This is a genomic window from Micromonospora sp. TSRI0369 (genome assembly GCF_001905625.1).
Taxonomy (GTDB): Bacteria; Actinomycetota; Actinomycetes; order Mycobacteriales; family Micromonosporaceae; genus Micromonospora; species Micromonospora echinospora_A.
On sequence record NZ_LIVU01000008.1, the window covers coordinates 57,672 to 169,391 of the forward strand.

General features: G+C 73.4%; 111 protein-coding genes and 3 tRNA genes (2 of these 114 running past the window's edge). 58 read left to right on the forward strand and 56 right to left on the reverse strand.

From position 1 onward, the window contains the following. From AMK25_RS24550 to AMK25_RS24570, 5 genes are all read left to right on the forward strand, one after another. On the forward strand, positions 1-407 hold the 3' portion of the coding sequence (locus AMK25_RS24550) for an AAA family ATPase (protein ID WP_073830752.1). It extends 886 nt beyond the left edge of the window; only the last 407 of its 1,293 coding nucleotides appear in the window; its start codon lies off the left edge, out of view; its stop codon occupies positions 405-407. A gap of 75 nt (positions 408-482) precedes the next feature. After that, positions 483-716 (forward strand): hypothetical protein, encoded by a 234-nt coding sequence (locus tag AMK25_RS24555; protein WP_073830753.1) that lies wholly within the window; start codon positions 483-485, stop codon positions 714-716. Positions 717-763: 47 nt separating this feature from the next. Continuing rightward, positions 764-1,069 carry a DUF6403 family protein gene (locus tag AMK25_RS24560; RefSeq protein ID WP_073830754.1) on the forward strand — a complete coding sequence of 102 codons (306 nt, stop codon included), beginning with the start codon at positions 764-766 and terminating at the stop codon, positions 1,067-1,069. A gap of 17 nt (positions 1,070-1,086) precedes the next feature. Continuing rightward, positions 1,087-2,430 carry a hypothetical protein gene (locus AMK25_RS24565; protein WP_241826470.1) on the forward strand — a complete coding sequence of 448 codons (1,344 nt, stop codon included), beginning with the start codon at positions 1,087-1,089 and terminating at the stop codon, positions 2,428-2,430. Then, positions 2,427-3,530, forward strand: a complete 1,104-nt coding sequence (locus AMK25_RS24570; protein WP_073830755.1) for a hypothetical protein — start codon at positions 2,427-2,429, stop codon at positions 3,528-3,530. Before AMK25_RS24565 ends, AMK25_RS24570 begins: the two co-directional genes overlap by 4 nt. Before the next feature lie 27 nt (positions 3,531-3,557). On the opposite strand, the gene AMK25_RS24575 is transcribed toward AMK25_RS24570, so the two are convergent. Then, positions 3,558-4,124 (reverse strand): snapalysin family zinc-dependent metalloprotease, encoded by a 567-nt coding sequence (locus AMK25_RS24575; RefSeq protein WP_073830756.1) that lies wholly within the window; start codon positions 4,122-4,124, stop codon positions 3,558-3,560. Between the two features lie 116 nt (positions 4,125-4,240). Here AMK25_RS24575 and AMK25_RS32795 point away from each other — a divergent pair, with 116 nt between their 5' ends. The 6 genes from AMK25_RS32795 (at position 4,241) to AMK25_RS24600 (ending at position 9,300) form a co-directional block, all read left to right on the forward strand. Then, entirely contained in the window at positions 4,241-4,390 is a 150-nt protein-coding gene (locus AMK25_RS32795) for a hypothetical protein (protein ID WP_241826471.1), read from the forward strand. Continuing rightward, complete coding sequence (locus AMK25_RS32800) at positions 4,363-4,509, forward strand: hypothetical protein (protein WP_241826472.1); 147 nt, start codon at positions 4,363-4,365, stop codon at positions 4,507-4,509. Before AMK25_RS32795 ends, AMK25_RS32800 begins: the two co-directional genes overlap by 28 nt. Before the next feature lie 146 nt (positions 4,510-4,655). Then, a complete protein-coding gene (locus AMK25_RS24585; RefSeq protein WP_073830757.1) occupies positions 4,656-5,369 on the forward strand; it encodes a hypothetical protein in 714 nt (237 codons plus the stop codon). Between the two features lie 13 nt (positions 5,370-5,382). Then, positions 5,383-5,643: a hypothetical protein gene (locus AMK25_RS24590; protein ID WP_073830758.1), complete on the forward strand. Its 261-nt coding sequence runs from the start codon at positions 5,383-5,385 to the stop codon at positions 5,641-5,643. Beyond that, the gene (locus tag AMK25_RS24595) at positions 5,640-6,047 is read left to right on the forward strand and encodes a hypothetical protein (RefSeq protein ID WP_030501892.1); all 408 of its coding nucleotides are present in this window, start codon (positions 5,640-5,642) and stop codon (positions 6,045-6,047) included. The genes AMK25_RS24590 and AMK25_RS24595 overlap by 4 nt, the downstream gene beginning before the upstream one ends. A gap of 43 nt (positions 6,048-6,090) precedes the next feature. Then, positions 6,091-9,300: an ATP-binding protein gene (locus AMK25_RS24600; protein WP_073830759.1), complete on the forward strand. Its 3,210-nt coding sequence runs from the start codon at positions 6,091-6,093 to the stop codon at positions 9,298-9,300. 55 nt (positions 9,301-9,355) lie between these two features. Here the strand turns inward: AMK25_RS24600 and AMK25_RS24605 are convergent, their stop codons facing one another. From AMK25_RS24605 to AMK25_RS32805, 3 genes are read right to left on the reverse strand one after another with little or no spacing between them, the layout of a single operon-like run. Further along, a complete protein-coding gene (locus AMK25_RS24605; protein ID WP_073830760.1) occupies positions 9,356-10,210 on the reverse strand; it encodes an ABC transporter permease in 855 nt (284 codons plus the stop codon). Then, positions 10,207-11,220: an ATP-binding cassette domain-containing protein gene (locus AMK25_RS24610; RefSeq protein WP_073830761.1), complete on the reverse strand. Its 1,014-nt coding sequence runs from the start codon at positions 11,218-11,220 to the stop codon at positions 10,207-10,209. Before AMK25_RS24610 ends, AMK25_RS24605 begins: the two co-directional genes overlap by 4 nt. Positions 11,221-11,249: 29 nt before the next feature. Continuing rightward, positions 11,250-11,384 carry an NAD(P)H-dependent oxidoreductase gene (locus AMK25_RS32805; protein ID WP_241826473.1) on the reverse strand — a complete coding sequence of 45 codons (135 nt, stop codon included), beginning with the start codon at positions 11,382-11,384 and terminating at the stop codon, positions 11,250-11,252. Between the two features lie 262 nt (positions 11,385-11,646). Here AMK25_RS32805 and AMK25_RS24620 point away from each other — a divergent pair, with 262 nt between their 5' ends. After that, a complete protein-coding gene (locus AMK25_RS24620) occupies positions 11,647-13,191 on the forward strand; it encodes an MSCRAMM family protein (protein ID WP_073830762.1) in 1,545 nt (514 codons plus the stop codon). 47 nt (positions 13,192-13,238) lie between these two features. Here AMK25_RS24620 and AMK25_RS24625 read toward each other — a convergent pair whose 3' ends face one another. From AMK25_RS24625 to AMK25_RS24640, 4 genes are all read right to left on the reverse strand, one after another. Further along, a complete protein-coding gene (locus AMK25_RS24625; RefSeq protein ID WP_073830763.1) occupies positions 13,239-14,222 on the reverse strand; it encodes an aldo/keto reductase in 984 nt (327 codons plus the stop codon). Positions 14,223-14,330: 108 nt separating this feature from the next. Continuing rightward, the gene (locus AMK25_RS24630; RefSeq protein ID WP_073830764.1) at positions 14,331-15,185 is read right to left on the reverse strand and encodes an aldo/keto reductase; all 855 of its coding nucleotides are present in this window, start codon (positions 15,183-15,185) and stop codon (positions 14,331-14,333) included. A gap of 114 nt (positions 15,186-15,299) precedes the next feature. After that, positions 15,300-16,475 carry an endonuclease gene (locus AMK25_RS24635; protein WP_073830765.1) on the reverse strand — a complete coding sequence of 392 codons (1,176 nt, stop codon included), beginning with the start codon at positions 16,473-16,475 and terminating at the stop codon, positions 15,300-15,302. A 40-nt stretch (positions 16,476-16,515) separates the two neighbouring features. Next, complete coding sequence (locus AMK25_RS24640) at positions 16,516-17,493, reverse strand: LysR substrate-binding domain-containing protein (protein WP_073830766.1); 978 nt, start codon at positions 17,491-17,493, stop codon at positions 16,516-16,518. 38 nt (positions 17,494-17,531) lie between these two features. On the opposite strand from AMK25_RS24640, the gene AMK25_RS24645 reads away from it, so the two are divergent. Both AMK25_RS24645 and AMK25_RS24650 read left to right on the forward strand, forming a co-directional pair. Continuing rightward, the gene (locus tag AMK25_RS24645) at positions 17,532-18,413 is read left to right on the forward strand and encodes a serine hydrolase (protein WP_073830767.1); all 882 of its coding nucleotides are present in this window, start codon (positions 17,532-17,534) and stop codon (positions 18,411-18,413) included. A gap of 140 nt (positions 18,414-18,553) precedes the next feature. Next, complete coding sequence (locus AMK25_RS24650) at positions 18,554-19,555, forward strand: MBL fold metallo-hydrolase (RefSeq protein WP_073830768.1); 1,002 nt, start codon at positions 18,554-18,556, stop codon at positions 19,553-19,555. A 9-nt stretch (positions 19,556-19,564) separates the two neighbouring features. Here AMK25_RS24650 and AMK25_RS24655 read toward each other — a convergent pair whose 3' ends face one another. The 4 genes from AMK25_RS24655 to AMK25_RS24670 are packed head-to-tail and all read right to left on the reverse strand — an operon-like array spanning position 19,565 to position 23,492. After that, complete coding sequence (locus tag AMK25_RS24655; RefSeq protein WP_073830769.1) at positions 19,565-20,104, reverse strand: DUF1697 domain-containing protein; 540 nt, start codon at positions 20,102-20,104, stop codon at positions 19,565-19,567. A gap of 37 nt (positions 20,105-20,141) precedes the next feature. Continuing rightward, on the reverse strand, positions 20,142-20,885 hold the full coding sequence (locus AMK25_RS24660) for an FkbM family methyltransferase (RefSeq protein ID WP_073830770.1): 744 nt from the start codon (positions 20,883-20,885) through the stop codon (positions 20,142-20,144). Between the two features lie 13 nt (positions 20,886-20,898). Beyond that, a complete protein-coding gene (locus tag AMK25_RS24665; protein ID WP_073830771.1) occupies positions 20,899-22,680 on the reverse strand; it encodes a sulfatase in 1,782 nt (593 codons plus the stop codon). Further along, positions 22,677-23,492, reverse strand: coding sequence for a CDP-alcohol phosphatidyltransferase family protein (locus AMK25_RS24670; protein ID WP_241826474.1), 816 nt, complete (start codon positions 23,490-23,492; stop codon positions 22,677-22,679). Before AMK25_RS24670 ends, AMK25_RS24665 begins: the two co-directional genes overlap by 4 nt. A 147-nt stretch (positions 23,493-23,639) precedes the next feature. Here AMK25_RS24670 and AMK25_RS24675 point away from each other — a divergent pair, with 147 nt between their 5' ends. Both AMK25_RS24675 and AMK25_RS24680 read left to right on the forward strand, forming a co-directional pair. Continuing rightward, on the forward strand, positions 23,640-24,146 hold the full coding sequence (locus AMK25_RS24675) for an ArsR/SmtB family transcription factor (protein ID WP_073830772.1): 507 nt from the start codon (positions 23,640-23,642) through the stop codon (positions 24,144-24,146). A gap of 23 nt (positions 24,147-24,169) precedes the next feature. After that, a complete protein-coding gene (locus AMK25_RS24680; RefSeq protein WP_073830773.1) occupies positions 24,170-25,636 on the forward strand; it encodes a serine hydrolase domain-containing protein in 1,467 nt (488 codons plus the stop codon). 38 nt (positions 25,637-25,674) lie between these two features. Here AMK25_RS24680 and AMK25_RS24685 read toward each other — a convergent pair whose 3' ends face one another. Genes AMK25_RS24685 through AMK25_RS24695 form a run of 3 tightly spaced genes read right to left on the reverse strand, consistent with a single transcriptional unit; the run spans position 25,675 to position 28,063 of the window. Next, complete coding sequence (locus tag AMK25_RS24685) at positions 25,675-26,379, reverse strand: YqeB family protein (RefSeq protein ID WP_073830896.1); 705 nt, start codon at positions 26,377-26,379, stop codon at positions 25,675-25,677. A gap of 2 nt (positions 26,380-26,381) precedes the next feature. Further along, positions 26,382-27,167: an ABC transporter permease gene (locus AMK25_RS24690; protein WP_073830774.1), complete on the reverse strand. Its 786-nt coding sequence runs from the start codon at positions 27,165-27,167 to the stop codon at positions 26,382-26,384. Further along, positions 27,164-28,063 carry an ABC transporter ATP-binding protein gene (locus AMK25_RS24695; protein WP_073830775.1) on the reverse strand — a complete coding sequence of 300 codons (900 nt, stop codon included), beginning with the start codon at positions 28,061-28,063 and terminating at the stop codon, positions 27,164-27,166. The genes AMK25_RS24690 and AMK25_RS24695 overlap by 4 nt, the downstream gene beginning before the upstream one ends. A 132-nt stretch (positions 28,064-28,195) precedes the next feature. On the opposite strand from AMK25_RS24695, the gene AMK25_RS24700 reads away from it, so the two are divergent. From AMK25_RS24700 to AMK25_RS24710, 3 genes are all read left to right on the forward strand, one after another. Next, positions 28,196-29,431, forward strand: a complete 1,236-nt coding sequence (locus AMK25_RS24700) for a sensor histidine kinase (protein ID WP_073830776.1) — start codon at positions 28,196-28,198, stop codon at positions 29,429-29,431. Then, on the forward strand, positions 29,407-30,099 hold the full coding sequence (locus AMK25_RS24705) for a response regulator (RefSeq protein WP_443189926.1): 693 nt from the start codon (positions 29,407-29,409) through the stop codon (positions 30,097-30,099). The genes AMK25_RS24700 and AMK25_RS24705 overlap by 25 nt, the downstream gene beginning before the upstream one ends. Before the next feature lie 226 nt (positions 30,100-30,325). After that, the gene (locus AMK25_RS24710; protein ID WP_073830778.1) at positions 30,326-30,919 is read left to right on the forward strand and encodes a hypothetical protein; all 594 of its coding nucleotides are present in this window, start codon (positions 30,326-30,328) and stop codon (positions 30,917-30,919) included. 124 nt (positions 30,920-31,043) lie between these two features. On the opposite strand, the gene AMK25_RS24715 is transcribed toward AMK25_RS24710, so the two are convergent. Continuing rightward, positions 31,044-31,823: a D-Ala-D-Ala carboxypeptidase family metallohydrolase gene (locus AMK25_RS24715; RefSeq protein WP_073830779.1), complete on the reverse strand. Its 780-nt coding sequence runs from the start codon at positions 31,821-31,823 to the stop codon at positions 31,044-31,046. Positions 31,824-32,079: 256 nt separating this feature from the next. Here AMK25_RS24715 and AMK25_RS24720 point away from each other — a divergent pair, with 256 nt between their 5' ends. Both AMK25_RS24720 and AMK25_RS24725 read left to right on the forward strand, forming a co-directional pair. Beyond that, entirely contained in the window at positions 32,080-32,721 is a 642-nt protein-coding gene (locus AMK25_RS24720; RefSeq protein ID WP_073830780.1) for a DUF6642 family protein, read from the forward strand. A gap of 31 nt (positions 32,722-32,752) precedes the next feature. Beyond that, positions 32,753-33,217 (forward strand): PPOX class F420-dependent oxidoreductase, encoded by a 465-nt coding sequence (locus AMK25_RS24725; protein WP_030272926.1) that lies wholly within the window; start codon positions 32,753-32,755, stop codon positions 33,215-33,217. Between the two features lie 16 nt (positions 33,218-33,233). Here AMK25_RS24725 and AMK25_RS24730 read toward each other — a convergent pair whose 3' ends face one another. Both AMK25_RS24730 and AMK25_RS24735 read right to left on the reverse strand, forming a co-directional pair. Then, positions 33,234-33,875 carry an NAD(P)-dependent oxidoreductase gene (locus AMK25_RS24730; RefSeq protein WP_073830781.1) on the reverse strand — a complete coding sequence of 214 codons (642 nt, stop codon included), beginning with the start codon at positions 33,873-33,875 and terminating at the stop codon, positions 33,234-33,236. A 54-nt stretch (positions 33,876-33,929) separates the two neighbouring features. Continuing rightward, a complete protein-coding gene (locus AMK25_RS24735; RefSeq protein WP_073830782.1) occupies positions 33,930-35,162 on the reverse strand; it encodes a serine hydrolase domain-containing protein in 1,233 nt (410 codons plus the stop codon). A 56-nt stretch (positions 35,163-35,218) separates the two neighbouring features. Here AMK25_RS24735 and AMK25_RS24740 point away from each other — a divergent pair, with 56 nt between their 5' ends. From AMK25_RS24740 to AMK25_RS24760, 5 genes are all read left to right on the forward strand, one after another. Next, positions 35,219-35,812 carry a pentapeptide repeat-containing protein gene (locus AMK25_RS24740; protein WP_073830783.1) on the forward strand — a complete coding sequence of 198 codons (594 nt, stop codon included), beginning with the start codon at positions 35,219-35,221 and terminating at the stop codon, positions 35,810-35,812. Between the two features lie 54 nt (positions 35,813-35,866). Further along, positions 35,867-36,319, forward strand: a complete 453-nt coding sequence (locus AMK25_RS24745; protein ID WP_073830784.1) for a pyridoxamine 5'-phosphate oxidase family protein — start codon at positions 35,867-35,869, stop codon at positions 36,317-36,319. An 836-nt stretch (positions 36,320-37,155) separates the two neighbouring features. Beyond that, positions 37,156-38,106, forward strand: a complete 951-nt coding sequence (locus AMK25_RS24750; protein WP_241826475.1) for a hypothetical protein — start codon at positions 37,156-37,158, stop codon at positions 38,104-38,106. A 117-nt stretch (positions 38,107-38,223) separates the two neighbouring features. Next, on the forward strand, positions 38,224-39,132 hold the full coding sequence (locus AMK25_RS24755; RefSeq protein ID WP_241826476.1) for a hypothetical protein: 909 nt from the start codon (positions 38,224-38,226) through the stop codon (positions 39,130-39,132). 88 nt (positions 39,133-39,220) lie between these two features. After that, entirely contained in the window at positions 39,221-39,532 is a 312-nt protein-coding gene (locus AMK25_RS24760) for a hypothetical protein (RefSeq protein ID WP_073830786.1), read from the forward strand. 22 nt (positions 39,533-39,554) lie between these two features. Here the strand turns inward: AMK25_RS24760 and dacB are convergent, their stop codons facing one another. Beyond that, complete coding sequence (dacB, locus tag AMK25_RS24765; protein ID WP_073830787.1) at positions 39,555-41,138, reverse strand: D-alanyl-D-alanine carboxypeptidase/D-alanyl-D-alanine endopeptidase; 1,584 nt, start codon at positions 41,136-41,138, stop codon at positions 39,555-39,557. A gap of 193 nt (positions 41,139-41,331) precedes the next feature. Here dacB and AMK25_RS24770 point away from each other — a divergent pair, with 193 nt between their 5' ends. Then, the gene (locus tag AMK25_RS24770; RefSeq protein ID WP_073830788.1) at positions 41,332-41,613 is read left to right on the forward strand and encodes an iron-sulfur cluster biosynthesis family protein; all 282 of its coding nucleotides are present in this window, start codon (positions 41,332-41,334) and stop codon (positions 41,611-41,613) included. Between the two features lies 1 nt (position 41,614). Here the strand turns inward: AMK25_RS24770 and AMK25_RS24775 are convergent, their stop codons facing one another. Further along, positions 41,615-42,718: a beta family protein gene (locus tag AMK25_RS24775; RefSeq protein ID WP_073830789.1), complete on the reverse strand. Its 1,104-nt coding sequence runs from the start codon at positions 42,716-42,718 to the stop codon at positions 41,615-41,617. Positions 42,719-43,050: 332 nt separating this feature from the next. Between AMK25_RS24775 and AMK25_RS24780 the strand changes: the two genes are divergently transcribed. Both AMK25_RS24780 and AMK25_RS24785 read left to right on the forward strand, forming a co-directional pair. Continuing rightward, the gene (locus tag AMK25_RS24780; RefSeq protein WP_241826477.1) at positions 43,051-43,404 is read left to right on the forward strand and encodes a hypothetical protein; all 354 of its coding nucleotides are present in this window, start codon (positions 43,051-43,053) and stop codon (positions 43,402-43,404) included. Positions 43,405-43,659: 255 nt separating this feature from the next. After that, positions 43,660-44,052: a cupin domain-containing protein gene (locus AMK25_RS24785; protein WP_013284343.1), complete on the forward strand. Its 393-nt coding sequence runs from the start codon at positions 43,660-43,662 to the stop codon at positions 44,050-44,052. Positions 44,053-44,100: 48 nt separating this feature from the next. On the opposite strand, the gene AMK25_RS24790 is transcribed toward AMK25_RS24785, so the two are convergent. Both AMK25_RS24790 and AMK25_RS24795 read right to left on the reverse strand, forming a co-directional pair. Beyond that, positions 44,101-45,282 carry a threonine synthase gene (locus AMK25_RS24790; protein ID WP_073830791.1) on the reverse strand — a complete coding sequence of 394 codons (1,182 nt, stop codon included), beginning with the start codon at positions 45,280-45,282 and terminating at the stop codon, positions 44,101-44,103. A gap of 8 nt (positions 45,283-45,290) precedes the next feature. Beyond that, positions 45,291-46,325, reverse strand: a complete 1,035-nt coding sequence (locus tag AMK25_RS24795) for a DNA polymerase ligase N-terminal domain-containing protein (protein WP_073830792.1) — start codon at positions 46,323-46,325, stop codon at positions 45,291-45,293. A 78-nt stretch (positions 46,326-46,403) separates the two neighbouring features. Here AMK25_RS24795 and AMK25_RS24800 point away from each other — a divergent pair, with 78 nt between their 5' ends. Continuing rightward, the gene (locus tag AMK25_RS24800; protein WP_073830793.1) at positions 46,404-47,186 is read left to right on the forward strand and encodes an aldo/keto reductase; all 783 of its coding nucleotides are present in this window, start codon (positions 46,404-46,406) and stop codon (positions 47,184-47,186) included. Positions 47,187-47,244: 58 nt separating this feature from the next. Here the strand turns inward: AMK25_RS24800 and AMK25_RS24805 are convergent, their stop codons facing one another. Further along, on the reverse strand, positions 47,245-48,381 hold the full coding sequence (locus AMK25_RS24805; protein ID WP_073830794.1) for a GH12 family glycosyl hydrolase domain-containing protein: 1,137 nt from the start codon (positions 48,379-48,381) through the stop codon (positions 47,245-47,247). A 329-nt stretch (positions 48,382-48,710) separates the two neighbouring features. Between AMK25_RS24805 and AMK25_RS24810 the strand changes: the two genes are divergently transcribed. Both AMK25_RS24810 and ctaD read left to right on the forward strand, forming a co-directional pair. Further along, positions 48,711-49,817: an FAD-dependent monooxygenase gene (locus tag AMK25_RS24810; protein ID WP_073830795.1), complete on the forward strand. Its 1,107-nt coding sequence runs from the start codon at positions 48,711-48,713 to the stop codon at positions 49,815-49,817. Between the two features lie 127 nt (positions 49,818-49,944). Next, on the forward strand, positions 49,945-51,702 hold the full coding sequence (gene ctaD, locus AMK25_RS24815; RefSeq protein WP_030501855.1) for an aa3-type cytochrome oxidase subunit I: 1,758 nt from the start codon (positions 49,945-49,947) through the stop codon (positions 51,700-51,702). 1,129 nt (positions 51,703-52,831) lie between these two features. Here ctaD and AMK25_RS24820 read toward each other — a convergent pair. From AMK25_RS24820 to AMK25_RS24835, 4 genes are read right to left on the reverse strand one after another with little or no spacing between them, the layout of a single operon-like run. After that, a complete protein-coding gene (locus AMK25_RS24820; RefSeq protein ID WP_073830796.1) occupies positions 52,832-54,073 on the reverse strand; it encodes an MFS transporter in 1,242 nt (413 codons plus the stop codon). Between the two features lie 39 nt (positions 54,074-54,112). Further along, positions 54,113-54,694 carry an isochorismatase family protein gene (locus AMK25_RS24825; protein ID WP_073830797.1) on the reverse strand — a complete coding sequence of 194 codons (582 nt, stop codon included), beginning with the start codon at positions 54,692-54,694 and terminating at the stop codon, positions 54,113-54,115. Positions 54,695-54,705: 11 nt separating this feature from the next. Beyond that, entirely contained in the window at positions 54,706-55,992 is a 1,287-nt protein-coding gene (locus AMK25_RS24830; protein ID WP_073830798.1) for a nicotinate phosphoribosyltransferase, read from the reverse strand. Between the two features lie 16 nt (positions 55,993-56,008). Next, on the reverse strand, positions 56,009-58,681 hold the full coding sequence (locus AMK25_RS24835; RefSeq protein WP_073830799.1) for a LuxR C-terminal-related transcriptional regulator: 2,673 nt from the start codon (positions 58,679-58,681) through the stop codon (positions 56,009-56,011). A 192-nt stretch (positions 58,682-58,873) separates the two neighbouring features. Here AMK25_RS24835 and AMK25_RS24840 point away from each other — a divergent pair, with 192 nt between their 5' ends. The 9 genes from AMK25_RS24840 (at position 58,874) to rdgB (ending at position 65,645) form a co-directional block, all read left to right on the forward strand. Continuing rightward, the gene (locus AMK25_RS24840; protein WP_073830800.1) at positions 58,874-60,436 is read left to right on the forward strand and encodes a hypothetical protein; all 1,563 of its coding nucleotides are present in this window, start codon (positions 58,874-58,876) and stop codon (positions 60,434-60,436) included. A 115-nt stretch (positions 60,437-60,551) separates the two neighbouring features. Next, positions 60,552-60,842, forward strand: coding sequence for an ATP-dependent Clp protease adapter ClpS (gene clpS, locus AMK25_RS24845; protein ID WP_030501849.1), 291 nt, complete (start codon positions 60,552-60,554; stop codon positions 60,840-60,842). Next, positions 60,839-61,342: a DUF2017 domain-containing protein gene (locus tag AMK25_RS24850; RefSeq protein ID WP_030501848.1), complete on the forward strand. Its 504-nt coding sequence runs from the start codon at positions 60,839-60,841 to the stop codon at positions 61,340-61,342. The genes clpS and AMK25_RS24850 overlap by 4 nt, the downstream gene beginning before the upstream one ends. 54 nt (positions 61,343-61,396) lie before the next feature. Beyond that, positions 61,397-61,885, forward strand: a complete 489-nt coding sequence (locus AMK25_RS24855; RefSeq protein WP_030501847.1) for a Mov34/MPN/PAD-1 family protein — start codon at positions 61,397-61,399, stop codon at positions 61,883-61,885. A 67-nt stretch (positions 61,886-61,952) separates the two neighbouring features. Then, entirely contained in the window at positions 61,953-62,291 is a 339-nt protein-coding gene (locus AMK25_RS24860) for a MoaD family protein (protein ID WP_073830801.1), read from the forward strand. Between the two features lie 10 nt (positions 62,292-62,301). Continuing rightward, positions 62,302-63,267, forward strand: coding sequence for a PLP-dependent cysteine synthase family protein (locus tag AMK25_RS24865; RefSeq protein ID WP_043326204.1), 966 nt, complete (start codon positions 62,302-62,304; stop codon positions 63,265-63,267). A gap of 224 nt (positions 63,268-63,491) precedes the next feature. After that, positions 63,492-64,238 (forward strand): MBL fold metallo-hydrolase, encoded by a 747-nt coding sequence (locus AMK25_RS24870; RefSeq protein WP_073830802.1) that lies wholly within the window; start codon positions 63,492-63,494, stop codon positions 64,236-64,238. A gap of 64 nt (positions 64,239-64,302) precedes the next feature. Continuing rightward, positions 64,303-65,031 (forward strand): ribonuclease PH, encoded by a 729-nt coding sequence (rph, locus tag AMK25_RS24875; RefSeq protein WP_073830803.1) that lies wholly within the window; start codon positions 64,303-64,305, stop codon positions 65,029-65,031. Further along, positions 65,028-65,645, forward strand: a complete 618-nt coding sequence (rdgB, locus tag AMK25_RS24880; RefSeq protein ID WP_073830804.1) for an RdgB/HAM1 family non-canonical purine NTP pyrophosphatase — start codon at positions 65,028-65,030, stop codon at positions 65,643-65,645. Before rph ends, rdgB begins: the two co-directional genes overlap by 4 nt. Before the next feature lie 2 nt (positions 65,646-65,647). On the opposite strand, the gene hutH is transcribed toward rdgB, so the two are convergent. From hutH to AMK25_RS24910, 6 genes are read right to left on the reverse strand one after another with little or no spacing between them, the layout of a single operon-like run. Then, a complete protein-coding gene (gene hutH, locus AMK25_RS24885; protein WP_073830805.1) occupies positions 65,648-67,186 on the reverse strand; it encodes a histidine ammonia-lyase in 1,539 nt (512 codons plus the stop codon). Continuing rightward, on the reverse strand, positions 67,183-68,352 hold the full coding sequence (gene hutI / locus AMK25_RS24890; protein ID WP_073830806.1) for an imidazolonepropionase: 1,170 nt from the start codon (positions 68,350-68,352) through the stop codon (positions 67,183-67,185). The genes hutH and hutI overlap by 4 nt, the downstream gene beginning before the upstream one ends. Further along, positions 68,349-69,713, reverse strand: a complete 1,365-nt coding sequence (locus AMK25_RS24895) for a formimidoylglutamate deiminase (RefSeq protein WP_073830898.1) — start codon at positions 69,711-69,713, stop codon at positions 68,349-68,351. The genes hutI and AMK25_RS24895 overlap by 4 nt, the downstream gene beginning before the upstream one ends. Further along, complete coding sequence (locus AMK25_RS24900; RefSeq protein WP_073830807.1) at positions 69,710-70,930, reverse strand: allantoate amidohydrolase; 1,221 nt, start codon at positions 70,928-70,930, stop codon at positions 69,710-69,712. The genes AMK25_RS24895 and AMK25_RS24900 overlap by 4 nt, the downstream gene beginning before the upstream one ends. 11 nt (positions 70,931-70,941) lie before the next feature. Further along, positions 70,942-72,588, reverse strand: coding sequence for a urocanate hydratase (hutU, locus tag AMK25_RS24905; protein ID WP_073830808.1), 1,647 nt, complete (start codon positions 72,586-72,588; stop codon positions 70,942-70,944). A 12-nt stretch (positions 72,589-72,600) separates the two neighbouring features. Further along, the gene (locus AMK25_RS24910; protein ID WP_073830809.1) at positions 72,601-73,449 is read right to left on the reverse strand and encodes a MurR/RpiR family transcriptional regulator; all 849 of its coding nucleotides are present in this window, start codon (positions 73,447-73,449) and stop codon (positions 72,601-72,603) included. A 114-nt stretch (positions 73,450-73,563) separates the two neighbouring features. Between AMK25_RS24910 and AMK25_RS24915 the strand changes: the two genes are divergently transcribed. Then, the gene (locus tag AMK25_RS24915) at positions 73,564-74,757 is read left to right on the forward strand and encodes a hypothetical protein (RefSeq protein ID WP_073830810.1); all 1,194 of its coding nucleotides are present in this window, start codon (positions 73,564-73,566) and stop codon (positions 74,755-74,757) included. A gap of 13 nt (positions 74,758-74,770) precedes the next feature. Here the strand turns inward: AMK25_RS24915 and AMK25_RS24920 are convergent, their stop codons facing one another. Further along, complete coding sequence (locus AMK25_RS24920; RefSeq protein ID WP_143194788.1) at positions 74,771-76,375, reverse strand: hypothetical protein; 1,605 nt, start codon at positions 76,373-76,375, stop codon at positions 74,771-74,773. 153 nt (positions 76,376-76,528) lie between these two features. Here AMK25_RS24920 and AMK25_RS32060 point away from each other — a divergent pair, with 153 nt between their 5' ends. Beyond that, a complete protein-coding gene (locus tag AMK25_RS32060; RefSeq protein ID WP_143194789.1) occupies positions 76,529-78,151 on the forward strand; it encodes an O-antigen ligase family protein in 1,623 nt (540 codons plus the stop codon). Here the strand turns inward: AMK25_RS32060 and AMK25_RS24930 are convergent. The 8 genes from AMK25_RS24930 to rfbA form a co-directional block, all read right to left on the reverse strand. Beyond that, positions 78,148-79,440, reverse strand: coding sequence for an acyltransferase family protein (locus AMK25_RS24930; protein ID WP_073830813.1), 1,293 nt, complete (start codon positions 79,438-79,440; stop codon positions 78,148-78,150). The genes AMK25_RS32060 and AMK25_RS24930 overlap by 4 nt on opposite strands. 15 nt (positions 79,441-79,455) lie before the next feature. Then, a complete protein-coding gene (locus AMK25_RS24935; RefSeq protein WP_073830814.1) occupies positions 79,456-80,286 on the reverse strand; it encodes a glycosyltransferase family 2 protein in 831 nt (276 codons plus the stop codon). After that, positions 80,286-81,194 (reverse strand): glycosyltransferase family 2 protein, encoded by a 909-nt coding sequence (locus AMK25_RS24940; RefSeq protein WP_241826478.1) that lies wholly within the window; start codon positions 81,192-81,194, stop codon positions 80,286-80,288. Before AMK25_RS24940 ends, AMK25_RS24935 begins: the two co-directional genes overlap by 1 nt. A gap of 5 nt (positions 81,195-81,199) precedes the next feature. Beyond that, the gene (locus AMK25_RS24945) at positions 81,200-82,276 is read right to left on the reverse strand and encodes a glycosyltransferase family 4 protein (RefSeq protein ID WP_073830816.1); all 1,077 of its coding nucleotides are present in this window, start codon (positions 82,274-82,276) and stop codon (positions 81,200-81,202) included. Beyond that, positions 82,273-83,124, reverse strand: a complete 852-nt coding sequence (locus tag AMK25_RS24950; protein ID WP_073830817.1) for a glycosyltransferase — start codon at positions 83,122-83,124, stop codon at positions 82,273-82,275. Before AMK25_RS24950 ends, AMK25_RS24945 begins: the two co-directional genes overlap by 4 nt. A 1-nt stretch (position 83,125) precedes the next feature. Continuing rightward, entirely contained in the window at positions 83,126-84,394 is a 1,269-nt protein-coding gene (locus AMK25_RS24955; protein ID WP_241826479.1) for a hypothetical protein, read from the reverse strand. Positions 84,395-84,473: 79 nt separating this feature from the next. Beyond that, complete coding sequence (gene rfbC / locus AMK25_RS24960) at positions 84,474-85,100, reverse strand: dTDP-4-dehydrorhamnose 3,5-epimerase (RefSeq protein ID WP_073830818.1); 627 nt, start codon at positions 85,098-85,100, stop codon at positions 84,474-84,476. After that, a complete protein-coding gene (rfbA, locus tag AMK25_RS24965) occupies positions 85,097-85,978 on the reverse strand; it encodes a glucose-1-phosphate thymidylyltransferase RfbA (protein ID WP_073830819.1) in 882 nt (293 codons plus the stop codon). Before rfbA ends, rfbC begins: the two co-directional genes overlap by 4 nt. Before the next feature lie 86 nt (positions 85,979-86,064). Between rfbA and rfbB the strand changes: the two genes are divergently transcribed. Both rfbB and rfbD read left to right on the forward strand, forming a co-directional pair. Further along, positions 86,065-87,066 carry a dTDP-glucose 4,6-dehydratase gene (gene rfbB, locus AMK25_RS24970; RefSeq protein WP_073830820.1) on the forward strand — a complete coding sequence of 334 codons (1,002 nt, stop codon included), beginning with the start codon at positions 86,065-86,067 and terminating at the stop codon, positions 87,064-87,066. Then, the gene (gene rfbD, locus AMK25_RS24975) at positions 87,063-87,941 is read left to right on the forward strand and encodes a dTDP-4-dehydrorhamnose reductase (RefSeq protein WP_073830821.1); all 879 of its coding nucleotides are present in this window, start codon (positions 87,063-87,065) and stop codon (positions 87,939-87,941) included. The genes rfbB and rfbD overlap by 4 nt, the downstream gene beginning before the upstream one ends. Here rfbD and AMK25_RS24980 read toward each other — a convergent pair. Together AMK25_RS24980 and AMK25_RS24985 are read right to left on the reverse strand one after the other, a co-directional pair. Continuing rightward, entirely contained in the window at positions 87,910-89,382 is a 1,473-nt protein-coding gene (locus AMK25_RS24980) for a sugar transferase (RefSeq protein ID WP_073830822.1), read from the reverse strand. The genes rfbD and AMK25_RS24980 overlap by 32 nt on opposite strands. A gap of 109 nt (positions 89,383-89,491) precedes the next feature. After that, the gene (locus AMK25_RS24985) at positions 89,492-90,559 is read right to left on the reverse strand and encodes an LCP family protein (protein ID WP_073830823.1); all 1,068 of its coding nucleotides are present in this window, start codon (positions 90,557-90,559) and stop codon (positions 89,492-89,494) included. 163 nt (positions 90,560-90,722) lie between these two features. On the opposite strand from AMK25_RS24985, the gene AMK25_RS24990 reads away from it, so the two are divergent. From AMK25_RS24990 to AMK25_RS25000, 3 genes are all read left to right on the forward strand, one after another. Continuing rightward, on the forward strand, positions 90,723-91,022 hold the full coding sequence (locus AMK25_RS24990) for a hypothetical protein (RefSeq protein ID WP_073830824.1): 300 nt from the start codon (positions 90,723-90,725) through the stop codon (positions 91,020-91,022). A gap of 71 nt (positions 91,023-91,093) precedes the next feature. Continuing rightward, positions 91,094-92,110 (forward strand): expansin EXLX1 family cellulose-binding protein, encoded by a 1,017-nt coding sequence (locus AMK25_RS24995; RefSeq protein ID WP_073830825.1) that lies wholly within the window; start codon positions 91,094-91,096, stop codon positions 92,108-92,110. 213 nt (positions 92,111-92,323) lie between these two features. Beyond that, the gene (locus AMK25_RS25000; protein WP_073830826.1) at positions 92,324-93,610 is read left to right on the forward strand and encodes an IS256 family transposase; all 1,287 of its coding nucleotides are present in this window, start codon (positions 92,324-92,326) and stop codon (positions 93,608-93,610) included. Between the two features lie 228 nt (positions 93,611-93,838). On the opposite strand, the gene AMK25_RS25005 is transcribed toward AMK25_RS25000, so the two are convergent. From AMK25_RS25005 to bcp, 3 genes are all read right to left on the reverse strand, one after another. Continuing rightward, positions 93,839-94,366, reverse strand: a complete 528-nt coding sequence (locus AMK25_RS25005; RefSeq protein ID WP_073830827.1) for a GNAT family N-acetyltransferase — start codon at positions 94,364-94,366, stop codon at positions 93,839-93,841. Between the two features lie 84 nt (positions 94,367-94,450). Beyond that, positions 94,451-94,526, reverse strand: a tRNA-Leu gene (locus tag AMK25_RS25010). A gap of 108 nt (positions 94,527-94,634) precedes the next feature. Beyond that, positions 94,635-95,105 (reverse strand): thioredoxin-dependent thiol peroxidase, encoded by a 471-nt coding sequence (gene bcp, locus AMK25_RS25015; RefSeq protein ID WP_073830828.1) that lies wholly within the window; start codon positions 95,103-95,105, stop codon positions 94,635-94,637. A 135-nt stretch (positions 95,106-95,240) separates the two neighbouring features. Between bcp and AMK25_RS25020 the strand changes: the two genes are divergently transcribed. The 4 genes from AMK25_RS25020 to AMK25_RS25035 are packed head-to-tail and all read left to right on the forward strand — an operon-like array spanning position 95,241 to position 97,907. Beyond that, positions 95,241-95,960 (forward strand): energy-coupling factor ABC transporter permease, encoded by a 720-nt coding sequence (locus AMK25_RS25020; protein ID WP_073830829.1) that lies wholly within the window; start codon positions 95,241-95,243, stop codon positions 95,958-95,960. Continuing rightward, positions 95,957-96,376, forward strand: a complete 420-nt coding sequence (locus tag AMK25_RS25025) for a PDGLE domain-containing protein (RefSeq protein WP_073830830.1) — start codon at positions 95,957-95,959, stop codon at positions 96,374-96,376. The genes AMK25_RS25020 and AMK25_RS25025 overlap by 4 nt, the downstream gene beginning before the upstream one ends. Positions 96,377-96,378: 2 nt before the next feature. Continuing rightward, on the forward strand, positions 96,379-97,149 hold the full coding sequence (cbiQ, locus tag AMK25_RS25030) for a cobalt ECF transporter T component CbiQ (protein WP_073830831.1): 771 nt from the start codon (positions 96,379-96,381) through the stop codon (positions 97,147-97,149). Next, the gene (locus AMK25_RS25035) at positions 97,146-97,907 is read left to right on the forward strand and encodes an energy-coupling factor ABC transporter ATP-binding protein (RefSeq protein ID WP_073830832.1); all 762 of its coding nucleotides are present in this window, start codon (positions 97,146-97,148) and stop codon (positions 97,905-97,907) included. Before cbiQ ends, AMK25_RS25035 begins: the two co-directional genes overlap by 4 nt. Before the next feature lie 463 nt (positions 97,908-98,370). On the opposite strand, the gene AMK25_RS25040 is transcribed toward AMK25_RS25035, so the two are convergent. From AMK25_RS25040 to AMK25_RS25055, 4 genes are read right to left on the reverse strand one after another with little or no spacing between them, the layout of a single operon-like run. After that, a complete protein-coding gene (locus tag AMK25_RS25040) occupies positions 98,371-99,462 on the reverse strand; it encodes a hypothetical protein (protein ID WP_241826480.1) in 1,092 nt (363 codons plus the stop codon). After that, positions 99,459-100,175: a thioredoxin domain-containing protein gene (locus tag AMK25_RS25045; protein WP_073830833.1), complete on the reverse strand. Its 717-nt coding sequence runs from the start codon at positions 100,173-100,175 to the stop codon at positions 99,459-99,461. Before AMK25_RS25045 ends, AMK25_RS25040 begins: the two co-directional genes overlap by 4 nt. Then, positions 100,168-100,692 (reverse strand): MauE/DoxX family redox-associated membrane protein, encoded by a 525-nt coding sequence (locus AMK25_RS25050; protein WP_073830834.1) that lies wholly within the window; start codon positions 100,690-100,692, stop codon positions 100,168-100,170. The genes AMK25_RS25045 and AMK25_RS25050 overlap by 8 nt, the downstream gene beginning before the upstream one ends. Positions 100,693-100,722: 30 nt before the next feature. Continuing rightward, complete coding sequence (locus tag AMK25_RS25055; RefSeq protein ID WP_073830835.1) at positions 100,723-101,310, reverse strand: sigma-70 family RNA polymerase sigma factor; 588 nt, start codon at positions 101,308-101,310, stop codon at positions 100,723-100,725. 222 nt (positions 101,311-101,532) lie between these two features. On the opposite strand from AMK25_RS25055, the gene AMK25_RS25060 reads away from it, so the two are divergent. The 3 genes from AMK25_RS25060 (at position 101,533) to AMK25_RS33270 (ending at position 104,940) form a co-directional block, all read left to right on the forward strand. Beyond that, a complete protein-coding gene (locus AMK25_RS25060) occupies positions 101,533-103,200 on the forward strand; it encodes a copper resistance CopC/CopD family protein (protein ID WP_073830901.1) in 1,668 nt (555 codons plus the stop codon). Positions 103,201-103,216: 16 nt separating this feature from the next. Beyond that, entirely contained in the window at positions 103,217-103,948 is a 732-nt protein-coding gene (locus tag AMK25_RS25065) for a YcnI family copper-binding membrane protein (protein WP_073830836.1), read from the forward strand. Positions 103,949-104,088: 140 nt separating this feature from the next. After that, positions 104,089-104,940, forward strand: coding sequence for a hypothetical protein (locus AMK25_RS33270; protein ID WP_073830837.1), 852 nt, complete (start codon positions 104,089-104,091; stop codon positions 104,938-104,940). A gap of 102 nt (positions 104,941-105,042) precedes the next feature. On the opposite strand, the gene AMK25_RS25075 is transcribed toward AMK25_RS33270, so the two are convergent. Beyond that, the gene (locus AMK25_RS25075; protein WP_073830838.1) at positions 105,043-106,338 is read right to left on the reverse strand and encodes a glycosyltransferase 87 family protein; all 1,296 of its coding nucleotides are present in this window, start codon (positions 106,336-106,338) and stop codon (positions 105,043-105,045) included. A gap of 74 nt (positions 106,339-106,412) precedes the next feature. On the opposite strand from AMK25_RS25075, the gene orn reads away from it, so the two are divergent. Continuing rightward, a complete protein-coding gene (orn, locus tag AMK25_RS25080; RefSeq protein ID WP_073830839.1) occupies positions 106,413-107,003 on the forward strand; it encodes an oligoribonuclease in 591 nt (196 codons plus the stop codon). An 88-nt stretch (positions 107,004-107,091) separates the two neighbouring features. Beyond that, positions 107,092-107,164, forward strand: a tRNA-His gene (locus AMK25_RS25085). 281 nt (positions 107,165-107,445) lie between these two features. On the opposite strand, the gene AMK25_RS25090 is transcribed toward AMK25_RS25085, so the two are convergent. The 3 genes from AMK25_RS25090 to AMK25_RS25100 form a co-directional block, all read right to left on the reverse strand. Next, positions 107,446-108,036, reverse strand: a complete 591-nt coding sequence (locus tag AMK25_RS25090) for a hypothetical protein (RefSeq protein WP_073830840.1) — start codon at positions 108,034-108,036, stop codon at positions 107,446-107,448. Between the two features lie 146 nt (positions 108,037-108,182). Then, positions 108,183-109,496 (reverse strand): L,D-transpeptidase, encoded by a 1,314-nt coding sequence (locus tag AMK25_RS25095; RefSeq protein WP_073830841.1) that lies wholly within the window; start codon positions 109,494-109,496, stop codon positions 108,183-108,185. Positions 109,497-109,657: 161 nt separating this feature from the next. Next, on the reverse strand, positions 109,658-110,935 hold the full coding sequence (locus AMK25_RS25100) for a L,D-transpeptidase (protein ID WP_073830842.1): 1,278 nt from the start codon (positions 110,933-110,935) through the stop codon (positions 109,658-109,660). 187 nt (positions 110,936-111,122) lie between these two features. Between AMK25_RS25100 and AMK25_RS25105 the strand changes: the two genes are divergently transcribed. Further along, positions 111,123-111,198: transfer RNA gene (locus AMK25_RS25105), tRNA-Lys, on the forward strand. A gap of 197 nt (positions 111,199-111,395) precedes the next feature. On the opposite strand, the gene AMK25_RS25110 is transcribed toward AMK25_RS25105, so the two are convergent. Next, positions 111,396-111,720, reverse strand: partial view of a hypothetical protein gene (locus AMK25_RS25110; protein WP_073830843.1) — the 3' portion only. Its footprint extends 983 nt past the window's final position; 325 of the gene's 1,308 nt are visible here — the last part of the coding sequence; its start codon lies off the right edge, out of view; it ends in the stop codon at positions 111,396-111,398.

The window sequence follows — 111,720 nt, forward strand, 5'->3', positions numbered from 1 at the left end:
AGGCCGCGCCGAGCGGCGCGCCGGTCACCGCGGACCGGATCGCCGTCGGGGCCGCGCACCGCGACCAGGTCGCGGCCATCCGGTCCCGGCTGGGCACGGCCGGGGCGGGCATCACCGTGGACACCGCCAACCGGCTCCAGGGCCGGGAGTACGACGTGACGATTGTGCTGCACCCGCTCTCCGGCCGACGCGACGCGACCGCGTTCCACCTGGAGTCGGGGCGGCTGTGCGTACTGGCGTCGCGGCACCGGCACGCCTGCGTGGTGGTGGCCCGGGCCGGGATCGGTGAGCTGCTCGACGCGTACCCGTCGACCGAGCGGGTGCACCTGGACGTGCCGGTGAAGTTCCCGGACGGCTGGGAGGCCAACCAGACGGTGCTGACCCACCTGGACGCGCACCGGGCGTGACGGGGGGCCGTCGCGGCATGTCGGGCAAACCGTTCGGATCTTCCGGCGGTCGAGGGCGGTGGGCACGATGGCCGGATGTACCCTCACGACCCGTATCAGCAGGATCCGTACCAGCAGCAGTATCCGCCGCCGCAGTACCCGCCGCAGGCGTACGCGCCGCAGCCGGAACAGCGGACGAACAGGTGGGCGATCGCACTGTGGGTGGCCGTGCCGGCGCTGCTGGTGATCCTGTGCTGTGCCGGCTGTGTCGCGTCCGGGTTCGCGGGCGGGTTCATCGACGGGTTCAACGAGGGCTATTCGTCGTCGTAGGCGTACCTCGGCGCGCGCCGCTGGCGGCGGTGCGTTAGACATGGATCATGACCGCGAGCGTGCTGCCCTGGCTGGGTGGGGGTGTGGTGGCCCTGGCGGCCGGGTTCCTCGCCGCGTTGCTGCCCCGGCGACGCGCCCGCGCGCAGGGCCGGCGCGTCGCCTGGTCCTCGGCGCGGGCGGCGATCCACGACGCCACTGTGAGCCGGGACGCGTCCCTGACGGCGGTGCCGGAGGCGGAGCGGCTGCTGGCCCGGGCCGAGCTGCTCGCCGCCGGGCGGGGCGGCGCCGACGCGGCCCGGGCCGCGGCCGAGCACGCGCGCCGGGCCGACGAGCTGTGGCGGGCCGGCCGGTGACCGCGCCGAGGTTGCCGGTGCGCCGGGAGCTGGTGCGCTGGTCGCTGCTCGCCGCCGCGGCAGCAGTGCTCGTGGTGTTCCTGGGGGCGCAACGGCAGAGCGTGGAGGTCAGCTACGGGCGGTCCCCGTCGGCGGGCGCGCTGCCGCAGGAGGGGTCGGCCGGGGAGCTGAGCGACGCGAGCGTGCCGTCGGTCGAGGAGATGACGGCGCTGGTCGCGGCCGAACCGGTGGTACGGCTGCCCGGGGCGGTCGCGCGTTGGGACGAGCAGCGGGTACGGGCGGCCATCGGTGACCGGGGCACCCGGATCCTGGTCGCCCCTCCGGGTCTGGACGAGGCGGAACGCCGCCGGGTCAAGGACGTGGAGAGCGCCGAGATCCGGATCGTCGGCACCGAGGTCAGCGGCGGGCTCTACGTGGCCTCGCCGGACGACCTGCCGGGCTGGCGGGCCCGGTTCGCCACCCGCGACGTGACCGGCCCGCTGCTCACGCTGCTGGCCACGCTGCACGACCAGCCGACCCCGCCGGACCGCGACGACCTGCGCTGGCGGGAACCGACCGGCGCGGAGCTGGCCCCGATGGTGAGCGCGTTGCGCGCCACCGGCCGGTACGTGGGCTCCGGCGCCACGCTGACCAAGCTGCCGGAGAAGGCGGCGAGCAGCGCGTTCCCGGACGGGGCCTGGTTCGTGGTGCTGCCCGCGCAGCCGTACGGGGAGCCGCTGCCCGCGTACGGGCCGGCACTGCACCGGCTCGCCCCGGACCAGCCGCTCGTGGTGATGTACGGCGACTGGATCGAGTACCACGGTCCCGGTGCGGCGGAGTTCGCCGAGGTGGCCGGCGCGAGCTTCTACGCCCAGTTCGGCAGCCGGCTCGGCCGGTACGCCTATCCGCAGCAGAACGTGCTCGGCACGTACCTGGGCCAGGTGACCGACGTGCGGTACGCGGGGCTGTTCGACCGTCCGCTGCCGTACCGGCCGTTCGACCCGCTGCGGGTGGCGCTGCCGGCATTGCCCTGGATCTTCGCCGCCTGCGTGGCCGGTTTCGTGGTGCTGTCGATCCGTACCGTGCGGGGGAGCGGTCGCCGTCCGGCCGACGTCGGTCCGGGCGGTACGCCGGCCCGGCTGGCCGGGCTCTCCGCGCTCGCAGTGGAGCTGTCGCTGCTCACCGACGCCCGCACCGACCCGGCGCTGGTGCGGGGCGTGGGCCGGTTGCGGGCGGCCCGGGACGCGCTGGACGAAGGGCTGCCCGACCGGCACGTACGCGAATTGCTGGCCGACGCGGCGGCCGAGCTGGACGGCGTGGCCCGGGACGTGCGGATGCCCGGCTACCGGCCGGACGTCTACCTGCGGGCGAGGCTGTCGTGAGCGGCGTCGCGGCCCGGCCCGCGCGGGTGTCCGCCCGGCGTGGCGCGGCGGCGACCGGTCCGCGCCGGCTGCTCGGCCGCCTGGTCGGCACCGCGTTCGGGCGGGCGACGCTCGCCTGCCTGGCGCTGGCCGGCTGGGCGCTGTGGACCGGCGGCATCCTGGACGGGCCGGTCGCGCGACAGGTGCGTGTCTCGTCGGTCTACGCCGCTCCCGGGGTGGACCTGGACCGGGCCGCCGCCGAGCGGGTCATCGGCAACCGGCGGCTGGTGGTGCTGATCATGGAGCCGGGCGCCGACCTGCGCGAGGCGTGCGCCGACACCAAGCGCGCCGCCCAGGGCACGTTGGTGCTGGCGATGAGCCGCGACGGCGAGGACTGGGACACCTACGGCTGCTCCCGGCTCGGCGGCGACGGCGCCAAGGACCTCGGCCGGGCGATGGTTGCCGAGACCACCATCGGCCGGGGCGCCGACGCGTTCGTGGACCGGCCGGTCGAGGCGCTGAAGGTGATCGTGCTCAACTACGACCGGCTGGTCCGGGCCGGTCTGGTGCCGGACGGGGCTCGTACCATCAGCCCGTCGCTGCCCCGGTACCTGCTGGCCGGTGGCGCGGTGACCGGCGTGGTGGCCGGCGCCGCGGTGCTCTGGTTCGGCGGTCGCCGGGCCGGTCGCCTGGCGGACGCGCGCCGGGCCGGGCGGGACGCGCGCGCCGACGAACGGGGCGCGCTCGGCGCCGCCACCGCGGTGCTGGCGCAGCAGATCATCGACCTGGACGGGTACGCCGGTCCGGCCGCCCCGGCGCACCGGCGGCTGGCCGCCGACTACGTCGGCCTGCTCGACGAGGTGTCCGAGGTGGACGACGACGCCGAGGCGCTGCGCCGGCTCCGGGAGCGGGTCGAGGAGCTGAACCGCCGCGCGGCGGATCTCGCCGACGACGCCGCTTCCGGCCGGGGCGCGGATCGCGCAGGTGGCCGCAAGCAGGACAAGCCGCCGGGCGGCAGGTCGGCGGGCGGGCGGCCGGACAGGACCGTGACCGGGCGGCCCGGCCGGACGGCGGCCGGCACGCCGGGGAAGGGCCGGACGCGCGGACGGGGCCGGCGGTGACCCGCCGACCCCGTCGTCACTGCGTCGTCAGCGCTGGGCGCCCACCGTCGCGGCGGCCGGCCAGCTGCCGGTGAAGACCTGGGCGGGCGTCGCGCTGCGGGCGGCGAAGCCGAACAGCGAGTCGACCCGGGAGGCCTCGGCGGAGCTGGGGTACGGGTTGGTGCAGCTCGTGCCGGCGCTGCCACCGGACATCAGGAGGGCGCAGTTGCCGTTGTAGTTGTCCGGCAGGCCGAGGATGTGGCCGATCTCGTGCGTCATGATGCGCAGTGCCGAGTACTGCTGGGCCTGGTTGTAGTCGATCACCACGCGGCCGTTGCCGAGGCTGGTGCGCTGGGCGTACGAGCCGCCGCCGTAGGTGTAGGTGATCCGCAGGTTGGACCCGCACTGGGCCATGTTGATGTTGTTCGTGTAGTTGTTCCAGATCGCCGCCGCCTGCACCGCCGTGTTGGCGAACGGGCCGGCCTGGCTGATGTTGTAGCAGACGTTGCGGACGGCGGCGGAGGCCGGAGCCGGGTTGACGGCTACCGCACCGAGCGCTGCCAGCGTCGCGGCCGCGAGGGTGGCGAGGATCCGGGACAGCTTGGGCTTACGCATGGTTCACACTCCTTGGGATGGGGGGTGAGCGGAACGCCGCCAGCCTATAGATAGGCATTCATCGATATCAAGTGTTGCGGTGAACTGACCGGGCTCGACCATCCGTACCCCTGGTCGTGCGGACCACGGAGCTGGTGACCTGTCCCGGCGAGTCGCGCGACCGGCTCGGCCCGGTCGCCGTGCGCGAGGCGGTGCACCGCTGGTTGCGGCTCATCGCGGCGGACGCGGAACTGGCCCCGTGCCTGGTCGGGGTCGACCGCCGCTGAGCGAGGAGCAGCGCTGGCGCGTCCTGGACTATCTGGCCGCCGCGCTCTGGACGCTCGACCTGCCGCCGGCGGCGCTCGTGAACGCCCAGCGGGCCGTCGCCGGACTGCTGCGCGCCTGACCGCGCGCCCGCGCGGCAGCACAGGAATGGTCATTCACGCCGCCGGGTATCCCCGGCATTCCTGTCAATCTCCCGTCACGCAGGGTGTTTTCCTGATCGCTTCCGGTCGATAACGTCGGGCCACTGCCGTCGACGAAGGGCCGACGATGAACGACAACGGACACCTGCTCGACCGTCGGCGACTGCTCGCCGGCGCGGCGGCAGCCTCGGCGGTCACAGTGACCGGCCTGGCCGTCGCCTCCACCCAAGCCGCCGCCGCGGCGGCGCCCGCCCGTCCCGCGACGCCGCTGATCGCCCGGGACCGTATCGCCACCGCCGCGCTGCGCGCGCCCGACGGCTCCGCGCTCGCGGTCGGCGTCCAGACCGACTTCCACGCACGGCTCGCCGCCTGGCTGGCCTTCTGGTCGGCGAACTCGCCGCCGGCCTGGAGTACGCCGGTGCAGGTGGTCGCCCGGATCGAGCCGGCCGGCGACGCGCTGGTGCTGCACGCGATCCGGCACCGCCGCGACGACGAGCTGCACGCCGGGTTCACCGCCGGCCGGCGCGACGCCACCCACCTGGCCACGCTGGCCAGCCTGCATCACCACTTCCCGAGCGTGCGGGTCCGGCCGGACGGCACGATCCGGGTCGCCGACGGACCCGCCGGGTTCACCGGCGCCCCGGAACAGGTCGCCTTCGCGGTCGCGGCCTGCCGCGAACTGTGGGGCGACGCGGCGGCCACCGCCGACCGCTGGGCGGCACACGCCGCCCGGGTGCTCGCCCGCGCCGGGCAACGCACCGACGCCGCCTCGCACGCCGGCTGGGCGGCCTTCACCCGCACCAGCCTGCGTCGCGGGCTGGGCACCGAATCGTACGAGTGACCGGAGGAAGCACATGGCCCGCAACGAGTTCCGCTTCGTGGTCGACGGTGTCGACCTGAGCGCCGAGCAGCAGACGCTGATCGCCGCGGAGATCCAGAAGGCCGGCCTGGCCGCGCTGCGTACCGCCGACGCGAGGCTGACCAACCCGCTGACCGTCGGCCACGGCAACATCAAGCTGCGTCCCGAGTGGTACGGCCTCTGGGTCATCGACGGCCCGTTCGCCCAGGACCTCGGGCAGAAGATCAACGACATCGGGTTCTGGATCCAGCGGTGACCGACGCCGCCCGGCCGGCCGGCGCGCCGGAGCGGATGTGCCCGAGCACCCCGGCGTCGAACGCCACGGTGTTCCTCGGCATGATCACTCCGGCGGGCCGGGTGGCCTACGTGACCCCGGCCGTACCGGCCGAGGTGGCGCTCGCCGGGCTCGGCGACTCCGACGAGCCGGTCGAGGCGCGGGTCCGGCTCGCCGGTCCGTGCGTCACCTCGTCCTGCGGCTTCTGGACCGGCTCGCACTGCGGGCTGGGCGCGCGGATGGCCGCCTCGTACGCCGAGACCGCCCCGCCCGCCGAGGAGGCGCTGCCGAAGTGCGCCATCCGGCGCACCTGCCGGTGGTTCGCCGAACAGGGACCGTCGGCGTGCCCGGCGTGCGCGCACGTGGTGACCGACGCGCGGACCTGATCGCCGTCATCTTGTCGGACCCCTCGACTAGCGTCGGGAGGTCATGGAGCCGCGGTTCGGCGAGGGAATCATCGGGCGGGAACACCCCGCGGCACTGTTGCGCGCCGAGGTGGCCCGGCTGACCGCGGGCCACGGCGGCCTCGCCCTGGTCACCGGCGAGCCGGGCATCGGCAAGACCACACTGGTCTCGGCCACCGCCGACGAGGCCCGGCGACGCGGGGCGCTCGTGCTCGGCGCCGCGTGCTGGGACTCCGACACCGCACCCGACTACTGGCCCTGGCTCCAGGTGCTGCGCCGGCTGGCCCGGTCCGCCGGCGACCCGTCCGGCGCCCGGGAAGCAGTCGACGCCGGGCTGGCCGCCCTGCTCGGCGAGCGCCCCGCCGGGGAGGGCGACGAGCCGGGGGACGACGGTGACCCGGCGGGGGACGACGGCCGGGCCGAGTTCGACAGGCACGACGCGGTGACCGCGGCGCTTGTCGCCGTCGCGCACTACCGGCCGGTCGTGGTGGTCCTCGACGACCTGCACTGGGCCGACCCGGCGTCGGTCCGGCTGCTCCAGTTCGTCACCCGGCACACCTGGTTCGAACGGCTGCTGTTCGTCGGCACCTACCGGGACGCCGAGGTCGAGTCCGGCGAGCATCCGCTGCGACCGTTGCTGGTGCCGCTGAGCGCGAAGGCCACCACAGTCACGCTCACCGGTCTCGGCCGGGACGAGGTGGCCGCCCTGATGACCCGCACCGCCGGTCGCGAGCCGGGCGCCGACCTGGTCGCCGAGGTGCACAGGCGCACCGGCGGAAACCCGTTCTTCGTCGAGCAGACCGCCCGGCTCTGGCACACCGACGGCCTCACGGACACCATCGCGCCCGGCGTACGGGAGGTGGTGCGCCGCCGGCTCGACCAGCTGCCCGCCCCGGTGGTCGAGGCGCTCACCGTCGCCGCGGTGCTCGGCCACGAGTTCGACAGGGGGACGGTGGCGGCCTGCGTACCCGCGCCGGTCGCCCAGGTCGACCGCATGCTCGGCCGAGCCGCCGCGGCCCGGCTGGTGCTGCCCCGCGGCGGCGGGCGGTTCGTCTTCGTGCACGACCTGGTCCGCGAGACGCTCTACGACGGGCTCGCCGCGGACGCGCGGCGGGCCCGGCACGCGGGCGTCGTCCGGGCCGTCGACAGGTCCGACGCGCTCGCCGACGCGCTCAGCCCCGCCCACCTGGCCCGGCACGCGTGGCTGGCCGGCGCCGAGCTGGACCCGGTACGCGCCGGTGACCTGCTGGTCACAGCCGCGCGGGACGCCGCCGGCCGGATCGCCGTGGACGAGTCGGTCCGGCACTACCGGCGGGCACTCGAGCTTCCCGGCGAGCCCGCCCCGCGGGTCCGGCTGCTGCTGGAACTGGCCGGGCTGCTGCACCACATCGGGCCGGCGGAGGAGGTCGAGCGGCTGCTGACCGAGGCCGCCGTGCTGGCCCGCCAGGCCGACGACCCCGGCGTGCTGACCCGGGTGGCGCTCACCGCGCACCGGCGGCACTCGGCCATCCGGCGCCGGCTCGACGTCGACGACCTGGTCCGCGAGGCGTACCGGCGGTTGATCGGCGAGCCGGATCCGGAGCGGTCGGTGCGCAGCCTGGTCACCGACCTGATCACCGCCACCGAGACGCTCGCCCGGCACGGCCGGGACGACGAGGCGCTCACGTTCAGCCTGTGGGCCCGCCACGACACCACCTGGGGGCTCGGCACCGCCGAGGAGCGGGCCCTGGTGACCGCCGAGATCCGGGAGGTGGCCCGCCGCGGCGGCGACCGGGAGACCGAGCTGTGGGCCACCGCGCTGCGCTGGGTCGCGCTGCTGGAGCTGGGCGACCCGGGATACCGCCAGGAGCTGGCTGCGTTCGTGGCCGGCGCCCGGCAGGGCGAGGTCCCCCGGCAGCGGATGGCGGCCACCATGGACAGCGGCATCATCGCCGCGTTCCGGGGCGACCTCGCCACCGCCGAGGAGTGCTTCGCCGAGGTGGAGAGCCACCCCGAGCCGGAGCACTCCGACCACGCCTTCATGACGTACCACATCCGCTGGTCGGTGCTGCTTCTCTACGGCCGGGTCGCCGAGGCCGAGGCCCTGCTCGACAAGGTGGGCGCCGGCCATCCGCAGGCCGAGCTGCTCCGGGCGATCACCGCCGCCGAACGCGGCGACACGGACGCCGTACTGGGACTCACCGCCGGGATCGAGGCCGCCGGCGCCACGTACCCCCGGTCGGTGTCGCCGCTGTGGCTGCGGCTGCGGGCCCAGGCGGCGGCAGTGGACGGCGACCCGGACCGGTGCGCCGAGGCGCGGGCGGCGCTGACCCCGCACCGGGGGCGGTGGATGGCCGCGCTGTTCGGCTGCGACATCGCCGGCCCGGTCGACCTGTGGCTGGCCGCCGTGGACGCCGCCCAAGGCAGGTGGGACGACGCGGTCGCCGGTTACACGGCGGCCCGGGACGCCGCCGACCGGCTGGGCGCCCGCCCCTGGTCGGTGCTGGCCCGGGCCGGGCTGGTGGCCGCGCTGACCGGGCGCGGCGGGCCGGGCGACGCGGCCGAGGCGCGGCGGCTGCGCGCCGCGACGGTGGCTGAGGCGGGGGCGCTGGGCATGAGACAGGTGCCCGGCCGGCTGGTCCCCGTCCGGGCGGACTCCCCGGCGGTGGTGGTCTCTCCGCTGGCCGCTGTTCGCCCGGCGGTGTCCGCCCCGCCGGAGTTCTGCCCGGACGGGCCGGTGTGGCGCCTCGGGTACGGCGGTGTCGTGGTGCACCTGCCCGACGCCAAAGGGCTGCACGACCTGCGGTTGCTGTTGAGCCGGCCCGGAACCGACGTGCCCGCGGTCGAGCTGCTCGACCCGGCCGCCGGCCCGGAACTTGTCGCTGCCCGCAGGCTCGGCGCCGACCCGGTGCTGGACGACGAGGCGAAGGCCCGCTACCGCCGGCATCTGCGGCGGCTCGACGACGAGATCGATCGGGCCGCCGTACGCCACGACGAGCGGCGGCTGTCCGCGCTGGACGCCGAGCGGGCCGCTCTGCTCGACCAGTTGCGTACCGCCGCCGGGCTGGCCGGGCGCAGTCGCCGCCTCGGTGACCAGGCCGAACGGGCACGCAAGGCGGTGACCGGGCGGATCCGGGACACGCTGCGCCGCATCGACGAGCGGCATCCGGCGCTCGCCGCCCATCTGCGCGAGTCCGTCACCACCGGCGGCACCTGCCGCTACCTGCCGCCCGAACCGGTGTCCTGGCGGCTCTGACCGGCCGGCACGCCGGGGTGGCGGGGTGCGGACCCCACCACCCCGGCGGACCGGGTCAGTGGCGGTTGTAGCGGTACATGGTCAGCGTGCCGAAGACGGCCACGAAACCGGCGCTCCAGAGCAGCAACCACATCGTGTTCGTGGCGTCCATCGAGCCGGCCATCGCCGCGCGGACCGAGGCGACCAGGTGGGTGATCGGGTTGACCTTGACGAACGCCTGCAACCAACCGGGCATGGTGGACGGTTCCACGAACACGTTGCTGAGGAACGTCAGCGGGAACAGCACCATCATGCTGACCCCCATCACCGACTTCTCGCTGCGCAGCACCAGGCCGAAGAACGTCCACACCCAGGAGAACGCGAACGAGAAGACCACGAGCAGCCCGATCCCGGCCAGCACCCCGAGCAGCCCGCCGTCGGGACGGAAGCCGAGCACCAGCCCGACCGAGAGGATGACCACCGCGGCGAGCACGTAGCGCAGCACGTCCCCGAAGATCATCCCGACCAGTGCCGCCGGCCGCCAGACCGGCAGCGTACGGATCCGGTCGAAGACGCCCTTCTCGATGTCGTTGTTCAGCCCGACCCCGGTGTACATGGTGATCATCACGACGCTCGTGACCATGATGCCGGGCAGGAAGAACTGCAGGTACGCACGCGGGCTGTCGGCCAGGGCGCCACCGAACAGGTACGTGAACATCAGCACCATGATGATCGGGAACGCGGTCACGTCGAACAGCTGCTCCGGCACGTGCTTGATCTTCAGCAGGGCCCGCCAGCCGAACGTCAGCGACGCGGCGAGCGGACCCGGCCGGGCCGGCCGTTCGGCCGGGGCGAGCACAGTGGCGAGCGCCTCGGCGGACGGGACGTAGACGGACGGCGGGCGCCCGGTGGTGATAGCGGTGTCGCTCATCGCGCCGCCTCCAGCTCGTCGTCCCGCTCGTCCGCCGGGACGGCCGGGTGGTCGGTCAGGGCCAGGAAGACCTCGTCCAGGCTGGGCTGGCCGAGGGAGAAGTCGTCCACCACGATGCCGGCGCCGGCCAGCTCACCGAGCGCACGGGCGGCCTGCGCGCTCGCCTCCAGGTCGGTGCCGTCCTCGCCCACCCGGGCGGTCAGCGCCACCGGATCCGTGTCGAGCTGCACCGGTACGCCCAGTGCCGCCCGCAGCACCTGTTCGGCCTGGGGCCGCTGCCCCGGATCGCGCAGCCGGATGTGGACGCTGCCGGAACCGACCGACGACTTCAACTCGCCCGGGGTGCCCTCCGCGATCACCCGGCCGTGGTCGACCACCGCGATCCGGCCGGCGAGCTGGTCCGCCTCGTCCAGGTACTGCGTGGTCAGCAGCACTGTGGTGCCGTACGCCACCACCGCCCGCACGATCGCCCACACCTGGTTGCGGCTGCGCGGGTCCAGCCCGGTGGTCGGCTCGTCCAGGAACAGCAGATCCGGGGTGTTGAGGATGCTCGCGGCGATGTCGATGCGCCGCCGCATCCCGCCGGAGTACTTCTTCACCTGCCGCCCGGCGGCCTCGGTCAGCCCGAAGGCGGCGAGTAGTTGGTCGGCGCGGTTCCGGGCGCCCGCCCGGCTCAACCCGAGCAGCCGGGCCAGCAGAATCAGGTTCTCCGCGCCGGTCAGGTCCTCGTCCAGCGAGGCGTACTGGCCGGTCAGGCTCACCCGGGAACGGACCGCGTCGGCGTCGCGCACGACGTCGTGGCCGAAGACCCGGGCCGTGCCGCCGTCGGGGCGCAGCAGCGTCGCCAGCACCCGTACGGCTGTGGTCTTGCCGGCGCCGTTGGGGCCCAGCACCCCGTACACGGTGCCGGCGGGCACCCGCAGGTCCAGCCCGTCGAGCGCCCGCGTCGTACCGAAGGACCGGACCAGGCCGTCGGCCTCGACGGCCAGGCCGGTGTTCCGGTTACTCATGAATCACTACCTCTCCTCGTGGATGGTGCTCAGCAGGCGTACGGCCGCGCCGACCGCCCCTCCCGCGACGCCCGGCCCCACCGGCGCAACTCGTCGTACGCGACGTCGATCGCCTGTTTCAACGAGGCCGGGGAGCTGTGGTTGTACTCCGGGGTGACCACCACGAACGCCCGCCGGCCTCACCCCGGAGACGCCAGAAGGCCCGCCAGATCGGATCTGGCGGCGGCTCCCGGCCGCAAGCGGTGGGCAATCGACCGGAAACCGGGGTTATGCGCCTTTCCGCGGAACTCCGCCGAAAGACCTGTCGCGGACAGTGCGAGGCGTGCCGGTCGCCATATGCTGCGCCGGCATCCGACGCACGGGGGGCGTGTCCCGGTTGTGGCTACGCGGGCGCCTCTCCGTGCATTCAACCGAGAGGGGTTCTGCGTGTCCATCGCCCGAAGAGTCTTCGCCGCGCTCGCCGTGGCGGCTCTGGCCGTCACCGCCTCACCCACCGCCGCCGGCGCGGCCGAGGACCCCGCCGGTGTCCTCCACCTGACCGTGACCGCGCCCGACGGCGCTCCGGCTCAGGGCACCGTCACCGTGGTGGCCGCGGACAGCAGCTACGACGTCAGCCTGCTTCAACTGGACGAGTCCGGACAGCTCAGCGTCGCGCTGCCCGGCAACGACTACAAGATCGCCGTCAGTCCGGCGTACGGCGATCCCGACCAGCCCGACGACGCGCTGCGCCAGTGGGTGCCGGGCCGCACGAGCTGGGCGCGCGCCGGGACGGTCCGGGTGTCCGCGGGGGACACGACGGACGTCGCCGAACGGCTGCTCGCCCCCAGCTCGTCCACGGTGCGGGCGCGCGACGCGGTCACCGGCGCCCCGGTCGGCGGCGTCTGCGTGTTCGTCGACGCCCGCCGCAACCCGTGCGGCGACGCCGAGGTGACAGTGCCGCCGCTGGTCCCCGGCCCGCAGGAGGTTCGGGTCTACACCGAGGGCGATTCCCACCTGCCCCGCTACGCGACCGTGACGGTGGCGGCCGACGGCAGCGGCGTCGCCGTGGTCGACCTGACCCCGGCCGCGCACGTGGTCTCCCGGGTGGTCGACGCCGCCACCGGGGCGCCCGTCGCCGGGGCCTGCGTGACAGTGGCGCCCGCCGGCACCGGCGAGCTGCCGGGCGACCCGGGACGGTACTGCTCCGACGCCACCGGGGCGGTCCGCCTCGACCAGCTCGGGGCCGGCTCCTGGAACCTGTTCGCCCGCCCCGCCGGCGGCTCGCCGTACGGCGCGCAGTGGGTCGGCGCGACCGGCGGCACCGGTGACGCGAAGCAGGCCCGGGTGGTCACGCTCCGCGCCGGGCAGACGGTCACCGTCCCCGCGATCCGGCTCGACCGTGCCGGCGTCGTCACCGGCACCGTGACCAGCGCGGCCACCGGTACGCCGGCGACCTCCGGCAGCGTCACGCTCGCGCCGGTGTCGGGCGGCTCGTCACCGTGGGGCACGGAGCTGGACGCGCAGGGCCGCTACCGCATCGACTGGCTCGGCCCGTACGCCTGGCCGCTGCTGTTCACCACCGCCGACAACGCCACCCAGTGGTCCGGCGGGTTCGCCCTGCGGGGCAAGGCCGAGCCCGTCACCGTCCGGGCCGGCGCCACCACTGTCTACAACCTCGCCCTGCGCCGGGGTGTCCTGGTCACCGGCCGGCTCGTCGACCCGGAGGGCCGCCCGGTGGTCGCGGAGCTGACGGTGCGCAACGCGCGTACCCGTGAGGTCATCGGCCGGACGTCCGACCGCGACGGCGAGTACGCGCTGCGCGTGCTCGGCCCCCAGCCGGTAACAGTGGCCTGGCTCTGGACGCCGCCGTTCGTCAGCTACGCCGGCTGGTACGACGGCGCGGCCCGGGCGGCCGACGCCACCGAGGTGACAGTGCCGGGCACCGGCAGCCTGCGGCTGGACGTCCGGGTGAGCCGGTTCCCGGCGAGCTGAGCGACACCTCCGGGCCGGGTGGCGCGCCGCCACCCGGCCCGGGCGGGTCACCCGGCCGTGTCCAGCCGGGTCCGCTGCTCCGGGGTCAGCTCCAGGTCGACAGCGCCCAGGCTCTCCTCCAGCTGCGCCACGGAGGAGAAGCCGACGAGCGGGACGGCCGGGATGTCGCCGCCCATCAGCCAGGCCAGCACCACCTGGTTGACTGTGGCCCCGGTCTCGGCGGCCACCGCCCGCAACGCCTCCAGCCGGGCCGGGGTGGCGGGCACCGCGTACTCCTCGCCGAGCCGTTCCGGCCTGACGTACGCGCCCTTGAGCAGCGGCGAGTACGCGACCAGCGTGAGCTGCGGCTCGGCCCGCAGGTAGCTGAGCAGGTCCGGGCCGACCCAGCCGACGTCGCCGTCCCGGTCCAGCTCGCTCGGCACGTCCAGACGCCGGGGCAGGTAGCTGCGGTGGTACTGCAGCACCTCGTACCCGGGCAACCCGGCCGCGGCGGCGAGCGCCCGCGCCCGCTCCACCCGCCAGGCGCGGTGGTTGCTGGCGCCCAGCAGCCCGACAGTGCCCTCGGCGACCAGCTCGGCGAAGCCCTCCACGGTCTCCCGCAGCGCAACCGTGTGGTCCTCGATGTGGGCGTAGAGGAGGTCGATCCGGTCGAGCCCGAGCCGCTCCCGGCTGCGTTCGGCGGACTCGCGGATCACCTTCGCCGACAGCCCTTCGGGGTTGTCCACGTAGCTGGTGCCCGGGGCGAGCGGCCGGGCACCGAGCTTCGTGGCGATGACCACCTCGTCGCCGACCCCGCGGCTGCGCCGCCAGCGGCCGAGCAGTTCCTCGCTCTCGCCACCCTGGCCCCCGTTCTGCCAGAAGGCATAGTTGTCCGAGGTGTCGATGAACGTGCCGCCGGCCTCGACGTAGCGGTCGAGGATGGCGTACGAGGTGGCCTCGTCGGTGGCGGTGCCGAAGAGCATCGCGCCGAGGCTGAGCACGCTGACCTTGCGGCGCGTCGCAGGGTCGGTGCCGATGGTGCGGTAGCGCATGGATTTCCTCCCCGTCGGAGCTTTGCCGGTCACCCTGCCCCTTCGAGTGCGCGCGAAGTCAAACGTCGAAGGGCCCCGGTTCCCCGGGGCCCTTCGGTGTGCGGCGGTTCAGCTCGGGATGTAGTCGAACTCGTCCGGGTTCGGGCCCGTCCGGCCGGCCTCGCCCCGGTCCAGCGAGGTGAGCCGCTCCATCGTGGTGTCGTCGAGCGTGAAGTCGAAGATCGCGAAGTTCTCCTCGATCCGCTTCGGGGTGGTCGACTTCGGGAACACGATGTCGCCGCGCTGCACGTGCCAGCGCAGCACCACCTGCGCCGGGGTCCGGCCGACCTGCTCGGCCACGTCGACGACCGTCGGGTCGTCGAGCACCGCGCCCTGCGCGATCGGTGACCACGCCTCGGTGAGGATGCCGTGCGCCTTGTCGTACGCGCGCACCTCCTCGTTGCCGAGGTAGGGGTGCGCCTCGATCTGGTTGACCGCCGGCACCACGTCCGTCTCGGCGGCCAGCCGCTCCAGGTGCGCGACCTGGAAGTTGGACACGCCGATCGACCGGACCGTGCCCTCGCTCCGCAGGTCTTCGAGCACCTTCCAGGTGGAGACGAAGTCGCCGTCGTAGCGGGTGGGCAGCGGCCAGTGGATGAGGAACAGGTCGAGGTAGTCGAACTTCAGTTCCCGCAGCGTCTGCTCGAACGCCTTGCGGGCGTCGTCCGGGCGGTGGAAGCCGTTGTTCAGCTTGCTGGTCACGAAGACCTCGCCGCGGTCCAGCCCGGAGGCGCGCAGCGCCTGGCCCACCTCGGCCTCGTTGCCGTACATCTGGGCGGTGTCGATGTGCCGGTAGCCGACCTCCAGCGCGGTGCCGACCGCCCGGGCGGTGTCCTTCGGCTCGATCTGGAAGACGCCGAAGCCGAGCTGTGGGATGGAGTTTCCGTCGTTGAGTGCGATGTCCGGAACGCTGTTGGGGGCCATGAGAGTCTCATCTCCGATCGTGCGGTGCCGGGGCGCGTCCGTGCCGACCGCCCCGGCCGTGCCAACCGGATGTCTCTACCCGCTCGCCACGCTTCCTCACATCGAGGACGAGCGTCAACTCCAGATCGACCGGGCCCACTCCGGGTGGTCGACGAACGGGTTGCGGTTGCCCTGCCAGCGTTCGTGGATCCGCTGGTTGCGTCGCTGCTCGAAGGTGTCCGGCGGGTCCTGGTCGTTCCAGGCCAGCAGCTTCGACAGCCGCCCGAGCCGGGGCGCGGAGCCGTTGGAGACCGAGTCGTTCGGTTCCAGGTCCGGCCAGCCGTCGCCGCCCTCGTACCGGATCGCCATGTAGAGGATCATCCGGGCCACGTCGCCCTTCACCGCGTCGCGCGGCTCGAACGAGTCGGCGTCGGTGTAGCAGCCGGGCGCCTCGGCGACCGTGCCGCCACCCGCGTCGAAGTCCTTGTTGCCGCGCAGCGAGTTGACCGACACGTCCTCCGGCCGCAGGTGGTGCACGTCGGTGCCGGGGCCGGTGGCGGTGCCGAAGTCGCCGTGCGACTTGGCCCAGACGTGCTCCCGGTTCCAGTCGTTCGCACCGCCGCCGTTGCTGGTCTTGCTCTGTGACCGTCCGCTGTAGAGCAGGATCACGTTGGCCGGGTTGGCCGGGTCCTGATCGGTGTCCTTGAGCGCGTCCCACACCTGGTCGTAGCTGAGCTTCGTCTGCACCCGGATGATGCCGTGCAGCGCGGTGCGCAGCGCCGGCCCGGTCTTGCCGGCCGCGGCCGCGTAGTAGGCGTCGGGCGTGCCGGTCGGCGCCGGGGTCGCGGTGGGGGAAGGGCTCGGCGTGGCGCCGCCGCCGAGGGCCATGGCTGTCGGGTTCTTCAGCCCGCCGTGACTGAAGTACGCGGTCAGCGCGCCGGTCGCGGTCACCTGCCGCCCGCGCAGCGACGGGTTGGTGAGCAGCCCGAAGGTGCTCCGCCAGGCGGCCGTGACCTGCACGTACAGCATCCGGGCTGTGCCGGTCTCGCCGGCCTGGTCGGCGATGGCGATCGCGGTGTCCGCGGTGAAGCCGGACCTGAGCACCGTGTTGGTGGCGGTGGGCTGGCCGATGACGTAGCCGGTCACGGTGGCGGTCCGGCCGTCCTGGGCGGCGAGCGCCTGCGCGACGGTCAGTGTGGTCGCGGCCGAGGCGGCGCCGGTGACCCCGAGCGGGATCGCGACCGCGACGGCGAGCACGACCGCCGCGACCATCCGCCCGGGTCGCGAGCGGGTGACGCGCTTTATATTCATGATCAGCGATGTTAGTCGGATCGGGGTGAACTGCGGGAGGTCAGCGGGCCAACTTTTCGTCCCGGCCGGCCTCGAACAGCACCGGCCACGGCCGGGCCGCCGGGGCGAGGAGCGCCGTCCCGCCCGGTTCGTCTGGCGCGGTCAGCGTCTCGGTGGCGAGGTGGCCGAACATCGGCGCGGCCGGGTGCGCGGCCCGGATCGGCCAGGCCGCGGAGATCCGCCGGACCAGCGGCGTGCCGGTGATCGGTCGCCAGGCGATACGCGGTTCCCGGCGGGCCAGCGCGGCGGGCTCAACGGCGACCGCGCCGCCGGTGAGCAGCAGACCGAACAGGAACTCCGGGTTGCGCGCGGGGCGGACCCGGGCCGGGGCGAAACCGTGCTGCCGGCACACGGTCAGCAGATGCTCGTGCCAGCCGGGCGCGGTGGCCGGTGGCGCGGTGACCAGGTCCATGCCGGCCAGATCGGCGAGCGCGATCTCCCGCGGCCGGGCCAGCGGCGAGGCCCGGGGCAGCAGCACACCCACAGGTACGTCCACCGGCTCACCGAAGCGCAGCCCGGCCCCGTCGACCGGATGGTGCAGCAGGCCGACGTCCAGCCGCCCGTCCGTGAGCATCCGGTGCTGCTCGGCGCTCGTCAGTTCGTGCAGGTCGAGGGCGAGCCCGGGCGCGCGGGCCGCGAGCGCGTCGAGCAGCGCGCGCAACGTCACGGCCGGGGTCTCCGGGGGTACGCCGGCGCGCAGCACCCCGAGCGCGCCCCGGCGGACCCGCTCGGCGAGGTGACGCAGCCGGCGTTCACCGGCCAGCAGTTCGTCGGCCTCGCCGAGCAGCAACTGGCCGGCGGTGGTGAGGCCGACCTGGCGCTGTGACCTGTCGAACAGGGTGACGCCCAGCTCCCGCTCCAAACGCTGGATCGACTGGCTCAGCGGCGGCTGTGCCATGCCGAGCGTCTCGGCGGCCCGGCCGAAGTGCAGTTCCCGGGCGACCACCACGAAATGCCGCAGGTGCCGCAGCAGGTCCATCCGGGCACCCTAGCGTCGCCGCTGGTTACCGTGTCGGCGTGGATGTGGCGGAACGGGTCGGGGAGATCTTCGGGCGGGCCGGGGTGCGGGGTTGCCTGCACGTCGTGGACGTGGACGACCCGGCCGGCGGTGAGGTGGCGCTGCGCGCCGACGAGCAGATAGTCATCGCCTCCATCTTCAAGATCATGGTGGTGCTGGAGTTCGCCCGGCAGGCAGCCGCCGGCCAGCTCGACCCGACCGAACGGGTGCTTGCCGGTGCCGCCGACCGGCTCGGCGGCTGGGGTGTGGCCGGCTGCGCCGACGACGTGGAGGTCTCCCTGCGCGACCTCGCGTACCTGGCCATGTCGGTGAGTGACAACACGGCGGCCGACCTTCTGCTGCGCCGGGTCGGGGCGGACGTGCTGCCGATGCTGGCCGCGGAGCTGGACCTGCCGCGCACCCGGATCGTCGGCGGCCCCCGGCAACTCGTCGAGACGATGCTCTCCGACGTGGGCGCACGCACCGAGGCGGACTTCGCGCGGATCTTCCCCACCCTGTCGCCCGAACGGGTCCGCGCGATGCGGGTCTTCGACCCCGAGTACACCAGCTCCAGCACCGCCCGGGAGCTGACCCGGCTGCTCCGTCTGGTGTGGCGGGACGAGGCCGGCCCGGCGCCCGCGTGCGCCATGGTCCGGGAGTTGATGGCACGGCAGCTCTTCTGGACCCGGCTGGCCGCCGGTTTCCCGCCCGGGGTCCGGGTCGCCGGGAAGACCGGCACCCTGCCGGGACTGCACCTCGAAGCGGGCGTCGCGGAGTATCCCGACGGTCGCAGGTACGCGATAGCGGTGGCGGTACGCGCTGAACGGCTTGCCGCCCGCCGGATCGATGTGGACCTGGCGATGGGGGAGGCGGCCCGGACCGCTGTCGAATCCTTGCGTTGATGCAGGCCGAGCTCTCGGCCTGACCTGCGGTGATATCGGTCCGGATATCGGCTGTTGCGCTCGTCGATCTTGGACATCGGCGCCGGCGGGGTGGTGGTCTGGTCCTACCGATCACCGATCCCGAACGGGGAGGACGACACATGCCCGAGAACCAGCCGTCCGGCTACGCCCGCCGTCGACTGCTACGCGACACCGCAGTCGGCGCCGCCGTCGTCACCACCGCCGGACTCGTCGCCGGTGCCCCGGCCCGAGCCGCCGGGCCGAACCCAGTTGCCGCGCCGAGCCGCACCGCCGGCGGCACGCGCCGCCGCGGCGCAGTGAGCTTCCGCTGGTGGGGGACCTCCGGCTGGCGGATCGACATGGGGGACCGGACGGTGCTCGTCGACCCGTACCTGAGCCGGTACGACACCGGGCTGTTCCGGAAGCCGTTCAACCCCGACACCCGGCTGACAGTGGCCGCCGACGTGGTCGACCGGCTCGCCGACCGGGCGGAGAACATCTTCGTCACCCACACCCACTGGGACCACTTCAACGACGTGCCGCACATCGCCGTCCGGACCGGTGCCCGGGTCTTCGGCACGCTCACCGCGTACCACCTCGGCCTGGCGTACGGGCTGCCGACCGGGCAACTGGCCCCGGTCAAGGGCGGCGAGGTGCTCGACTTCGACGGGTACACGGTGGAGGTGGTCGGCTCGCTGCACAGCCGGAATCCCACCTGGTCGATGGCCTTCCCGGGGGTACGGGTCAGCCCGCCGCCCCGCCCGGAGACGATCGCCGACCTGCCCGAGGGCGACACGCTGGCGTACCAGATCCGGATCGACGGCGGACCGTCCGTGTTCTTCATGGGCGCCAGCGACTTCGACGAGCGCAAGCTGAGCGGACTGGCCCCGGACGTCGCGATGGTCGCCTCCGCCGCCACCACGGCGACCGCCGACTACGTGCCCCGGCTGATGGCCGCGCTGGACCGTCCGAAGGTCGTGGTGCCGGTGCACTGGGACAACTTCGAGACGCCGCTCACCAACCCGCCGACTGTCGCCGACAACGACCGGGAACGTCTGGACGCCCTCGTCGCAGAGGTACGCCGGGTCTCGCCGCGCAGCCGTGTGCTGGTGCCCGAGTACCACACGGCGTACCGGTTCTGACGGCGTCGCTCAGGCGGCGGTGAGGTCGCGCAGGGCCAGCACCGACCGCCAGTTGCGGGCGGTCGCCACCACACCCAGCTTCTTCTCCAGGTACGCGGCGGTGAACTTCGTCCGCCCGTAGCCGCCGGCCGGGAAGTGCAGGTGCGCCTCCCGGCCGATCACCTCGTACTCCATCGTCTCGCCCGGCGGCACGGCCAGCTCGCGGACCCGCGCGGCGGCCGGCGCGGCCGACAGGAACACCACGAGCACCCGCGTGTGGTCGTCCTGCCGGCCCGCGTACGGGCTGGCGGCGGCCACCGCGGCCAGCTCGTCCCCGTCGCGGACCAGCACCGGCACCCGCAGGCCGAGTTCGTCGGCGAGCCGGTTCGCGATGCCCTCGGCAAGCGTCTCCGCCCGGGCCGGTGGGCTGGTGAAGACCACGTTGCCGCTCTGCAGGTACGTCGTGACGTCGGTGTGTCCGAGGTCGGTGACCACGCGGCGCAGGTCGGCCATGGCCAGCTTGTTGACCCCGACGTTGACGGCCCGCAGCAGGGCGGCGTACCTGGCCATCGGCCCTCCTCGACTCGTGCTCGGGGCCGACCCTACGTCAGGAGACCGACAGCCGGGCGTAGACGTCGCCGGAGCGACCGGCCGGGCGGTACGTCTCCAGCAGGCGCACCAGCCCGGCCGCGTCCAGCCAGCTCTCGCTCGCGAACCGCATGGTCTCCACCGGCGAGTAGTTGTAGCGGTACGCGCCCAGCCGTTCCACCAGTTCCAGCGCCTCCAGCGCGGCGTCGTGCGCCGGTGGCAGGTACTCGAAGGACAGCCCGCGCACCGGATGGGTGAGCCCGGACAGCACGTCGACCTCGAAGCCCTCGACGTCGACCTTGCAGAACGCCGGTACGCCGTGCCGCGCGACCAGGTCGTCGAGCGTCACCACCGGCACCTCGATCGACCGGTCCCAGCGGACCCCGGCGAAGCTCGGGTCGGCGGTGACCGACTCGATCCAGGACGACGACATGGTGGACACCGTCGGCGTCGCCGACGACAGCTCCAGGCGCGCGCTCCCGGACCGCGCCCCGACCGCCGTCGGCTCGATCACCACGTCGGCGTCCCGCCCGAAGCCCAGGCGCAGCACCCGCAGGCAGTCGGGCTGCGGCTCCACCGCGACCACGCGCGCGCCCAGCCGCCGCCAGGTGCGGACCCGGCCGCCGACGTGGGCGCCGATGTCGAAGGCGAGGTCGCCGGGGGAGAGGAACTGCCCGTAGAGCTGCCGGGCACGCCGGTGCTTGGCCGGCTGACCGTGGTAGACGGCCAGGGAGCGGGTGATCCCCCAGGCCCGCGCGAGCATCGTCACGACATCCCTAACTGTGAGTGGTGGACTGCGGTCCGAACGCCCGCAGGAACCGGTCCCGGAACGACTCCATCGGCCAGACCGGGGCCTGCGGGTCGGGGTTGAGCCCGTCCTGCCAGCCCCATCCGGCGATGCGGTCGAGCACTGCCGGGTCCTTCGCGACGACCGTGATCGGCACGTCCTTGCCCGCGCCGTCACCGGTGATCGCGCGGGCGGGCTGGTGGTCGCCGAGGAACACCAGCACCAGGTTCTCGTCACCGTACCGCTGCACGTAGGAGATGAGCGTGCGCAGCGAGTACACGACGGCCTGCCGGTACGCCTCCCGCGTGCCCTCCGCCGAGCGGTCGGCGCGCGCAGTCCCCTTGTACACCGAGCCGTCGCCGATGTCGTCCCAGTCGACAAGGGGCGGCACCGGCGTCCACGGCAGGTGACTGGAGAGCAGCGGGATCTCGGCCATCACGGGGGTGCGCCCGGGGCCGCGCTCGCGGCGCTGGAACGCCGACAGCGTGTACTGGTCCGGTGGCGAGGAGAAGCTGAACAGCGGTCCTCGATAGCCGAGTTCCTTTGCGCCGTACAGCGTGTCGGGCTCGAAGAAGGCCGCTTCCGGCCAGGCCCGGTTGAGCGCCGGCATGACGAGCGAGGTCCGCCAGCCGGCGCGCTTGAACGCGCCGTTGAGGGTCATGTGGTCGCTGCGTACCAGGTTGGTGTAGCGCAACTGGTTGTCGGTCCGGATGCCGCTCATCAGCGTGGCGTGCGCGAGCCAGCTTCCACCGCCGGTGGTGGACGAGGTGAGGAACGCGCTGCGGCTGCAGTAGCCGGCCGCGCGCAACTGCCGGGTCCCCTCGTCGAGGACGGCGTCCACCTCCGGGGCGAGGTCCGGATCCTCCAGCGCGACCCGGCCGTAGCTCTCCACGAACGTGAACAGGACATCCTTGCCGCGCAGCGCGGTGAGCATCTGCTCACCCGGCACGTCCCGGAACGGGTCACCGGCGAGCTGCGTGCTCAGGGTCTCCTTGTCGTTCAGGCCCGCCCGCACCTGCCGGGCGCGGTCGAAGACGTCGGCGGCCACAGTGTCCGCGGCGACCGGGACGCCGGGCACGATCTGCGCGCCGAGCACTGCGCAGACCACCCAGGCGGCGGCGAGCGCGGTGACGGCGCGCGCGGTCACCCGGCGGTGGGCGGCCGCGGCGCGGGCCAGCCGCCGCGCCGACAGCGTCACCAGCACCGGTACGGCGAGGGCCGCGACCACGGCCAGGGCGATCGCGCCCACCTCGGCGGCCCCGCCGTACGACTCGGACAGGAACTCCGCGCCCGCGCCGAGGAACGTCCAGTCGGCGATCAGGTCGAAGCGCCGGTCGAGCACCATGGAGAACCCGAGATCGGTGACCTTGAGCACCAGGATCAGGCCGAGCAGCGCGCCGAGCAGCGTGGCCACCACCCGGCGCGGGCGTGCCGGCAGGACCAGCAGCAGGGCGACGGCGAGCAGCCCTTCCACCGGGATGCGGAGCAGCGCGCCGAAGGTGAGCCGGTTGACCTCGCTCGGCGCGACCAGGGCGACCAGCACGAGCACGCCGGCCAGCGCGGTGACCGTCGCGCCGAGCAGCCGCCGGGCGTTCCATGCGCCGGTGGCGCCGTCACCCGGGTCGCCGGTCCCGCTGCCGGTTGCGGCGCCGTTCGGGCTGCTGTCGCCGCTCTCGGCCGAGACGGAGGCGCTGTCCGGTGTGCTGTCGCCCGTGGGCGCGGTGCCGGCCGGGGCGTCGGCGCCGTCGGCCGGCCGGGACACGTCGGTCACCGGCGCCGCCCGCCGACCTCGGCGGGCTGGCGCACGATCCGCGTGCCCGACGTCCACTCGGACCCGTGGCCCGCCGGTGCGGGGGAGACCGGCGCGGCCGGCAGCACCCGCGGCGCCGGCCGTACCCGGTGCCGCCACAGCCAGCCGACGTCGCGTCCGAACGACTCGACCAGCAGCGCGAGCGCGCCGAACACCACAGCGAGGGCCAGCGGCCGGGGCAGGACGCCCGCCGCCACCACAGTCAGCGCGATGCCCTGGGTGGCGGCGACCACCTTGCGCCAGTAGCGCGGCGGCAGCGAGCCGCGCATCCACGGCAGCACCCAGCCGGCGGCGACGAAGACGTACCGCATCGCGCCGATCACCAGCACTCCGGTGCCGACCTGGTCGGCGACGTACCCGCAGAGGACCAGGACAAGGAAGGAGTCGACCTCCATGTCGAACCGGGCGCCGAGCGCGCTGGTGGTGCCGGTACGCCGGGCCACCTGCCCGTCGACCCAGTCCAGTGAGAGCGCCACGGCGGCCAGCACGACCAGCACCGGCACCGCGATCGGCCCGCGGAACGAGTCGACTGTCAACGCGGCCACCCCGCCGGTGAGCGTCGCCCGGGTGAGCGTCACCCAGTCGGCCGGCCCGAGCCGGTCCGCGCCCGAGCGGCGCAGCCCGTATCCGAGCGCCGCGACCGTCACCACCCCGAAGAGCAGACCGGCCAGCCAGCCGTACGCGCTCAGGCCGACAGTGCCGGCCAGGGCCGCGAGTACGCCGACCTGGAGTATCGCCCCCGCGAATGGATCAGTTCGAACTGCGGACACCATGCCTCCGAGGTAGACGTCACGTATCACACCTGTGTACGGAGAACATGCCCGAACGGTTCGTTCTGATACCGGGAACGCGCCAGCAGTTCGGCGGTCGCCACACTCTGTCAACTTGCACGTAAGTGCGTACTTCCGTACTTTGACGGCATGGCAAGCGTGGAGGAGCGGCTCGCGGCCCTGGAGGCACAGGTGGCCCGGCTGGTCGGCGACCGGGCCGGGGCCCACCCGGAGACCGAGGTCACACCGGAGGACGTCTTCTGGGCGCTCGGCGGCCTGAAGCGGCGCCTGCCCGCCGACGGCGCCGGCGCGGTGCTCTACACCGGCACGGTCCGCACCGGGGACCGGAACTACGACTGGCAGTACGGCGCCACTGTCGACGACCTGCTCGACGACGACTGGTCGGCGCAGGCCGGCACGCTCACCGCACTGGCCCATCCGGTGCGACTGCGGCTGCTGCGGGAGATCCTCGGCGGCCGGCACGGCACCGCCGAACTTGCCGACCTCGACGGTCTCGGCACCACCGGCCAGCTCCACCACCACCTGCGGCAACTCGCCGCCGCCGGCTGGCTGCGCAGCAGCGCGCGCGGGCGCTACGACATCCCGCCCGAGCGGGTGGTGCCGCTGCTGGCCATCCTCACCGCCGCCCGCCGCTGATCGACGAACCGGAAGGCAGGACCATGCGTACCCCGACCGTCCTCACCGTCGTCGCCGGCCTCGTCGCGGCGACCGCGGCGGCCGGCCTGATGCCCAGGCCCCCGGAGCTGGGCCGGCGGCAGACCGGCGACGCCGACCTGGCCGCGACCGCCCGGGCCGCTGCCGGCGACCCGGAGGGCCTGCGCGGCCTGGCGGTGGCAGTGGTCGACGGTGGCCGGGTGCGCGTGGCCGGCCTCGGCGACCGGGCTCCCGGCGGGCCCGCCGTCGAGCCGGGCACCCCGTTCGAGATCGGCTCGATCGCCAAGCCGCTCACCGGCATGCTCCTGGCCCACCAGGCGGCGGCCGGGGTGGTCCGTCCCGACGACCGGCTGACCGCTGTCCTGCCCGGCGTGACCGGCCCGGCCGGCGAGGTCACGCTCGCCGAACTGGCCAGCCACCGGTCCGGGCTGCCCCGGCTGCCGCTCGACTCACCGGGCGCGATGCTCAGCACCTGGTGGGCGGCGTCCACCGCGGGGAACGCGTACGCCGGCAACGACGTGGACCGGATCGTCGCCGACGCCCGGGGCGCCGAGCCGGACGACGACCGTGGCGCCGTCTCCTATTCGAACTTCGGCGCCGCGCTGCTCGGCCAGGCGCTGGCCGCGCGGGCCGGCGTCGGCTACCCGGAACTGGTCGGGCGGGACGTGTTGCGGCCGCTCGGGATGGCCGCGACGGTGGTCGCCACCGAACCAGGTCACCTGCCGGGCGACCGGGCCGAGGGCGCCACCGCCTCCGGCCGGTCCGCCGACCCGTGGCTGGGCGCGGGCTACGCCCCGGCCGGCGTCGGCGTCTGGTCGACCGCCGAGGACCTGGTCCGGCTCGTCGCCGCGATGCTCGCCGGAACGGCACCCGGCGCCGACGCCGCCACGCCCCGCTTCGACGCCGGGGACGACAGCCGGATCGGCTACGGCTGGTCCACCAGCCGCCACCACGGCCGGGAGATCGTCTGGCACAACGGCGGCACCGGTGGCTTCCGCGCGTACGTCGGCTACGACCGCGCCGCCGACCGGGGCGTGGTGGTGCTCGGCAACACCACCCGGGACGTGGACCCGATCGGCCTGCGGCTGCTCGACGTCAGGGGTGCGGCGGCAAGCGAGTCGACCGGCCTGGACGGCTGGATCGGCGCCGCGCTCGCGCTGACGCTCACCTTCCTCGGCGGGCTGTCCCTGTGGAGCACCGCCCGGCGCGGAAAGGACCGGGTCACCGTGCTCTCCGACGTCGTCTGGGCGGTGGTCTCCCTCGGCCTCGCCCATCGGTTCGGCGACTGGTCGGTGGTGCCGGGCTGGCTCTGGCCGCTCGGCACCGCGCTGGCCGGGGTGGCCGTGGTGCCGGCCGTCCGCCGGTGGCGCGCGTTGCCTGTCGTCGCCGGGGGCCCGGCCTGGCGGCGCTGGACCGGCGCGGCGCTGTCCGCCGCCTTCGCCGGGCTGGCCGTGGTGGTGATCCTCACCTGAGCGTCGGGCCGGCCGGCCCTCTCCCGGTCGCGGCGCCGCTACCGGGACGGCTGTCGCGGGACCAGCCGCCAGTACTGCCGCTTCCGCTCGTCGCGGACCACGACGCCGAGCCGGGCCAGCTCCCCGTGCAGCTCCCGGGTCTCGGCGTCGTGGCCGCCGTCGAGCGCCCGCTGCCGGGCGCGCAGCAGAGCGTCCGCGCCCGGCGGCAGGTCGGGCAGCCCTTCGACCCACCTCCGGTACGCGTCCCGGTGCGGGTCCTGCCCGGTCCACGGCCAGCCCTGCCGGGTGAACGCCGCGCGCAGCCGCTCGGCGTCCAGGTCGGACTTCTCCCGGGCCAGCTCGCCACCGGCGCTGTCCAGCAGCACCAGCGCCGCACCGTCGACGAACACACCGGCCACGTCGGCGCGGGCCACGTCCCGGCCGTGCCCGTCGCGGTGCAGCCGTACCGTGCGGTGCCCGACCGTGACGGTCAGCCGCTCGCGGACCGCCACCAGCGCCACGAACAGGCCGCCGAGCAGGCCCACCCCGGCCCCGATCGGGTACGCCCGCTCGTCCGGCCACCCGTCGAGCAGCTCGAACAGGCCCTGGAACGGGAACCAGGGCAGCCCGGCGATCCAGCCGGACAGCGCGGTCAGTCCGGCGCCCAGTCCCGCCCCGAGCAGCGGGAACCCCGCCCACATCAGCACCAGCTCGCCGGGCCCGCCGTCGACCACGACGTCCTCACCGAGTCCTCGGGCTGCCACGGTCACGACACCTCCCGGCGCAGCGTGCGGACCAGACCGGCGGCCAGCGGCAGGAGCACCCAGACGGCCAGCGAGACGCCGAGCCGGCCCCACTGCCCGCCGGTCATCTCGGCGCCGAGCAGCGGCTCCATCGTGTACGAGGTGTCGAGCCAGCGGGCCGGCGCACGCAGCGCGGAGATCATCGCGGCGAGCAGGCTCCACACCGTTGGCAGCAGCAGATAGGTGACGATCGCCAGCGGCGTGTTCAGCAGCAGCAGCCCGAAGGCAGCGCCCATCAGCACGCTCGCCACCTGGAACACGGCCGCGTGCGGCAGCAGTTGCCAGTCGAACGTCCAGGCCCCCGCCCCGCCGGTGGCGCGGGCAGCGAGCGTGCCGACCGCGGCGACCGCGAGGCTGACCAGCACCGACGCGAGCGCGGCGAGCACCACAGCGGCGAGCTTGGCGACGATCACCCGCTCCCGGCGGGGCACCAGCGCGAACGTGGTGAGCGCGGTGCGCTGCGACCACTCGCCGGTGATGGAGAGGATGCCGAGCACCGGCAGCAGCAGGCCGACCGGCAGCAGCGACGGGGTGAAGAAGGCGGTGAACGTCTGATCCGGCGCGTCGAGGACGAACAACTGCACCACCACGATCACGGCGGCGATCAGCCCGATCGCGATCAGCAGCCATCGCCCGGCCCGGGTGTCGGCGAGCTTGCGCAGCTCCACGGCGGTCAGCCGGGCGAGCGAGGGGCCCGCGGCGACCGCTTCGTGCCGGGCCGGGGCGGTGGGAGCGGCTGTGGTGGTCATCGGACTGCCTCCTTGGTCGACGCGCCGGCGGTGAGGGTGAGGAAGAGTTGTTCCAGACCGCCGCTGCCGGCCGGGCGCAGCTCGGTGAGGACCAGTCCGGCGTCGGCCGCGGCCTGCCCTACCTCGCCCGGCTCGGCCCGGACGACGAAGCCGCCGTCGGTTCCGGCGGACGCGGGCAGCGCGGCCCGGTCCAGCGTCAGGCGCAGGGCGTGCGGGTCGCGGGCGCGTACCAGCGTGCCGGCGCCCGCGAGCAGCTCGTCCTTGCCGCCCTGGGCGACCACCCGGCCGCCGCCGATCACCACCAGCCGGTCGGCCACCGCCTCCACCTCGCGCAGCAGGTGCGAGGAGAGCAGCACCGTGCCGCCCCGGTCGGCGAAGTCGCGCAGCAGGCCGCGCATCCAGAAGATCCCCTCCGGGTCGAGGCCGTTTGCCGGCTCGTCCAGGATCAGGACCCGGGGGTCGCCCAGCAGCGCCAGCGCCAGGCCGAGCCGCTGCCGCATGCCCAGGGAGTACGCGCCGACGCGGCGCCGGGCGGCGGTGTCGTTCAGCCCGACCCGGTCGAGAGCCGCCGCCACCCGGCCCCGGTCCACGCCCATGGTGCGGGCGGCGAGCGTGAGCGCCTCCCGTCCGGTGCGCCCGGCGTGCTGCGCCGACGCGTCGAGCAGTACGCCGATCTCCCGCCCGGGGTTGGGCAGGTCGCGGTAGGGGCGGCCGGCGACGGTGGCGCCGCCCGAGGTGGGCGGCGTCAGCCCGCAGATCATCCGCATCGTGGTGGACTTCCCGGCGCCGTTCGGCCCGAGGAAACCGGTCACCGAGCCCGGTTCGCACCGGAACGTGACGTCCTCGACGGCGGTGTGCGGGCCGTACCGCTTGGTGAGGTGGTCGACTTCGATCATGCCGTCGAGCCTGCCGGGGCCATCCGGTCACGCGCTGCGGCCGGCGGTCGGCGCTGCCGTCGACCTCGGTTCACCGCAGACGTCGACTTTGGTAGCTGGTAGCCGGTCCGGACGGCTTCCTAGCATGGGTGGGTGACCAGCGCCGCCGTACCCGATCATCCCTGGCTCCTGCCGGGCTCCCTGACGCCCGCCCGGACCGCCCGGCGGACGCCGCGCGACTGGTTCGTCGACAGCCTGCTGTTCGTGGCCTCGCTGCTCTGGGTGCTGATCGCCCACGGCGACGTCACCAGCGCCAGCCCGGAGTTCGGGCTCAACGCCGGTCCGGACTGGCTGGAGGAGGTCGACCTGCTCATCGGCCTGTGGATCAGCGGGGCGCTCTGGCTGCGCCGGCGCTGGCCGGTCGGGCTGGCGCTGGCCACCGCGCCGCTCATGTTCTTCTCGGTCACCTCCGGTGTCGCGTTGCTGATCATCATGTTCACCGTCCTGGTCCACCGGCCGCTGCCGGTGGGCCTGGCGCTGGTGGCCTGGCAACTGTTGAGCCTGCCGGTCTACCTCGCGGTCCGGCCCGACCCGACGCTGCCGGTCTGGGCCTCCGCCGTGTGGACCGGGCTGTTCATCTGCGTGGTGGTGGCGTGGGCGCTGTTCGTCCGGGCCCGCCGCCAGCTCGTGCTGTCCCTGCGGGACCGGGCCGAGCGGGCCGAGGCCGAGCAGCAACTCCGGCTCGACCAGGCCCGGCAGCTCGAACGCGGCCGGATCGCCCGCGAGATGCACGACGTGCTCGCCCACCGGATCTCCCTGCTCAGCCTGCACGCGGGCGCGCTGGAGTTCCGGCCGGACGCGCCGCCGGAGGAGGTGGCGCGGGCCGCCGGGGTGATCCGGGCCAGCGCGCACGCCGCGCTCCAGGACCTGCGCGAGGTGATCGGCGTGCTGCGGGCCGAGGTCGGCTCCGAGGCCACGCCGGAACGGCCGCAGCCCACCCTGGCCGACGTGCCCGCCCTCGTGGCCGAGAGCCGCGATGCCGGGGTACGGGTCGGGGTGATCGACGAGGTGACCGAGGCGGAGGCGGTGCCCGCGGCGATCGGGCGCAGCGCGTACCGGATCGTGCAGGAAGGGCTGACCAACGCCCGCAAGCACGCGCCCGGCGCGGTGGTGACGGTCCGGCTGGCCGGTGGCCCGGGAGACGGGCTGGTGGTGGAGATCAGCAACCCGTGGCCGGTGGGCAGCCCGGCCACCGCGATCCCGGGCACCGGCACCGGCCTGGTCGGGATCGCGGAACGGGTCACGCTCGCCGGTGGCCGCCTGGAACACGGGCGGGACGCCGACGGCACGTTCCGGCTGACCGCCTGGCTGCCCTGGGCGGCGCAGTGAGCGCCCCGGTGCGGGTGCTGATCGTCGACGACGACCCGCTGGTCCGCGGCGCGCTGTCGATGATCCTCGGCGGCGTACCCGACCTCGCGGTGGTCGGCGAGGCCACCGACGGCGCCGAGGTGCCCGAGGCCGTCGCCGCGCACGCCCCGGACGTGGTGCTGATGGACATCCGCATGCCCCGGGTCGACGGGCTGGCTGCCACCGAGGCGCTGCGTGCCACCGTCGACCCGCCCGAGGTGCTGGTGCTCACCACCTTCGACGCCGACGAGCAGGTGCTCCGGGCGCTGCGCGCCGGGGCGAGTGGATTCCTGCTCAAGGACACCCCGCCGGCCGAGATCGTGGCGGCGGTACGCCGGGTCGCGGCGGGGGAGGCGACGCTGTCCCCGGCGGTGACCCGCAAGCTCATCGCGCACGTCACCGGCGCCGCGCCGGCGCCCGGCCCGGACCCGAAGCGCGAGCGGGCGGTACTGCTGCTCGACGGGCTCTCCGAACGGGAACGGGAGGTCGCGGTGCTGCTCGGCCGGGGCCGGACCAACGCGGAGATCTCCGCCGAGCTGTTCATGAGCGTGGCGACTGTGAAGGCGTACGTGTCGCGGCTGCTCACGAAGCTCGACCTGAACAACCGCGTGCAGGTGGCCCTGCTGGTCCAGGACGCCGGCCTGGTCTGACGCACAGACACTCTCATTCGTGATAGTTCCAAGAATGAGAGTGTCGGCTCTGACGCATGCGTCTCCTGCCGACCGACAAGGCGGGAGCGGTGTCACCGCGCTCGGGCCGGCCGAACTGCTCGCCGCATGGCGGGATTGAACTGCTGCCGTCATCCGGCCGTACCAGTGGTCGAGGATGTGGTGCGGCCGTTCTGCCGCACCGCTGCCGAGCTGCGGGAGGCCTGCCGTGCGAGTTGGTGAGCAGTCGACGGATCCCATCGACCAGATCCTGGGCGAGGTGCCGGTACCGGCGCCGTTGACCCCTGAGGACGTCCGCCTCGCGGTCCGGGCGGTGGTGGTGCACGCCGCCGAGGAGTGGCCCGCGGGGCCGAAGTGCCGCAACGACGGTTCGTCGTTCCCCTGCCGGTTGCATCGCTGGGGCCGGCGCGTGCTGGAGACACACGGTCTCAACGACCGCCAGATCGACGCGCTGATCCGGCACGGCAACCCGTTCGTGCACGTGCCCTTCCCGTTCGTGCTGACCGGACCGTCCGGCGCCCGTCCGGCTCCCGGGCAGGTCGCCCGCCCGGCCGGTCAGGTGGCACGGCCCGGCGTACCCGGTCAGGCCGCGCGGCCCGGCGTGCCGGGTCAGGCCGGCCGCCCTGTGCCCGGACAGCCGGCCCGGGCGGTGCCGGGTCAGCCCGCCCGCCCCGCCGCCGCGGCCCAGGCGGCGCGCGGTCCGGTTCCGCGGGTCGCAGCGCCGCCGGTGCGGCCAGGTCCGCGGCCCGTCGCCGGGCGGTCGGCTCCCGCCGCCCGGCCCCGCTGGCCCCGGGCGAGCTGACGCCCGGCGCCCGGTTCCGGTCGCGTGGACGCCCCGTCGCGGAGTGGCGTCGTGCGTGCCGGAGCATGCCGACGGCGGCCCGGCCGGGGAGCCCCCACCCCCGGACCGGGCCGCCGTCACCGCATCACTTGACTCCGCAGTCCGGTGCGGACCAGCCCTTCGTGTTCGACGACTTATCCCGGTTGTTCTCCCGCCGCGAGTCGACGTGCGTGTGGTCGTCGTGGTCCGGGTAGCCGGGGCCGTAGATGCCGCTGAAGCCCCGGCTGCGGGCCGAGCGGGCGATGTCGCAGAGGCTGCGGTGCTTGGCGATCAGGTCGGCCGCGTTGCCGTAGAGGTGCTGGCTGTCCGCGGCACCGCCGACCTGCCGGTTGCAGGCGATGCTGCGGAACCCGCTGGTCACGTAGAGCGGCTTGTCGCCGAGGCTGCGCCGCAGCGCCTCCAGCTTCCACATGGTGCGCAGCGCGTTCTCCCGGGTGGCCGACGCGGAGAGCGGGCCGCCGGCCCACCCGCCCTTGCCGCAGCCGTTGTCCAGCTCGGTGTAGCTGAAGTGCTTCGGCGTGCAGTCGCTGTCCTTCTGCAGGTCGTAGATCCTGGTGAACGTCTGCGGCCCGGCCACGCCGTCGGCACGCAGCCCGTAAGCGGTCTGGAAGCGCTTGACCGCGGCGGCCGTCTCCGGGCCGTACACGCCGTCGACCCGGACGATGCCGCCGTACGCGGCCCAGCCGGCCACCCGGATCTGGAGCTGCCGGACGTCGTCGCCGGAGCTCCCCTGCGACAGTGTCCGGTTCCAGGTGTAGCAGCCGTCGGCATGCGCCGGTGGTGCGGCGACGACTGTCGCCACGGCGGCCCCGGGCAGGGCCAGCGCGAACGCGACCGCCGCCCGCTTCAGGGTGTTGACGCGCACAGAGTCCTCCCGATGTCAGAGCGAACTGGGCTTGGGACGGGCACATCGACCGGTACGTCCCGTCCCTCTCACCGTGACAGGTACGAGGATTCTTCGTGGTGATTAGCCGAAATTGTTCTCACTTCAGATGGTTGCTGGATATTGGCTGGGAATAGTGCCTGTTTGCGAATGCGCTGCCGGGTGTCGCCCGTCGGAGGTGAGCGGTAACGTCTGCTCCCGGACCGGGCGGCGACCTCGACGGGCGGGGAGGTGGGCGTTGGCGCGTGGCGGCGTGTTCTGCGTCGAGGGGCAGTGGCACCGCGACCTCAACGAACGCGGGTCCGTCCTGCCCACGCTCGACCTGCTGGAGCGGCTCGGCCGCATCCGCTACATCCACAAGGACGCGGCCACCCGAGACGAGCTGTTCTACTTCGTCGACAGGTGGCTGCTCAAGCAGTACGCCGACCACCGGGTGGGCTTCTTCGCCATGCACGGCGAGCCGAGCCGGCTCTGCCTCACCGACTGGGACTCGGTCGAGCTGTCGGACGTGGCCGAGCGGATGGCCGGCCGCTGCGAGGGCCGCCGCCTCTACTTCGGCAGCTGCTCGGTGCTGCGCGCCTCCGACGCCACGCTGCGCGAGTTCCTCGACGTCACCGGCGCGGCTCTGGTCTGCGGCTTCACCCGCGAGGTGGACTGGGTCGAGTCGGCCGCGTTCGAGACGGTGCTGCTCGACGTGCTCGCCAACGGGCAGCGGCACAACGCCGCCGAGTTGCGGATGCGCTCGGCGCACTGGGCGCCGCTCGCCGCGTACCTCGGTTTCCGGGTGATCTACGCCAACGGCCGTGCCTGGCGGCCCTCGGCCCGACCGCGCGTGCCGGAGCAGGTCACCGCCCAGCGGGCCGGCGGCCGTCCGCGCTGAGAACGATCGACCGGCCTGGTAGAACCGAGGCATGGCACGCAGCATCGCGAAGAACACCCGGGTCGACCGGGACGCCCTGATCGAGTTCCTCCGCCCTCGCCACCACGTCGTGCTCATGACCACCCGCTCCGACGGTCGCCCGCAGTCCTCCCCGGTGGCCTGCGGTGTCGACGCCGAGGGCCGGCTGGTGATCTCCACCTATCCCGAGCGCGCCAAGGTCGCCAACATCCGCCGCGACCCGCGCGTCTCCGCGTGCGTGCTCTCCGACGACTGGAACGGCCCCTGGGTGCAGGTCGACGGCGTGGCCGAGGTGCTCGACCTGCCCGAGGCGCTGGAACCGCTGGTCGAGTACTTCCGCAGCATCTCCGGCGAGCACCCGGACTGGGACGAGTACCGGTCGGCCATGGTCGCGCAGGGCAAGTCGCTGATCCGCGTCACGATCGAGTCCTGGGGTCCGATCGCCACCGGCGGCTTCCCGGCCCGGCTGGCCGACTGAATCAGTACGCGCCGGATCAGTACGCGACGGTGAAGCGGGCGTTGCCGAACCGGGGATTCTCGATCTCGTCGACGATCGCCACCGCCAGGTCCTCGTAGGTGAGCACCGACCGGCCCTGCGCGTCGGTCACCGGCTGGTCGGTGCCGGTGCGGTAGTGCCCGGTCCGCTCGCCCGGGTGGAACTCCAGCGGCGGCGGGGAGACGTACGTCCAGGTCACCCCGTCGGCGCTGGAGCGGTAGAACTCCAGCGCGTCGGCCTGGCCGTGCGCCGAGTCCCGGTACTCCTCCGGGAAGTCCGGCTCGTCCAGGTAGCGGGTGCCCTTCGGGGTGAGCAGCGTCGAGCCGCCGCCGACGTGGATTACCCGAGGCGGGTCCGGCAGCTCACGCAGCGTGTCGACGAGCGTTCGCGCGGCGTCGCGCCACAACTCCCGCTCACCGCCGCCGATGGCCACCACCAGCACGTCCGCGTCCTGCGCCAGTTCGCGTACGCTCCGCGCCGACGTGGCGTCGCCGGTCACCGTGCGTACGCCTGGCGGTAGGTAGCTGACCGCCTCCGGACGCCGCACCGCCGCTGTCACCCGGTGCCCCCGCTCGACCGCCTCGGCGGCGATCCGGGAGCCCGCCGTCCCGCCGGCGCCGAACACGACGATGTCGCTCATGCCTCACAGGCTAGGCAGCCCACCGGTCGGCGGCGGGAGTTCCGCCGAACCGGCTCAGTCGACGAGCGACGAGTAGACGAGCTGGCGCAACTGGCTGCGCAGCGGGTACGTGCTGGACGGCATCAACTGGGTGAACAGCAGCGCGGTGACCTCCTCCACCGGGTCCACCCAGAACGCGGTGCTGGCCAGGCCGCCCCAGTAGAACTCGCCGACGCTGCTGGGCACGCGCGACGGCACCGGGTCGAGCACGACGGCGAAGCCCAGCCCGAAGCCGATCCCGTCGAGGATCGTCTCGGCGAAGCCCTCCGGCGAGAACGAGGCCAGATCCCGGTTGCCGGGCAGGTGGTTGCGGGTCATGAAGCGCACCGTGCGGGGCCCGAGCAGGCGCACCCCGTCCAGCTCGCCGCCGCGCAGCAGGAACTGGGTGAAGCGGTGGTAGTCGGCCGCCGTGGAGACCAGCCCGCCGCCGCCGGAGTGCCACGTCGGCTCCGCCAGCGCGGCCCGGCCCACCCCGTCGGCGCGTACCGCCTGGCCGGTGGCCGGGTGCGGGGCGTAGAGCGCGGCCAGGCGCTTGGCGTCCGCCGCGTCCACCCACCAGCGGGTGTCGGTCATCCCCAGCGGGCCCAGGATCCGCTCGGCGAAGAACGCGTCGAGCGACTGCCCGGAGATCACCTCGACCAGGCGGCCCAGCACGTCGGTGGAGACGCCGTAGTTCCAGCTCGTGCCGGGCTGGAACAGCAGCGGCAGCCGGGCCAGCCCGGCCGACGCCGCCGCCAGGTCCGCGCCCGGCGGCACACCGAGGTCGAAGCCCGCCGCCCGGTACAGGCCGTCGACCACCGACACCTGGGCGAAGCCGTACGTGAGGCCGGCGGTGTGGGTGAGCAGGTGCCAGATCCGGATCGGCTCGACCGCCGGCACCGTGTACGGCTTGAGCACCGAGCCCCGGTCGTAGACGCGTACGTCGGCGAACTCCGGCAGCCAGCGGCTGACCGGGTCGTTCAGCTCGAACCGGCCCTCCTCCCAGAGCATCATCGCCGCGACCGAGGTGATCGGCTTGGTCATCGAGTAGATGCGCCAGAGCGTGTCCGCCTCGACCGGCGTGCCGGCCTCCCGGTCGCGCAGCCCGTACGTCGAGGAGTGGGCGATCTCGCCCCGGCGGGTGACGACGATCTGCCAGCCGGCGAGCCGGCCGTCGTCGACGTACCGGGCGAAGTGCTCGTCGATCCGCGCCAGCCGGGCGGGATCGAAGCCGACACGGCCGGGGTCGGTGCTCACGGTGACACTCACGACCGCGAACCTACCCGCCGGTACCGCGGCCGGGAAGTGTCACTAGGGTCGGTGGCATGCCGGAGCCGGTCGAGGACGTCACCTACCGCCAGGAGGACTGGTACGCCGAGGAGTTGGCCGACCGGCACTTCGTGCGGTGCGAGTTCTTCCACGTCGACCTGACCGAGGCGGTCAGCCGGGGCGCGGTCTTCACCGACTGCGTGTTCGGCAACGTAGCCTTCAACGCCTCCCGGCACACCGACTCGGCGTTCACCAGGTGCTCGTTCAGCAAGTGCAACCTCTTCGAGGCCGAGTTCACCGGCTGCAAGCTGGTCGGCAGCACGTTCGACCGCTGCGACCTGCGGCCGTTGCGGATCGACCGGGGCGACTGGTCCTTCGTCACGCTGGCCGGCGCCGACCTGTGCGGGGCGCGGATCACCGACGTACGGATGCGGGAGGTCGACCTGAGCGGCGCCGACCTGACCGGCGCGACGCTGACCGGCACGGACCTCTCCGGCGCGCAGCTGCACGCCGTCAAGCTGATCCGGGCCGACCTGCGTGGCAGCGACCTGTCCGCGCTCGACCCGACGTCGGTCGAGCGCTCCGGCGCGCGCATCGACCCGGAACAGGCGATGGTGCTGGTCCAGGCGCTCGGTTTCCAGGTGGGCTGAGCCGCCGGGGAAAGGCGCCGCGGGTTGTCAGGTTTCCGGGACACACTCGGAGGCATGACATGGTGGTCCGATCTCGTGGCGGCCGAGCCCGACTTCGCGGCGCGGGTACGCGCCCGGTTCGCGGTCCGCAAGCACGGCACGATGGCGACGCTGCGGCGGGACGGCTCGCCGCGGATCAGCGGCACCGAGTTCGACTTCGGCGACGACGGGCAGCTGCGGCTGGGCAGTATGGCCGGCGCGGTCAAGGCGCTCGACCTGCGCCGCGACCCCCGGGTGGCGCTGCACAGCCCCACCGAGGACGCCCCGCCCGACGACCCGTCCACCTGGGACGGGGACGCGAAGATCGCCGGGCGGGCGCACGAGGAGCCGCCCGCCGAGGACGGCTCGCACAGCTTCCGGATCGAACTGACCGAAGTGGTGCTCACCCGGGTGGGCGACCCGCCCGACCACCTCCTGATCGAGAGCTGGCACCCGACCCGAGGCCTGCACCGCCGCACCCGCCACTGACCGCCGCCCCCGCCCCGCCGCCTCGCGCGCCCCGCGCCCGCCAATCCGCGTTGATCATGAAGTTGGCGGCATTCGACGCCCGATTTGTCGCCGCCAACCTCATGATCGACGGGGCCGCCGAGGGTGGGCGCGGTCCGCGCGTCCGGGTCGTGGGAGATCTTGGTACGGAATGGCCCCTATGGGGGCGCAAAGCTTCCAAGATCTCTTCCGGTGGGGTGCTCGGAGTCCGGGAGGCGTGGGAATTGCGGTAGTGGATGCCTTCTCCAAGATCGCGTTCTGTGTCATTCTCCCTACGGCGAGCCACGGGGCCGGGCCGCTCGCCGCCGGTGGCCGAGGGAGGGTCGGTGGCTGAGGACGACATCGCGCGTGCCGGGATCCGGGTCGGGGGCTGGCTGCCCACGCCGGACGACGCGGCCGCCGCGCCGGAGCGCCCCGTCGGTCCACGCCGCCTACCTTGGGACACGGTTCCAGCCAAACCCCCGCCGGACGGCGACCACTCACCGTCCGACCAGGACGATCCGGAGCCTCCGGCGGACCTGGATCCGCCCGGTACCGCTGTCTGGCCGCCTCCGCGCACCGCCGGCCCACCCGCTCCCGACCTTCCGGCCGCCGGCCCGTTCCCGGTCGACCCGACCGCACCCGGTCCACCTGCGCCGACTCCGCTCGTTTCCGGGGTGGCTGCGCCGGTCGGCCCCGAGCCGCGTCCGAACCCGCCCGGCGGCCGGGTTCCGCTGGTCGGGCCGGCTCCGATCGGACTGCACCTGTCCGCTCCGCCGCCGGTCCGATCGGGCGCCGCGCACGATTCCTCCGAACCTGGTCCGCCGCAAGAGGCCGAGGTGGAAGCGAGACCGGGCCGCCACTCCGCCCGGGAGAGCCTCCCGGCGCGCCTCGCCGACCTGGCCCGCGGCCTCGGCGACCTGGCCGGCAAGCTCGGCGACCTGGCCGGCAAGTTCGGCGTCCGGCTGCGCGCCGTGGCCCGGACGGCGAAGAACCGGCTGAGCCGGACTCCCGGCCCGGCCCGGCCACCGGCGGATGCCCCGGCCACCCGGGTCGCTGCGGCCCGGGCGCGGCGCCGGCGCCGCCGCGCCGTGCTGGCGGCGGTGGCCGTGACCGGGCTGGTGGCGGCGTTGACATACGCGGTCCGGTCACCCGCGCCGCCCCCGTTGACCCGGGAGACCGCGCCCGTGGCGGCGCCGAGCGATCAGGCGCCGGTCGCGCCGGTTCCCGGCGACCCGGTGTCGCCCGGCGAGCCGCTGCTCGACCTGAAGCTGGAGCCGCTGCCCGAGTCGCTGTCGCTCACCGTGCTCGGCAAGCGGGACTGGCGGCACTGGGGTGGCACCGGGGCGGACAGCGTCCAGCGCAAGCTGCGCGGCACCGGCGAGATCCAGGACCCGGGCGGCGAGCGGTTGGAGCACAACGCCGGGGTGACGGATCTTCAGTGGATGGACGGCGTGCCGACGGCCCGGGAGGAGGGCACCCGGGCGGGTGTATTCCAGCGGGGCGCCGGCAAGAGCTTCACGCTCGCCGTGACCGGGAGCGGGGATCTGCGTACCGTCCGGCTGTTCGTCGGCACGTTCTCGGCCGGTGCGCGGCTCGACGTGTCGCTCTCCGGCGGCGGCGATCCGGCCGTCCAGGAGGTCGCCCTCGCCGCCGGGGACCGCTTCTACCAGTACGTCATCCGCTTCCGGGCGCCCCGGGAGGAACGGTTGCTGATCACCTGGCGCGCCCTGACGGTGACCGGCGGGCACAACGACGGGGTGGCGTTGCAGGCGATCACGGTAAGCTGAGCCGCCCGGCTCCCGGCGTTTGATAACGAACTGGAAACGCCCGTCGGCTGACATATGGCGCAAAGAGCCGCCCGGTGACACCGTGAAGCCCGTCGCGCTCCGGTCGTTCCCGGCGTCGTGACCGGAGCGGAGGGTGTGGTGGGCCAGGAGGACCGTTCGGGTGCCGGCCACGGCTCGCACCGCCACGGCCTTCCGCGTACCCGGTCCGCGCTGCGGCGGCTGCGCCGCCGACGACGGCTGATGCTGGAAGGGCTCGCGGCGTTGCTCTGCCTCGCGGCGCTGGCGTTCTACCTCGGAGTCGAGCGGCACGACGCGCCACGCGCGGAGCACGCCCGGCTGCCGGCCGCGCCGCCCGGCCGGGTCGGGCTGCCGAACGAAGCCGACGACACAGTGGTCAATCCGGGGTTGCGGCCCCGGCAGCGGCCGCCGTCGCCGAGTCCGACACCGTCCACACCCCCACCCAGTCCCACACCGCCCACGGTGCCGCCGACGGTCGCGGTCAGCCGCGCCGAGGTGCCCGCCACCGTCGACCTCACCGCCGTGGGCGCCACCGACTGGGTCCATTGGGGGCTCACCGGCGCCGACCGGACGGTCCGCAAGCGGGGCGGCTCCGGCGAGATCCGCGACGAGGGCGGCCGGGGGCGGCGGCAGAGCTTCAGCAACAACCCCGAGGCGTACGCCTGGCGCGACGGAAACCCGGTCGCGTCGGCGAGCGGCACCATGTCCGGCGTCTACACCTGTCACCGGGGCAGCGGGTTCAACCTGGCGGTGGCCGCCGACGGGCAGCAGCGCACGGTGCGTCTGTACGCCGGGCTCTGGATGGCCCGTGGCCGCCTCGACGTGCGGGTCTCCAGCGGCGGCCCGACCACCACGCTGCGGATGGAGGATCCGCACACCGCGCTCACCACCGAGTTCACGATCAAGTTCCGCGGGCCGCGCGGCGCGAAGCTGCTGATGAACTGGACGGTGGAGGAGCCCCTCGGGGACTGCGGCAACGTCAGCCTCCAGGCGGTCGCGCTGCGCTGAGCGGGGACAGTTTGTCCGTCGCGTGACCGGCCGGGCGTCGTAGGTTTCCGTTGTTCCCGTCCGACCATCCTCTGTGGAGGCACGACCGATGACCGGCCCTGCTCCCGTCGCCCCCGCCTGCCCTCGCGCCGACGGTGACGTCCTGCGCGAGATCCCGATGCCGCCGTACGTGACGGTCGAGGACGTCCAGTTCGCGGTGCGGGCGGTGGTGGTGCACGCGCCGCGGGCCTGGTCGGGCGGGACCATCTGCCGCAACGACGCCAGCCCGCACCCGTGCCGGCTGCACCGCTGGGGCCGCCGCGTGCTCACCCTGCGCGGGCTCCCGCCGGCCGAGATCGACGCGCTCGTCGAGCGGGGTGACCCCGCCGCCGGCCCGCAGCCGCACCGCCCCGGCGCCTAGCACCGGGGCGGTACGGTCCCGGTCAGCAGAGTGCCGGCTTGACCCAGGAGCACTCCCGTCCCTCCGGTACGCGCGGCGACTCCGGCGCGGCCGGCACGGTCCGCCGGGCGGCGGCCGTCTCGCTCTCGGTGTACCCGGCCAGGGCGATCGCGATCTGGTCCTCCAGACCCTTCACGGACGAGGTCAGGTAGTTGTTCAGCACGATCGAGAACGCCAGCAGCCGGCCGTCGGCGTTCGTGACGTAACCGGAGAGCGCTGACGCGCCGGTCAGGCTGCCGGTCTTGGCGTGCACGTTGTTCGCGGCGGCGGTCCCGCCCATCCGGCTGCGCAGCGTCCCGCCGACGAGCCGGTTCGCGTTGCCGGCCACCGGCAGCGCGGCGTACCAGGTGGCGAACCAGGGTTCGGCGCGGACCTCCGAGAGCAGCGTGACGAACTGGGTGGGCGGGACGAGGTTGCGCCGGGACAGTCCGGAGCCGTCGCGCTGGCGCAGCGTGCCGGTGTCCACCCCGGCGTCGCCCACGTACCCGCTGATCGCGGAGAGCCCGGCGGCCCAGGTGCCGGAGCCGGAGAGCACCCGGCCCAGCTCCTTGGTGAGCACTTCGGCATGGCCGTTGTTGGAGAGCTTGAGGAACGGCACCATGAGGTCGGCCAGCGGCATCGAGTCGTGCCGGGCGAGCGGCTTCGCGGTGTCCGGGGTGGCGGTGCCGAGCACGGTCCGCCCGAGCACCCGTACGCCGTGGCGGCGCAGCGCGGACCGGAACACGTCGGCCGCGTACCCGGTCGGCTCCCAGACCGTCACCCAGTCGCGCTCGGTGGCCGCGCCGAGTGCGATCTGGCCGGTCACCACCACGGTGTTGCCGCCGTGCTCGCGCTCGAACGAGATGGTGGTCTCGCCGTCGGCGACGGTCTCGGCCCGGTTCTCGATGCGCAGCCAGCCGTTGTCCGGAGTCATGGTGATCTTCGGGCGGGCACCCGCCCGTGTTCCCGGCGCGGCGTTGACGATCAACGTGCCGGCGTCGTAGTCGGTGTCCGGGGCCACGGTGAGCGCGGACACCTGGGCGGCGTAGTAGTAGGGCTCGTCGTCCCAGGTCCAGTCCGGGCCGAGCCGGTCGCTGTCGTACCGGGTGTCGTCGGCGACCAGGTTGCCCGCGACGATCCGTACGCCGGCCGCGGCGACCTGCTCGGCGAGCCGGTCGTAGTCGGCGGCGAGGATGGTCGGGTCGCCGCCGCCGCGCAGGTAGAGGTCGCCGGAGAGCATTCCGGCGTGGCGCGGCCCGTCGGCGCTCACGTCGGTGGTGAAGCGGTGGCCCGGCCCGAGGAGTTCCATCGCCGCCGCCGAGGTGAGCAGCTTGGTGTTCGAGGCCGGGATGAGCCGTCGCGTCCCGTTGCGGTCGTACAGCGTGCGGCCGGTCGTGGTGTCGACGACGACCACGCCCGCCTGCGCCCCGTCGAGCCGGCTGTCGGCGAGGATCGCGTCGATGGTGGCGTGCAACCGGGTCTGCGCGGGGGTGGGCGCTTCGGCCGTGGCGGTGGTGGCGCCGGCGGTGGCCGCGGTGGCGACCAGCACCAGCACCGCGAGCGCCCGGGGAAATAGGCGACGATGCATGTGCCGATGCTGCCATGGAGATTTCCTGCGGGAAAGACTCCGGTGTGAAAGGTTATCGCCAGGAGACGTGGCGGCGCTGTGCGCCGTCCCTGCCCCCAGCCTAGGGATTCGCCGGGCCGAGGGAGGGAAAAGACCTGTACGTGGGCCTTGTCGCCCACGCGAATCCCGACATCCAGCCATGAGGAGTTCAGCGATGCTGACCATGACCGACAACGCCGTCCTGGTGATCCGTGACCTCGCCGCCCAGCAGGACGTCGCCGACGCGGGCGGGCTGCGCATCGCCGCCGACACCGAGGCCGGTTCGCTCTCCATCGAACTGGTGCCGGAGCCGGTGCGGGGCGACCAGGTGGTGGACACCGAGGGGGCGCGCATCTTCCTCGACTCCGACGCCGCCGAACTGCTGAACGACACCGCGGTGGACGCGGTCGTCGACGACGAGGGCGTGGTGCAGTTCGGGTTCACCGAGAAGGAGTGAGTCAGCCGGCGCGGCGGGACTCTCCGCCACGCGGCGAGCGGCCGGTGCGTCCCCGTTCCGGGGCGTCCGGCTCGGCCCACCACGCCCGGCCGCGCTGGTCCCGTTCCGGTCGGACCAGTGCGGCCAGCACCTGCGCCAGGTGGTGGGAGGTGCTCCACGCGATCCAGTTGGCCGGCGAACCCGCGCCCGCGCCGCGCCGGGCCCGCCGGACGATCTCGTGGTCGCCCCAGGAGAAGCCGGCTCCGGCGGCCGGCCAGTGGGGAGCGGCAGTCACGGTGCGGCAGAGGTCGGCGAAGCGCTCGTCGCCCCGCCCGCCGCGCCGCGACCAGCGGTAGACCCACCACGCGTCGTCGGTGGCCCAGCGCAGGGTGGGCACCCGGTCGCCCGGTTCGTCCGCGCCGCGTACCGCGCAGCTCACGCCGTAGTCGCCGTACCCGAGGTCCAGGTCGGCCAGGCGCTGCCAGAGCGACCAGTCGTAACGGTCCAGCCGGACCGGCTCGTCCACCGGGAGCCGGGACAGGGTCGGCGGCATCCCGCCGGCCGCGACCGTCACCGAACGCCAGGCGTGCCGCCGGGCCCAATCCGCCGCGCGCCGCACCCGTGGCTCGGCCAGCCGGATGTCGGCCGTGCAGCACACGTCCCCCGCGTCGAGCAGCAGGTCGCACTGCTCCGGTACCAGGCCGGTCAGCCGCCACGCCCGCTCCGCCGCCGCCGTCGCCGCGTCCGGCCCGCTGCGGTCCGGCCCGGTGCGCAACCGGACGACCGCGTGGCGCGTCCAGGCCCGCGCCGCAGCGCCGTGCGCGGCCAGCCGCCGGTCGCTGTCCGCGAGACCGATGACCGGCACCAGCGGTACGCCCCAGCGGGCCGGATCGTGTTCCGGGGCGTCCGGAAGCGCCGACACGTCGACGGCGGGCAGCAGCTCGCCGGGCAGTCGCGCGAGCGAGTCCACCATGGACGGCGCGTCCGCCGGAACGTCGAGAACCGGTGCGAGCAGCGCGGCGGAGGATCCGTCGAGATGGGACAACGCCTCCAGCTCACCACGCCGCGCGGCCAGCACCGGGCGGTAGACCGGGTCCGCCGGTCGGCCTCGGAGCGACTGCACCATACTTTAATGTAGCCAGCCGATTGCTCTGCGTTACCACTTCTGCCCGGTGCCGGATCCGGCCGCCGATGTCGCTGCGGCCTGCGAGGCGGGGTCGCGGATCGCCGGCACGGCAGACGTTTCCGCAGCTCAGAGGCGTCCACTGTCCTTGATCGGACAGTTCCGCGGCTGGTTGCCAAGCGGTGCGCCGACATAGCGTCGGAATCACCGAGGGGGACCGCCGACGATCGCCCGGACGCGCACGAACGCCTCCTGCCGGCGTACCGGCGGGAGAGAGGATCACCATGCCCAGCCGCAGAGGTAGGAGGGAAACCACCGGCCAACCGATCCCGAGCATGAGGGAGGCCGCGCGTGCCGACACCGAGATCAACTCGTGTGCGGCCCTGGGGCTGCCGGCCACCGCCCGCGTGCTGTTCGCGGTGGTCGACGCCAACGGCACGCTGGTACGCGGGCTCGGCGCCACCTCGGCCACCCGGCTCGCCGCCGGGATGTACCAGGTCGCGTTCGACCAGGACGTCGCCGCGGCGGCGTACGTCGGAACCGTCGGTCCCGGGAAGCCCGGCGGGCTCGCACCGCAGGGCGTCATCACCGTCGCGCCCCGGTCCGGCATCGCCAACGCCGTCTTCGTGGAGACGCACGGCACGAGCGGCCACGCGGACCGCCCCTTTCACCTGGCCGTGCTCGCCTGACCGGAACGGGCGCGCAGACGAGCGCACGGCGCCGCACGACCTCCGGTCGTAACGTCGCCGCGCTCCGGCCGTCTCCCACCGCCGCAGCCGTACAGGCGGTACGCCAGCGGGGACTTGGCTCGACCGGCCCGTCCCGCACCGGTCTTGTCGGCAGCACATGCCCCTTCCGACGGGATCCAAACCCGGCCGGCGTGGGGAATTCCACCATCTGCGACTCCCGGCGTGGCGGGCGTGCGTACGGGGTATGAGCGGGCCATGGAGCATTTCACGATCGCCACAGTCGCCGAGAAGAGTCCCGACTTCCGCCGCGTGCTCTGGACCGGGGAGCACACCCAGCTGGTCATCATGACCATTCCGCCGGGCGGCGAGATCGGCGAGGAGGTCCACGAGGGCATCGACCAGATCCTCACGTTCGTCAGCGGCACCGGCGAGGCCCGGGTGGCCGGGGAGAAGAAGGAGGTCGTCTCCGGCGACCTCGTGGTCGTCCCGGCCGGCACGAAGCACAACTTCGTCAACACCGGGCCGAACCCGCTGGTGCTCTACACCGTCTACGGCCCGCCGGAGCACGCCGACGGCGCGGTGCACAAGACGAAGGAGGAGGCGGACGCCGCCGAGGAGGCCGGCGAGGACGAGCCGCCGACGTCCTGACGCCCGGTGCGCACGTGTTAAGCGGGGGCCCCTGCTCTACCGGAGACGTTAAGAAGGGGCCCCTCCTTGCACCAGGCCCGGGTACTTCAACCCGGCGCCGGTGTTCAGCACCACCACGCGCTCGCCGGGGCGGATCCAGCCACCGGCCCGCAGGTGCCGGGCGGCGGTCAGGCAGGCCGCGCCCTCCGGGCAGAGCAGCAGCCCTTCCCGGGCGGCGAAGTCGCGCAGGTCGGTGAGGATCTCCGCGTCGTCCACAGCGATCGCGGTGCCGGCGCTCTCGCGCAGCGCGGACAGGATCAGCTCGTCGCCGAGCGGGGCGGGCACCGTGATGCCGAAAGCGACGGTGCGCGCGTCCGTCCACGGGGTGATCCGGTCCTCGCCGGCCGCGAACGCCCGGACGATCGGCGCGCATCCGGTGGACTGCACCGCTACCAGCCGGGGCAGCCGGTCCTCCACCCAGCCCAGTTCGCGCAGCTCGTGCAGGGCCTTGTGGATGCCGATCAGCCCGACGCCCCCGCCGGTCGGGTAGACGATCACGTCGGGCACCTGCCACCCGAGCTGCTCGACGATCTCGTACCCCATGGTCTTCTTGCCTTCGAGGCGGTACGGCTCGCGCAGCGTGCCCGCGTCGAAGATCCGCCCGTCCGACCCGGCGATCAGCTCGGCGATGTCCCGGCCGGCGTCGTTGATCAGGCCGTCGATCAGCCGCAGATCCGCGCCGGCGGCGAGGCACTCCTCCCGGCAGATGGTCGGCGCGGCCAGCGGCATGGCGATCGTCGCGCCCATTCCGGCCCGCGCCGCGTACGTCGCCCAGGCCGCCCCGGCGTTGCCGTTCGTGGGCATGGCGATCCGCTCCACGCCCAGCTCCCGGGCCCGGCTCACGCCCACCGACGCGCCGCGGGCCTTGAACGACCCGGTCGGGGTCAGCCCCTCGTCCTTGACGATCAGATCCGCGATGCCGATCTCGTGGCCGTACGCGGGCGCGCGCCACATCGGCGTCCAGCCCTCGCCGAGCGTGGTGACGCACCGGGGATCGGCCACCGGCAGCAGCTCCCGGTAGCGCCACAGGTCGGCCGGGCGCAGCCCGAACTGCTCCGGGGCGACGGTGGCGGCCACCGCGGCGAGGTCGTAGCGGGCCAGCAGCGGCGAGCCGCAGCCGCACAGGTTCTGCAACACGTCGGCCTGATGTTCACGGCCGCAGCGCGGGCACTCCAGGTGCGTCAGGTGCACGGTGGTCCTCAGCTCGCGTCGATGCTCAGCCAGTGCCGGCTGCGCCGGCCCGGCTCGTACGGGGAGTCGAGGCGTTTCGCCACCACTCCCGGGAGGCCCTGCTCACGGGCGGCCCGCAGGGCGTCCGCACCGACTCCCGGGAACCACGGCGGAGTCTGCCAGTGCGGACCGGCGAGCGCCAGACCGTCGAGCAGGTCACGGCGTTGCGCGTACGGCACGTCGAGGCTCAACACGCCCTCCAGCCAGAGCAGGTCGACGGCGAGGAACTGCCCGTCGCGCCGGGTCGGCGGCCGGACCCGCCCGGCCGGGTCGATCCGGACCAGCACGCCGTCGAGCACCGCCTCGGCCGGGGCCAGCGCCTCGGCCATCGCCCGCAGCCAGGGGTACGACCCGGTGACCTCGTTGTCGTCGCCGTCGAGCAGCCGCAGCCGGCCGCCGGAGACGTACGCCATCGCGCGCACACCCGCCCAGCGCAGCTCGTACCCCCAGGCGGCGGCGTCGCGCGGCAGCCGCCCACGCTCGGCGGGCAGCATCGGGCGGACCAGCTCGGGCATCGGCGTCCAGCCCTCCGGCGCCGGGTCGGTGCGCCTGATCATCCAGTCCCGGCCCCGCCCGCCGGTGGCGAACAGCACGTACCGCCCCTTCGTGCGCTCGCCGTCGAGCACCACGATCACCTCGTCGTCGCGCCACTTCTCGGCCCGGTAGGTGCCGGTGTCGTGCACTGTCATCCGCCCGCCGCCGTACTCGCCGGCGGGGATCTCCCCGTGGAACGTGAGGTATTCCATCGGGTGGTCCTCGGTGTGCACCGCGAGGTGGTTGCGGCCCGGGTCGCGGGGCAGGCCGCGCGGCACCGCCCAGGAGGCGAGCACGCCGTCGTGCTCCAGGCGCAGGTCCCAGTGCAGGCTGCGGGCGTGGTGCTGCTGGATGACGAAGCGGGGCGCGCGCCGCGCGGACCGCTTCCGGCCGGACGCCCGCTCGGGCACCGGTTCCGGGGTACGCGCGGCGTCCCGTTTCCGCCGGTACTCGTCCAGCCGGTCCGCCATCCCCGCATCCTCCCCCAGACGTGCCGTGCGCGCCGGGATGCCGGTGTGTGTGCGACGAACCGGGGTAGAACGGGGGACATGGACAGCGACCAGCCCACCCTTCCGCTCACCGGTGACGTCCGGATCCCGCTGCTCGGCTTCGGCACGTGGCAGGCCACCGGGGAGGCCGGCTACGAGGCCGTGCTCAACGCGCTGGACGCCGGTTACCGGCACCTGGACACCGCGACGATGTACGGCAACGAGAAGGAGGTGGGCCGGGCGGTCAAGGAGAGCGGGCTGCGCCGGGAGGACGTCTTCATCACCACCAAGCTCCCGCCGGACCGGGTGGGCCGGGAGCGGGAGACGATCGAGGCGAGCCTGGCCGCGCTGGACACCGACTACGTCGACCTGTGGCTGGTGCACTGGCCGCCGTCCGCGCCGGGCGACAGCATCCCGGTGTGGCGGGAGATGCTCGCCGCGCGGGACGAGAACATGGCGCGCACGGTCGGCGTGAGCAACTACTCGATCGGGCAGATCGACGAGCTGATCCAGGCCACCGAGGAGACGCCGGCGGTCAACCAGATCCGCTGGAGCCCGTCGCTGTACGACAGGCACATCCACGCCGCGCACCGGGACCGCGGGGTGGCGGTGGAGGGGTACAGCCCGTTCAAGACCAGCGACCTGTCCGACCCGGTGCTGGTCCGCATCGCCCAGGCGCACGACGTGTCGCCGGCCCAGGTGGTGCTGCGCTGGCACATCGACCACGAGATCGTGGTCATCCCGAAGTCGGTCACGCCGGAGCGCATCCGGGCCAACTTCGACGTGTTCGGGTTCTCGCTGACGGCCGAGGAGATGCGCGACATCGACGCGCTCGCCGGCTGACGCTCGTACCGGGAAGGGGCGCGGTCCGTGCGGACCGCGCCCCTTCGTCACGCGCCGGTCAGCCGCGGGCGCAGGTGGAGCCGTTGAGCGTGAAGCTGCTCGGCGCCGAGTAGCTGCCGTTGAGCGTCGCCTGGTAGCCGAAGGTGGCCGACGCGCCGGGCGACAGGGTGCCGTTGTAGTCGGCGTTGCGCGCGGTCACCGCGGAGCCGCTCTGGCTCACCGTGGCGTTCCACGCGTTGGTGACGGTCTGCCCGGAGGGCAGGTTGTAGTTGAGCGTCCAGCCGTTGATCGTGCCGGAGCCGGTGTTCTTGACAGTCACCTCGGCGGTGAAGCCGTTGTTCCAGACGTTCGCGGCCCGGTAGGTGACGGTGCACGACGCGTTGCCCGACGGCGGCGGCGTGGTCGGCGCCGACGTGGTCGGCGGCGGGTTGGAGCCGCCGGTGTTGACGTTCTGCGAGAACGAGTTCACCGCCAGCCCGACACCACCCTGCCACGGCTCGAAGCCGGCCTGGATGCTGGTCAGGTACCAGTCGTTGGTGATCGCGCCCCGGTTGCGGGTGTCGTTGATGAACGCCAGCGCGTCGAAGCTGAAGCTGGGGATGGCCGACGGCGACAGGTACGAGATGACGTTGTTCGAGCCGTTGCTGCCGCGCCAGACCTCCCAGGTCCGGCCCGCGATGTTGGCGGTGCCGACCGGAGAGCCGATGGGCTGGATCGAGCCCTGCCGGTTGAGCCAGATCATGATCTCCATCTGGTTCACCCCGTCCCGCTTGGGCGACGGGTCGAGCCAGATGTCGTACGACGCGTTGAAGATCGCGCCGCTGACGTAGTTGTAGCTGATGCTGGACGGGGCGCTGCTGATGTTCTTCACCTGCACCGGCAGGTTCGTACCGGGCGAGCAGTTGGTGTAGTGGCAGCCCACGAAGATCGACGGGTAGGCGACCGGCGCCCCGTTGGTCGGCGCGGAGCCGTCCGCCCGGGTGATCGAGAAACCGGTCGAGGTGACGTTGATGCACTGCTGGGCGCTGGTGCCCCAGCGGTTGTTCTGCACCACGTACTTGCCGCCGATGGTGGTCGAGCCGTACTGCTCGCAGATCTGCGTGTCGGCGGAGGCGGTGCCGCCGAGCGCGACGGCGACGATCGTGCCGGCGGCCAGCAGGCCGGCCGCGGCGAGGGCCCTGAGTGGACGCTTCATGATGCTCCTTGACTCGGCGCGGGGACGGCGCCGGTTCGGTCGGTGATGCGGACGGGAGCGCTCCCACGGTGCAGGGAATACATTTACATGTCTCGAATCATTGCGCAAATGCGCCGGGCTCGTTAACGCTCCGCGTCCGGCCGGTGGCACGACCGGCGGCCGCCGCCGCCCCCTTCCCCCAGATGGAGGCGGGATTCCTGCCGGTGGGACGGGGTGCGCCGCCGACCGGCGGCCCGCGCCAGGGCGAGCGGACACTTCCGCCGCCTGGTTGCGGCGAGTAATGTCTTGCCTCCAACGCGTGCCGTTCCCCTCCGGAGGCGTAACCCACCATGGGTGGTTCACCCCTGCGCGTCCTCGTCGTCGGCGCGGGCATCGCCGGCCTCGCCGTGGCCCGGGCGCTTCGCCTGGCGGGGTTCCGGCCCGACGTCACCGAACGGCTGCCACCCACGGAGTCGACCGACACCGGCCTCTACCTACCGGGCAACGCGGCCCGGGCGATGCGCCGGCTCGACCTCGACGGCCCACTGCGCCCGCTCGGCCAGGTGATCCGCCGGCAGCGCTTCCTCGACGCCGCCGGGGCGCCGCTGTGCGAGGTCGACCTCGACGCGCTCTGGGCCGGAGTGGGGGAGTGCCGGGCGCTGCCCCGGGCCGAGCTGCACCGGGTGCTGCTCACCGGCGCCGGCGGCGCGGTCCGGCACGGCGCCGAGGTCAGCACCGTCGACCCGCTGCCCGGCGGCGTGGCGGTCGGCTTCACCGACGGCACCAGCGCGGAGTACGACCTGGTCGTCGGCGCGGACGGGCCACGCTCGGCGGTACGCACGCTCGCCGCGCTCGGCGGCCCGCCCCGCCCCGCCGGACACGTCGTCTACCGGGCCCTGGTGCGCGGCGGCCCGCGGATCGTCGACTGGACCGCCCTGCTCGGCCAGCGGGCCGGGTTCCTGGTGGTGCCGCTCGGCGCCGGGCGGCTCTACTGCTACGCCGACGAGGCCGGTACGGACCTGCCCGCCGACCCGCTCGCCCGGCTGCGCGAGCTGTTCGGCTCCTACGGCGGCCCGGTGCCGGAGGTGCTGGACGCGCTGGAGACGGTGTGCGTCGAGCGCACCGAGGAGGTCGAGCTGGGACGGTGGTTCCACGGCCGGGTGCTGCTCGTCGGTGACGCCGCTCACGCCACCGCGCCGACGCTCTCCCAAGGTGCCGCAATGGCGCTGGAGGACGCCGTCGTGCTCGCCGAGTCGCTGCGCGCCGCCGGCAGCGTCGACGCCGCGCTGCTGGCGTACGAGAGTCGCCGCCGTCCGCGTACCCGCTGGGTGCGGGACCGGACCCGGGACCGCAACCGCACCCGCGACGTGCCGCCGGCGCTGCGCGACCCGTTGCTGCGCGGGCGCGGCGGACGGATCTTCCGGGAGCACTACCGGCTCCTGACCGGCCCGCCCTGACGGGTGGGAGATCGTAGCCGCCCACCCCACGCGGCGGGGCCACCTACCGGGGACTATCCTCCTTGCGGATGACGGCTGCGCCGATGACCAGCGCGCCGAGCGGGACAACCAGAACCGGAGGCCACTCGTGACCACCGTCGCACCCAAGCCGGTCGTGACCCGGCCCTGGCCGGTCCGGGAGCCGGTCAAGGGGTCGGCCCTCGCGCGGCTGTTGCGCACCACGGACGCGAAGCAGATCGGGATCATGTACATGGTCACCGCGTTCGTGTTCTTCATGATCGGTGGCCTGATGGCCCTGATCATGCGCGCCGAACTGGCGCGGCCGGGCCTGCAGTTCCTGTCGCCCGAGCAGTACAACCAGCTCTTCACGATGCACGGCACGATCATGCTGCTGTTCTTCGCGACGCCGATCGTGTTCGCCTTCGCGAACTACGTGGTGCCGCTGCAGATCGGCGCGCCGGACGTGTCGTTCCCCCGGCTGAACGCCTTCGCGTACTGGCTGTACCTGTTCGGCGGCACGCTCGCCACCGCGGGCTTCATCGCCCCGGGCGGCGCGGCCGACTTCGGCTGGACCGCCTACACGCCGCTGAGCACCGCCGACCACGCCCCGGGCGTCGGCGCGAACATGTGGGTGGTCGGCCTGGCCATCTCCGGTCTGGGCACCATCCTCGGCGCGGTCAACCTGATCACCACGATCCTGACCCTGCGCGCGCCCGGCATGACCATGTTCCGGATGCCGATCTTCACCTGGAACATGCTGGTCACCAGCCTGCTGGCGATCCTGGTCTTCCCGCTGCTGGCCGCCGCGCTGTTCGCGCTCGCCGCGGACCGCCTGATGGGCGCCCACGTGTACGACCCGGCGACCGGCGGCCCGATGCTGTGGCAGCACCTGTTCTGGTTCTTCGGTCACCCCGAGGTGTACATCATCGCGCTGCCGTTCTTCGGCATCATCAGCGAGATCATCCCGGTGTTCTCCCGGAAGCCGATCTTCGGCTACAAGGGCCTGGTGGCCGCCACCATCGCCATCGCCGCCCTGTCGATGAGCGTCTGGGCGCACCACATGTTCGCCACCGGCCAGGTGCTGCTGCCGTTCTTCAGCTTCCTGAGCTACCTGATCGCCGTGCCCACCGGTATGAAGTTCTTCAACTGGATCGGCACCATGTGGCGGGGCCAGATCACCTTCGAGACGCCGATGCTGTTCTCGATCGGCTTCCTGGTGACCTTCCTCTTCGGTGGCCTGACCGGTGTGCTGCTGGCCAGCCCGCCGCTCGACTTCCACCTGCACGACTCGTACTTCGTGGTGGCGCACTTCCACTACGTCCTCTTCGGCACCATCGTGTTCGCCGTCTTCGCCGGCATCTACTTCTGGTTCCCGAAGATGTTCGGCCGGATGCTCGACGAGCGCCTGGGCAAGATCCACTTCTGGCTCACCATGATCGGCTTCCACACCACGTTCCTGGTGCAGCACTGGCTGGGCAACGAGGGCATGCCGCGCCGGTACGCCGACTACCAGGCCATCGACGGCTTCACCACGCTGAACACGATCTCCACGATCGGCGCGTTCATCACCGGTATCTCGACGCTGCCGTTCATCTGGAACTGCTGGAAGTCGTACAAGACCGGCCCGGTGGTCGAGGTCGACGACCCGTGGGGTCACGGCAACTCGCTCGAGTGGGCCACCAGCTCGCCGCCCCCGCTGCGCAACTTCGACCGCATGCCGCGCATCCGCTCCGAGCGGCCGGCCTTCGACGCGAAGTTCCCCGAGCTGGCCGCCGGGCAGAGCCTGGCCGGCCCGCCCGAGGGTGGCGCCAAGCCGCTGACCAGCGAGGTCAACGGTGGCGCCAGCTACCAGGAGGACACCGCAGGCAACCTCGACCAGCGCTGAGCACCACGCCGCCACGTCGAACCGGGCGCCGCACTCCCTGACCGGGGGTGCGGCGCCCGCCCTTTTCCCCGTTCCCATTCCTGTCCCGTCTTCGCCCGCCTGGCCCCGCCCGCCTGTTCCCGCCCGCCTGTCTCCGCCCGCCTGTCTCCGCCCGCCTGTCTCCGTTGATCATGAAGTTGGCTGTACTCCGTGCCCGATTTGTCGCCGCCAACCTCATGATCGCCGGGGTGGAGGGAGGGACGCGGCACCAGTTCGGGGAAGTGGTGGTGTCCGGGGTGCGTGGACCTAGCCATCTCCCCGTACTGGCTTCGCACCGCATCGAGTGCGCCGGTGATCAAGGAGTTTGTGTCGTCTCGTTGCGCCTCCGGAGACGCCAACTCTTTGGTCAACTCTTGGACAGGTGGGTTCCGGCCAGGGGGTGTCACGCGGGCACCAGCTCGGGGGAGTGGTGTCCGGGGCCTTGGACCTAGCCATTTCCCCGTTCTGGCTTCGCCTTGCCTCGGGTGCGCCGGTGATCAAGGGGTTTGTGTTGTCTTGCCCGGCCTGAGGGGACGCCAACTCCTTGGTCAACTTCTGGGGTGGTGGGGTGGGGTTCGGCCAGGCGGTGTCGCGCGGGTGCCAGTTCGGGGGAGTGGTGGGTGCGTGGACCTAGCCATTTCCCCGTTCTGGCTTCGCCTTGCCTCGGGTGCGCCGGTGATCAAGGGGTTTGTGTTGTCTTGCCCGGCCTGAGGGGACGCTAACTCCTTGGTCAACTTCTGGGGTGATGGGGTGGGGTTCGGCCAGGCGGTGTCGCGCGGGTGCCAGCTCGGGGGAGTGGCGGTGTTCGGGGTGCGTGGACCTAGCCATTTCCCCGTTCTGGCTTCGCCTTGCCTCGGGTGCGCCGGTGATCAAGGGGTTTGTGTTGTCTTGCCCGGCCTGAGGGGACGCCAACTCCTTGGTCAACTTCTGGGGTGATGGGGTTTCGGCCAAGGGGTGTCGCGCGGGTGCCAGCTCGGGGGAGTGGCGGTGTTCGGGGTGCGTGGACCCAGCCACTTCCCCGAACTGGCTTCGCCTTGCCTCGGGGAGGGGAGGCACGGACTCCTTGATCATGCCGGGTGGGTCGGCGGAGGGCGGGGACTTCGGCTGAGGGCTAGCGGGAGGCGAGGGCCAGGTCGGGGTCCGGGGTCGGGGCGGGGACCGGGGTGCGGCGGTGGCGCAGCTCGATCGGGAGCACCACCAGCGCCACCAGCGCGCCGATCGCGCCCGTGACCACGAAGCCCCAGACGGGCGCGGAGGCGTCGATCACCGCACCGGCCAGCGGTGCGCCGAGCGCGATGCCGACTGTCACGGCGGAGCCGTGCAGGCCCATGGCCAGGCCGCGTACGGAGGGCGGGGCCAGCCGGCTGACCGCGTCGGAGGTGGACGCGAGGGTGGGGGCGCAGAGCGCGCCGGCCGGGATCAGCGCGAGACAGAGCAGCCACCAGTGCGACCCGCCCAGCCCGACCGGGATGGTGGCGAGGCTCAGCGCCGCCATGAGCGCCAGCGGGGAGAACGAGCGGCGTACCGCGCCGTAGGCGAAGCCGCCCACCAGTGAGGCGACCGCCCAGGCGGCCAGTACGGCGCCGGTCCAGCCGATCTCGCCTCCGGCGCGGAGCACGGCGACCACTGCGACGTCGGTGCCGCCGAGCACCAGCGTGCCGGCGAGGCTGACCGCCAGCACGGCGAGCAGGCGCGGGGTGAGCCATTCGCGGCGGTGCACCGGCCGCTGCGGCCCGGCCTGCTCGTCGGCGGCCCGCACCGGCGGGTTGAGCAGCCAGAAGCAGATGCCGGAGCCGACGATCCCGGCGCCGACCGCCCAGAGCGTCAGGCGCGGCGTGACGGCGGTGGCCAGGGCGACGGCGAGCGCCGGGCCGACCATGAACGACAGCTCCATCGCGATCGAGTCCAGCGCGTACGCGGGTCGGCGCTTCTCCACCGGCACGAGCGCGGCGATCGACTGGCGGATCATGGAGAAGATGGGCAGCGCGAGCAGCCCGGCGAGGAACGCGGCGGGCAGCAGCACCGGGTACGGCAGCGTGGGCGCGGCGGACCAGAACAGCGCCTCGGCGACGGTGGTGAGCGCCAGCACCGGCCGGAGCCCTCGGCGGTCGATGAGCCGCCCGAGCAGCGGGGCGCCGACCGCCGCGCCGATGGTCGACGCGGCGCCGACCAGGCCGGCGGCGCCGTAGCCGCGGCCCAGGTCGAGCACCACGTAGAAGGTGAGCGTCACCCCGGTGGCGGTCAGCGGCACGCGGGCCAGCACCGACACCAGCAGCAACGATCGGAGACCGGGTAGGGCGAGCGCCTCCCGGTAAGGCTTCAAGTTCACGACGGACCGTACCTCCGGCGCCATCCTGGGGCCGGGGTACGACAGCCGCAAGCGATTACCCGGTCAAGCGGCAGTGATCACAGGCTCGCCCACCATGGTCACCCCGGCGCCGTCGAGCGCCCGCAGCGCCACGTCGAGCGTGTCCGGCGCGACCGCGGCGGTCAGGTCCAGCAGCACTGTGGTGTGGAAGCCCTCCCGGGCGGCGTCCAGCGCGGTGGCGCGCACGCAGTGGTCGGTGGCGATGCCGACCACGTCGACCCGGTCCACGTCGTGCCGGCGCAGCCAGTCGGCCAGGCACTCGCCGTCGGGCGCGTGCCCCTCGAAACCGGAGTACGCGGCCGCGTGCTCGCCCTTGTGGAAGATCGTCTCCACCCGGTCGGTCGCCAGCTCCGGGTGGAACTCGGAGCCGGACGTGCCGACCACGCAGTGCCGGGGCCAGGAGTCGACGTAGTCCGGCGGGTCGCCGAAGTGGGCGCCCGGGTCGACGTGGTAGTCCTTCGTCGCGACCACGTGGTCCCACCGGTCCGGTTCGGTGGCGAGCAGCCGGGAGATCCCGGCGGCCACCCCGGCGCCGCCGCCGACCGCGAGGGAGCCGCCCTCGCAGAAGTCGTTCTGCACGTCCACGATGATCAGGGCGTTCGCCATCGGGTTCCTCCTCAGCTCGCGGGTACGACGGTGACGGGGACGGCCGGATCTCCGGCGGAGAGCTTGAGCCCCTCCCACGGGATGGAGATCAGGCACTGCCGCAGGTGGTCCCGGGAGTCCTCCAGGGTGGGCAGCTTCGCCGGCTCGCCCGACACCACGTACGAGTGCTGGAGCAACCGGTCGTTGGGCTGCCGGTCCGGCACGCCCTGCGGCACGATGATCTCCTCGGTGGCGGTGCCGGTGGGCTTGTGCCGGCGTACCGCGACCTTCCGGCCGCCGATGGTGGCCTTGTGCTCGGAGCGCTTGACCACCGGCCGCCCCTCCACCTCGACCAGCTTGTAGACCAGGCCGGCGGTGGGCGCGCCCGAGCCGGTCACCACAGCGGTGCCGGCGCCGTACATGTCCACCGGCTCGGCGGCGAGCGAGGCGATGGCGTACTCGTCCAGGTCGCCGGAGACGATGATCTTCGTCTCGGTGGCGCCGAGCGAGTCCAGCAGCTCGCGGGACTGCTGGGCGATCACCGCGAGGTCGCCGGAGTCGATCCGGACTGCCCGCAGCTCCGGACCGGCCACCGCGATGGCGTTGCGGATGCCCTGGGCGATGTCGTACGTGTCGACCAGCAGCGTGGTGTCCTTGCCCAGCGTGGCGACCTGGGAGGCGAACGCGGCCCGCTCGTCGTCGTGCAGCAGCGTGAAGGCGTGCGCGGCGGTGCCGGCGGTGGGGATGCCGTAGCGCTGCCCGGCGGCCAGGTTGGAGGTGAACCGGAACCCGGCCAGGTACGCGGCGCGCGCGGCGGCGACGGCGGCTTCCTCGTGCGCCCGGCGGGAGCCCATCTCGATCAGCGCCCGGCCCCGGGCGGCGGTGACCATCCGGGCCGCGGCGGCGGCGACCGCGCAGTCGTGGTTGAGCACCGACAGCACGAGCGTCTCCAGCACCACGCACTCGGCGAACGTGCCGGACACGGTGAGGATCGGTGAGCCGGGGAAGAACAGCTCGCCCTCGGCGTAGCCGTCGATGTCGCCGGTGAACCGGTAGTCGGCGAGCCACTGCGCGGCCCGGTCGTCCACCACGCCGGTACGGCGCAGGAAGTCGATCTCATCCGGGTCGAACCGGAAGTCGCGGATCATCTCGATGAGCCGGCCGGTTCCGGCGACCACCCCGTACCGGCGCCCGGCCGGCAGCCGCCGGCTGAACACCTCGAAGACGCAGCGTCGGTCGGCCGTGCCGTCACGCAGCGCGGCGCTGACCATGGTCAGCTCGTAGTGGTCGGTCAGCAGCGCGGGGCGAAGGGTGCTCACCGCTCCAGCCTAGAGTTCAGTCCGGCTCCGTGCCGTCGTGCCCCGGCATCGACCGCAGCGCGGCCCGCAACTCGCCGCGCCCGGCGACGCCGAGTTTGCTGTAGACGCGCTGGAGGTGGTTCTCCACAGTGCGGGTGGACAGGAACAGCCGCTCCGCGATGGCCCGGCTGGTCACCCCGTCGGCGGCGAGGCGGGCGATCTCCCACTCCCGGTCGCTGAGCGTCGGGCGGAGCAGCCGCAGCGCCGGGGTGGAGATCTCGTCGCAGCGGCGCAGCAGGTCCGCGAGGCGTTCCCGGACCGGCCCGGTGGTGCCGGCGCGGGCGTTCCGCGTCCGGTGCAGCGCCATCGCGGTCGCCTCGGCGGCGTACACGGTCAGCTCGCGGTCGGCGAAGCCGTCGGCGACGGCCAGCAGGGCGTCCGGGGCGCCGTCGGCGACGGCCCGGCCGAACCGGGCGACGAGCGGCGGCAGTACGCCGTCGACCTGCTCGGAGAGTTCCGCCAGGCGTTGCGCCACTGTGCGCCGCCCACCGTCGGTGCAGGTCGGGCCGACCGGCGCGTCGGCCTGGTCGAACCGGACCAGGTCGAGCAGGACGAGCAGCTCGTGCCCGGCCAGGCCGTCCTCGCGCAGCCGGTCGGCGAGCGCGCACAGGTGCTTGGTGGCCGCCGGCAGGTCGCCCGTCGCGGCCTGGACCGCGCCCCGGGCCTGCTCCAACCACGGATAGAGCACTGCCATGCCGGGCGCGTGCGTCCGGTCCGCCTCGGCCATCGCCTCGGCCGCGTGCGTCGCGTCCCCACGCAGCGCGGCGGCCTGGGCGCGCTCGGCGTGCGCCAGCCCGGCGTACACGCGGCTGGTGGCGAGCACCGCGCACGCCTCCAGGCTGGTCCGCAGCGCCTCGTCCCCGCGCCCGCGCAGGCGAGCCGCATACGCCTGGAGGATGGCCAGGTAGCCGGTGCCGAGCCGGAAGTCACCGGCCCCGGCCAGGTCGGCGAACTCGTCGGCGACGATCGCGTCGATGCCGGCCAGGTCGCCGGAGAGCGTCAGCCGGGTGCCCCGGGCCAGCTCCATGGCGAGCTGGAGGTAAGGCATGTCGGCCCGCCAGCACGCCGCCTCGGCCTGCACCCGGGCGATCGCGGTGGCGCTGCGCTGATACTGCCCCTGGGCGGCCTGGAGGTGGGCCAGCGTGCAGCGGGCCAGCTCCCGGGCGGCCATCGGGGCGGCCGGGCGGTCGAGCACCTCCTGGGCCAGCCGGACCGCGACGTCGATGTCGAGCCGGTGCAGCCGCATGGTGGCCTCGAACGCCCGGACCCGGGCCCGGTCGGCGGGGTCGCTCAGCTCCTCGCCGCGCGCGGCGATCTCCTCCACAGTGGACTCGCGGTTGAGCCCCCAGTAGCTGACCATGCCCCGGACCGTCAGCCACCGGCTGCGCCGCCGCTCGTCGTGGATCTCGCCGGCGACCTGGTCGAGCACGCGGATCGCCTCGTCCGGCCGGTCGCCGAACATCAGGATGGTGGCCAGCAGTTCCGCCGCGTCGGTGCCGCCGCCGGCCTCCAGCGCGGCGCGGGCCAGCCGGGTGGCCAGCGGCACGTCGTACCGGCCGAACGCCTGGACCGCGGCGTCGAGCAGCTGGGCGACGTCCTGCGCCGTACCCGAGTCGAGCCGCCACACCGCGACCCGCAGCAGGTCGTCGCGGCGGCGCGTGCCGACCTGCTCCAGCAGCCCGGCGAGGGTGGCCTGCAGACGGCGGGTGCGGCTGACCGGGCAGTGCCGGCGCATCACCTCGCCGTAGAGCGGGTGCGCCAGGCGGACGTTGAGCCGCCGGTCGTCGTGGATCAGGGTGATGAGCCCGCGCTCCTCGGCCGCCTCCACGTCCGCCGGGTCGACCGCCCGTTCCAGCAGTTGCAGGCCCAGCGGCTCGCCGAAGGCGACCAGCTCGACGACGGCCCGGACGCCAGGGGTGAGCTGGCCGATCCGGGTGTCGATCAGGTCGGTGAGGCTGGGCGCCAGCTCCAGCCGGCCGGTCCAGGTCCAGATCCCGTACGTGCGGCGCAGCTCGTCGTCGGCGGCCAGGACCAGCTCGCGGAGCAGCAGCGGGTTGCCGGCGGAAAGCTGGAAGAGCCGGTCGGAGGAGCCGGCGTCGACCGGTCCACCCAGGATGGCGGCGAGCAGCCCGGTGGTCTCGCTGCGGCCGAGCGGGCCCAGCTCGACCAGGTCGACCAGGTCGTCGGTCCAGAGCGCGCGGATCGGCAGCGGGATCTGCTCGCCGTTGCGCAGCGTCCCGATGACTGTGGCGTTCTCGGAGCGGGCGACCAGATGCACCAGCGCGGCCGAGGGCGGGTCGAGCAGGTGCGCGTCGTCGATGGCGAGGACGACGGGCCGGCCGGCGGCCTGTTCCTGGAGGACGTCCACGGCCCAGCGCAGGATCCCGGCGGGGGAGAGCCCCTGCGGCTGCGCGGCGGGCAGCACCTGGACGAGCCCACCGAAGGGGAGCGCGGCGGTGGTGGCACTGGCCGAGATGGACCAGATGGCGTACCGCTCGGGGGAGAGTTCGGAGACGCCCTCGCGCAGCAGCCGGCTCTTGCCGACCCCGGCGTCGCCGCTGAAGAGCAACCCGCGCCCCTCGGGTCGGCCGATGGTCGACAACAGACGGTTGAGTTCATCTCTACGGCCGACGAACTCCCACCTACTCATCGGGGCAGCATATCGACCGTGTTCCGTCCGCGTGCAGACCGTTACGCAGTGAAGTTGAGTAATCTGGCCATTACCCCTGAGTATCGGAGGTGTTCGCTGTCGGATGGCCGACAGCCGTACTCTTCCGACAGCCCCTGCAACCAGGGAACAGTCGCGACCGGCACCCCGGTCGCCTGACCGGGAGGCCACCTGATGACGCCGGGTCCACTCCCCTCGGTCGACGTGCCCGACCCGCGCCGGCAGGCCGGGCCGCCCGGGTGCGCCCCGCTGCCGACCCGGCTCGGGGTGACCACGCCCGGGCCGGGCGATCCGATGGCCGTGGTCGTCGCCGGCCCGGCCGGCGCGGGCCGGCGCGAGGTGATCGCCGGCCTGCTCGGGATCGACTCCGCGACGCTCGCCGTGCCCGCGGGAAGCAACCTGCTGGTCCAGCACGCCGACAAGGCGACCCGCGCCGCGTACGTGCCGGGCTACCGCCAGCCGCACGCCTACGGCACCCACCCGCTGACGACCGGACCGGCGCTGGCCCGGCCGCCACGCCGGGTCGAGCTGAGCCTGCCCGACCCGCTGCTGCGGCACTTCGCGGTGGTCGACACGCCGGACACCGGCACGCTCGGCGTCGCCGGCGGCCGGGTGCTGCGCGACGCCGTCGGCCGGGCCGGCGCGCTGCTCTTCGTGATCTCCGCCGACCAGGCGTTCAGCGCGGCCGAGCTGCACCTGCTCGCCGAGGTGGCACGCGCCCGGGTCGAGGTGTTCTTCGCCGTCACCCCCGGCACGACCGGCTGGACCGCGTCGGCCGAGGGCCCGGCGGCGGAGGACGCGGGCCCCGCCGTACCGTCGCCGGGGCGGGCCGGTCCGTCCGGGCCCGCCCGCCGGTTCGACCCGGTGTCGGTCTCCATCGAGGCGCACCGCGCGGCGCTGCTGGCCGCGGTGCCGGCGCTGACCCCGGCCCGGTGGTTCCCGGCCCGCCGGGCCGAGCTGCCGCACCTGCGGCGTGCCCTGGTCGGCTGGGCGGCCGACGAGGGACTGCGCCGCGGCAGCGCCAGTCCGCCGGTGCCGCCCGGCGCGCACGGCCGGGTGCCGGTGCTGACCGGCGTCGAGCCCGGCGAGCTGGCCGACCGGATCGACAGAGAGTCCCGCGCCTGTGCCCGCCGGATCCGTCAGCACCTCGCCCTGGAGCTGGCGAACATCCACCTGCGGGTGGTGCAGGAGATCGTCTTCGGGGTCGGCTGCGCCGGCCTGCCGCAGATGCTCGACCGCGAGCTGGAGGCGCTGTCGCTGCTCGCCACCGCCCAGTGCGACGAGGCCGTCCGGGGGCTCGTCGACGACTCCGCCGCCCGGGTCTTCGGGGCGCCGCTGGCCGAGGGCGTACGCGGGCGGATCGCGCACGCGGTGCGCTGGAGCCTGGCCGACCATCCGGACGGCCCGGAGCTGGACCGGGTCCTCCTGGTAACCAGCACGGCCGGGGTGGCCGCGCTGAGCGGCGAAGGGGCCCTCGACGCGCTGGCCGGGCTGCCCGGCGGGCAGCGGGACGAGCTGCTCCCGCCCGTCGGCGTGGCGCTCAACGGCGGCTGCTGGCAGCACTGGCGGGCGGCCGACAACAACGACCCGAACGCCGCCCGGTCCTGGGCCCAGCGCGCGCTGCGCGAGGTCGAACTCGAACTGTCCCGCGAGGTGTCCCGCCGCTTCGAGGTGATCCGTCTCTCGCTGGGCGGGGTGCTCGCCGATGCTGTCGACCACGGCATCCTGCTGGCCTGAGCGGCTCGCCGCCGCGCGGCGGACCGGGCTCGCGTACGCGGCCCGGGCGGGCCACGACGACCGGCGCGGCGTTCCGGTTCATCGGTTCACCGGATCCGGTGGCACGATGGGGGGCATGGCGGCTCCACAGGTTGCGCCGGTCGAGACGCCGGACACCGAAGAGGTGCCGGTCTCCGACCGGCCGTGGGTGACCATCGTCTGGGACGATCCGGTCAACCTGATGACGTATGTGACCTGGGTGTTCCAGAAGCTCTTCGGATACAGCCGGGAGAAGGCGGAGCGGCTCATGCTGGACGTGCACCACAAGGGCAAGGCCGTGGTGTCCACCGGCGCCCGGGAACGGATGGAGCACGACGCGGCGCAGCTGCACGCGTACGGCCTCTGGGCGACGGTGGAGAGGTCATGAGCATGTTCCGCCGCCGCGGCGACCACTACGTGGCCACGTTCGCCGTCGACGAGGTCCGGGTGCTGCGCAAGGTCGCCGCCGAGGTGGTCGGGCTGCTGACCGACGGCTTCGACCACGGTGACCCGGTGGTCGGCCGGCTCTTCCCCGACGTCTACCCGGACGACGACGCCGGCACCGCCGAGTTCCGCCGCTACACCGAGGGCGACCTGAAGACCGGGAAGATCGACCAGGCGGGCGCGATCCTCGCCGCCCTGCCCGACGGCGACTCCGGCGGCGAGGTGCGGCTGGACGCGGAGGCGGCCGAGGCGTGGCTGCGCGCGCTCAACGACGCCCGGCTGGCGATGGGCGTACGCCTGGAGATCAAGGACGGCACCGACCTGGGTGAGGAGCTCGACGACGCGGTCGCCGAGGACCCGGGTTCGTCCCGGGTGTTCCAACTGTCGGTCTACGCCTACCTCGGTTATCTCCAGGAGTCCCTGCTCAACGCGCTCATCGACTGAGTGGTGACGGTTGCCACCTCGCCGCCCGGCAGGGCCAGGGGCTAGGCTGGTGGCGTGCTGAGCATCGACCGGTCGATCATCGACGCGATCGTCGCCCACGCGCGTCGGGACCACCCGGACGAGGCGTGCGGCGTGGTCGCCGGCCCCGTCGGCAGCGACACCCCGACCCGGCACATCCCGATGGACAACGCGGCCCGCTCCATGACCTTCTACGAGTTCGACTCGATGGAGCAGTTGCGGGTGTGGCGGGAGATGGACGACCGCGACGAGGAGCCGGTGGTCATCTACCACTCGCACACCGCGACCGAGGCCTACCCGTCCCGCACCGACGTCTCCTTCGCCGGCGAGCCGGGCGCGCACTACCTGCTCGTCTCGACCCGCGAGCCCGACACCGAGGAGATCCGCTCCTTCCGGATCGTCGACGGCGTGATCACCGAGGAACCGGTGAAGATCGTGGATGCCGCCGTGGACCCGAACGCCGTCCAGTCCTACATGTTCGGGCAGAGCCCGGCGACGGTCGACTACGAGTGTTCCGACCGCTGATCTTCAGCGCCGGCACTTTCCTTTTCCCGTCACCTGGCACGATCCCGAACGAGGAGCACGAGACATCATGGCCATCGAGGTTCGCATCCCCACCATCCTGCGCAGCTACACCGGCGGCGCGAAGGTCGTCGAGGGCAGCGGCGACACGCTCGCCGACCTGATCACCGACCTGGACTCCCGGCACGGCGGCCTGAAGGCCCGCCTGGTCACCGACGCGGGCGTGCTGCACCGGTTCGTCAACGTCTACGTCAACGACGAGGACGTCCGCTTCCTCGGCGCGCTCGACGCCAAGCTCAACGACGGCGACAGCGTGACCATCCTGCCGGCCGTGGCCGGTGGCGCGTTCGGCTTCGCGGCCGCCGCGGCGATCGCCTCGCACGCGGTCTCCACGCGCGCCGCCCGCTGAGGGGCCCGCGATGGCGCGGTACGACAGCCTGCTCGACGCGTGCGGCGGCACCCCGCTTGTCGGGTTGCCCCGGCTCTCGCCGACGGTCCCCGCCGGGGCGCCGCCGGTGCGGCTCTGGGCCAAGCTGGAGGACCGGAACCCGACCGGCAGCATCAAGGACCGCGCGGCCCTGTACATGGTGCGCGCGGCCGAGGAGGCCGGCCGGCTCCGTCCCGGTGACACGATCCTGGAGCCGACCAGCGGCAACACCGGCATCTCGCTGGCCATGGTGGCGAAGCTGCGGGGCTACCGGCTGGTCTGCGTGATGCCGGAGAACGTCTCCACCGAGCGGGTGCAGCTGCTCCGGATGTACGGCGCGGAGATCATCTTCTCGCCGGCCGCCGGTGGCTCGAACCAGGCCGTCGCGACCGCGAAGCAGATCTCCGCCGAGCACCCGGACTGGGTGATGCTCTACCAGTACGGCAACGAGGCGAACGCCCGGGCGCACTACGAGACGACCGGGCCGGAGCTGTTGCAGGACCTGCCGGGCATCACCCACTTCGTGGCCGGGCTGGGCACCACCGGCACGCTCATGGGCACCGGCCGCTTCCTGCGGGAGAAGGTCGACGGCATCCAGATCGTGGCGGCCGAGCCGCGGTACGGCGAGCTGGTCTACGGTCTGCGCAACATCGACGAGGGCTACGTGCCCGAGCTGTACGACGCGGGTGTGCTGTCCCGCCGCTTCTCCGTGGGCACCCGGGACGCGGTGCTGCGTACCCGGCAGCTCGTCGAGGTGGAGGGCATCTTCGCCGGGTTCTCCACCGGCGCCATCTTGCACGCCGCGCTCGCTGTGGCGCACGAGGCGGTCCGCGACGGCCGCCGCGCCGACGTGGCGTTCGTGGTCTGCGACGGCGGCTGGAAATACCTCTCGACCGGGGCGTACGGCGGCACTCTCGCCGACGCGGAGGAGTCGCTGGAGGGTCAGCTCTGGGCCTGACGGCCCGCGTTCGGTCCGGCCGGTGGTGTCTCCGCCGGCCGGACCGCCGCGCCTGTCCGGAGCAGACGTGTATGGGTGTCACGTTGATGACAACTTCCGGCAGATGATTCTTGCCCGACCATGGCGACGCGTAGGCTGCGCAGCGTGGCGAGCGCGTCGGTAGAGATCATCGGCGGAGTCGCCGCCGGCGCGTCGACTACTCATCGTGAGATCGAGGCCACCGGATGAGACTGACCGTCCTCGGCTGCGCGGGCAGCTTCCCGGGCCCCGAATCGCCCTGCTCTGCCTATCTCATGGAAGCCGAGGGCTTCCGGCTCCTGATCGACTTCGGCGTGGGGTCGCTCTCCACGCTCCAGCGCTATGTCGGGCTGCACGCCCCCGATGCCATCCTCCTCACCCACCTGCACTGCGACCACATGTTCGACGCGGTGTCCTACGTGGTGGTGCGCCGGTACGCGCCGGACGGCCCGTACCCGCCCCTGCCGATGTACGCCCCCTCCGGCGCGCCCGACCGGCTGGCCGCCGCGTACGGGCAGGAGGAGGGCTCGGTGGAGGACGTCTACCAGTTCTACGGCCTCCAGCCGGGCACGTTCCCGATCGGCCCGTTCAGCGTCACAGTCGACCGGATGAACCACCCGGTCGAGACGTACGGGGTGCGGCTGGAACATGACGGGCGGGTGTTCTGCTACTCCGCCGACACCGCGCCCTGCGAGGCGCTGCTGCGCCTGGCCCAGGACGCCGACGTGTTCCTCTGCGAGGCGAGCTACATGGACGGCGTGGAGAACCCGCCGGATCTGCACCTGACCGGCCGGGAGGCGGGCGAGGCGGCCACCAAGGCGGGCGTGGGACGGCTCCTGCTCACCCATCTCGTACCCGCATGGGGCAGCGAGTCGCAGACGGTGGAGGCGGCGGCCGGGGCGTACGCCGGGCCGCTGGACGTGGTGCGGCCCGGCGCCTGCTACGACGTCTGACGTCGGCGGCCGTCGGGCGGACACCCGCGGACGATCCGATCACCGCACCGCATAGGGTGCAGGCATGGCGCGACCTGACGGGCGGCAGCCCGACCAACTCCGACCGGTGACCCTGACCCGGGGCTGGAGCACCCATCCGGAGGGTTCGGTGCTCGTCGAGTTCGGCGCGACCCGGGTGCTCTGCACGGCGAGCGTCACCGAGGGGGTGCCGCGCTGGCGCAAGGGTTCCGGGCTGGGCTGGGTGACAGCCGAGTACGCGATGCTGCCCCGGGCCACGAACACCCGCTCCGACCGGGAGAGCGTGCGCGGCAAGGTCGGCGGGCGTACCCATGAGATCTCCCGCCTGATCGGCCGCAGCCTGCGCGCCTGCGTGGACCTCAAGGCGCTCGGCGAGAACTCGATCGTGCTGGACTGCGACGTGCTCCAGGCCGACGGCGGCACCCGTACCGCCGCGATCACCGGCGCGTACGTCGCGCTGTACGACGCGGTGACCTGGCTGGCCGAGCGCAAGGCGCTGGCCGGCAAGGTGGAGAAGGTGATGCACCGTTCGGTGGCGGCGGTGAGCGTCGGGGTGATCGGCGGCGAGCCGATGCTCGACCTCTGCTACGCCGAGGACGTCACCGCAGAGGTCGACATGAACGTGGTCTGCACCGGCGCCGGCGACTTCGTCGAGGTGCAGGGCACCGGTGAGGCGGGCGTCTTCGCCCGCGACCAGCTCGACGCGCTGCTCGACCTGGGCGTGGCGGGCTGCCTGGAACTGGCCGACGCGCAGCGGAAGGCGCTCTCGTCATGAACAAGGTCCTGCTCGCCACCCGGAACCGGAAGAAGCTCGTCGAGCTGCAGCGCATCCTGGACGGCGCGCTCGGCGCGCACCGGATCGCGCTGCTCGGCCTCGACGACGTCGAGGAGTACCCGGAGCTGCCGGAGACCGGCCTCACGTTCGGCGAGAACGCGCTGATCAAGGCGCGGGAGGGCTGCCGGCGTACCGGCTTGCCGACCATCGCCGACGACTCCGGGCTGGCGGTGGACGCCCTGAACGGCATGCCCGGCGTGTTCAGCGCCCGCTGGTCCGGCCGGCACGGCGACGACCTGGCCAACCTTCAGCTCGTGCTCGACCAGGTCGGCGACGTGCCGGACGAGCACCGGGGCGCGGCGTTCGTCTGCACCGTTGCGCTGGTGCTGCCGGGCGGCAAGGAGCACCTGGTCGACGGCCGCCAGTCCGGCCGGCTGCTGCGCGCGCCGCGCGGCGAGGGCGGCTTCGGCTATGACCCGATCTTCCTGGGCGACGGGCAGAAGCGGACGAACGCGGAGCTGACGCCCGAGGAGAAGGACGCGGTCAGCCACCGCGGGAAGGCGCTGCGGGAGCTGGCCAAGCTGGTCGCGAAGGTGCTCCCGCCCGCCACCTGAGATCAGCCGAGCGGGCCGATCTCCCGTTCGATCGCCGCGCGCAGCTCGGGGCCGCGCACCACGTCCCGCGCCGCCTCCATGAGCGGCGCGAGGAACACGTCCGGGCCCGGCTCGCCGATCGTCTCGCCGAGCGTGGCGAGCGCCGCCCGCCCGGCCGGTGACGGGGTCAGCGGCGCGCGCAGCTGGAGCCCGCGTACGGCCGACAGCAGCTCCACCGCGAGCAGGCTGGTCAGGTTGTCCAGCACCGTGCGCAACTTCTTGGTTGCCGCCCAGCCCATCGAGACGTGGTCCTCCTGCATGCCGCTGGTGGGCAGCGAGTCGATCGAGGCGGGCGCGGCGAGCCGGCGGTTCTCCGCCACGATGCCGGCGGCGGTGTACTGGGCGATCATCAGCCCGGAGTTCACCCCGGCGTCGGGGGACAGGAAGGCGGGCAGGTCCCGGGAGCGGGTGACGTCCAGCAGCCGGTCCACCCGGCGCTCGGCGATCGCGCCCACCTCGGCGGCGGCGATGGCCAGGTAGTCGGCGGCGAAGCCGAGCGGTGCGCCGTGGAAGTTGCCGGTCGACTCGACCCGCCCGTCCGGCAGCACCACCGGGTTGTCCACCACGGAGAGCAGTTCCCGGCCCGCCACCACCTCGACGAAGTCGAGCGTGTCCCGGGCCGCGCCGGCCACCTGCGGGGCGCAGCGCATCGAGTACGCGTCCTGCACCGCGTGCGCGAGGTCGTCGCGGTGCGAGTCCATCACCGCCGAGCCCTGCAGCAGCCGGTGGATGTTCGCCGCCGAGGCGGCCTGGCCGGGATGCGGGCGGATCGCGTGCAGCTCGGGCAGGAACGGCCGCTCCGAGCCGAGCATCGCCTCGATTGCGAGCGCGGCGGTCACGTCCGCCATGGCGAACAGGTGCCGGGCGTCCCGCACGGCCAGCAGCAGCATGCCGAGCATGCCGTCGGTGCCGTTGATCAGCGCCAACCCTTCCTTGGCGGCGAGCGACACCGGCTTGAGCCCGGCCCGGCGCAGCGCGTCGGCGGCCGGGAGTCGGTCCCCGGCCGGGCCGAGCACCCAGCCCTCACCGAGCAGCACCAGCGCGCAGTGGGCCAGCGGCGCCAGGTCGCCGGACGCGCCGAGCGAGCCGTGTTCCGGCACCCACGGGGTGACGTCGTGGTTGAGCAGGTCCACGAGCGCCTCGGCGACCAGCGGGCGTACCCCGGAGCGGCCGAGCGCCAGCGAGCGGACCCGCAGCAGCATCATGGCGCGTACCACCTCGCGCGGCATCGGCGCGCCCACCCCGGCGGCGTGCGAGCGGATCAGCGCGTGCTGAAGCTCGGCCCGGCGCTCCGGGGCCACGAACGTGTTGGCGAGCGCGCCGAATCCGGTGGACACGCCGTACACCGGCCGCCCGGCGGCCTCGATGCGGTCCACGATGGACCGCGAGGTGGCCATCGCCTCTGTGGCGGCCGGGTCGAGCACGACCTTGGCGGTGCCGCGGGCCACCGCGAGCACGTCGGCGGGGGTGACCCCGGTGGACAGGACGGTCACTGTGGTCATCGCGGCACTCCGTTGTGCAGAACCTGGCGGATCAGTGGCACCCCCGGCCGGTAGGCCAGGTGCAGGTGGGACGGGGCGTCGAGGATGATCAGGTTGGCCCGCGCCCCGGGCGTCAGCCGCCCCACGTCGGTGCGGCGCAGCGCCGCCGCCCCGCCGGCGGTCGCGGCCCACACCGCCTCCGCCGGGGTCATCCGCATCTCGCGTACGGCCAGCGCGACGCAGAACGGCATCGACGACGTGTACGACGAACCGGGGTTGCAGTCGGTGGCCAGCGCCACCGTCACGCCCGCGTCGAGCAGCCGCCGGGCGTCCGGGTACGGCGACCGGGTGGAGAACTCGGCGCCCGGTAGCAGCGTGGCGACCGTCTCCGAGCCGGCCAGCGCGTCGACGTCGGCGTCGGTCAGGTGGGTGCAGTGGTCGACGCTGGCCGCGCCCAGCTCCACGCCGAGCCGCACGCCCGGCCCGGGGCCGAGCTGGTTGGCGTGCAGCCGGACGCCCAGACCGGCGGCCTGCCCGCAGGCGAGGATCGCCCGCGCGTGGTCGGCGTCGAACGCGCCCCGCTCGCAGAACACGTCGATCCAGCGGGCGTACGGCGCGGCGGCGGCCAGCATCGGGCCGCAGACCATGCCGACGTAGTCGTCCGGGCGGTCGGCGTACTCGGCGGGGACCACGTGCGCGCCGAGGAACGTGGTGTCCGCTGTGAACTCGGCGGCGATCCGCAGCGAGCGGGCCTCGTCGGCGACGGTGAGGCCGTACCCGCTCTTGATCTCGACGGTGGTGGTGCCCTGCCGCAGCATCTCCGCGCGCAGCCGGCCCACTGTGGCGCGCAGGTCGTCGTCGGACGCCGCGCGGGTGGCGCCGACTGTGGTCCGGATGCCGCCGCCGGTGTAGGGCTCGCCGGCCATCCGGGCGGCGAACTCGGCGGCCCGGTCTCCGGCGAAGACCAGGTGCGCGTGGCTGTCCACGAAGCCGGGCAGCACGGCCGCGCCAGCGGCGTCGATCCGCCGGTCGGCGGCGGGCGCGTAGCGGGCCGACCCGATCCAGGCCACCTGGCCGTCCTCGACCAGCAGCGCGGCGTCGCGCCGGATGCCCAGCGGGTCGCCGGGCCGGCCCTCGTTGGTGACCAGCTCGCCGATGTGGTCGACGAGCAGGCTGCCGCGCGTCACGAGTCCTCCTTCGCGGTCACCGCCGTGATCGAGTCCCGCAGCTCGGTGGGCACGTCCACGGTCAGGTGCCGGCCACCGTCCACCACGGGCCGGCCGTCCACCACGACGCTCGTCACGTCGGCGGCGGTGGCGGCGAAGAACGCGCCGACCGGCGGCACCCCGGCGGTCCGGGCGCTGTCCAGCCGTACCGTGACCAGGTCGGCGCGCTGCCCGACGGCGAGCCGGCCGGCGTCGCCCCAGCCCAGCGCGGCGTGCCCGCCGACGGTGGCGGCGGTGAGCAGCTCGACCGGCGTGAAGTGCCCCCGCCTGCGGGTACGCAGCCGCTCGTCCATCTCCAGCGCGCGGGCCTCCTCGAACAGGTCCACCACGGCGTGGCTGTCGCTGCCGAGGCTGAGCGGGCTGCCCGCGTCGGCCATCCGCCGCACCGGGCCGACCCCGTCGGCCAGGTCGCGCTCGGTGGTGGGGCAGACGCACACCCGGGTACGGCTGTCGCCGAGCAGCGCCACGTCGGCGGCGGTCGGGTGGGTGGCGTGCACCGCCGTGGTGTGCGGGCCGAGCACGCCGTGGTCGGCCAGCAGCCGCGTCGGGCTGCAGCCGTGCACCGCCCGGCAGGCGTCGTTCTCGGCGGGCTGCTCGGACAGGTGCACGTGCAGCGGCAGCCCGTTGCGGTCGGCCCAGCCGGCCACGGTGGCGAGCTGCTCGGCGGGGACCGCGCGCACCGAGTGGATGGCCGCGCCGAGCCGGACGTGCTCGTCGGCCGGGCGGAACTCGTCCACCCGCGCCGCCCAGCGCAGCGCGTCGCCGTCACCGAAGCGGCGTTGCGGCCCGGTCAGCGGCGCGCCGTCCACGCCCCCGGCCAGGTACGCGGTGTCCAGCAGCGTGAGCCGGACACCGGCGTGCGCGGCGGCCTCCACGAGCGCGGCGGACATCGCGTTCGGGTCGTCGTACGGGGTGCCGCCGGGACCGTGGTGCAGGTAGTGGAACTCGCCCACGCAGGTGATCCCGGACAGCGCCATCTCCGCGTACACGGCGCGGGCCAGCGCCAGGTAGGTGTCCGGGTCGAGCCGGGTCGCTATCGCGTACATCAGGCTGCGCCAGGACCAGAAGTCGCCGCGCCCGTCGTGGGTGCGCCCGCGCAGCGCCCGGTGGAACGCGTGCGAGTGGGCATTGGCCAGGCCGGGCACCGTCAGCCCGGGCAGGCGTACCGCGTCGCCGAGCACCTCCACCCCGGCGGTCGGCGGACCGTCGACGGTCAGCGGGGTGACAGCGGTGAGCCGCCCGTCGGTCGCCTCGATCAGCACGTCCCGGGTGGGCTCGGCGCGGTCGGGCAGCCAGGCGTACTCGGCCAGCCAGCGGGTCAGCGGCATGCCAGCTCCTCCAGGACCCGGGCCAGGGCGGTCACCCCGGCGGCGCAGTCGGCGTCGGTGGCCGCCTCGGCGGGGGAGTGCGACACACCGGTCGGGTTGCGCACGAACAGCATCGCGGTGGGCAGGTGCGCCGCCAGCACCCCCGCGTCGTGCCCGGCGCCGGTGGGCAGCACCGGCGCGCCGAGCAGCGTGACCAGCCGGTCGGCCAGCCCGCCGTCGAACGCGACGAGCGGGGTCGCCGACTCCTGGGTGCAGGTGAGCGCGGTCCCGTCCCGGCCGGCCCGGTCGGTGGCCTTGGCGCGTACCGCCTCGACCAGACCGTACAGCGTCTCCGCCTCGGCCGCCCGCGCGTCCAGCCAGCCGGTGACCCGGGACGGGATCGCGTTCGTGGCGTTCGGCTCGACCGACACCCGGCCCACAGTGGCGTGCGCGTCGCGCAGCCGGGCCTCCTTGTTCGCCGCCAGCACGGTGAACGCGTAGGTGAGCATCGGGTCGCGGCGGTCGGCCATCCGTGTCGTACCCGCGTGGTTGCCCTCGCCGGTGAAGTCGAACCGCCACCGGCCGTGCGGCCAGATCGCTGACGCGACAGCGACCGGCGCGTCCTGGTCGACAAGCGCGCGGCCCTGCTCGACGTGCAGCTCCACGAAGGCCGCGAAGCGGCCGAGCAGCGCCGGGCCGGCGCCCGCCGGCTGCTCGCCCAGCGCCTCGGCGAAGGTCGTCCCGGCCTGGTCGCGCAGCCCGGCCGCGCGGTCGACGTCGATCTCGCCGGTGAGCAGCCTCGACCCCAGGCAGGGTACGCCGAACCGCGCGCCCTCCTCCTCCACGAACGCGGCCACCACCACCGGCCGGTCCGGGGTGACGCCCGCGGCCCGCAGCTCGTCCACGGCGAGGAACGCGCTGACGATGCCGAGCGGACCGTCGTACGCGCCGCCGTGCGGCACCGAGTCGAAGTGGCTGCCGGTCAGCACCGCGCCCCCGGCCTGCGGGTCGCCCCACCAGGCGAACAGGTTGCCGTTGCCGTCCTCGGAGACCGGCATGCCCCGCCGGTCGGCCTGCTCCCGGAACCAGCCCCGCAGCGTCAGCTCCGGCTCGGTGAGCGCGTAGCGCAGATAGCCGCCGCTGCCGGCGTCCCGCCCGACCGGGGCGATCTCGTCCCACAGCTCCCGGAACCGGTGAGGAAGGGACCCTTCACATGCAGAATGCGTTAACAAGGGGCCCTTCCTTACTCGGCCATCGGGACGCGGACGCCGGTGCGCTCGGCCACCGCGCGGGCGTCGTCGTAGCCGGCGTCGACGTGCCGGATGACGCCCATCGCCGGGTCGTTGGTGAGCACCCGCTCGATCTTCTGGCCGGCCAGCTCAGTGCCGTCGGCCACGCAGACCTGGCCGGCGTGGATGGACCGGCCGATGCCGACCCCGCCGCCGTGGTGGATGGACACCCAGGACGCCCCGCTGGCGGTGTTGACGAGCGCGTTCAGCAGCGGCCAGTCGGCGATCGCGTCGGAACCGTCGGCCATCGCCTCGGTCTCCCGGTAGGGGCTCGCCACGCTGCCGCAGTCCAGGTGGTCCCGGCCGATCACCACCGGCGCGCTCAGCTCGCCCGAGGCGACCATCTCGTTGAACCGCACCCCGGCGCGGTCCCGCTCGCCGTAGCCGAGCCAGCAGATCCGCGCCGGCAGGCCCTGGAACGCGACCCGCTCACCGGCCATCCGGATCCACCGGGCGAGGGACTCGTTCTCCGGGAACAGGTCGAGGATGGCCCGGTCGGTGGCGGCGATGTCCTTCGGGTCGCCGGAGAGCGCGGCCCACCGGAACGGGCCCTTGCCCTCGCAGAACAACGGCCTGATGTACGCGGGTACGAAACCGGGGAAGTCGAACGCCCGCTCGTAGCCGCCGAGCTTGGCCTCGCCCCGGATCGAGTTGCCGTAGTCGAAGACCTCCGCGCCCGCGTCGAGGAAACCGACCATGGCCTCCACGTGCTTGGCCATGGACGCCCGCGCCCGGTCGGTGAACTCGGCCGGCTTGGCCGCCGCGTAGTCCCGCGCGTCGCCCGGGTCCACCCCTTCCGGCACGTACGACAGCGGGTCGTGCGCGCTGGTCTGGTCGGTCACGACGTCGATCGCGACGCCCCGGCGCAGCAGCTCCGGGAAGACTGTGGCGGCGTTGCCGACCACGCCGACGCTGAGCGCCCGCCGGTCCCGCTTCGCCGCGAGGGCCCGCTCGATCGCGTCGTCGAGCGAGTCGGCCACCTCGTCGAGGTAGCGGTCGTGCACCCGCCGGTCCAGCCGCGACCGGTCCACGTCCACGACCAGGCACGCGCCGCCGTTCATGGTGACCGCGAGCGGCTGCGCCCCGCCCATCCCACCGCACCCGGCGGTGAGCGTCAGCGTGCCTGCCAACGTGCCGCCGAAGCGCTTGGCGGCCACCGCGGCGAACGTCTCGTACGTGCCCTGGAGGATGCCCTGGGTGCCGATGTAGATCCACGAACCCGCGGTCATCTGCCCGTACATGGTCAGGCCCAGCGACTCCAGGCGGCGGAACTCCGGCCAGGTGGCCCAGTCGCCGACCAGGTTGGAGTTGGCCAGCAGCACGCGCGGCGCCCACTCGTGGGTGCGCATCACGCCGACCGGCCGACCGGACTGCACGAGCATCGTCTCGTCGTCGCGCAGCTCGGTGAGCGTCCGCACCAGCGCGTGGTACGACGGCCAGTCCCGGGCCGCCTTGCCGGTGCCGCCGTAGACCACCAGGTCGTCGGGGCGCTCGGCCACCTCCGGGTCGAGATTGTTCATCAGCATCCGCAGGGCGGCCTCCTGCGGCCACCCCTTCGCGGTGCGGGTGACGCCGCGGGCGGCGCGGACGGGCTGGTGCATCTCGTACTCCTCTCAGCCGAGGAACAACTGGCGGCGGGCGGCGGACGACTCGAACGCCTCGAGCCGGTCCTGGGTCTCGGCCGGTGCGGCGTCGCAGATCGCCTGGAGCACCACCATGGCCAGGGTCATCGGTGCGGTGTGCAGGTCGAAGACCAGGTCGGCGCCGACGGCGGCGGGCAGCACCACCTGGGCGTGCTCGGTGGCCGGGCTCACCGGCGAGTCGGTGATCGCCACGACCGTCAGGCCGGCGTCCCGCGCCTCGCGCAGCGCGTCCAGGGTCTCCCGGGGGTAGCGGGGCAGCACGAACGCGAGCAGCGCTGTCGCACCGGCAGCCACCGCCTGGTCCAGGCGGTCCACGAGCATGCTGCCGCCGTCGTCGAGCACCCGCACGTCGGGGTGCACCTTCGCGGCGAAGTAGGCGAAGTAGGCGGCCAGCGGCGCGGCGGCCCGCAGCCCGAGCACCGGCAGCGGGCGGCTGGCGGCGAGCAGCTTCCCCACCTCGGCGACCCGGCCGGCGTCGGCGAGCTGCTCGGCGAGCCGGTCGAGGTTGTCCCGCTCGGCGTGGACCGCCCGTTGCAGCGCGTTGCCGGCGCCGTCCTGGTCGGCGGCGCCGCGCGCGCCCAGCTCCCGCAGGCGGCGGCGCAGCGCGGGGTAGCCGTCGTGGCCGAGCGCCATGGCGAACCGGGTCACCGAGGGCTGGCTGACGCCGGCAAGCTCGGCCACCTCGGCGGCGGACAGGTATGCCGCCGCGTCCGCGTGCCGCACCAGGCAGTGCGCGATGCGGCGCTGCGTCGGGGTGAGCCGTACGCCGTGGAAGAGGTCGAGCAGGCGGTCAGGGGAGGCCGCACCGCTTTCATTCACGAGCTGACTCTATGCATGAAAACTTTCAGAGCGCAAGCGTCGCGCGACCGCAGGGAGGTCCGATGAGCGTGCTCTCTGTACTATCCGCACGGCGGGTGAGCAGAGGAGTGGGGCATGCAGCCGGAGGGGCCGTACAGGTTCACCGAGACGTTGGGCGAGTGCCAGGTCGGCCGGGCATGGGCGGCTCTCGACGGGCAGGACCGCCCGGTCACCGTCGCCGTCCTCGAGGGTGCCGCCGCCGGTGACCAGCGCTGGCGGGAGGCCTTCGCCAACGCGGCGAACGTGCTGGCACAGACCCCGGGCGGCCACCGGTACGCCAACGCCGACTTCGCCGCCGCCGAGCCCTGGATCGCGTACCCGTCCGAAGAGGAGGGCGCGGCCGAGCGGCTGTTCCGCAGCCTCGGCATGGACTACCAGCGCATCCCGACGGCCGAGATGCTCCCGCCGCCCCCGGCCGCCGCCCCCGTCTCCGCGCCGCCCCAGTTGCCGTGGGTTCCGCAGCCCTGGGCGATGGCGGCTCAGCCGATCTCCGGCGCGCCGATGTCCCCGGCCGCCGTCTCCGCGACGTCCGGGGTTCCCGCGACGTCGGCCGTCTCCGCGCCACCCGCTGTCGCCTCGGCGCCGGTGGCCACCGATCCGCTGGATCCGTCCGGCGGACGCCGGATCGCCCCGGTGCAGCCGAAGCCGAAGCGGCGCGACTGGATCTCGATCGTCGGCGCCCTGGTGCTCACCCTGGTCGCCGGCACCGCCGGGTTCTTCCTGGGCGCGGGGCGCGAGAAGGAGGCCGCGACGCCCACGCCGTCGGCCAGCCCTTCGCTGCCGCCCTACGAGGCTACGCAGCTCGCCATCAACAAGGCCAAGTTCGAGGGTGAGCTGGCCCCGCTGGTCGAGCCCTGGCTGACCCGGATCGGCGGCTGCACCGTCTACGACCAGCCGGGCGCCCCGAAGCTGCCGGCGGACGAGAAGGGGCACGTCTTCTGCCACTACGGCGGCGCGTGGCTGCACTTCACGCTCTACCCGGGACAGAAGCAGAAGGACACCGCGCGGGCGTACCGCCAGCAGCTCAACCTCGCCGGCGGCTCGCTGGCGCCGGGGCTGCGCGAGGCGAGTACCACGAAGGGCGGGGTGACCGGCAAGCCCGGCAACTACGTCGAGTACGCCTTCGAGGGCGAGGACGGCCGGGCGATCTGTGGCGTCTGGTGGGACCCCGACGACATGCAGGGGGCCTTCTACATCGAGACGCTCTGCAAGGACGGTGTGGACGGCAACTGGGACGCCCTGCGCGACCTGTGGCAGCGCGGCAGCTGACCGCCGCGCCGCGTCATGCCGTGCTGATCCGCGCGACCGGTTCGACCCCGCCGGTGACCTGCTCGACGCGGTAGGCGGCGAGCGCCTGCCGCCAGGCGTCGACCTCGTCGCCGACGACGTGCGAGCGGATCAGCCAGACGCGCGCCCCGTCGCCGCGCTCGGCCGCCAGTTCGACCGCGTGCCGGAGACTGGCCCCGACGGCAGTGGTGTCGTGGCCGGGCACCACCACGACGTCGGACCGGTCGGGCATGTCGACCCACCAGCCCACCGTGTTGCCGTGCGGCACGACCAGTTTCAGCCGCTCGTGGCGGGAGTAGAACGCGAACCCGTACCAGGCCGCGTTGTTCATGACCACGACGTCGTTCGGGAGGCGGTGCCGGGCCACGTACTCGGTCGCCGAACGCACGTCCGTGACGGCGATCGCCGTGTAGTAGAGCCCCGGCTCGTTCCCGTCGAACCGGTACCAGTGGTTGTTGCCGGCCGCGTACCCCCCGAGCAGGACCGCGCAGACGGCCGCGGCCAGGACGGCGGGCCGCACGCGGGGGAGCCGGCGGCAGGCCAGGTCGGCCGCGCGGCTCGCCAGCCCGGCGACCCCGATGCCGGCCACCGCCGCGGCGGTGACCAGCAGGAAGTGCGAGGTACGCAGCTCCAGCAGCGGATAGACCTTCGCGACGCCGACAATCGTCGCGACCACCGGCAGGAGTATCACGGCGACCGCGGCGGCGGGCCGGCCGCGCCTGCGGAGCGTCGACGTGCCGGCCACGAGCAGGGCGACCACCACCAGCCCGGGCGCGCCGACCACCGGCATCAGCGTGTCGATCTGCCGCGCCAGGTAGCCGGGCAGCTCGGTCACGCCGGGGAAGTTGTCGGCCCAGAACTGCTGCATGGGCACGTTGCGGCCCTGCATCGAGATGCCGAAGTAGACGCCGGTGAGGACCAGACCGGCGTTGAGCCCGGCCACTGTCACCTCGACCAGGCGTAGCCACTGCCGCCGGACCGCCGTGACCAGCAGCAATCCGCCGAACGCGCACGGCGCCACGATCGCTGTGACGTGGCTGACCAGCATGCCGGCTGCGACGGCGGCGGTGAGCACGTTGAGCCGCCGGCGCGACCACCGCTGTTCGACCCAGGCGACCAGGGCGAGCACGCCCACGGCCACGGCGGCGTCTGCGGTGTACTGCTTGAGATCGTGGCGCACCTGCTGGGCGGGGAGCAGCAGGACCGCCGCCGCGCAGGCCGCGCCGGCCACCACGCCCCGGCCGGGCGTCGACCACCGCAGCGCCCGGCCGAGACCGTACGCCGCCACGACCGCGAGCCCCTGGAACGCCAGGGTGACCAGCCGCAGGTCGTCCGGGTCGGGTACCAGCCGCAGCAGGAGGCTCCAGCCGAGCGGACTGGACGACGTGGTGACCGGCAGATCGCCCAGCGGGAAGCGGACGGACAGGGCGACCCACGCCTCGTCGAGCCAGTACGGCGCGGCGAGCATGGTCTTGACGTCGTGCAGGATCGGCAGGAGGCACAGCAGAGCGAGGACGGCGGTGCTGTCCCACAGGATCGGGCGGGGCCCCGGCGGGCGGTCCACCGCCCCGCCGGTTCTGTCCACATCGGCTGGTTCCACCCGTGCGACCACGCAGATCCCTATCCCCGCCTGCCGACCGGCCGTCACCCTAACCCACCACTCAGGTGCGTCGACAGGCCCGGACCTGCGGGCCCGCGTCCCCGGCCCCAGGGCTGGTGCCGATCGGCCACGGCTGATCCGTACGATCGTGCGGTGCGCGTGTTGGCTGACCAGATCAGGGGCGTGGAGCGCAGGGTGCTTCACCTCGGCCTCGGCCTTGTCGTTCTGGCGGCCGGGTTCCTGCTCACGGGCAGGTGGCAGCTCGCGCTCGGGGTCGGCGTCGGCGCCCTGCTCGGCTGGGTGCTGACGGAACCGGTCCGGATCACCTGGACGGTCTTCGTCATCGCGTTCGCCGTCCCGGTGACCATCGACGTCGGTTATCCGACGAATCCCTCGTACGCGCTGCTGCTGCTCCTGTTCCTCCTCGCCGCGTGGGGGCGGGTGCTGCGCGCCGAACGCGACGGGTGGCCGCCGAAGGCGCTCGCGGCGGCGCTGCTGCTTCCGGCGTGCGCGGTGCTCGCGGGGCTCGTCCACTGGCACGGGGTGAAGCCGATCGCCGTCGGCGTCGCGCCTCTGCTGTGCTTCGGCGTGCTGGCCTGGCACCTCGCGGAGGAGGCGCGGCACGACCGGCGTACCGTCCTGCGGATCGCGGAGGCCCTCACCTGGTTCAGCGTCGCCGTGGCCGTGTTCGCCAAGTATCAGACCGCTTCCCGGAGCTGGCCGATCTTCGACCAGTTCGCGTACGACTGGACCTACACCTCGGCGTTCGACGCGACCCGGGCGGTGGGCCTGTCCGGGCACCCCATCATCTACGGCACGTTCGCCATGGCGATGGTGCTCGTCGCGCTGACCCTCCGGGGCCGGTTCTGGTACGTGCCGGTCGCCGCCAACCTCGTCGGCCTGGTGCTCTCGGGCACCCGCAGCGCCTGGGTGGGCACGGTTCTCGCCCTCGGGCTCTGGCTGTTCCTCCAGTGGCGGAAGGTCAGCTGGCGCGGCCTGGGCAGCGCTGCCGCCATCGCCGCGATCACCTGGGCGCTCGTGGCGTTCAGCCCGCCCGCCCTGCTGCCCGACACCACCGCCTCGACGCCGACCGGGCAGGGCACGGCCACCGCCGCCGTCCCGCCCCCGAGTCCGGCCGCCCCGGTGGCGAGTTCGGCGGCGCCGGCTCCCGAGTCGCCCGCGTCCACGCCGAGCCCGGCCGCTCCGGCGCCTCCGACGGCGAGTTCCGTGGCGCCGGAGCCCAGCGCGCCGGCCCCGGCGGCGCCGACCGGGAGCGCCGTGGACTCCGTCGACGTGGCGGGATCACGGATCTCCGACCCGGCCAGCGCCGACGCCCGCTTCACGCGCATGAGCGTGGTCTGGGACGGCATCACCCGCGACTGGTCCACAGTGGTGTTCGGCAACGGGCCGGAAGCCAACGTGCGGTTCCTGGAGAACGTCGGCATCGGCGACGGTCAGGCCCAGGTCTTCGACAACACCTACCTGACGTTCTGGTACAACTTCGGCCTGATCGGACTGGCCTGCCTGCTGGCGCTCCTGGTGCTGCTCTACCGGCGCCTCCGGTCGCTGCCGGCCCGCCTCCTGCTGGTCGGGTTCGCGGCCCAGATCTTCTTCTTCGACGTGTGGCTGTGGCTGGGCGCCGTGGCCGTGCTGCTCCTGGCGGTCGCGCTGGGCGCCGCCGACAACCCGTCCCTGTCGGCGCGGGCGCTGCCGCTGCCCCGTCGCCGGCGACCGGGCACGGAAGCCGCCGTCCCGGCCGCCGCGGGCCCGCGCTAACCGGCGGCGGGCGCGGCAGCCGGATCCGGCTCGACGTCCGCCGTGCGCCCGGGCCCCGGACGCGAGGCGGGACCGTCGTGGCCCGGCGGATCGTCGGACGGCTCGCGCAGCGCGGGCGGCGTCCAGTCCTTTCCCCGCAGCGCCGGCTTCTCGACCAGGTGCCAGGAGAGCATCGCCAACCCGAGGCTGAGCAGCGCGCTGAACAGGAAGAAACCGGCCACGCCGAGGGCCGGCAGGCCGATCTTGGCGAGCACCTGCTGCACCACGAACGAGTAGATGTAGACCCCGTACGAGTAGTCGTTGTCGCGGCCGACGCGGTGCAGCATCCGCGGCAGCCGCACGGCCAGCCAGAGGACGGCGTACGCGTAGGCGAGCAGCGCCGGGGCGAAGAACGCCCCCGCGACGGCGTTCGGCCCCGGGCCGACGAAGTCGCCACGCGCGGCGAGCCAGCCGACCGTCCCGAGCGCGAGCACGCCGAGCAGGTCGTTCATCGGCAGCCGGTCGCGGTACAGCTCGGCGGCCCCGCCGGCCAGGAACATGAACCCGTACCAGAGCAGGTAGGTCTTCTCCAGCGTGCCGAGCATCGGCAGCGGACCGATGGCCCCGCTCGTCCAGACCGCCGCCCCGGGCTGGAGATGGTTCCAGCAGAGGACGCCGAACACCGCGACCACGGCGAGCAGCGTGAGCCAGCGGAGCTGCCGGCGCAGGACGGTGAGCGCGGCCAGGACGGCCACCGCCAGATAGCAGTAGATCTCGTAGGCGAGGGTCCACAACGACCCGTTGATGGTGTTCCCGCCCTGCCAGTGCCAGTACGGCGTGTCACCGCGCAGCAGGTCGGCGATGCCGAACTGCCGCAGCCCGCCCCACCAGTTCTGCCGCAGGTAGTCGAGCACGCCGCCCGGGCTGCGCCACAGCCCGTCGACAGTGCCGTGGCGGTCCAGGTACAGCAGCGGCGCGACGACCAGGCCGGTGAACAGCAGGCAGACCCACAGCCCGGGCCAGATCCGCAGCGCCCGGTGCCACAGGAAGCGGGGCACCGAGTTGCGCCGCGCCGAGCCGACGACGAGGAACCCGGAGATCGTGAAGAAGCCAGCCACCGCCAGCGCGCCCAGGTCGACCCGGTGCAGCAGCGGACGCCCGAACCCGAGCGCGGCGGTGTGGGACAGCACCACGGCCAGCGCGAAAGCGAGTCGCAGGGCGCCGAATCCGTTGGCGCGCCCGTGGTACGCCGTAGCCATCGGCTGCGACACGAGCGCACGCCGGACGGCGGTCTTCAGGAGGGGAAGCACGCGGACCGCCCCGGCTCAGCCGGCCACCGGCGGGCGGGGCGCGGGCACCCGTGAACCGATCAGGCCGGCCGCCCGCTGATGCCGGCGTGCGGCCGGCGGCAGGCCGACCAGGAACTCGGGGAACATGCCGAAGAAGATCCGGGCGCTGCGCAGCTCCAGCGTGTGCGCCGGCGACCACCGCACCGAGTTCGTCGCCCGCGCCCAGTGGTGGGTCCAGCGCACGTCACCGAGCAGAGCGACAGGGAAACCACGCTGCCACGCCCGCAGACCCAGCTCGTGGTCCTCGTAGTAGAGGAAGAAACGCTCGTTCCACCCACCCAGCTCGACGAGGTCCGCGGTGCGTCCGGCGACCGCCGCCCCCATCAGCCAGGCGACGTAGCGGACCTCACCCGGCTCCGCCACCATCCGGTACGACGCGTGCAGGCGGGACAGCGGCCACAGCTTCCGGTTGCCGAGCTTCGCGGTGGCGTACGGGAAGCCACGCCCGTTGGGCTGCGGAGTTCCCCCGGTCGTGAGCAGTTGGGGCGCCACCAGGCCGCCGTGCGCGTCCAGGTGCCGCGCGAGCACGTCCAGCCCGTCCGGGCGGACCTCCAGGTCCGGGTTCGCGAAGAGGTGGTACCTGCCGCCGGCCTCGTGTAGCGCGACGTTGTTGGCCCGGGAGAAGCCGACGTTCTCCGGCAGCGGGATGACCCGGGCGCCCAGTTCCCGGGCCACCGCGGCGGAGTCGTCGGACGACGCGTTGTCCACCACGATCCACTCGTACGGCTTCTCGCCGCGCCAGCAGCGGCGCAGCGTGTCCGCCGAGTTGTAGGTGACAGTCACGACACTCCACGGGTGTCCCGTCATCACGCTCTCCGAACTGTCAGATAGCTGAGCAGAGTCGCGAAGCCGAACCGCTTGCCGGTCCACTGCCGGCGGGCGGCCGGCCCCTGCCGCAGGCCGTGTCCCACGCCGCGCAGGAACGGCCGCAGCAGCCCTTGGCGGACCCGCCGGGCGGCGAGCGCGACGTGCGCCAACGCGAGGACCGGGAGCGCGACGAGCAGCAGCGGCCAGGTGAGCGTCCGCGCCGCGACCAGGAGCCGGTTGCGGGCCAGGAGGAACGCCCGGAATCCCTGGAGCCGGTCGTCGCCGTCGACGCTGTGCCCACCGGCGTGCGGGAGCATCAGATCCAGCGCCCGGGTACGAACCCCCGAGGCGTAGAGCCGCAGGGCGAGGTCGGCGTCCTCACCCCAGGCGAACAGGTGCTCGTAGAACCCGCCGAACCTGCGGTACAGGTCGGTGGGGAAGACCGCCGCGCCGCCGGACGGGCCCAGTGGCGCCCGCGCCGTCGTGGCGGACCGGTCGATGAACAGCGAGACCGGGTGCAGGTCGATGCCCACGTACTCGCCGCCGTGCATGGCCAGACCGACCGCGACCGGGGCGCCGGGGTCCTCCGCGACGGTGGCGCAGATGCGGGCCAGCGCGCCGTCGGGCAGCCAGACGTCCGGGTTCAGCAGCAGCACGTGGCCGGTGGTGGTGGCCGCGACGGCCCGGTTGCAGCCGGCCGCGAAACCGGGGTTGGACGAGTCGGGGAGGTACCGGTACCGGTCGTGGTCGAGGCAGCCGGCGATGATCTCCGCGCAGCCGTCGCCGGGCCAGTTGTCGGCGAAGACGAACCGCACCGGCAGCCCGTCGGCGCTGCGTACCCAGGTGGGCAGCGTCTCGGCGAGCATGCCGGCGGACCGGTAGAGCACCGTGACGACAGTCAGTTCCACGGCGGTCACCGCAGCGACCGGTACAGACTCTGCCAGCGCGTCACGCACCGGTCGAAGGCGTACTCCTGGGCGTACCACTCGGCCACGGCCTGCCGCTCCCCGGCGGGCCCGGCGTGGGCCAGCGCCTGTCGGACGGCGGCGGCCAGCGCGGCGGGGCTGAGGTCGGCCCGGACGGCGAGCGTGCCGGTGGCGTGCCTGGTGACCTCGGCCAGGCCGCCGGCCCCGGTGTGCACCACCGGTACGCCCAGGGACAGCGCCTCCAGCGCGCTGAGCCCGAACGACTCGACCCGGGACGGGACCAGGAGGCAGTCGACGCGCCGGAGGAAGTCCGCCGCGCTGACCCGCCCGACGAGTTCCAGGTTCGGCCGGGCCGCGATCGGCAGCGAGCCGGCGCCGGCGACCTTGACGTCCATCTCCGGCAGGTGCGCGGCGGTCTCGGCCAGCAGGTCCGCGCCCTTCTCCCGCTCCAACCGGCCCAGGTAGCCGACCACGGGCCGCCGGCCGGGCGCCGGCGCGTCGGCGGGCTTCGGGCCGGGCCAGTCGGCCGGCAGGGGGTTGGGAATCAGGTGGATGTTGCGGACGCGCCCCCGCTCGCGCAGCTCGGTGGCCTCGAACTCGGACACCGCGACTGTCGCGTGCGGCCGGAGGCGGCGCATCGCCAGGTCCAGCGTGATGTTGGACTGGATGGCGGCCTTCTGCTGCCACGACCCGGCGGTGTCCCGGTACTGCCAGAGGCTGTTGTGCAGGGTGACCACGAGCGGAGTGCGGTCCAGGCTGAGCGCGGCCCGCGCGTGCATGGCGGCGGACAGCAGGTGGGCGCAGACCACGTCCGGCTTCACCTCGCGGACGAGTCGACGGATCTCCCGCGCGTAGCCGAGGTCGATCCGGCTGGTCGCGCCGAGCCCGACCCACGGCACTCCGGCCTCCCGCAGCGACCGGCCCACCTCGTCGTCCGAGGTGGCGGCGACCACGTCGACGCCGGTGCGGGCGTGCGCCGGCACCAGTTCGGTGAGCATCCGTTCCGCGCCGCCCAGCTGCCGCCGCCCGGCGCCACCTGTCGTGCAGACGAAGAGCACCTTCACGACGCACGCAGTCCCGCGACGGCTCCGCGCGCTATCGCGCGGCGCACGGAGTCGCGGCCCACCGCCGCCCGCAGCAGGATGCCGCAGACGTACGCGGTGGCCGCCACGCGACCACGGCGGCCGCCCAGGTCCCGGCTGGCCCGGATGAACTCGCGGGTACGCCGCTCGGAGATCTCCTCGGCCGACCAGCGGCGCTTCGCCGTCGCGTCGTCCTCGTGCATGATCACGGCGTCCGCCACGTACGCCAGCCGTTTGCCCTGCCGCCGCACCGCCCAGCACAGCCGCATGTCCTCGGAGTAGAAGAAGGACGTCTCGTCGACACCGCCGATGGCGTCGAAGGTGCTACGTCGCAGCGCGACGAACGGCCCGGTCAGCCAGTCCGCCTGCTCCGGGGGCGCGACGATCCGCAGGCGCGGCACCACGAGGCTCAGCCCGGTGGCGTGGCCGAGCCCGACCCCCATGGTCAGGAACCGGCCGCCCTCGGTCTGCGGCACGCCCTCCGGCGTCACCACCGCGGGAAAGGCGGCGCCCACCTCCGGGTCCTCCAGGGCCGTGAGCAGCCGGGCCACCGCGTCGTCGCGCACGACGATGTCGTTGTTGGAGAGGATGACGTTCGCCCTGCTGGTGTGCCGTACGCCGAGGTTCATGCCCCGGGCGTACCCCAGGTTCGAGCCGGACTGGACGTAGGTGACGCCCTGCTGGGCGCAGAACTCGCTCAGCGCCTGGCGGATCTCCGCCGAGCTGCCGTTGTCCACGACGACGATCTCGGCCTCGGCGGGCAGTGACAGGACGCAGGCGCGGGTGCGGTGGAAGTCCTCCCAGGCGAGAACCACGATCGAGACGTCCATCTCACACCATCCCAGGATTCGGCGGCTGCGCTCGGCGCAGGCTCGCTCTCGACGCGAACGCGTGTACGGCGTAGGCGAGCGAGGAGGCGACCGCCGCCCCGACCACACCGGCCCACGGGATGACGCCGAGGTATGCCGGTATCGCGACCGCAGACGTGACGACGGCGACCACTGTGGTCGCCTTCTCGCCCCGCCGCTTCAGCAGCAGGGCGCTCCAGCTCTTCCCGGCCGCCGTGGCGAGCGAGCCCGGCAGGAGCAGCAGCCCGAGGAGCCAGGCGTGCCGGTACTCCGGCGCCAGGAAGCCCAGCACCCCGAGCCCGGCGATCGCGGCCAGGGCGATCGGCAGGGCGGCCCTCACCACCGCCGGCGTCGGGTCCGGCCCGTCCCCGCCGTCCCGGTCGGCCAGGATGCGCTGCGCCCGCACCACGGCGCCCGCCTGCGCGAACTCCAGGGCAGCGACCGCCAGCGCGTAGACGCCGAGCGGACCGGCCCCGGCGAACCTGGCCACCAGGACCTGGTTGAACCGCAGCGTCATCATCTGCGCGAAGATGCCCAGGTGCAGGCTCCCGACCGCGAGCAGGTCGGCCCGGTAGTCCGACCCGGTCGAGGTGGGCGCCGGGGCTGCCCCGGCCCGCCGCAGCCGGACCAGGATCAGGCCGCACACGGCGAAGGCGCTGAGCCACTGGACCCCGAGCCACACCATGCTCCACAGGCCGCCGTCGAGCCGGCCGGCGGCGTAGAGGGCGGCGTAACCGGCGACCAGGACCGCGCCGCTCGCCGCGCGCATCGCGTAGACCAGCCGGAAGCTGCGCTGCCGCAGGGCGATCGACGAGACCGTGTTGAACACGGTCAGGCCCACCGCGGACCCGACGCCGACCAGATAGGCGCCGACCCCCGCCGCCGCGGTGAGCAGCGCGGCGGCGACACCGGACAGGAGTACGGAGACGCCGAGGATCGCGACCAGGTACGCCCGCCCGCGGGACTGCACCCAGCCGGCCGGGCGCGAGATGAGGAAGGTGTCGAGCGACAGCCCGCCGACGGCCGCGCCGAGCGTGGCGCTCACCATGTTCGCCGACAGCTCGCCGCGCTCCGCCGCGGGCAGCGTCACCGACATGACCGCCGCCAGGCCGGTCAGGCCCAGCGCGCCGAGATAGAGGCGCTCGGGCGCGACGAGCCGCCGCAGCAGACCGGCCGCCCGGCGCCGCGACGGAGGTGTCGTGCCGGGGTCCGACGGGGACTGAGCAGCGTCGACCAGCGAACCGCCTGTCACTCGTCTCCCCCAAACGGTGCGGCACCGGTACGGGTACGTCGAGTACCACGTCGCTGGCATTTTCTACCCGAATGACCGGTCAGCTGCAATCAGCCTTCGGGCTCCACCTGGCCGGGTCGGGACCGGCCACGAACGACAGGCAACTGCGGTAGCCGGGCAGGAGCCCGGCCGTGCGGGCGTCGGCCAGGCTGGGCGCGGCGGCGTCCCGGGCCGACAGCACCGGCGCCTCGACCGGCCAGTCGATCGCCAGGTCCGGGTCGAGGGGATGCACAGTGTGCTCGGCGCCCGGGTTGTAGGTGGTGGAGCAGAGATAGCTCAGCGTGGCGTCGTCGGTCAGCGCGCAGAAACCGTGCCCCAAGCCCTCGCTGAGATAGACGGCACGCCGGTCCACGTCGTCCAGCCGCACCGCCTCCCACCGCCCGAACGTCGGCGAGCCCACCCGGATGTCCACCACCAGGTCGACGACGGCCCCGCGTACGCAGGTCACGTACTTGGCCTGGCCCGGCGGGACGTCGGCGAAGTGGATGCCGCGGACCACGCCCCGCGCGGAGACGGACAGGTTGCCCTGGGCGAGCCGCAGCGGATGCCCGACCACCTCGGCGAGCCGGTCGAACCGGTACCACTCCATGAACAACCCGCGGGAGTCGCCGTGCTGTCGGGGCGTGATCTCCCAGGCCCCCTCGATGCTCAGCGGCCGGATCTTCATCGGTCGGTCCCGCTCGGGCCGCCCAGCAGGCCCAGCAGGTATTCGCCGTAGCCGCTGCGGGTCAGCGGATGGGCGAGCACGCGCAGCCGCTCGTCGTCGATCAGCCCGGAGCGCCAGACCACCTCCTCGACGCAGCCGATCTTCATGCCCTGACGCTCCTCGATCACCCGGACGAACTCGGCGGCCTGCATCATCGAGGTGAACGTGCCGGTGTCCAGCCACGCGGTGCCCCGGTCCAGGACCGTCACCGTCAGCTCGCCCCACGCCCGGTACGTCTCGTTGACAGCGGTGATCTCCAGCTCGCCGCGCGCGCTCGGCGTCAGCTTGCGGGCGATCTCGACCACCCGGTTGTCGTAGAAGTAGAGGCCGGGCACCGCGTACCGGGACCGGGGACGGGCCGGCTTCTCCTCGATCGACAGCACCCGGCCGTCGGCGTCGAACTCGACCACGCCGTACTCCTGCGGGTTCGCCACCGGGTACGCGAAGACCCGGCCGCCCGTCGGCTCGCCGTGCTGGGCGAGCTGCCGGCCGAGCCCGACGCCGTGGAAGATGTTGTCGCCGAGGATCAGCGCCACCGACTCGTCACCGATGAAGTCCGCGCCGAGCAGGAACGCCTGCGCGATGCCCTCCGGGCGGGGCTGCTCGGCGTACGCCAGCCGCAGCCCCCACTGGCTGCCGTCACCGAGCAGCCGCTCGAACTGGGCGCGGTCCTCCGGCGTGGTGACGACAAGGATCTCCCGCACCCCGGCCATCACCAGAGTGGACAGCGGGTAGTAGACCATCGGCTTGTCGAACACCGGCATCAGTTGCTTGGAGACGGCCCGGGTGATCGGCCACAGCCGGGACCCGGTGCCACCGGCGAGAAGGATTCCACGCACTCGCGGAGACTACCCGTGACGCCGCCACCACCGTGGCCCTTCGACGTCCCGCCTGTGCTGCTCGTACGGCGTAGACTCCTCGACCCGTGAGGATCCTCGTCACCGGCGGCGCCGGCTTCATCGGGTCGGAGTACGTGCGGATGCTGCTGGGCGTGCCCGGCGGCGACGCGGCCGGGGTGCCCGCGGCGGCGCCCACGGCGCTCACCGTGCTGGACAAGCTCACCTACTCCGGCAACCTGGCGAACCTGGCCCCGGTGCGTGACGACCCGCGCCTGTGCTTCGTCCGCGGCGACATCTGCGATCCGGCGCTCGTCGACGAGGTGGTGCCCGGGCACGACGTGATCGTCCACTTCGCCGCCGAGTCGCACGTGGACCGGTCCATCACCGGCGCGGCCCCGTTCGTCACCACGAACGTGCTCGGCACCCAGACGCTGCTGGACGCCGCGCTGCGCCACGGCACCGGCCGGTTCGTGCACGTCTCCACCGACGAGGTGTACGGCTCGATCGACTCCGGCTCCTGGACGGAGAACTGGCCGCTGTCGCCGAACTCGCCGTACTCCGCCTCGAAGGCCGGGTCCGACCTGCTGGCGCTGGCCTACCACCGCACCCACGGCCTGGACGTGGTGGTGACCCGCTGCTCCAACAACTACGGGCCCTACCAGTTCCCGGAGAAGGTCGTCCCGCTGTTCGTGACGAACCTGCTCGACGGCGGCACCGTGCCGCTGTACGGCGACGGCGGCAACGTGCGCGACTGGCTGCACGTGCACGACCACTGCCGGGGCGTGGCGATGGTGCAGGAGAAGGGGCGGGCCGGCGAGGTCTACCACATCGGCGGCGGCACCGAGCTGACCAACCGGCAGCTCACCGAGCGGCTCCTGGCGGCCTGCGGGGCCGGCTGGGACCGGGTCGTGCCGGTCACCGACCGCAAGGGCCACGACCGCCGGTACTCGCTGGACATCACCAAGATCAGCAGCGAGCTGGGGTACGCGCCGAGCATCGACCTCGACCGGGGCCTGGCCGAGACGGTCCGCTGGTACCGGGACAACCGGGCCTGGTGGGAGCCGCTGAAGACGGCCGGGCACCCATGACCCGGGTGCTCGTCACCGGCGCGGGCGGCATGCTCGGACGGGACCTGCTCGCCGTGCTGCGGACCCGGCCCGACCTGTCGGTCACCGCCGCCACCCGCGCCGGCCTCGACGTCACCGACGCCCACGCGGTCCGGGACGCGGTGGGCGGGCACGACGTGGTGCTCAACGCCGCCGCGTGGACCGACGTGGACGGCGCGGAGACGCACGAGGCGGACGCGACGGCTGTCAACGGCGACGCGGTCGCCCACCTGGCCCACGCCTGTGCCGTGTCCGGCGCGCGCCTGGTGCACGTCTCGACCGACTACGTGTTCGCCGGGGACGCCGTCGAGCCGTACCCGGAGGACGCGCCGACCGGCCCGGTCAACGCGTACGGGCGCGGCAAGCTCGCCGGGGAACAGGCGGTGGCCCGGCTGCTGCCCGAGACCGGGTACGTCGTGCGTACCGCCTGGCTCTACGCCACCCACGGCCGCAACTTCGTCACCACCATGCTGCGGCTGGCCGCCGAACGCGACCGGCTCGACGTGGTGGACGACCAGCGCGGGCAGCCCACCTGGTCGTACCGTCTCGCGGAGCGGCTCGTGGCGCTGGCCGACGCGGCGCTGGCCGGCGACGCGGCGCCCGGGACGTACCACGGCACCGCCGCCGGCGAGACCACCTGGTACGGCCTGGCCCGCGCCGTGTTCGCCCTGCGCGGCCTGGACCCGGACCGGGTCCGGCCCACCACGAGCGACAGTTTCCCGCGCCCGGCGCGGCGCCCCCGCTACAGCGTGCTGGCGCACGGCCGGTGGGCCGCGGCGAAGCTGCCGCCGCCGGGGGACTGGCACGCGGACCTGGCCGAGGCGCTCAGCCTCCCCCGCCCCGGAACACCTCGCTGACGGTACGCAGCACGATCTTGATGTCGAGCCAGAGCGACCAGTTCTCGACGTAGTAGTTGTCGAACCGCGCCCGGTCCGAGATCGGCGTGTCCCCGCGCAGGCCGCTGACCTGGGCCAGCCCGGTGAGCCCGACCGGTACCCGGTGCCGCATCGCGTAGGTCGGATACTCCACCGAGAACTTCTCCACGAAGTACGGCCGCTCCGGGCGGGGCCCCACCACGCTCATCTCACCGCGCAGGATGTTCCACAGTTGCGGCAGCTCGTCGAGCGAGGTGCGCCGCATGAACCGCCCGATCGGCCCGACCCGTTGGTCGTGCGCGATGGACCAGGTCGTCTGCGACTCGTGCTCGTCCTCCGGACGCATGGACCGGAACTTGATGACGTGGAACGGCTTGCCGTACCGGCCGATCCGCTCCTGCCGGAAGAACACGCCACGGCCGCCGTCGAGGAACGTGGCGAGTGCGCAGAGCAGCAGCAGCGGGCTCAGCACCACCAGGGCGGTCACCGCGAACACCACGTCCGAGGCCCGCTTGACCCGCCAGCGGGGACCGGTGAGCGTGGTGTCGCCGATCTTGACGATCGGGATGGCGCCGATGTGGTCGGGGTAGCCGCCCTGGCCCCGCGAACCCCACAGGCGCGGCACCGCCCACAGGTCGCACCGCGAGCTGGCCGGGCGCAGCAGCGACTCCATCAGGTCCGACTCGGAGCAGTCCGGGTCGGCGATGACCAGGACCTCGCACTCCAGCATGTCGGTGAGCTTCTCCAGGTCGTCGATCGTGCCGATCAGCGGCACCGCGCCCATGCGCGGCCGCGACGGGGCGTCCACCGCGCCGACGAACCGCAGCCCGTACTGCGGATGGCGGCGCAGCAGCCGGGCCAGTTCCCCGCCGATCGGGCCGCCGCCGACGACGATGGTGTTGCGCTCCACCCACCGGCGCTTGCGGGCCAGCAGGACGAGCCGGCAGTTCAGCGCGCGCCCCACGACCACCAGGCCGGCGGAGAACGCGACGCCCTGGACGAAGCCGCTCACGTGCGGCACCGAGTCGTGCCGCAGCGCCGCGATGATGGCCACCACCGCGCCGGAGGCCAGCAGCCGCCCGCCGAGGCTCGGCAGCTCGTCCAGGATGCTGATGTGCCGGCGGGGCCGGTACAGCCCGCCGGCCGCGAAGAAGCCCACTGTGAGGGCCGCGTTGGCCAGCGTGCCACGCCAGTAGTTCTGGGTCAGCAGCAGCGGTGCGAGCAGCGCCGCGACGTCGATGGGCGCGGTCACCATCCACGCGCGCACCCATCGCGTACGCGTCGAGGCCCGCGACCCCGCGTAGGGCAGGACCGTTGTCGTGTCCAGGCCGCTGTTCATCGGCGGGTCGTTCGACGGCGGGTCGTTCGACGGCGGGTCGTTCGACGGCGCGGCCGGATGCTCGAACGCCGGAAGGCGTGGCATGGTCGATCCTCCCCCGTGACGCCGCCGGCCCGGATACGGAGACCGACGACGATCGCAGGATACGAGCGACCCCGCCGCGCCGCCACCACCGGCACGGCAGATCGACGTCCTACTTTCCGCTCATGGCGAGAATCTCCGGGACCGAGTCGCGGCGAACCGCGTCGAACAGCGTCTTCGCGCGCGCCGGATCCGGGAACACGACGCTCTCGCTGCCGACGCGGCCCGTTCCCTTCACCGGGCAGGTGAAGAACGTCAGATTGCCGCTGCGCAGCCCGCGCATCTCCATCGCGAGGTCCACCAGCGACAGTGACTTGTCGACAGCCACCGAGTCCGACGTGGCACGGACGAACGAGTTGAGCTTGGCCGGGTTGGTCATCACCCCGCCCGAGGCGGCCTTGTCCAGAATGGCCTTGATCACCTGCTGCTGGTGCCGGATGCGGGCGAAGTCGCCGTCGGGGAAGGCGTGCCGTTCCCGCGCGTAGTCCAGCGCGGCTGCGCCGTTCATGGTCTGCCGGCCCTTCTCGAAGGTCCGCGTGCCGGCGAGCGAGTAATTCGTGCTGAAACCCTTCTCCACGTCGATCTCGACACCGCCCAGTGCGTCGATGATCTCCTTGAAGCCGGCGAAGTCCACCATCGCCACGTTGTCCACCCGTACGCCGCTGAACTTCTCCACCGTCTGCACCATCAGCGGCACACCACCCCAGGCGTACGCGGCATTGATCTTCGCGTCGCGGCCGCCGCGGCCCTCCTTCGACTTCGGGACGGCCGTCCAGGTGTCCCGCGGGATCGAGATGAGCTGGGCGCTCGACCGGTCCTTCGGCAGGTGGGCCAGGATGATCGTGTCGCTGCGCGAGCCGCCGGTGCTCTCCGGGTCGCGGGAGTCGCTGCCCAGGATCATGATGTTCATGGCGCCCTTGACCTCGACCTGCGGGCGCGACTCCTCCGGTACGCCCTCGAAGGCGTCGACCCGTTCGATCGACTTGTCGACCGAGCGGTAGTAAAGACCGCCGGCCAGCGCGCCGCCACCGGCGAGCAGCACCATCACGAGCAGCACGATCAGGGCGATCCGCCGGCCACGGCGACGCCGGGGCGCCTTCTGCCGAACCGGCTCGCCCGGCTCCACATCGGAGAACCCGGGGCGGGCGTCGGAATCGGCGAGCTGATGGCGATCTGACATGCTCCGATGCTACTGATTCGCGCTGCGCCACGGGGGGACCCTCGTGCCCCGGGCGGGGATCGCGGCGCAGCCCGGCGGGCGGGCTGACCCGGTGCCGGGCCTTGCCGGGAGGAGCGCCTCGGATCGATGATGGTATGACGGCCAGGTCGACCGAGGAGTCGAGATGCAGGTTATCCACCAGCCCCGGGTGGCGTGGGACGCGGCCCGCGTCATCGGCGCGGCGGTCCACGACGAGGAACTGTTCCACTGGCTCTACCGCGTACTCGGCGATCTGCTCGGCCCCGCCACATGGGCGGCCCTCGACGAGACCCGCGACCGGGTCCGCTGGTCCGGCGACGACCGGATCCCGGTCGAGACCGGCGTGTGGCGTGTGCGCCTGGAGGACTCGCTGCGCGGGCGCCCCGACCTCGCCGACGAGCTGGCCGGCATCGTCGCCACCGCCCGCGCGGTCCGGCCGCACTAGCCTCCGCGCCGGTTTAGCTTTCGCTTAGCTCGCTTGTCCGGCGGCACGCCGGTCCGGCAGCATCGACCGGCGTGACCGACGGCACCGCACCCCACCCGCCGACCGACGACCGCGCGCCCGCCACCGCGCCCGGTCGCCGTGCCGCCACGCGCCGCCGCCGGCTCGCCGCCGCCGGTCTGGTCACCGTCGCGGCGGCGGTCGCTGTCGCCCTCGCGGTACGCGGCGGCGCCGCCCCCGCCTGCGCAGCCCCGCCTCCACCCGCCGGCGTCCCGGTCCTGGCGGCGCTTCCCCTCGGCGCCGCCCCGCCCGTCGGTGGGGCCACCCGCAGCGGCAAGGCCACCTTCTACGACTCCGCCGGCGCCGGCGGCAACTGCTCCCGACCCGCCGCCCCGGCCAACCGGATGTACGTCGCGTTCGGCCCGAGCGAGTACGCGGCCGGCGCTTCCTGCGGCGGGTTCCTCGACGTCACCGGCCCGCGCGGCACGGTCCGGGTGCTGGTCATGGACCAGTGCCCGGAGTGCGCCCCGGGCCACCTCGACCTGTCCGCCGAAGCGTTCGCCCGGATCGCCGACCCGGTGCAGGGCGTGGTGAAGGTCAGCTACCGGGCCGTGGTGACCCCGCCGCTGTCCGGGCCGCTCACCTTCCGCATGAAGGAGGGCTCGTCGCAGTGGTGGTTCGCCGTGCTTGTCGGTGACCATGGCAATCCGCTGCGCTCGGTCGAGGTCCGGCAGAACGGATCGTGGCGCGCGGCCCAGCGGCAGGACTACAACTACTGGCTGATCGAGTCCGGTGCCGGCCCCGGCCCGTACACGATCCGGGTCACCGACGTGTACGGCAACCGCGCGACCGCCACCGGCGTCCGGATGCTCCCGGGCCAGGTGCAGCGCAGCACGGTCCGGATGTACGGCGCGAAGCCCGCCCCCACCACACCGACCCCGAAGAAGCCCCGCCCCACATCCCCGACCCCGTCCACCCCCACCCCCACCTCGACCCCGACCGCATCCACCCCCGCCGCCCCCACCTCAGCCCTCACGGACCCCCTCGTGCAGGCAGCCGCCGCCCCACCCACCCCCACTAGCTGCGCCTAACCCTCACCCCACGGTCCTCAGGACCTCCGCCCGCGCCCTCGGGCCCCGCCCCGCGCGCCGCCCTCGCCCGCGCCCTCACCCCGCCGATCTTGCATTTGCGGCCCCTCGGATGCGGCATTCGCACCTTTCGCCTGGGCCGAATCGGGTCTGTGGATCTAACGGTGTTTCCGGCCTGACCCGCCAGGCGTTGTGCCTGGTGAGGAGGGTGCCGTGATGACCGCGACACTGAACGACCAGACCGGACGCAGGAAGCGGCCCGAGCCGTCGGCGGAGGCGAAGGCCGCCGCTGAGCTGGTCCGGGCCGCGAAGGAACAAGGGCTGTCGTTGACCGGCCCGGACGGGCTGCTCAAGCAGTTGACCAAGACGGTCCTGGAGACCGCGCTCAACGAGGAGATGACCGATCACCTCGGCTATGCCAAACACGAACCCGACGGCGCCGGCTCGGGCAACATCCGCAACGGGACCCGGCCAAAGACGGTGCTGACCGACGCGACTGGGCCGGTGCAGATCGACGTGCCGCGGGACCGAGCGGGCACGTTCGAACCGCAGATCGTGCGCAAGCGGCAGCGCCGGTTGTCGGGGGTCGACGAGGTGGTGTTGTCGCTGTATGCCAAAGGGTTGACGACCGGGGAGATCTCGGCGCACTTCGCCGAGATCTACGGGGCTTCGGTGTCGAAGGAGACGATCTCGCGGATCACCGACAAGGTGATCGAGGAGATGACCGACTGGTCGCACCGGCCCCTCGACGAGATCTACGCGGCGGTGTTCATCGACGCGATCGTGGTCAAAGTCCGGGACGGGCAGGTCGCGAACCGGCCCTTCTACGCCGCGATCGGGGTCACCCTCGACGGCGAGAAGGACATCCTCGGGTTGTGGGCCGGCACGGGTGGTGAGGGCGCGAAGTTCTGGATGAGCGTGCTGACCGACCTGCGCAACCGAGGCGTCAAGGACGTGTTCTTCCTCGTCTGCGACGGCCTGAAGGGCCTGCCCGAGGTCGTTACGAACGTGTGGCCCCGCACGGTGGTCCAGACCTGCATCATCCATCTGATCCGCAACACCTTCCGGCTCACGTCCCGCCGCTACTGGGACGAGCTGAAGCGGGACATCAAACCGATCTACACCGCCGTCAACGCTCAAGCGGCCAGGGCGGCGTTCGACGACCTGGCCGACAAGTGGGGCGATCGGTATCCGGCGGTGATCCGCCTGTGGGACAACGCCTGGGCGGAGTTCATCCCGTTCCTCGACTACGACCTGGAGATCCGCACCGTCATCTGTTCCACGAACGCGATCGAGTCGCTCAACGCCCGCTACCGACGGGCGGTCAAGGCCCGCGGCCACTTCCCGAACGAGCTGGCCGCGTTGAAGTGTCTGTACCTGGTGACCCGGTCCCTGGACCCCACCGGGGACGGCAGGACCCGATGGACGATGCGCTGGAAACCCGCCCTGAACGCCTTCGCCATCACCTTCAGCGACCGCTTCCCAGCCGCTGAAACCTACTAACCAAGATCGCCGGAAACACCGTTAGCGAGACAGCCCCGCCGAATCCGCAAGATCGTCGCGACTGCCGGCTGCGCCGGGGGTGTGAGGGCGGCGTGGGGTGGGCCAGCCTCGCTGATCTTGCACTTGCGGACCCTTGAGTGTCGTGAATGCCCGATCTGCCGGGGCCGTGAGTGCAAGATCGGCGAGGTGCGGCGCGGGGAGGCAAGGGAAGGGGGGAGGGGGAGGGGGTCAGGTTGGGGTGGGGAGGTCTAGCCACATGAGGATTTCGTCGCGGGCGTCGGTGGCGGACAGGCGCAGCGCGGCGGGGAGGCGGCCGATCTCGCGGTAGCCGAGGCGTTTGTAGAAGCGGTCCAGCCCCAGTCCGTCGCGGACCGTCACGTGCAGCGCCGCCAGACCCAGCCCTCGGGCGATCCGCTCGGCCTCGCGCATCAGCGCCGCGCCGTGGCCGCGTCCCTGCGTGTCGGGGTGCACCATGACGCGCTTGAGCACCCGCCAGTGCGTCTTGAGGTGGAACCGGTTGTCGGCGATGACCAGCACGGCGACCAGCCGTTCGCCCTCGTAGGCGGCGAGCAGCCGGTCCGGCCCGTCCGCGACCTCGTCGAGCGTGCAGGTGGCGAGCGGGCGTACCTCGTCGGCGGTCACGGGGGCGACGAAGCCCACGGCGCCGCCGGCGTTCGTCACGTCCACCCAGAGCGCGATGATCTGTTCGCGCAGCTCGGGGGTCAGGTCGGGGTCGAGGGCGAAACGCAGGTCCACGCCGTAATCCTGCTCGTGGCGACGCGGCGCGGACCCGTGTTCGTGACCTTCCCGACAGTCGCCGGCGCGCGTGGCACCGGCGACTGGTAGGGCCGGCGGGATTCGAACCCGCACTGGTGCGGACCTAAACCGCATGCCTCTGCCGTTGGGCTACGGCCCCTTCATCGTGACCACCGCCCGCGGACCGGTGGCACAGCCTCCGGATCGTAGACCACGTTCGGTGCCGCCACTGCGGCCCGGCCGTGACGAGCCGGGCCGCGCGCCGACCTCAGTCGAGCCCGAGGTCCCGGCGCAGCTTGGCGACGTGGCCGGTGGCCCGCACGTTGTAGAGCGCCCGTTCGATCTTGCCGTCCTCGTCCACCACGAACGTCGAGCGGATCACTCCGGTGACCGTACGGCCGTACATCTGCTTCTCGCCGAACGCGCCGTACGCGGTCAGCACCGCCTTGTCCGCGTCGGAGACCAGCGGGAACGTGATCGCGTCCCGCTCGCGGAACTTCGCGAGCTTGGCCGGCTTGTCCGGCGAGATGCCCACCACCTCGTAGCCGGCGGCCTGCAGCGAGGCGAGCGAGTCCCGGAAGTCACACGCCTGCTTGGTGCAGCCGGGCGTCATGGCGGCCGGGTACGCGTACACGATGACCTTGCGGCCGCGCAGGTCGGCGAGGGAGAGCGTCCCGCCGTCGTCGGTGGGGAGGGTGAACTCGGGGGCGGGGTCGCCGGGGCTGAGGCGGTCGGTCATGGCGGTGACGATACCGCCGTGCCCGGGGCGGCGGCCGACGGCGACGCGCGGGCGGGGTGACGGACCGGGTGACGGCCATAACTGGGTTGTTGCTAGATATTGGCAACAACCCATTCCTGGAAATACGCTGAGCCCGTGGACACCCTGGCGATGCACATCTCCAACGGGATCATCAACGGTCCCGTTGCCGCGATCTTCGCGGCCCTCGCCCTGGCCGCGCTCGCCTTCTGTGTGCTGCGTGGCCGGGCCGACCTCGATGACCGGCTGGCGCCGATGGCGGGCCTGGTCGCCGCGTTCATCTTCGCCGTGCAGATGCTCAACTTCCCGATCTTCACCGCCGGGGTCAGCGGCCACCTGCTCGGCGGCGCGCTGGCCGCGCTGCTCGTCGGGCCCTGGGTCGGCGCGCTCTGCGTCGCCGTGGTGCTCATCGTGCAGGCGCTGGTCTTCGGCGACGGCGGCGTGGCGATGCTCGGCCTCAACATCACCAACATGGCGCTGCTCGGCACCGCCGCCGCGTACCTGCTGGTCGCGCTGCTGCTGCGGGTGCTGCCGCGTACCCCGGCCGGGCTGGCGGTCACCGCGTTCGTCTCCGCGCTGGTCAGCGTGCTCGTCGCGTCCCAGGGCTTCGTCCTGCAGTACTGGCTGGGCGGCACCACCGACCTCGGCGGCAACCTCACCGGCCTGGCCGGCACCATGGCCTTCGCCCACCTGCTGATCGGCATCGGCGAGGGCCTGATCACCGCGACCACTGTGGTCACCGTCGCCAAGGTCCGGCCCGATCTGGTGTACGCGCTGCGCGCCCTCAAGCCGGCCGCGCCGGCTCCCGCCGTCCCGGTCGCCGGAGGTGCCCGATGAGCAAGCGTCAGTGGCCGTTCCTGCTCGGTGGCCTGCTGGTGGCCCTGCTGCTGGCGGGCGTGGTCAGCAACTACGCCTCGTCGCACCCGGACGGGCTGGACTCGTCGCTGCTCAAGGGCTGCACCGTCAACGCCGACGACGAGATCACCGGCGGCAGCTGCCCGGCCCAGGAGGCGAAGGACCACGAGCTGGCGGACAGCCCGCTGGCCGACTACGGCGTACGCGGAATCGGCAACGACTTCGTCTCCACCGGCCTGTCCGGCGTGCTCGGCGTGCTGCTCACCTTCGCGCTCGGTGGCGGCCTGTTCTGGCTGGCCCGCCGGCGCGGCCCGGCGGTGCCCGCCTCGCCCGCCCCGACCGCCGCGGGCGCCGACCCGGTGGACGAGGCCGCGACCCCGTCCAGCGGCGCCCGCTGACCGTGGGCGCCGGGCACGCGCACGTGCTCTACCGCGAGTCCGGCTCGCCGGTGCACCGCCTCCCGCCGGAGGTGAAGATCACCGCCATGGTGCTGTTCAGCGTGGCGGTGGTGGCCACGCCCCGGGAGGCGTACTGGGCCTTCGGCGGGTACGCGCTCCTGGTCGCCGTGGTGGCCGCGCTGGCCCGGGTCGGCCCGCGCTGGCTGCTCAGCCGGGCGCTGATCGAGCTGCCGTTCGTGCTGTTCGCGTTCGCGCTGCCGTTCCTCGGCGCCGGGGAACGGGTCGAGGTGGGCGGGCTCGCCCTGTCCGTCGACGGGCTGCACGGCGCGTTCAACATCCTCGCCAAGGGCACGCTCGGCGTACTCGCGTCGCTCCTGCTGGCGGCGACCACGACGACGCGTGACCTGCTGATCGGCCTGGACCGGCTGCGGTGCCCGCAGATCCTCACCCAGATCGCCACGTTCATGCTGCGCTACCTGGAGGTGCTGGTCGGCGAGGCCCGCCGGATGCGGGTGGCGCGGGTGTCCCGGGGTGACGATCCGCGTTTCCTGTGGCAACTGCGCGGCTTCGCGGCCGGGGTCGGCGCGCTGTTCCTGCGCGCGTTCGAGCGCGGCGAGCGGGTCTACCTGGCGATGCTCTCCCGCGGCTACACCGGCCGGATGCCGGCGGTGTGGCAGGGGGCCGGCGCGGCCACCGCCGGCCAGTGGGCGGCCGCCGCGACGGTGCCGGCGATCGCGGCCACCATCGCCGCCGTCGCGCTCGTCCTGCAATGATCGGGTACGTGCAGCAGCCGCCCTCCCTCGACGTCAACGGCGTCCGGTACGCGTACCCGGACGGTCACGTCGCCCTGCACGGCGTGGACCTGACCGTGCCGCGCGGCGAGCGGGTGGCGCTGCTCGGGCCCAACGGCGCCGGCAAGACCACGCTGGTGCTGCACCTCAACGGCATCCTCACTCCGACCGAGGGCACGGTGAGCGTCGGCGGTCTGACCGTCACCCGCGACCGGGACACGCTGGCCGAGGTACGCCGCCGTGTCGGCATCGTCTTCCAGGATCCGGACGACCAGCTCTTTCTGCCCACAGTCGCCGAGGACGTCGCGTTCGGGCCGGCCAACCTGGGCCTGCGCGGGGCCGAGCTGGCGGCCCGGGTCGACGAGGCGCTCGCGGCGGTGGGGATGAGCGAGCACCGGGACCGGGCGCCGCACCACCTGTCGTTCGGGCAGCGGCGGCGGGTGGCGGTGGCCACCGTGCTCGCCATGCGCCCGGAGATCCTGGTGCTGGACGAGCCGTCGTCGAACCTCGACCCGGCCGCCCGGCGGGAGCTGGCGGAGATCCTGCGCGCCCTGCCGGTGACGCTGCTCATGGTCACGCACGACCTGCCGTACGCGGCCGAGCTGTGCCCCCGCTCGGTGATCCTGGACGGCGGCCGGATCGTCGCCGACGCCCCGACGCCCGACCTGCTGTCCGACGAGGCGCTGCTGACGGCACACCGCCTGGAACTCCCTTACGGCTTCGCCCCCCGCCCGACCTGACCCCGCCCTAGCCCCTCCCGTCCCCCTCCGCCGCGATCTTGTATTTTCCGCCCGGGCATTCCGGGCAAAAGCCGCACGCTCGGGTCGGCAACTGCAAGATCGCGCCGCCCAGGGGCGAGTGCGGCGGGAGTGGAACGTGATGGGTGTGTCGGGGCCGGTTTGACACCCGTGGTGTTCCACTCGGGCTGCCCGGCGCTCGTAGGTTTCGGTGATCTTGCGGTTGCGGCCCCGGAGATGTCGTGAACGCCTTGGATGCCGGGCGGAATGGGTTTGGGTGGGCGGTAGTTCCTCGTTCGGCCGGTTGTTGTGGCGCGCGCGGCGTCCCGTTATGCGAGATTGGCGTTCCGCGTGGTGGGAGCAGTGGAGATCTTGGTGGGGAAGGGCCCCTATGGGGGCCGTTTGGTACCAAGATCTCGCCGGGGGCCGGGCCGGGCCGGGCCGGGCCGGGGCGGGGCGGGGCGGGTCAGGGCGTGGGGGTTGGGTGGGGGGTGGGGCGGGCTGCTCTTGCGGCGGTGCGCAGGCGCAGCAGGCCCGCCGCCACCGCGCCGGCGCCTGTGGCCAGGCCGACGACGACGAGCACCCGCACCAGGACGGGCGGGCCGGCGGCCGGGGGAATCGCGCGGGACAGCGCGGCGAGGTTCGTCACCCCGGCGAACACCGTGAGGCACGCGCCGGCGAGCGCCAGCACGAAGTCGGCGGCCGGGCGGCGGGCCAGCGCGTACCCGCCCGCGGCCAGCGCGCCGAGGCCGGTGAGCAGCGTCCACACCTGCCCGGTGAGCAGTTCGGCGAGCATCCCGCCGACACCGGGCGCGCCGGTGTCGATCGCCCGGGCGACGGTGAGCGCCACTGTCGCCGCGCCGCCGAGGGCGAGCAGCGCGCCCACCCCGCGCAGCGCGCGTACTCCGGCGGTCGTGCCGCCCGGGGCCAGCCCGGCCGCGCCGATCACCAGGAAGCCGAGCGTGGCGGCCACCCACCAGGGGTACGGGTCGGGCGGCGGCACCCAGTCCAGCGTGCCGCGTACGGCTCCGGCGGTGTCACCGGCGCGCAGCGGCACCGTCCAGTCGCGTACCCGGTGCTCCCGGTCCGGGGCGGCGGCGACGGCGGCCGGCGGGGCGTCCTCCCGCCACAGCGTGCGCTGGTCGTGCCAGCGGGCGGTGGGCCCGTCGTCGATCCGCCGCCAGTCGGGCGCGGCGGCCGGGTTCGCCTCGGCCGGCAGCCGGGTCTCGCCGGCCAGCGTCCGGTTCAGGTACGTGGCGGGGGAGCGGGTGTTCTCGTACACGCCACCCGGGCCGACGCGCAGGTACGGCTCGCCGGAGTAGCCCAGCACTGTGACGTCGGCGCCGGTGTCGTTCGTCAGCTCCAGCCGCGCGCCGGCCTCCACCATGCGGGCGGTGAGTCCGGGCCGGGCCGGGTCGACGCCGGTGATCGTGGCGCGGTAGTCGGTGCCGTCGGGCGCGTCCGCGCCGTGCGCGGCGGCCGGCGCGGCGAACGTGAGCAGGGCGGTGGCCGCGACGGTGAGCACCAGCGCGGCCCGGCGCAGGGGTGCGGGGATCACTTCCCGGCCGCCTCCACCGCCGCCTTGATCCCTTCCGGGCTGCGGTCCCGCAGCTCACTGCCGTTGATCTTGATGGTCGGGGTGCCGGTAACGCCGGCCTTGCTCGCCTCGTCGGTGACGTGCCCGGTCCACGACCGGTACGTGCCGTCGGATACGCAGGACGCGAACTCGTCCCGGTTCAGCCCGACGCCCGCGCCGATGTCGACCAGCTCTTCGTTGCTGAGCCCGGCGCCGCCCTCCGGCGGCTGCTTGTCGAAGAGCTGCTCGGTGAACTCGCGGAACTTGCCGCCCTGCGCGGCGCAGCCGGAGGCGGCCGAGGAGCGGGTGGAGTACTCGGTGGTGGAGAAGCGGTTCAGGAAGGCGACCGGGTGGAACACCAGCTTGGCCTTGCCCTCGGTGACGAGCTGGTTGAGCGTCTCGCCGTTGATCTGCTGGAACTGCTTGCAGGCCGGGCAGAGGTAGTCCTCGTACAGGTCGATGGTGACCGGGCCGGTGCCCTGGACGATGCCGGTGCCGGCGTCGTTGGCCCCGGGCGGGGCGGTGAAGTCGTCCGACTTCTGGCTGGAGTAGACGGCCCAGCCGATGCCGCCGGCGATGACCAGCACCAGCACGGCGGCGATCGACGTCCACAGCGTGCGCTTGCGGCGCTTCTCCCGGGCGATCTGCTCGCGTACCACCCGTGCCGCGTCCCTGCGGCCCTTGCGGCTACTCATCGGTGTCCTCCACGGTGTCGTCGCCGGCCAGCCAGCCGTCCACCGAGAACGGGGTACGGGGCCAGATCAGCAGGAACCCGGCAAGCGCCAGGAATCCCAGGTCCCGGAGGATCTCCGGGAGGTAGCTGGGCGTCTCGCCGGCGGCGAGCTGGCCGCCGCTGCCGAAGCACCCGCAGTCGATGGCCAGGCCGCGCGCCCAGGCCGAGGCGATGCCGGCGATGAAGACCACGAGCAGCGCCGCCGAGATCCCGGCGCTGATCCGGGTGGCCAGCCCGGCGAGCAGCAGCAGACCCAGGGCCAGCTCGACGAAGGGCAGCGCCGCGCCGATCACGGTGGCCAGCTCGTACGGCATCACCTGGTAGGCGTTGACGGCCCGGCCGGAGGCGGCGAGGTCGCCGACCTTGGTGCCACCGGCGATCAGCCAGACGGCGGCAAGTCCGAGTCGGGCCGCGATGCCGAGCCAGGGCCGCAGGGTCTGCCAGCGCCCGGCCGGGGAGGGGGAGGGGGTCACAGTCATTCGTCGTCCGAGCGTCACGATTGGTTCCCGCTATCCGGTCATCGTGTCGCCGACGGCGCCGACCAGCTCGTCGCGGGCGCGGGCCACCCGGGAGCGGATGGTGCCCACCGGCACCCCCTCCACGTCGGCGGCCTCGGCGTAGGACAGGCCGAGCAGCTGGGTGAGCACGAAAGCGGAGCGCCGCTCGGCCGGTAGCCGGCGGACCAGGTCGGTGGCGCCGAGCTGACCGGCCGGGTCCGGGTAGGGGCGGTCGGTGGCGGCCTGGGCGGCGAGCCGCGCGTCGAGCCGTCGGCGGCGTACGACTGTGCGCAGGTGGTCGGCGCAGGCCCGGCGGGCGATGCCGAGCAGCCAGGTACGCACGCTGGAGCGCCCCTCGAAGCCGGGTAGCGCCCGGAACGCCCGCAGGTACGTCTCCTGGGTCAGGTCGTCCGCGCTGTCCGGGTCGACGAGCGCGGCGGCGAAGCGCCACACCTCGGCCTGCGTGGCCCGGACGAGGGCGGCCTGCGCGTCGCGGTCGCCGTCGCGGGCGGCCAGCGCCCAGCCGGTGGCCGTGTCCCGGACAGCCTCGGAGGCCGCCTCGGGGCGGTCGGCGGCGGTGTCGCGCGGGCCGGGGATCACGTCACCCGAGGTTACGCGGCGTACCTGGGCGGGACAGGGTCCTTCGGCCCATTCCGTGGTCCCGCACACGCCGGGAACTTTTTCCCGCCGCCGTCCGACTACCCTCCCATGACCTCCGAGCAGGCCCGGCGTGGCGCGCGCCGCCGCGCCGGGTGGGCGCTCGGTCACGCCTGCCCGGTACCGGCTCGCCGGATCGGCTCCGGTTCGGGAACCATGGCGGTCATGACTGCTGCCGTACGCCGCCCGTCCCGGGCCGTCGCCGCCCGATCCGGGGCCGTCGCCGGGCTGCTGCTCCTGCTGGTCGCCCTGCTGCTCGTGCCGGCCACCCCGGCCAGCGCCCACGCGGTGCTGGTGAGCAGCAGCCCGGCGGCCTCCGCGGTGGTGCCCGACGCGCCCGCGCAGGTGGTGATCACCTTCAGCGAGGGCGTCCGCAAGGTGCCCGGGAAGGTACGCGTGATCGCCCCCGACGGCTCGCGGGCCGACCGGGGCGAGCCGACGTTCCAGGGTGCCGAGGTCACCATCCCGGTGGACCCGGGCGCGGGGCGCGGCACGTACCTGGTGAGCTACCGGGTCATCTCGGCGGACAGTCACCCGGTCTCCGGCGCCTTCACCTACTCCGTCGGCGCGCCGTCCGAGCCGCCCACCGACAGCGGCACCGACAACCGGGCGAACCCGGTGACCGAGACCGCGGTGAAGGTGGCGAAGTACGCCGGCTACGCCGGACTGCTGCTGCTCGTCGGCCCGGCGCTGGTGCTGGCCGCGCTCTGGCCGCGCCGGCTGTCCCGCCGCGGCCCGGCCCGGCTGGCCTGGACCGGGCTGGGCGTGCTGGCGGTGGCGACGCTGGCCGAGGTCTGGCTCCAGGTGCCCTACGTCAACGGCGGCGGCCTGTTCGACGTGACCGGCTCCGGGCTCGGCGACGTGCTCGGCAGCGCGTACGGCACGACCCACCTGGTCCGGCTGGGCCTGCTGGCCGCGGCGGCGTTCCTGCTCCGGCCGCTGTTCGCCGGCCCGGTCGGCCGCACCGACGGGATCATCCTCGCCGTCCTCGGCGGCGCCGCGCTGTTCACCTGGCCGCTCGCCGGGCACGCGGCGGCCTCACCGGCCCCGGCCGTGTCGGTGGTGGTGGACGCGGTGCACCTGGGCGCGATGGCGGTCTGGCTCGGCGGCCTGGTGATGCTCGCGGTGTTCCTGCTGCGCCGGGCCGACGAGCGCGAGCTGGACGCGATCCTGCCGATCTGGTCCCGCTGGGCGGCGCTCGCGGTGGCCGCGCTGCTGCTGGCCGGCACCGTGCAGGGGTTGATCGAGGTGGCCAGCGTCCAGGCCCTGATCGACACCACGTACGGGCAGCTGCTGCTCGCCAAGATCGCGCTGTTCGCGCTGGTGATCGGCGTGGCCGCGTACTCCCGGGCGCTGGTGCGGCGGCGGGTCGCCGCCGGCCGGCCGGGTTCGATGCGGCGGGCGGTGGTGGCCGAGTTGGCGATCACGGCGGTGGTGCTGGGCGTGTCGGCGACGCTCGTGCAGACCACACCGGCGCGGACCGCCGTCGCGGACGCGCCGGGCGCCTCGCCCGGCTACTTCTCCACCACGCTGAGCAGTCCGATCTACTCGCTCCAGGTCGAGCTGGACCCGGCCGAGACCGGCAACAACTCGATGCACCTGTACGCCTACACCCCCGACAACAGGCCGCAGCCGGTGCAGGAGTGGAAGGTCACCGCCGCCCTGCCGTCGGCCGGGATCGAACCGATCACGGTCCCGCTGCTGCCGTTGAGCGACAACCACGCCACCGGCGAGGTCAACCTGCCGGCCCGTGGTGACTGGCAGTTGCGCATCACCGTCCGCACGTCCGACATCGACCAGGCCACGGTGACCGCCACCGTGCCGATCAAGTAACGGGAAGGTCCCACTGATGATCCGTCTCCGGCGCTCCGCGACCGTCGCCGCGCTGACTCTCGCCGCCGTCGCCACGACCGTGCTCGGCCTGGCCGGGTCGGCTTCGGCGCACGTCACGATCAACCCGGCCGAGGGCAAGCAGGGCGGCTACGGCCGGTTCGCCTTCCGGGTGCCGAACGAGAGCGACACGGCGTCGACGGTCAAGGTCGAGGTGAACCTGCCGGAGAACGCCCCCGTCGGTTCGGTCTCCACCATGCCGGTGGCGGGCTGGACGGTGGCCGTGGAGAAGCGCAAGGTCGACCCGCCGATCGAGGTGCACGGCAGCCAGCTCACCGAGGCGGTCTCCAAGCTGACCTTCACCGCCGCGCCGAACGGCGGCGTCAAGCCGGGCGAGTTCCAGGAGTTCCCGGTGTCGATGGGCCCGCTGCCGCAGGTCGACACGATGGTGTTCAAGGTGCTCCAGACGTACTCCGACGGCAACGTGTCCCGGTGGATCGAGGAGCCGACGCCGGGCGCGGAGGAGCCGGAGAACCCGGCGCCGGTGCTCAAGCTGGCCGCCGCCGAGAACGCTCCCGCCTCGCCCGGCGCGAGCGCGCCGGCCGCCGCGGCGGCAGACGACGATGACGACGCCGAGTCGGGCGCGGCCGTCGCGCTCGGGGTGGCCGGGCTGGTCGCCGGTCTCGGCGGCCTGGTCCTCGGCGGGCTGGCGTTCGCGCGTACCCGCCGGGAGCCCGCGGCGAAGTCCTGAACGCGAGCGACGCACCGGCCCGGCGGGACGATCCGCCGGGCCGGTCGCCGTCCCGGCCGGGTGCCGCCGATATCCGGCGATCGGCCGACCCGCGTCGGTAAGGTCTGGCGGGTAGTTGGCTACCGAGAGGGACGACGCGAATGCGTTTCGCACGCACGATCGCCGGCATGCTGCTGCTGGCGCTGGGGGTTCCGGCCCTGCTGGCCGGCGCCGGCCTCTGGCTCGCGGCCCGGCACGCCGACCCGGACGGCGGTTTCGGCGCCCGGTTCGAGCCGGTCCGCACGCCCGCCCGCGCGGTGCTGGTGACCGACGTGGACGCGCTGCTGCGCACCGACCTGCCGGTGGCCCGCACCGGGCAGGCCCGGCTGCACCTCACCGCGCGGGACGATCACGGCCCGGTCTTTCTCGGACTCGCCCCGACCGACCAGGTACGGCGGTGGCTGGCCGACGTCCCGCACAGCACCGTGCGCCGCGTCGCCGTCACCCGGGGGGCGCTTCCGGTCGATCTCGACCCGGCGACCGCCGGCGACGGTGTCGCCGTGCCGCTGGCCCAGCCCTTCTGGGTACGCGAGGGCATCGGCTCGCTGGAGTGGAGCCCGGCCGAGCTGAGCGGCCGGTCGTTGAGCCTGGTGGTGATGCGCGTCGACGGCGCCGACGGGCTCGACCTGCGGATGCGAGGCGAGCTGCGGGCCGGCTGGTTCCCCGGGCTGGCGTGGGCGCTGCTGACCGGCGGGACGCTGTTCGTGATCCTCGCCGTGGTGGTGCTGCTGCGGCCGTTGCGGCCGCGTGAGGTGGTCTTCGTGGTCGAGCCGGACCAGGTGCCGGTGCTGGCCGGGCGCCTCGGCGTCACCTCGCTGAGCGGGCTGGGCCGGCAGCCGGGTCCGGCGTCGCGGCCCGAACGGCATCTGGTGGCGGTGGGCTCGGGCACCCACGGGCGGACCCGCGCGGCGATCGCCCCGCTGCCCAGCCGGTGCCCGGACGACCAGGACTGACGACCGGAAACCCGAACGGCCCTCCGCGCTGCCGACGCGGAGGGCCGTCCTCACCGGGGGATCGGTGCTACCTGGGAGAAATCTGAGGTAGTTGAGACCAGATTAGCGCTGATCGCCGTTTGTTGCGAGGTGTGTCCGTTCAGTCCGTGTTATCCGAGGCTCGTCCCGATGGTGACGGATCGGGAGCACCGCCAGCAACAGCAGGCTGAGCAGCACGTACACGTTGCGGACGACGAAGTCGACCGGGTCGTCCGTGTGCACGACGGCGGTGCCCCAGTCCTGGAACGTCACCAGGCCGTACACGATCGGCAGACCGACGACGGCGGCCAGCGCGAACAGGCCGCCGCGACGGCGCGCCCCGGCGGGCGTCGCCGGATCGGCGTCCAGCGCCGCGTCGACGAGCACCACCACGGCGGGGATGAACCAGTACAGGTGGTGGATCCACGTGATCGGGCTGACCAGGCCGCCCACCAGGCCGGTCAGTGTGAGACCCACCAGCGCGTCCCCCGCCCGAGCCGCCCGCGCGGCCCGCCACAGACCGAACGCGGCCACCGCCAGCGCGAGCAGCAGCCACAGCAGCCGGTCCGCCTCGGCCGACGCGGCCAAGCGGCTGAGCAGCCCGAACAGCGACTGGTTCCCGGTGTAGTCGGTGCGGCCCACCCGGTCGGTGGCCCACAGCTCGTGGGTCCAGAACCGCCACGAGTCGCCCGGCGCGACCGCCGCCGCCAGCAACGTGGCCGCCGCCGCGGTCGCCGCCGCCACCGCCGCCGCCCGCCACCTGCGTGCGACCAGCAGGTAGAGCACGAAGATGCCGGGGAAGAGCTTGAGCGCCGCGGCCAGACCCACGCCGACGCCGGCCCAGCGTCGCCCCTGGGGTACGGCGAACAGCAGGTCGGCCAGGATCAGCACCACCAGCAGCATGTTGATCTGCCCGAGCGTGAGCGTCTCCCGGGTGCTCTCCACCGCCAGCACCAGCAGCACGGCGACCGTCAGGCCGAAACCGCGCGGCAGATCGTGCCGCCGCAGCACCGGCAGCACCAGCCAGCGGGTCGTCACCACCACCGCGGCCACTGTCAGCACCGCGAACGTGGCGACGGCCACGCCGAGCCGCAGATACCCGAACGGGAGCAGCAGCAGCGCCGCGAACGGTGGATAGGTGAAGTAGAGGGCGCCCTGCACCCGGTCCGGCTGGACGTAGTCGTAGAGCGGATGCCCGGCCGCCCACCAGTCCATCGCCGACATGTAGATCTTCTGGTCGTAGTAGTCGTGGCGCAGGTTGGGCAGGTAGAGCGCCGGCAGGATCGCGACCAGCGCCAGCACCGCTACGACCCGCCGGACCGTACGCGCGCCCGCGTCGTCGCGGGCGACGGCGGGTGGGGCGGCGGGTTCGGCTGGCACGCAGGAAACCCTAGCGGTCCACCTCGGCCACCGTGCCGAGGCGCGGGCGGGTCGGTGGCGCGTAGTCTGTTCCGGTGGCTGATCTTCTCGTCTGGATCGACTGTGAGATGACCGGGCTGGACCTGCAGCGGGACGCGCTGATCGAGGTCGCGGCGCTGGTCACCGATCCCGATCTCAACGTGCTCGGTGACGGCGTCGACGTGGTGATCCACGCCGACGACGAGGTGCTCGACGGCATGCCGGAGATCGTGCGCAGCATGCACGCCAAGTCCGGGCTCACCGAGGAGGTACGCCGCTCCACGGTCACCCTCGCCGAGGCCGAGGACATGGTGCTCGACTACGTGACCAGCTACGTGAAGGACCCGCGTACCGCGCCGCTGTGCGGCAACTCGATCGCCACCGACCGGGGCTTCCTGGCCCGCGACATGACCCGGCTCGACGCCCACCTGCACTACCGGATGATCGACGTGTCGTCGATCAAGGAGCTGTGCCGGCGCTGGTACCCGCGGGTGTACTTCGGGCAGCCGCAGAAGGGCCTGGCCCACCGGGCGCTCGCCGACATCAGGGAGAGCATCCGCGAGCTGGAGTACTACCGGCGGACCCTGTTCGTGCCGCTGCCCGGCCCGGACGTCGAGGCCGCGAAGGCGATCGCCGCCCAGCTCTGACGCCCGCCCGAACCCGGTGGACGAGGTCGGCCGGAGTGTGGCTATTATTAGTCCGCGCACCGCCCGGGCAACCGCAGCGGCGAGCATGGTGGCTGTAGCTCAGTTGGCAGAGCACCGGGTTGTGGTCCCGGTTGTCGTGGGTTCAATTCCCATCAGTCACCCCGATAGTGGATCTGCTCCACGCCTGATCACGCCCCCTCCTCCGAGGGGGCGTGAGTCGTTTCAGGGGCACCGCAGGGGAGTCGCGGCCCCGCCAGTGCGCGTCTCCCCTGCGGAAGTCGTTCGAACTTCGGCTGGAAATCGACGCGATGTGCTTCCTGTCCAGACAAGCACGCCTACACTGGGGTGGTACATGGAGCCGATCAGTCCGCGGATGTGGTCGGAAGTTGGGCCGAGGACTCCCGGGGCAGACCGGGACCTCGGCCCGGCGCATGTTCGGGCGTCAGTTCAGCTCGATCTCCGACGTTCTCAGTGTGGGCGTCAGCGGAGCGAGCAGCTGTTGTCCATGAGCTGAGCCGTGTGCGCTGCTGACAGCGCCGGCAACGATGTCCGGCAGCCACAGCAGCGGATCACTCTGCGGTCCGTACGGCCGCACGAAGTCGATCTTGATCCGTCCTGAGATGATCCGCCGACGCTTGAACTGAGCAATGGCAGCGGTGTCCTTGGCGTTGAGCGACGCCGTGCGGGTCTCGATGCTCGCGTGTTCCACGCCTGCCTGGTCGAGTTGCCACAAGATCTGCTCCATGCACAGCCGCCGGGCGCGTTCCTGTCGGGAGCTGTCCATGCCGGTTCCCATGACCACCACATGGACCGCTGCAGTCATGGACGCCACGGCCTGGATCATCTTGCGTCGCTCGTCGTCGGTCGCGTCCCGGTAATGAACGCGGGCCCGGGGCGTCGGAGCCAGCCTGGCGGCGTCGAACCGGACCGTCTCGACCTCGGCGGTCTGTATCACCGCCGCTGCGAGCACGTAGATACCGCTGCGGTCGGGCCGCTGACGCATCGACTCGTCGAGCCAGGCCGCGCTGCTCATCTGACCACCTCAACGACCGGCTGACGGAAGGTCCATGGTGCGCCCGGCCATGAGGGGAACGAGCGCGGTCCCGACAAGACATGGCCTGTGTGTCTCCTCACGACGAAGCCCCCTCCTTCCGGAGGGGGCTTCGTCGCGTGCCGGGGTCAGGGGGTGGGCTCGACGCTGGGCGTACCGGCGTCCGGCGTGGTGTCGGGGTCCGGGGTGTCGGCGGCCGGCGGCTCGTACGGCAGGGCGCTGCCCTTGACGTACTGCTCCCAGCTCATGTTCCAGTCCGTCCAGCCGTTGCCGTTCTGGAGCTTGCGCTCGGTGCCCTTGACCGTGATCGGGTCGCCGATCCGGGTGTTGGCGAACAGCCAGTTGCCTTCCTTCATCGAGACGTTGACGCAGCCGTGCGACACGTTCGTCCGGCCCTGCACGCCCTCCGACCAGGGTGCGGCGTGGATGAACTCGCCGCCCCAGGTGAGCCGCTGGGCGTAGTCGATCTCGGTGCGGTAGCCCTCCTCCGGGCCCAGCTCCTCCATGGTGTCGAAGACCGTGTGCCGGAGCTTCTCCATCACCACCATGGTGCCGCTGGACGAGGGGGTGCTCTTCTTGCCCAGGCTCACCGGGATGGTCTTGACCACCTTGCCGTCGCGGGTGACAGTCATCCGCTTGGTGCGGTTGTCGACAGTCATCACGAACGATGGGCCGATCTTGACGTCGACGGTGAGGTCGGACCGGCCGTACCAGCCGTCGCCGAGCGGCAGCCCGCCCGCCTGCACCTTGTAGCTGACGGTGCTGTTGGGCTTCCAGAAGGTCTTGGGCCGGTAGCGCACCTCGGTCGGGCTCACCCAGTGCCAGATGCCCTCCTGGGCGGGCTTGGCGGTGACGATCATCCGGCGCTGCACGTCGTCGCGGTAGTCCTCCGGGATGGCCCGGCCGAACTTCACGATCAGCGGCATGGCCACGCCGACGACCTGGTTGTCACCGAGGAAGCTGGTGACCCGGACCTGCTTGGCCGGCTTCGCCATGGTGGTGAACGTGCTGGTGGCGGTGGCGGGCTTGCCGTCGTCGCCGGTTGCCGTCACGGTCGCGGTGTACGTCTGCCCGTACGCCAGCGCGGCGGCCGGCAGCCAGCTCTTGCCGTCCGCGGCGACCGTGCCGTCGACGGCCTTGCCGGTGGAGTCCTTCACCTCGACGGTGGTCTCCTGCGCCTCGGTCGTGGTGAAAGTGATGGCGGTGGAGGCGGGCACGTCCTTGGCGTCGGCGGCGGGCTCGCTGATCGTGGCGGCTGCCTTCGGGGCCTTCTCGCCGCCGTCGCCGCCGCCCTGCCAGCTCGACGGCTTGCCGCCACCGCCGCCGGTGCAGGCGGAGGTCAGGGCCAACGCGGCGGCGAGCACCCCGGCCGCCAGCGCGCGGCGGCGGCCGACGCGCGGGGCGCTCCCGCCCCTGATCGGTTCGTCCTGGCCAGCTCGCATGATTCCCTCACAAGTGATGCCGTTCGGCGTCGTCTCAGGTCAGACGCGCCGGAGCGGGTACGCGTTGCCGGACGTGAACCGGAACACCCCGCCGGGATGTAACGATTCCACGGCCGCCCGGCGCTTCGTCGGAGGTGGCGTGTCCGATCACGTTACGCCGGTCAGAACGGCGCCGGCTGCCCGCCCTGCGGCACCGGCAGCGCGCTGCCGGCGACGAACTGCGACCAGCTCATGCTCCAGGCCGTCCAGCCGTTGCCCGGCGCCAGGCGGCGTTCGGTGCCCTTCACCGTGATCGGGTCGCCCACGAGCGTCTTGCCGAACAGCCACCGGCCGTTGGCCATCGACACGTTCACGCAGCCGTGCGAGACGTTGCGGCGCCCCTGCACGCCCTCGGACCAGGGCGCGGCGTGGATGTACTCGCCACCCCAGGTGATCCGCTGGGCGAAGTCGATCTCGGTGACGTAGCGGTTGGCCGGGTCCGGCTCGCTGCGGGTGTCGAAGACGGTGGACTCCTTCTTCTCCATCACCACCATCGTGCCGCTGGAGGAGGGGGTGCTCTTCTTGCCCAGGCTGACCGGCAGCGTACGGATCACCGTGCCGTTCTCGGAGACCGTCATCTGCTTGGTCGCGTTGTCGACGGTCATCTCGAACGCGCGGCCGATCTTGGCGGTGGCGCTGCGGTCGATGTTGCCGTACCGGCCGTTGCTCAGAGGGATCCCGGCCAGCGCCAGCCGGACCGTGATCGTGGTGCCGGTCTTCCAGTACTCCGGGGCGCGGTAGTACGCCTGCGTGCCGTTGTCGACCCAGTGCCAGGCGCCGGGCTGCGGCGGGTCGGTCTGCACGAACATCCGCTTCTGCACCGCGGCCCGGTCCTTCCTCGGGATGCCGGGGGAGAACTCGGCGACCACCGGCATGGCCACCCCGTACGTCTTGTCGCTGAACATGTAGAGGCCGGAGCCGATCATCGACTTGGGCTTGACCATCGTGGTGAACGTGCTGGTGCCCTGGTACGGCTGACCGTCCTTGCCGGTCCCGGTGACGGTGGCGGTGTACTTCGCGCCGTACTTCAGCGCGGCCGACGGCACCCAGCTGGAGCCGTCCCGCCGCATCCGTCCGGCGACGGCGGTGCCGTCGGCGGTGGCGAGCACCACCTTCGACACGGTGCCGCCGCCCGGGATGCGGGCGCTGATCTCGGTGCTGACCGGCCGGCTCGCCGCGCCGTCGGCCGGGCTGACAGTCAGCGCCGCCGCGGGGGCGCCGCCGGTCGGGTCGGCGCTCGGGTCGGCGGGCGCCGAGGCCGAGACGCCGCCGACCTGCTGCTGGCCGGGCTCGAACGCCGGCTTCTTCCCCTCGTCGCCGCCACCGCACCCGGTCAGTGCCAGCGACGCCGTGAGGACCAGGGCGCCCACCGACGCCCCGGCCCGCGCGAACCTGCCCATGCCCACCCCTGTCCTCACATGCCTGGCGGACATCGTGCCGTATCGACGCCATCTGACCCGCCCCCGCGTCCAAATCTTTGACCGTTTTGACCGGTCTCGCCGGTTAAGCTCGTCCGAAGGGTGGACCCCGGTATCGGATTGGAACCCGGCTCCGCGGGCGTGCTAATCTTCTTCCCGTTGTCAGCGAGCGCCGCTAGCTCAACTGGCAGAGCAGCGGACTCTTAATCCGCGGGTTCGGGGTTCGAGTCCCTGGCGGCGCACCAACGAGCAAGGCCCTGAACAGGCGTTCCACGCCGTTCGGGGCCTTTTTCGCGTACGTCCACCGCAGGCGGGACCGGCGCGCGCCGGGGCGACGCCCCGTGGGTGGAACACCATGGGTGTCAAACGGGCCGGAAGACACCCATGACGTTCCACCGAAGCGCGGCCCGGCCGGGCGGCGGAGCGGCTGGACCAACCGCGCCTATGCGGGCAGCGCGGGGAATACGACCACCGAGCCGTCCCTGCTGCGGGCGATCTCGATCGCCACATCTGCCTGGCGGTTGTTGACCATGCTGCTGTCGCGCAGCCTGTGTACGCGATCCGCCGCACGCATCAGGCGGTCGACCTCGCTGTTCGTCAGCACGGGCAGCAGACTGTTGGGGCGTGCCAACTCCAGCGCCGACAGGCGTTCGAGGACACCGGCGATGCCCGACTCCAGTTTGTCGAGGCGCTGTTGATCGGCCTTGAGAGCGCGGGCGAAGCTCTCGTACGGGTTGCCGGGGTCCATCTGGGCATGCTCTACGGCC

Coding starts and splice junctions, on each gene's coding strand:
- clpS (WP_030501849.1), top strand. CDS start 60,552: ATGGCGGCTCCACAGGTTGCGCCGGTCGAGACGCCGGACACCGAAGAG.
- AMK25_RS24605 (WP_073830760.1), bottom strand. CDS start 10,210: ATGAGCGACACCGCTATCACCACCGGGCGCCCGCCGTCCGTCTACGTC.
- AMK25_RS24985 (WP_073830823.1), bottom strand. CDS start 90,559: ATGTCAGATCGCCATCAGCTCGCCGATTCCGACGCCCGCCCCGGGTTC.
- AMK25_RS24590 (WP_073830758.1), top strand. CDS start 5,383: ATGGCCCGCAACGAGTTCCGCTTCGTGGTCGACGGTGTCGACCTGAGC.
- rfbC (WP_073830818.1), bottom strand. CDS start 85,100: ATGAAGATCCGGCCGCTGAGCATCGAGGGGGCCTGGGAGATCACGCCC.
- AMK25_RS25065 (WP_073830836.1), top strand. CDS start 103,217: ATGATCCGTCTCCGGCGCTCCGCGACCGTCGCCGCGCTGACTCTCGCC.
- AMK25_RS25000 (WP_073830826.1), top strand. CDS start 92,324: ATGACCGCGACACTGAACGACCAGACCGGACGCAGGAAGCGGCCCGAG.
- AMK25_RS24865 (WP_043326204.1), top strand. CDS start 62,302: ATGGCGCGGTACGACAGCCTGCTCGACGCGTGCGGCGGCACCCCGCTT.
- AMK25_RS24725 (WP_030272926.1), top strand. CDS start 32,753: ATGGCACGCAGCATCGCGAAGAACACCCGGGTCGACCGGGACGCCCTG.
- AMK25_RS25100 (WP_073830842.1), bottom strand. CDS start 110,935: ATGGGCAGGTTCGCGCGGGCCGGGGCGTCGGTGGGCGCCCTGGTCCTC.
- AMK25_RS25035 (WP_073830832.1), top strand. CDS start 97,146: ATGATCGGGTACGTGCAGCAGCCGCCCTCCCTCGACGTCAACGGCGTC.
- AMK25_RS24810 (WP_073830795.1), top strand. CDS start 48,711: ATGGGTGGTTCACCCCTGCGCGTCCTCGTCGTCGGCGCGGGCATCGCC.
- dacB (WP_073830787.1), bottom strand. CDS start 41,138: ATGCATCGTCGCCTATTTCCCCGGGCGCTCGCGGTGCTGGTGCTGGTC.
- AMK25_RS24670 (WP_241826474.1), bottom strand. CDS start 23,492: ATGGTGTCCGCAGTTCGAACTGATCCATTCGCGGGGGCGATACTCCAG.
- AMK25_RS24695 (WP_073830775.1), bottom strand. CDS start 28,063: ATGATCGAAGTCGACCACCTCACCAAGCGGTACGGCCCGCACACCGCC.
- AMK25_RS24825 (WP_073830797.1), bottom strand. CDS start 54,694: ATGGCGAACGCCCTGATCATCGTGGACGTGCAGAACGACTTCTGCGAG.
- AMK25_RS24805 (WP_073830794.1), bottom strand. CDS start 48,381: ATGAAGCGTCCACTCAGGGCCCTCGCCGCGGCCGGCCTGCTGGCCGCC.
- AMK25_RS25090 (WP_073830840.1), bottom strand. CDS start 108,036: ATGAGCAGCGCGGCCTGGCTCGACGAGTCGATGCGTCAGCGGCCCGAC.
- AMK25_RS24600 (WP_073830759.1), top strand. CDS start 6,091: ATGGAGCCGCGGTTCGGCGAGGGAATCATCGGGCGGGAACACCCCGCG.
- AMK25_RS24870 (WP_073830802.1), top strand. CDS start 63,492: ATGAGACTGACCGTCCTCGGCTGCGCGGGCAGCTTCCCGGGCCCCGAA.
- AMK25_RS24760 (WP_073830786.1), top strand. CDS start 39,221: ATGACCGGCCCTGCTCCCGTCGCCCCCGCCTGCCCTCGCGCCGACGGT.
- AMK25_RS24820 (WP_073830796.1), bottom strand. CDS start 54,073: ATGGCGCCGGAGGTACGGTCCGTCGTGAACTTGAAGCCTTACCGGGAG.
- AMK25_RS24980 (WP_073830822.1), bottom strand. CDS start 89,382: ATGCCACGCCTTCCGGCGTTCGAGCATCCGGCCGCGCCGTCGAACGAC.
- AMK25_RS24555 (WP_073830753.1), top strand. CDS start 483: ATGTACCCTCACGACCCGTATCAGCAGGATCCGTACCAGCAGCAGTAT.
- AMK25_RS24740 (WP_073830783.1), top strand. CDS start 35,219: ATGCCGGAGCCGGTCGAGGACGTCACCTACCGCCAGGAGGACTGGTAC.
- AMK25_RS24680 (WP_073830773.1), top strand. CDS start 24,170: ATGCGTACCCCGACCGTCCTCACCGTCGTCGCCGGCCTCGTCGCGGCG.
- AMK25_RS25095 (WP_073830841.1), bottom strand. CDS start 109,496: ATGCGAGCTGGCCAGGACGAACCGATCAGGGGCGGGAGCGCCCCGCGC.
- AMK25_RS24780 (WP_241826477.1), top strand. CDS start 43,051: ATGAGGGAGGCCGCGCGTGCCGACACCGAGATCAACTCGTGTGCGGCC.
- AMK25_RS24935 (WP_073830814.1), bottom strand. CDS start 80,286: ATGACGGGACACCCGTGGAGTGTCGTGACTGTCACCTACAACTCGGCG.
- AMK25_RS24950 (WP_073830817.1), bottom strand. CDS start 83,124: ATGGACGTCTCGATCGTGGTTCTCGCCTGGGAGGACTTCCACCGCACC.
- hutH (WP_073830805.1), bottom strand. CDS start 67,186: ATGACCACAGTGACCGTCCTGTCCACCGGGGTCACCCCCGCCGACGTG.
- AMK25_RS24575 (WP_073830756.1), bottom strand. CDS start 4,124: ATGCGTAAGCCCAAGCTGTCCCGGATCCTCGCCACCCTCGCGGCCGCG.
- AMK25_RS25060 (WP_073830901.1), top strand. CDS start 101,533: ATGACTGCTGCCGTACGCCGCCCGTCCCGGGCCGTCGCCGCCCGATCC.
- AMK25_RS24835 (WP_073830799.1), bottom strand. CDS start 58,681: ATGAGTAGGTGGGAGTTCGTCGGCCGTAGAGATGAACTCAACCGTCTG.
- AMK25_RS24560 (WP_073830754.1), top strand. CDS start 764: ATGACCGCGAGCGTGCTGCCCTGGCTGGGTGGGGGTGTGGTGGCCCTG.
- AMK25_RS24785 (WP_013284343.1), top strand. CDS start 43,660: ATGGAGCATTTCACGATCGCCACAGTCGCCGAGAAGAGTCCCGACTTC.
- AMK25_RS33270 (WP_073830837.1), top strand. CDS start 104,089: ATGCGTTTCGCACGCACGATCGCCGGCATGCTGCTGCTGGCGCTGGGG.
- AMK25_RS24625 (WP_073830763.1), bottom strand. CDS start 14,222: ATGCGCTACCGCACCATCGGCACCGACCCTGCGACGCGCCGCAAGGTC.
- AMK25_RS24860 (WP_073830801.1), top strand. CDS start 61,953: ATGGCCATCGAGGTTCGCATCCCCACCATCCTGCGCAGCTACACCGGC.
- AMK25_RS24630 (WP_073830764.1), bottom strand. CDS start 15,185: ATGGCCCCCAACAGCGTTCCGGACATCGCACTCAACGACGGAAACTCC.
- AMK25_RS24745 (WP_073830784.1), top strand. CDS start 35,867: ATGACATGGTGGTCCGATCTCGTGGCGGCCGAGCCCGACTTCGCGGCG.
- AMK25_RS24635 (WP_073830765.1), bottom strand. CDS start 16,475: ATGAATATAAAGCGCGTCACCCGCTCGCGACCCGGGCGGATGGTCGCG.
- AMK25_RS25045 (WP_073830833.1), bottom strand. CDS start 100,175: ATGAGTAGCCGCAAGGGCCGCAGGGACGCGGCACGGGTGGTACGCGAG.
- rfbD (WP_073830821.1), top strand. CDS start 87,063: ATGACCCGGGTGCTCGTCACCGGCGCGGGCGGCATGCTCGGACGGGAC.
- AMK25_RS24915 (WP_073830810.1), top strand. CDS start 73,564: ATGCAGCCGGAGGGGCCGTACAGGTTCACCGAGACGTTGGGCGAGTGC.
- AMK25_RS24775 (WP_073830789.1), bottom strand. CDS start 42,718: ATGGTGCAGTCGCTCCGAGGCCGACCGGCGGACCCGGTCTACCGCCCG.
- AMK25_RS24640 (WP_073830766.1), bottom strand. CDS start 17,493: ATGGACCTGCTGCGGCACCTGCGGCATTTCGTGGTGGTCGCCCGGGAA.
- AMK25_RS24840 (WP_073830800.1), top strand. CDS start 58,874: ATGACGCCGGGTCCACTCCCCTCGGTCGACGTGCCCGACCCGCGCCGG.
- rdgB (WP_073830804.1), top strand. CDS start 65,028: ATGAACAAGGTCCTGCTCGCCACCCGGAACCGGAAGAAGCTCGTCGAG.
- hutU (WP_073830808.1), bottom strand. CDS start 72,588: ATGCACCAGCCCGTCCGCGCCGCCCGCGGCGTCACCCGCACCGCGAAG.
- AMK25_RS24675 (WP_073830772.1), top strand. CDS start 23,640: ATGGCAAGCGTGGAGGAGCGGCTCGCGGCCCTGGAGGCACAGGTGGCC.
- AMK25_RS24730 (WP_073830781.1), bottom strand. CDS start 33,875: ATGAGCGACATCGTCGTGTTCGGCGCCGGCGGGACGGCGGGCTCCCGG.
- AMK25_RS24610 (WP_073830761.1), bottom strand. CDS start 11,220: ATGAGTAACCGGAACACCGGCCTGGCCGTCGAGGCCGACGGCCTGGTC.
- rph (WP_073830803.1), top strand. CDS start 64,303: ATGGCGCGACCTGACGGGCGGCAGCCCGACCAACTCCGACCGGTGACC.
- AMK25_RS25025 (WP_073830830.1), top strand. CDS start 95,957: ATGAGCAAGCGTCAGTGGCCGTTCCTGCTCGGTGGCCTGCTGGTGGCC.
- AMK25_RS24800 (WP_073830793.1), top strand. CDS start 46,404: ATGGACAGCGACCAGCCCACCCTTCCGCTCACCGGTGACGTCCGGATC.
- AMK25_RS24660 (WP_073830770.1), bottom strand. CDS start 20,885: ATGCTCGCGCGGGCCTGGGGGATCACCCGCTCCCTGGCCGTCTACCAC.
- AMK25_RS24850 (WP_030501848.1), top strand. CDS start 60,839: ATGAGCATGTTCCGCCGCCGCGGCGACCACTACGTGGCCACGTTCGCC.
- AMK25_RS24585 (WP_073830757.1), top strand. CDS start 4,656: ATGAACGACAACGGACACCTGCTCGACCGTCGGCGACTGCTCGCCGGC.
- AMK25_RS25050 (WP_073830834.1), bottom strand. CDS start 100,692: ATGACTGTGACCCCCTCCCCCTCCCCGGCCGGGCGCTGGCAGACCCTG.
- AMK25_RS24655 (WP_073830769.1), bottom strand. CDS start 20,104: ATGGCCAGGTACGCCGCCCTGCTGCGGGCCGTCAACGTCGGGGTCAAC.
- bcp (WP_073830828.1), bottom strand. CDS start 95,105: ATGACCGACCGCCTCAGCCCCGGCGACCCCGCCCCCGAGTTCACCCTC.
- AMK25_RS24690 (WP_073830774.1), bottom strand. CDS start 27,167: ATGACCACCACAGCCGCTCCCACCGCCCCGGCCCGGCACGAAGCGGTC.
- AMK25_RS24990 (WP_073830824.1), top strand. CDS start 90,723: ATGCAGGTTATCCACCAGCCCCGGGTGGCGTGGGACGCGGCCCGCGTC.
- AMK25_RS24795 (WP_073830792.1), bottom strand. CDS start 46,325: ATGGCGGACCGGCTGGACGAGTACCGGCGGAAACGGGACGCCGCGCGT.
- AMK25_RS24770 (WP_073830788.1), top strand. CDS start 41,332: ATGCTGACCATGACCGACAACGCCGTCCTGGTGATCCGTGACCTCGCC.
- AMK25_RS24650 (WP_073830768.1), top strand. CDS start 18,554: ATGCCCGAGAACCAGCCGTCCGGCTACGCCCGCCGTCGACTGCTACGC.